At 72.1% G+C, this 112,920-nt stretch carries 103 protein-coding genes and 1 pseudogene (1 of these 104 only partly in view); 43 read left to right on the forward strand and 61 right to left on the reverse strand.

What is annotated here, in order from left to right; all coding sequences use genetic code 11:
* Nucleotides 1–51: 51 nt before the first annotated feature.
* Complete coding sequence (locus tag ABTX60_RS08765) at nt 52–426, forward strand: DUF6479 family protein (RefSeq protein WP_352096359.1); 375 nt, start codon at nt 52–54, stop codon at nt 424–426.
* Nucleotides 423–956, forward strand: coding sequence for a hypothetical protein (locus ABTX60_RS08770; protein ID WP_352096360.1), 534 nt, complete (start codon nt 423–425; stop codon nt 954–956). Before ABTX60_RS08765 ends, ABTX60_RS08770 begins: the two co-directional genes overlap by 4 nt.
* Here the strand turns inward: ABTX60_RS08770 and ABTX60_RS08775 are convergent.
* Both ABTX60_RS08775 and ABTX60_RS08780 read right to left on the reverse strand, forming a co-directional pair.
* Complete coding sequence (locus ABTX60_RS08775) at nt 950–1,678, reverse strand: Ig-like domain-containing protein (RefSeq protein WP_352096361.1); 729 nt, start codon at nt 1,676–1,678, stop codon at nt 950–952. The genes ABTX60_RS08770 and ABTX60_RS08775 overlap by 7 nt on opposite strands.
* A 311-nt stretch (nt 1,679–1,989) precedes the next feature.
* Nucleotides 1,990–3,651 (reverse strand): glycoside hydrolase family 13 protein, encoded by a 1,662-nt coding sequence (locus ABTX60_RS08780; RefSeq protein ID WP_352096362.1) that lies wholly within the window; start codon nt 3,649–3,651, stop codon nt 1,990–1,992.
* 314 nt (nt 3,652–3,965) lie between these two features.
* Between ABTX60_RS08780 and ABTX60_RS08785 the strand changes: the two genes are divergently transcribed.
* A complete protein-coding gene (locus tag ABTX60_RS08785) occupies nt 3,966–4,901 on the forward strand; it encodes an LAETG motif-containing sortase-dependent surface protein (RefSeq protein WP_352096363.1) in 936 nt (311 codons plus the stop codon).
* A gap of 98 nt (nt 4,902–4,999) precedes the next feature.
* On the opposite strand, the gene ABTX60_RS08790 is transcribed toward ABTX60_RS08785, so the two are convergent.
* Both ABTX60_RS08790 and ABTX60_RS08795 read right to left on the reverse strand, forming a co-directional pair.
* A complete protein-coding gene (locus ABTX60_RS08790; protein WP_352096364.1) occupies nt 5,000–5,974 on the reverse strand; it encodes a nucleoside hydrolase in 975 nt (324 codons plus the stop codon).
* A gap of 97 nt (nt 5,975–6,071) precedes the next feature.
* Nucleotides 6,072–6,611, reverse strand: coding sequence for a YceI family protein (locus tag ABTX60_RS08795; RefSeq protein WP_352096365.1), 540 nt, complete (start codon nt 6,609–6,611; stop codon nt 6,072–6,074).
* Between the two features lie 153 nt (nt 6,612–6,764).
* On the opposite strand from ABTX60_RS08795, the gene sigJ reads away from it, so the two are divergent.
* Entirely contained in the window at nt 6,765–7,676 is a 912-nt protein-coding gene (sigJ, locus tag ABTX60_RS08800; RefSeq protein ID WP_352096366.1) for an RNA polymerase sigma factor SigJ, read from the forward strand.
* Between the two features lie 91 nt (nt 7,677–7,767).
* A complete protein-coding gene (locus ABTX60_RS08805) occupies nt 7,768–8,313 on the forward strand; it encodes a pyridoxamine 5'-phosphate oxidase family protein (protein WP_352096367.1) in 546 nt (181 codons plus the stop codon).
* A gap of 7 nt (nt 8,314–8,320) precedes the next feature.
* Here ABTX60_RS08805 and thrS read toward each other — a convergent pair whose 3' ends face one another.
* The gene (gene thrS, locus ABTX60_RS08810; protein WP_352096368.1) at nt 8,321–9,541 is read right to left on the reverse strand and encodes a threonine--tRNA ligase; all 1,221 of its coding nucleotides are present in this window, start codon (nt 9,539–9,541) and stop codon (nt 8,321–8,323) included.
* A 416-nt stretch (nt 9,542–9,957) separates the two neighbouring features.
* Between thrS and ABTX60_RS08815 the strand changes: the two genes are divergently transcribed.
* Nucleotides 9,958–10,743, forward strand: coding sequence for a hypothetical protein (locus tag ABTX60_RS08815; RefSeq protein ID WP_352096369.1), 786 nt, complete (start codon nt 9,958–9,960; stop codon nt 10,741–10,743).
* Between the two features lie 18 nt (nt 10,744–10,761).
* On the opposite strand, the gene ABTX60_RS08820 is transcribed toward ABTX60_RS08815, so the two are convergent.
* The 4 genes from ABTX60_RS08820 to ABTX60_RS08835 form a co-directional block, all read right to left on the reverse strand.
* Nucleotides 10,762–11,538 (reverse strand): GAF and ANTAR domain-containing protein, encoded by a 777-nt coding sequence (locus ABTX60_RS08820; RefSeq protein ID WP_352096370.1) that lies wholly within the window; start codon nt 11,536–11,538, stop codon nt 10,762–10,764.
* A gap of 217 nt (nt 11,539–11,755) precedes the next feature.
* A complete protein-coding gene (locus tag ABTX60_RS08825) occupies nt 11,756–12,487 on the reverse strand; it encodes a TIGR03943 family putative permease subunit (protein ID WP_352096477.1) in 732 nt (243 codons plus the stop codon).
* Entirely contained in the window at nt 12,484–13,491 is a 1,008-nt protein-coding gene (locus tag ABTX60_RS08830) for a permease (protein WP_352096371.1), read from the reverse strand. The genes ABTX60_RS08825 and ABTX60_RS08830 overlap by 4 nt, the downstream gene beginning before the upstream one ends.
* Before the next feature lie 72 nt (nt 13,492–13,563).
* On the reverse strand, nt 13,564–14,907 hold the full coding sequence (locus ABTX60_RS08835) for a helix-turn-helix domain-containing protein (RefSeq protein ID WP_352096372.1): 1,344 nt from the start codon (nt 14,905–14,907) through the stop codon (nt 13,564–13,566).
* Between the two features lie 128 nt (nt 14,908–15,035).
* On the opposite strand from ABTX60_RS08835, the gene ABTX60_RS08840 reads away from it, so the two are divergent.
* Nucleotides 15,036–15,188, forward strand: a complete 153-nt coding sequence (locus ABTX60_RS08840; protein WP_352096373.1) for a hypothetical protein — start codon at nt 15,036–15,038, stop codon at nt 15,186–15,188.
* Nucleotides 15,189–15,331: 143 nt separating this feature from the next.
* Here ABTX60_RS08840 and ABTX60_RS08845 read toward each other — a convergent pair whose 3' ends face one another.
* From ABTX60_RS08845 to ABTX60_RS08860, 4 genes are all read right to left on the reverse strand, one after another.
* On the reverse strand, nt 15,332–16,816 hold the full coding sequence (locus ABTX60_RS08845) for an extracellular solute-binding protein (RefSeq protein WP_502992297.1): 1,485 nt from the start codon (nt 16,814–16,816) through the stop codon (nt 15,332–15,334).
* Complete coding sequence (locus ABTX60_RS08850) at nt 16,816–19,338, reverse strand: vWA domain-containing protein (RefSeq protein ID WP_352096375.1); 2,523 nt, start codon at nt 19,336–19,338, stop codon at nt 16,816–16,818. Before ABTX60_RS08850 ends, ABTX60_RS08845 begins: the two co-directional genes overlap by 1 nt.
* Before the next feature lie 4 nt (nt 19,339–19,342).
* On the reverse strand, nt 19,343–19,678 hold the full coding sequence (locus ABTX60_RS08855; protein ID WP_352096376.1) for an effector-associated constant component EACC1: 336 nt from the start codon (nt 19,676–19,678) through the stop codon (nt 19,343–19,345).
* A gap of 124 nt (nt 19,679–19,802) precedes the next feature.
* Nucleotides 19,803–20,864 carry a serine/threonine-protein kinase gene (locus ABTX60_RS08860; RefSeq protein WP_352096377.1) on the reverse strand — a complete coding sequence of 354 codons (1,062 nt, stop codon included), beginning with the start codon at nt 20,862–20,864 and terminating at the stop codon, nt 19,803–19,805.
* A gap of 220 nt (nt 20,865–21,084) precedes the next feature.
* Between ABTX60_RS08860 and ABTX60_RS08865 the strand changes: the two genes are divergently transcribed.
* On the forward strand, nt 21,085–21,525 hold the full coding sequence (locus ABTX60_RS08865) for a hypothetical protein (protein WP_352096378.1): 441 nt from the start codon (nt 21,085–21,087) through the stop codon (nt 21,523–21,525).
* 149 nt (nt 21,526–21,674) lie between these two features.
* Nucleotides 21,675–22,643, forward strand: coding sequence for a hypothetical protein (locus ABTX60_RS08870; RefSeq protein ID WP_352096379.1), 969 nt, complete (start codon nt 21,675–21,677; stop codon nt 22,641–22,643).
* Here ABTX60_RS08870 and ABTX60_RS08875 read toward each other — a convergent pair.
* Entirely contained in the window at nt 22,540–23,886 is a 1,347-nt protein-coding gene (locus ABTX60_RS08875; RefSeq protein ID WP_352096380.1) for an aminotransferase-like domain-containing protein, read from the reverse strand. The two genes, ABTX60_RS08870 and ABTX60_RS08875, sit on opposite strands and share 104 nt — an antisense overlap.
* Before the next feature lie 79 nt (nt 23,887–23,965).
* Between ABTX60_RS08875 and ABTX60_RS08880 the strand changes: the two genes are divergently transcribed.
* Nucleotides 23,966–24,775 carry an alpha/beta fold hydrolase gene (locus tag ABTX60_RS08880; RefSeq protein WP_352096381.1) on the forward strand — a complete coding sequence of 270 codons (810 nt, stop codon included), beginning with the start codon at nt 23,966–23,968 and terminating at the stop codon, nt 24,773–24,775.
* A 43-nt stretch (nt 24,776–24,818) separates the two neighbouring features.
* A complete protein-coding gene (locus ABTX60_RS08885) occupies nt 24,819–25,820 on the forward strand; it encodes an endonuclease/exonuclease/phosphatase family protein (RefSeq protein WP_352096382.1) in 1,002 nt (333 codons plus the stop codon).
* A gap of 70 nt (nt 25,821–25,890) precedes the next feature.
* Here ABTX60_RS08885 and snpA read toward each other — a convergent pair whose 3' ends face one another.
* On the reverse strand, nt 25,891–26,568 hold the full coding sequence (gene snpA, locus ABTX60_RS08890; protein ID WP_352096383.1) for a snapalysin: 678 nt from the start codon (nt 26,566–26,568) through the stop codon (nt 25,891–25,893).
* Between the two features lie 172 nt (nt 26,569–26,740).
* On the opposite strand from snpA, the gene ABTX60_RS08895 reads away from it, so the two are divergent.
* Nucleotides 26,741–27,700, forward strand: coding sequence for a LysR family transcriptional regulator (locus tag ABTX60_RS08895; RefSeq protein WP_352096384.1), 960 nt, complete (start codon nt 26,741–26,743; stop codon nt 27,698–27,700).
* Between the two features lie 47 nt (nt 27,701–27,747).
* Here the strand turns inward: ABTX60_RS08895 and ABTX60_RS08900 are convergent, their stop codons facing one another.
* On the reverse strand, nt 27,748–29,841 hold the full coding sequence (locus ABTX60_RS08900) for a PhoX family protein (RefSeq protein WP_352096385.1): 2,094 nt from the start codon (nt 29,839–29,841) through the stop codon (nt 27,748–27,750).
* 279 nt (nt 29,842–30,120) lie between these two features.
* On the opposite strand from ABTX60_RS08900, the gene ABTX60_RS08905 reads away from it, so the two are divergent.
* From ABTX60_RS08905 to ABTX60_RS08915, 3 genes are all read left to right on the forward strand, one after another.
* The gene (locus tag ABTX60_RS08905; RefSeq protein WP_352096386.1) at nt 30,121–32,124 is read left to right on the forward strand and encodes a VWA domain-containing protein; all 2,004 of its coding nucleotides are present in this window, start codon (nt 30,121–30,123) and stop codon (nt 32,122–32,124) included.
* A 148-nt stretch (nt 32,125–32,272) separates the two neighbouring features.
* Entirely contained in the window at nt 32,273–33,988 is a 1,716-nt protein-coding gene (metG, locus tag ABTX60_RS08910) for a methionine--tRNA ligase (RefSeq protein ID WP_352096387.1), read from the forward strand.
* Nucleotides 33,989–34,148: 160 nt separating this feature from the next.
* Nucleotides 34,149–34,514: a PH domain-containing protein gene (locus tag ABTX60_RS08915; RefSeq protein WP_104779215.1), complete on the forward strand. Its 366-nt coding sequence runs from the start codon at nt 34,149–34,151 to the stop codon at nt 34,512–34,514.
* Here the strand turns inward: ABTX60_RS08915 and ABTX60_RS08920 are convergent.
* Nucleotides 34,472–34,762 (reverse strand): hypothetical protein, encoded by a 291-nt coding sequence (locus tag ABTX60_RS08920; protein ID WP_352096388.1) that lies wholly within the window; start codon nt 34,760–34,762, stop codon nt 34,472–34,474. The genes ABTX60_RS08915 and ABTX60_RS08920 overlap by 43 nt on opposite strands.
* 254 nt (nt 34,763–35,016) lie before the next feature.
* On the opposite strand from ABTX60_RS08920, the gene ABTX60_RS08925 reads away from it, so the two are divergent.
* The 3 genes from ABTX60_RS08925 (at nt 35,017) to ABTX60_RS08935 (ending at nt 37,071) form a co-directional block, all read left to right on the forward strand.
* Nucleotides 35,017–36,240 carry an RNA-guided endonuclease InsQ/TnpB family protein gene (locus tag ABTX60_RS08925; protein ID WP_352096389.1) on the forward strand — a complete coding sequence of 408 codons (1,224 nt, stop codon included), beginning with the start codon at nt 35,017–35,019 and terminating at the stop codon, nt 36,238–36,240.
* 125 nt (nt 36,241–36,365) lie between these two features.
* The gene (locus ABTX60_RS08930; RefSeq protein ID WP_352096390.1) at nt 36,366–36,644 is read left to right on the forward strand and encodes a hypothetical protein; all 279 of its coding nucleotides are present in this window, start codon (nt 36,366–36,368) and stop codon (nt 36,642–36,644) included.
* A 13-nt stretch (nt 36,645–36,657) separates the two neighbouring features.
* Nucleotides 36,658–37,071 (forward strand): hypothetical protein, encoded by a 414-nt coding sequence (locus ABTX60_RS08935; protein WP_352096391.1) that lies wholly within the window; start codon nt 36,658–36,660, stop codon nt 37,069–37,071.
* Between the two features lie 28 nt (nt 37,072–37,099).
* Here the strand turns inward: ABTX60_RS08935 and ABTX60_RS08940 are convergent, their stop codons facing one another.
* Both ABTX60_RS08940 and ABTX60_RS08945 read right to left on the reverse strand, forming a co-directional pair.
* Nucleotides 37,100–37,309 (reverse strand): DUF397 domain-containing protein, encoded by a 210-nt coding sequence (locus ABTX60_RS08940; protein WP_352096392.1) that lies wholly within the window; start codon nt 37,307–37,309, stop codon nt 37,100–37,102.
* Nucleotides 37,306–38,181: a helix-turn-helix domain-containing protein gene (locus ABTX60_RS08945; RefSeq protein ID WP_352096393.1), complete on the reverse strand. Its 876-nt coding sequence runs from the start codon at nt 38,179–38,181 to the stop codon at nt 37,306–37,308. Before ABTX60_RS08945 ends, ABTX60_RS08940 begins: the two co-directional genes overlap by 4 nt.
* A 119-nt stretch (nt 38,182–38,300) precedes the next feature.
* On the opposite strand from ABTX60_RS08945, the gene ABTX60_RS08950 reads away from it, so the two are divergent.
* The 3 genes from ABTX60_RS08950 (at nt 38,301) to ABTX60_RS08960 (ending at nt 40,631) form a co-directional block, all read left to right on the forward strand.
* The gene (locus ABTX60_RS08950) at nt 38,301–38,732 is read left to right on the forward strand and encodes an ATP-binding protein (RefSeq protein ID WP_352096394.1); all 432 of its coding nucleotides are present in this window, start codon (nt 38,301–38,303) and stop codon (nt 38,730–38,732) included.
* Between the two features lie 331 nt (nt 38,733–39,063).
* The gene (locus tag ABTX60_RS08955; RefSeq protein ID WP_352096395.1) at nt 39,064–39,972 is read left to right on the forward strand and encodes a helix-turn-helix domain-containing protein; all 909 of its coding nucleotides are present in this window, start codon (nt 39,064–39,066) and stop codon (nt 39,970–39,972) included.
* Nucleotides 39,973–40,019: 47 nt separating this feature from the next.
* Nucleotides 40,020–40,631 (forward strand): Uma2 family endonuclease, encoded by a 612-nt coding sequence (locus tag ABTX60_RS08960; protein WP_352096396.1) that lies wholly within the window; start codon nt 40,020–40,022, stop codon nt 40,629–40,631.
* A 13-nt stretch (nt 40,632–40,644) separates the two neighbouring features.
* Here ABTX60_RS08960 and ABTX60_RS08965 read toward each other — a convergent pair whose 3' ends face one another.
* The 4 genes from ABTX60_RS08965 to aspS form a co-directional block, all read right to left on the reverse strand.
* On the reverse strand, nt 40,645–41,064 hold the full coding sequence (locus ABTX60_RS08965) for a hypothetical protein (protein WP_352096397.1): 420 nt from the start codon (nt 41,062–41,064) through the stop codon (nt 40,645–40,647).
* Nucleotides 41,065–41,114: 50 nt separating this feature from the next.
* Nucleotides 41,115–42,458 carry an MFS transporter gene (locus ABTX60_RS08970; protein WP_352096398.1) on the reverse strand — a complete coding sequence of 448 codons (1,344 nt, stop codon included), beginning with the start codon at nt 42,456–42,458 and terminating at the stop codon, nt 41,115–41,117.
* Between the two features lie 169 nt (nt 42,459–42,627).
* The gene (locus tag ABTX60_RS08975; protein WP_352096399.1) at nt 42,628–43,602 is read right to left on the reverse strand and encodes an intradiol ring-cleavage dioxygenase; all 975 of its coding nucleotides are present in this window, start codon (nt 43,600–43,602) and stop codon (nt 42,628–42,630) included.
* Between the two features lie 117 nt (nt 43,603–43,719).
* Entirely contained in the window at nt 43,720–45,483 is a 1,764-nt protein-coding gene (aspS, locus tag ABTX60_RS08980; protein WP_352096400.1) for an aspartate--tRNA ligase, read from the reverse strand.
* 178 nt (nt 45,484–45,661) lie between these two features.
* Here aspS and ABTX60_RS08985 point away from each other — a divergent pair, with 178 nt between their 5' ends.
* Nucleotides 45,662–47,800, forward strand: coding sequence for an ATP-binding SpoIIE family protein phosphatase (locus tag ABTX60_RS08985; RefSeq protein WP_352096401.1), 2,139 nt, complete (start codon nt 45,662–45,664; stop codon nt 47,798–47,800).
* Between the two features lie 52 nt (nt 47,801–47,852).
* Here ABTX60_RS08985 and ABTX60_RS08990 read toward each other — a convergent pair whose 3' ends face one another.
* The 3 genes from ABTX60_RS08990 to ABTX60_RS09000 form a co-directional block, all read right to left on the reverse strand.
* Nucleotides 47,853–48,932 carry an AI-2E family transporter gene (locus ABTX60_RS08990; RefSeq protein WP_352096402.1) on the reverse strand — a complete coding sequence of 360 codons (1,080 nt, stop codon included), beginning with the start codon at nt 48,930–48,932 and terminating at the stop codon, nt 47,853–47,855.
* 85 nt (nt 48,933–49,017) lie between these two features.
* On the reverse strand, nt 49,018–49,995 hold the full coding sequence (locus tag ABTX60_RS08995) for a pirin family protein (RefSeq protein WP_352096403.1): 978 nt from the start codon (nt 49,993–49,995) through the stop codon (nt 49,018–49,020).
* Nucleotides 49,996–50,169: 174 nt separating this feature from the next.
* A complete protein-coding gene (locus tag ABTX60_RS09000; protein ID WP_352096404.1) occupies nt 50,170–51,714 on the reverse strand; it encodes an MFS transporter in 1,545 nt (514 codons plus the stop codon).
* A gap of 153 nt (nt 51,715–51,867) precedes the next feature.
* On the opposite strand from ABTX60_RS09000, the gene ABTX60_RS09005 reads away from it, so the two are divergent.
* Nucleotides 51,868–52,599, forward strand: coding sequence for a TetR/AcrR family transcriptional regulator C-terminal domain-containing protein (locus ABTX60_RS09005; protein WP_352096405.1), 732 nt, complete (start codon nt 51,868–51,870; stop codon nt 52,597–52,599).
* A 13-nt stretch (nt 52,600–52,612) separates the two neighbouring features.
* On the opposite strand, the gene ABTX60_RS09010 is transcribed toward ABTX60_RS09005, so the two are convergent.
* Entirely contained in the window at nt 52,613–53,080 is a 468-nt protein-coding gene (locus ABTX60_RS09010; protein ID WP_053670262.1) for an SseB family protein, read from the reverse strand.
* A 122-nt stretch (nt 53,081–53,202) separates the two neighbouring features.
* On the opposite strand from ABTX60_RS09010, the gene ABTX60_RS09015 reads away from it, so the two are divergent.
* From ABTX60_RS09015 to ABTX60_RS09030, 4 genes are all read left to right on the forward strand, one after another.
* Nucleotides 53,203–54,012: an intradiol ring-cleavage dioxygenase gene (locus ABTX60_RS09015; protein ID WP_352096406.1), complete on the forward strand. Its 810-nt coding sequence runs from the start codon at nt 53,203–53,205 to the stop codon at nt 54,010–54,012.
* Nucleotides 54,013–54,147: 135 nt separating this feature from the next.
* Nucleotides 54,148–55,974 carry an acyl-CoA dehydrogenase gene (locus tag ABTX60_RS09020; RefSeq protein WP_352096407.1) on the forward strand — a complete coding sequence of 609 codons (1,827 nt, stop codon included), beginning with the start codon at nt 54,148–54,150 and terminating at the stop codon, nt 55,972–55,974.
* Between the two features lie 76 nt (nt 55,975–56,050).
* Nucleotides 56,051–57,349 (forward strand): M18 family aminopeptidase, encoded by a 1,299-nt coding sequence (locus tag ABTX60_RS09025; RefSeq protein WP_352096408.1) that lies wholly within the window; start codon nt 56,051–56,053, stop codon nt 57,347–57,349.
* 88 nt (nt 57,350–57,437) lie between these two features.
* A complete protein-coding gene (locus ABTX60_RS09030; protein ID WP_352096478.1) occupies nt 57,438–57,692 on the forward strand; it encodes a DUF6458 family protein in 255 nt (84 codons plus the stop codon).
* 9 nt (nt 57,693–57,701) lie between these two features.
* Here ABTX60_RS09030 and ABTX60_RS09035 read toward each other — a convergent pair.
* Both ABTX60_RS09035 and ABTX60_RS09040 read right to left on the reverse strand, forming a co-directional pair.
* Nucleotides 57,702–59,328, reverse strand: a pseudogene (locus tag ABTX60_RS09035) (IS200/IS605 family accessory protein TnpB-related protein); the annotation flags it as partial.
* Between the two features lie 322 nt (nt 59,329–59,650).
* Nucleotides 59,651–60,043, reverse strand: coding sequence for a cupin domain-containing protein (locus ABTX60_RS09040; protein ID WP_352096479.1), 393 nt, complete (start codon nt 60,041–60,043; stop codon nt 59,651–59,653).
* Nucleotides 60,044–60,095: 52 nt separating this feature from the next.
* Between ABTX60_RS09040 and ABTX60_RS09045 the strand changes: the two genes are divergently transcribed.
* The gene (locus ABTX60_RS09045) at nt 60,096–61,094 is read left to right on the forward strand and encodes a GlxA family transcriptional regulator (RefSeq protein WP_352096409.1); all 999 of its coding nucleotides are present in this window, start codon (nt 60,096–60,098) and stop codon (nt 61,092–61,094) included.
* Nucleotides 61,091–61,582, forward strand: coding sequence for an LURP-one-related/scramblase family protein (locus ABTX60_RS09050; RefSeq protein ID WP_352096410.1), 492 nt, complete (start codon nt 61,091–61,093; stop codon nt 61,580–61,582). Before ABTX60_RS09045 ends, ABTX60_RS09050 begins: the two co-directional genes overlap by 4 nt.
* Before the next feature lie 21 nt (nt 61,583–61,603).
* On the opposite strand, the gene ABTX60_RS09055 is transcribed toward ABTX60_RS09050, so the two are convergent.
* Nucleotides 61,604–62,401 (reverse strand): carbon-nitrogen family hydrolase, encoded by a 798-nt coding sequence (locus ABTX60_RS09055; RefSeq protein WP_352096411.1) that lies wholly within the window; start codon nt 62,399–62,401, stop codon nt 61,604–61,606.
* A 181-nt stretch (nt 62,402–62,582) separates the two neighbouring features.
* Here ABTX60_RS09055 and ABTX60_RS09060 point away from each other — a divergent pair, with 181 nt between their 5' ends.
* Together ABTX60_RS09060 and ABTX60_RS09065 are read left to right on the forward strand one after the other, a co-directional pair.
* Nucleotides 62,583–63,407 (forward strand): maleylpyruvate isomerase family mycothiol-dependent enzyme, encoded by an 825-nt coding sequence (locus ABTX60_RS09060; protein WP_352096412.1) that lies wholly within the window; start codon nt 62,583–62,585, stop codon nt 63,405–63,407.
* Nucleotides 63,408–63,591: 184 nt separating this feature from the next.
* Nucleotides 63,592–64,326 carry an SAM-dependent methyltransferase gene (locus ABTX60_RS09065; RefSeq protein ID WP_352096413.1) on the forward strand — a complete coding sequence of 245 codons (735 nt, stop codon included), beginning with the start codon at nt 63,592–63,594 and terminating at the stop codon, nt 64,324–64,326.
* Nucleotides 64,327–64,332: 6 nt separating this feature from the next.
* Here the strand turns inward: ABTX60_RS09065 and ABTX60_RS09070 are convergent, their stop codons facing one another.
* Both ABTX60_RS09070 and ABTX60_RS09075 read right to left on the reverse strand, forming a co-directional pair.
* On the reverse strand, nt 64,333–65,628 hold the full coding sequence (locus ABTX60_RS09070) for an MFS transporter (RefSeq protein ID WP_352096414.1): 1,296 nt from the start codon (nt 65,626–65,628) through the stop codon (nt 64,333–64,335).
* Nucleotides 65,625–66,275, reverse strand: a complete 651-nt coding sequence (locus ABTX60_RS09075; protein WP_352096415.1) for a GntR family transcriptional regulator — start codon at nt 66,273–66,275, stop codon at nt 65,625–65,627. Before ABTX60_RS09075 ends, ABTX60_RS09070 begins: the two co-directional genes overlap by 4 nt.
* Before the next feature lie 209 nt (nt 66,276–66,484).
* Here ABTX60_RS09075 and ABTX60_RS09080 point away from each other — a divergent pair, with 209 nt between their 5' ends.
* Entirely contained in the window at nt 66,485–67,384 is a 900-nt protein-coding gene (locus ABTX60_RS09080; protein WP_352096416.1) for a D-alanyl-D-alanine carboxypeptidase family protein, read from the forward strand.
* A gap of 86 nt (nt 67,385–67,470) precedes the next feature.
* On the opposite strand, the gene ABTX60_RS09085 is transcribed toward ABTX60_RS09080, so the two are convergent.
* The 6 genes from ABTX60_RS09085 to ABTX60_RS09110 form a co-directional block, all read right to left on the reverse strand.
* Nucleotides 67,471–68,277 carry a twin-arginine translocation signal domain-containing protein gene (locus ABTX60_RS09085; protein WP_352096417.1) on the reverse strand — a complete coding sequence of 269 codons (807 nt, stop codon included), beginning with the start codon at nt 68,275–68,277 and terminating at the stop codon, nt 67,471–67,473.
* Nucleotides 68,278–68,314: 37 nt separating this feature from the next.
* Nucleotides 68,315–70,549: a glycoside hydrolase domain-containing protein gene (locus tag ABTX60_RS09090; protein WP_352096418.1), complete on the reverse strand. Its 2,235-nt coding sequence runs from the start codon at nt 70,547–70,549 to the stop codon at nt 68,315–68,317.
* 248 nt (nt 70,550–70,797) lie between these two features.
* On the reverse strand, nt 70,798–72,246 hold the full coding sequence (locus ABTX60_RS09095; RefSeq protein WP_352096419.1) for a dihydrolipoamide acetyltransferase family protein: 1,449 nt from the start codon (nt 72,244–72,246) through the stop codon (nt 70,798–70,800).
* A gap of 10 nt (nt 72,247–72,256) precedes the next feature.
* Nucleotides 72,257–73,234: an alpha-ketoacid dehydrogenase subunit beta gene (locus ABTX60_RS09100; protein WP_266460063.1), complete on the reverse strand. Its 978-nt coding sequence runs from the start codon at nt 73,232–73,234 to the stop codon at nt 72,257–72,259.
* A gap of 1 nt (nt 73,235) precedes the next feature.
* On the reverse strand, nt 73,236–74,432 hold the full coding sequence (gene pdhA / locus ABTX60_RS09105) for a pyruvate dehydrogenase (acetyl-transferring) E1 component subunit alpha (RefSeq protein ID WP_352096420.1): 1,197 nt from the start codon (nt 74,430–74,432) through the stop codon (nt 73,236–73,238).
* Between the two features lie 395 nt (nt 74,433–74,827).
* Nucleotides 74,828–76,423, reverse strand: a complete 1,596-nt coding sequence (locus ABTX60_RS09110; protein ID WP_352096421.1) for a protein kinase domain-containing protein — start codon at nt 76,421–76,423, stop codon at nt 74,828–74,830.
* A gap of 369 nt (nt 76,424–76,792) precedes the next feature.
* Here ABTX60_RS09110 and ABTX60_RS09115 point away from each other — a divergent pair, with 369 nt between their 5' ends.
* Nucleotides 76,793–78,433 carry a protein kinase domain-containing protein gene (locus ABTX60_RS09115; RefSeq protein ID WP_352096422.1) on the forward strand — a complete coding sequence of 547 codons (1,641 nt, stop codon included), beginning with the start codon at nt 76,793–76,795 and terminating at the stop codon, nt 78,431–78,433.
* A 68-nt stretch (nt 78,434–78,501) separates the two neighbouring features.
* On the opposite strand, the gene ABTX60_RS09120 is transcribed toward ABTX60_RS09115, so the two are convergent.
* Together ABTX60_RS09120 and ABTX60_RS09125 are read right to left on the reverse strand one after the other, a co-directional pair.
* Nucleotides 78,502–79,041: a bacterial proteasome activator family protein gene (locus ABTX60_RS09120; RefSeq protein WP_351632447.1), complete on the reverse strand. Its 540-nt coding sequence runs from the start codon at nt 79,039–79,041 to the stop codon at nt 78,502–78,504.
* 85 nt (nt 79,042–79,126) lie between these two features.
* The gene (locus tag ABTX60_RS09125; protein ID WP_352096423.1) at nt 79,127–79,501 is read right to left on the reverse strand and encodes a hypothetical protein; all 375 of its coding nucleotides are present in this window, start codon (nt 79,499–79,501) and stop codon (nt 79,127–79,129) included.
* A gap of 138 nt (nt 79,502–79,639) precedes the next feature.
* Between ABTX60_RS09125 and ABTX60_RS09130 the strand changes: the two genes are divergently transcribed.
* Entirely contained in the window at nt 79,640–80,311 is a 672-nt protein-coding gene (locus ABTX60_RS09130) for a hypothetical protein (protein WP_352096424.1), read from the forward strand.
* A gap of 5 nt (nt 80,312–80,316) precedes the next feature.
* Here ABTX60_RS09130 and ABTX60_RS09135 read toward each other — a convergent pair whose 3' ends face one another.
* On the reverse strand, nt 80,317–81,306 hold the full coding sequence (locus tag ABTX60_RS09135; RefSeq protein WP_352096425.1) for an NAD(P)H-quinone oxidoreductase: 990 nt from the start codon (nt 81,304–81,306) through the stop codon (nt 80,317–80,319).
* A gap of 171 nt (nt 81,307–81,477) precedes the next feature.
* Between ABTX60_RS09135 and ABTX60_RS09140 the strand changes: the two genes are divergently transcribed.
* Both ABTX60_RS09140 and ABTX60_RS09145 read left to right on the forward strand, forming a co-directional pair.
* On the forward strand, nt 81,478–82,497 hold the full coding sequence (locus tag ABTX60_RS09140) for an ATP-binding cassette domain-containing protein (protein ID WP_352096426.1): 1,020 nt from the start codon (nt 81,478–81,480) through the stop codon (nt 82,495–82,497).
* Nucleotides 82,494–83,342, forward strand: coding sequence for an ABC transporter permease (locus tag ABTX60_RS09145; protein WP_352096427.1), 849 nt, complete (start codon nt 82,494–82,496; stop codon nt 83,340–83,342). Before ABTX60_RS09140 ends, ABTX60_RS09145 begins: the two co-directional genes overlap by 4 nt.
* Before the next feature lie 215 nt (nt 83,343–83,557).
* Here the strand turns inward: ABTX60_RS09145 and ABTX60_RS09150 are convergent, their stop codons facing one another.
* From ABTX60_RS09150 to pdhA (ABTX60_RS09175), 6 genes are all read right to left on the reverse strand, one after another.
* Complete coding sequence (locus tag ABTX60_RS09150) at nt 83,558–84,667, reverse strand: potassium channel family protein (protein WP_352096428.1); 1,110 nt, start codon at nt 84,665–84,667, stop codon at nt 83,558–83,560.
* Nucleotides 84,664–86,052, reverse strand: coding sequence for a molybdopterin molybdotransferase MoeA (locus ABTX60_RS09155; RefSeq protein WP_352096429.1), 1,389 nt, complete (start codon nt 86,050–86,052; stop codon nt 84,664–84,666). The genes ABTX60_RS09150 and ABTX60_RS09155 overlap by 4 nt, the downstream gene beginning before the upstream one ends.
* Complete coding sequence (locus ABTX60_RS09160) at nt 86,049–87,068, reverse strand: NTP transferase domain-containing protein (RefSeq protein WP_352096430.1); 1,020 nt, start codon at nt 87,066–87,068, stop codon at nt 86,049–86,051. The genes ABTX60_RS09155 and ABTX60_RS09160 overlap by 4 nt, the downstream gene beginning before the upstream one ends.
* A gap of 86 nt (nt 87,069–87,154) precedes the next feature.
* Nucleotides 87,155–88,621 carry a dihydrolipoamide acetyltransferase family protein gene (locus tag ABTX60_RS09165; protein ID WP_352096431.1) on the reverse strand — a complete coding sequence of 489 codons (1,467 nt, stop codon included), beginning with the start codon at nt 88,619–88,621 and terminating at the stop codon, nt 87,155–87,157.
* Nucleotides 88,621–89,625, reverse strand: coding sequence for an alpha-ketoacid dehydrogenase subunit beta (locus ABTX60_RS09170; RefSeq protein WP_352096432.1), 1,005 nt, complete (start codon nt 89,623–89,625; stop codon nt 88,621–88,623). Before ABTX60_RS09170 ends, ABTX60_RS09165 begins: the two co-directional genes overlap by 1 nt.
* Nucleotides 89,622–90,773, reverse strand: coding sequence for a pyruvate dehydrogenase (acetyl-transferring) E1 component subunit alpha (gene pdhA / locus ABTX60_RS09175; RefSeq protein WP_352096433.1), 1,152 nt, complete (start codon nt 90,771–90,773; stop codon nt 89,622–89,624). The genes ABTX60_RS09170 and pdhA (ABTX60_RS09175) overlap by 4 nt, the downstream gene beginning before the upstream one ends.
* A 190-nt stretch (nt 90,774–90,963) precedes the next feature.
* Here pdhA (ABTX60_RS09175) and ABTX60_RS09180 point away from each other — a divergent pair, with 190 nt between their 5' ends.
* Nucleotides 90,964–91,449, forward strand: coding sequence for an Lrp/AsnC family transcriptional regulator (locus ABTX60_RS09180; RefSeq protein WP_352096480.1), 486 nt, complete (start codon nt 90,964–90,966; stop codon nt 91,447–91,449).
* A gap of 18 nt (nt 91,450–91,467) precedes the next feature.
* On the opposite strand, the gene ABTX60_RS09185 is transcribed toward ABTX60_RS09180, so the two are convergent.
* The 3 genes from ABTX60_RS09185 to ABTX60_RS09195 all read right to left on the reverse strand — a co-directional run bounded on the left by ABTX60_RS09185 (nt 91,468) and on the right by ABTX60_RS09195 (nt 93,969).
* Nucleotides 91,468–91,776, reverse strand: coding sequence for a hypothetical protein (locus ABTX60_RS09185; protein WP_352096434.1), 309 nt, complete (start codon nt 91,774–91,776; stop codon nt 91,468–91,470).
* Between the two features lie 88 nt (nt 91,777–91,864).
* Nucleotides 91,865–92,455: a TetR/AcrR family transcriptional regulator gene (locus ABTX60_RS09190; protein WP_352096435.1), complete on the reverse strand. Its 591-nt coding sequence runs from the start codon at nt 92,453–92,455 to the stop codon at nt 91,865–91,867.
* Nucleotides 92,452–93,969 carry a 3-hydroxyacyl-CoA dehydrogenase gene (locus tag ABTX60_RS09195; RefSeq protein WP_352096436.1) on the reverse strand — a complete coding sequence of 506 codons (1,518 nt, stop codon included), beginning with the start codon at nt 93,967–93,969 and terminating at the stop codon, nt 92,452–92,454. The genes ABTX60_RS09190 and ABTX60_RS09195 overlap by 4 nt, the downstream gene beginning before the upstream one ends.
* Nucleotides 93,970–94,129: 160 nt before the next feature.
* Here ABTX60_RS09195 and paaN point away from each other — a divergent pair, with 160 nt between their 5' ends.
* The gene (gene paaN, locus ABTX60_RS09200; protein ID WP_352096437.1) at nt 94,130–95,821 is read left to right on the forward strand and encodes a phenylacetic acid degradation protein PaaN; all 1,692 of its coding nucleotides are present in this window, start codon (nt 94,130–94,132) and stop codon (nt 95,819–95,821) included.
* Nucleotides 95,822–95,936: 115 nt separating this feature from the next.
* Here paaN and ABTX60_RS09205 read toward each other — a convergent pair whose 3' ends face one another.
* From ABTX60_RS09205 to ABTX60_RS09215, 3 genes are read right to left on the reverse strand one after another with little or no spacing between them, the layout of a single operon-like run.
* Complete coding sequence (locus ABTX60_RS09205; protein ID WP_352096438.1) at nt 95,937–96,686, reverse strand: TrmH family RNA methyltransferase; 750 nt, start codon at nt 96,684–96,686, stop codon at nt 95,937–95,939.
* Entirely contained in the window at nt 96,683–97,894 is a 1,212-nt protein-coding gene (locus ABTX60_RS09210) for an HTTM domain-containing protein (protein WP_352096439.1), read from the reverse strand. Before ABTX60_RS09210 ends, ABTX60_RS09205 begins: the two co-directional genes overlap by 4 nt.
* A complete protein-coding gene (locus tag ABTX60_RS09215; RefSeq protein ID WP_352096481.1) occupies nt 97,891–98,658 on the reverse strand; it encodes a DUF5819 family protein in 768 nt (255 codons plus the stop codon). The genes ABTX60_RS09210 and ABTX60_RS09215 overlap by 4 nt, the downstream gene beginning before the upstream one ends.
* 327 nt (nt 98,659–98,985) lie before the next feature.
* On the opposite strand from ABTX60_RS09215, the gene ABTX60_RS09220 reads away from it, so the two are divergent.
* A complete protein-coding gene (locus ABTX60_RS09220; protein WP_352096440.1) occupies nt 98,986–100,119 on the forward strand; it encodes an acyl-CoA dehydrogenase family protein in 1,134 nt (377 codons plus the stop codon).
* A gap of 28 nt (nt 100,120–100,147) precedes the next feature.
* Here the strand turns inward: ABTX60_RS09220 and ABTX60_RS09225 are convergent, their stop codons facing one another.
* From ABTX60_RS09225 to ABTX60_RS09240, 4 genes are all read right to left on the reverse strand, one after another.
* The gene (locus ABTX60_RS09225; RefSeq protein WP_352096482.1) at nt 100,148–100,477 is read right to left on the reverse strand and encodes a rhodanese-like domain-containing protein; all 330 of its coding nucleotides are present in this window, start codon (nt 100,475–100,477) and stop codon (nt 100,148–100,150) included.
* Nucleotides 100,478–100,542: 65 nt separating this feature from the next.
* Entirely contained in the window at nt 100,543–101,376 is an 834-nt protein-coding gene (locus ABTX60_RS09230; RefSeq protein ID WP_352096441.1) for a hypothetical protein, read from the reverse strand.
* 113 nt (nt 101,377–101,489) lie between these two features.
* Nucleotides 101,490–102,929 (reverse strand): DUF2252 domain-containing protein, encoded by a 1,440-nt coding sequence (locus ABTX60_RS09235; RefSeq protein ID WP_352096442.1) that lies wholly within the window; start codon nt 102,927–102,929, stop codon nt 101,490–101,492.
* Nucleotides 102,930–103,059: 130 nt separating this feature from the next.
* Nucleotides 103,060–103,758 (reverse strand): ScbR family autoregulator-binding transcription factor, encoded by a 699-nt coding sequence (locus ABTX60_RS09240; protein ID WP_352096443.1) that lies wholly within the window; start codon nt 103,756–103,758, stop codon nt 103,060–103,062.
* Nucleotides 103,759–103,933: 175 nt separating this feature from the next.
* On the opposite strand from ABTX60_RS09240, the gene ABTX60_RS09245 reads away from it, so the two are divergent.
* Together ABTX60_RS09245 and ABTX60_RS09250 are read left to right on the forward strand one after the other, a co-directional pair.
* On the forward strand, nt 103,934–105,172 hold the full coding sequence (locus ABTX60_RS09245; protein ID WP_352096444.1) for a ScbA/BarX family gamma-butyrolactone biosynthesis protein: 1,239 nt from the start codon (nt 103,934–103,936) through the stop codon (nt 105,170–105,172).
* Complete coding sequence (locus ABTX60_RS09250) at nt 105,169–106,089, forward strand: NAD-dependent epimerase/dehydratase family protein (protein WP_352096445.1); 921 nt, start codon at nt 105,169–105,171, stop codon at nt 106,087–106,089. Before ABTX60_RS09245 ends, ABTX60_RS09250 begins: the two co-directional genes overlap by 4 nt.
* On the opposite strand, the gene ABTX60_RS09255 is transcribed toward ABTX60_RS09250, so the two are convergent.
* The 4 genes from ABTX60_RS09255 to ABTX60_RS09270 form a co-directional block, all read right to left on the reverse strand.
* Entirely contained in the window at nt 106,090–107,376 is a 1,287-nt protein-coding gene (locus tag ABTX60_RS09255; protein WP_352096446.1) for a cytochrome P450 family protein, read from the reverse strand.
* A gap of 119 nt (nt 107,377–107,495) precedes the next feature.
* Nucleotides 107,496–108,212, reverse strand: coding sequence for a ScbR family autoregulator-binding transcription factor (locus ABTX60_RS09260; RefSeq protein ID WP_352096447.1), 717 nt, complete (start codon nt 108,210–108,212; stop codon nt 107,496–107,498).
* A 121-nt stretch (nt 108,213–108,333) separates the two neighbouring features.
* On the reverse strand, nt 108,334–108,993 hold the full coding sequence (locus ABTX60_RS09265) for a response regulator (RefSeq protein ID WP_352096483.1): 660 nt from the start codon (nt 108,991–108,993) through the stop codon (nt 108,334–108,336).
* Nucleotides 108,983–110,254: a sensor histidine kinase gene (locus tag ABTX60_RS09270; protein WP_502992295.1), complete on the reverse strand. Its 1,272-nt coding sequence runs from the start codon at nt 110,252–110,254 to the stop codon at nt 108,983–108,985. The genes ABTX60_RS09265 and ABTX60_RS09270 overlap by 11 nt, the downstream gene beginning before the upstream one ends.
* Nucleotides 110,255–110,411: 157 nt before the next feature.
* Between ABTX60_RS09270 and ABTX60_RS09275 the strand changes: the two genes are divergently transcribed.
* Entirely contained in the window at nt 110,412–111,137 is a 726-nt protein-coding gene (locus tag ABTX60_RS09275) for an ABC transporter ATP-binding protein (protein WP_352096448.1), read from the forward strand.
* Nucleotides 111,131–112,920, forward strand: the 5' portion of a protein-coding gene (locus ABTX60_RS09280) for an FtsX-like permease family protein (protein WP_352096449.1). Its footprint extends 649 nt past the window's final position; only the first 1,790 of its 2,439 coding nucleotides appear in the window; it begins with the start codon at nt 111,131–111,133; the stop codon falls past the right edge of the window. Before ABTX60_RS09275 ends, ABTX60_RS09280 begins: the two co-directional genes overlap by 7 nt.

Genomic DNA, 112,920 nt, shown 5'->3' on the forward strand with positions numbered 1-112,920 from the left:
TGGCAGGACATTCCGGGCGCTTTATCTCATTCCGTCGGTGATACTTGGGGCATGAATACGGCTACGTATGCAGAACTGGCGGCCTCGTCAGATCACGCGGTCGCCGTGACCATCGCCTTCGTCGGCGGGCTGATCGTGGCCTGTGCGCTGATCTGGGCCGTGCGGGTCGGGATGCAGGTCATGGACAAGGACACCCATCACCCCGCTCCCGAGGAGCAACCGCACATCCCGGAGGGCGGGCCGGTCCGCGAGACGAGGGAGATGCGGGAGCCCGACGACGTGCCGGTCGTGGCACGCGACGGTCAGCGGATCATGCCGCATGAGCTCCACCGTGCGAGCACCAGGACCGGCAAGGACCAGAAACCGCGCCGCTGGTCGCCCGGATCCAGCGGATCGTTCGGCGGCGGCGGGCTCGGACGCACATGACGCCGCGAGGCCCGGGAGCCGACGGGCCCCGGGGAGGCGGCACGTCCGCCCGCCACCGCAGGCGCTGGGCGACGGGCGGAGCGGCCCTGGCGCTGGGCCTCGCCGCCGCGGTCACCGGCTGCGGCGGCGACTACAGCCCTTCGGACACCGCGAGCAAGGCGGAGTCCGCCGTGGGGTCGATCGCCTCGGAGGCCTCCGAGGCGGTGGAGTCCGCCACGGCCGAGGCACAGCGGCGGCTCGACGACATCCAGGACGGCGTCGACGTCAAGGCCGACGTGAAGACCGGCCCGCCCGTCACCGGGTCCGACGGCCGGGTCCGCGCGGAGGTCACCGCCCGCAACACCGACGACTCGACCCGCTCCTTCGCCGTCCAGGTCGACTTCCGCGACGGCGGCGGACAGCTGGTCGACACGGTCATCGTCACGGTGGACCACGTGCAGGCCGGCCACTCCGCCACGGCCACCGCCCGCAGCACCCACGACCTGTCCGGTGAGATCCGGACCGAGGTCGCCCGGGCGGTCCGCTACTGAGCCTTACCGGCCGGGGCGACCACGATGTCCATCTGCTCGCTTATCGCACTCACCCCGTTCAGAGCGGCGACCGCCTGCAGCCGGTTGGCACCGGCAGGCAGGCCCGGACCCGGAGTGCACGCCCAGGTGCCGTCGGGGGCCGCCGTCGTCGAGCAGGCCTCCCGGTCGTCCTTGTCACGGACGGTGACCCGGGCGCCCGGGTGAGCGGTGCCGGAGATCTTCGGCCGGGGGGACAGCGGTACGCCGGACAGCGGACGGGTCAGGACCGGCCCGGCCAGGCCCACGGTCACGGCACACCGCCCGACGGCCAACGGCACGCCCCGTGCGTCGGTGAACCGCAGGGAGCAGTCCCGCAGCCGGGTGCCCGGAACGGCATCCGCGGGCACGGCCAGCACGAAGGGGAAGACCCGGTCCCGTCCGGCCGCGGCGCCGGTCACGGTGTACGTGGCGCTGCGCCCGCCGGCGGCGACCGAGCCGCGGTAACCGGGGGCGTCGAGCGGCGTGCCGGTCACCCGCGTGTCCCGGGGCGCGGTCAGCGTCAGCACCGCCCCCTGGGAGACCTCCCCGACGCCCATGACCTCGACGATGCCCTGACGCCCGGGTGCGATGGTCGCGGCACCCCACAGCCCGCCGTCCCGGGCCGCCGCGGGCACGGCGGGACACACGAGCGCTCCCGCGACCAGGGCCCCCGCCACGGCTGCTGTCCTGCTGTACCTGTTCATCGCGGGCGGGACTCCCTGTCCGGACACGGTCGGTGGCACGATCCTCCCCGGCACCCCCCGCACACGGCACGCCCGACTGGGCCACGCGAGTGGGTCCCGCGCACCGAAGGGGCGCGGGAAACCGCGCGACCGGCCACGACAACCGCGTCACGACCCCAGGGGCGCGGGGAACCGCGCGATCAGCCACAACGACCGCGTCAGGAACACACCACCCCGCCACACCCAGGAGCGCGGGAAACCGCGCGATCAGCCACCGGGGCGCCGCAGACGCACGGCGCCCCGGCCCGAAACGGCCCGGCCGGCGGTGCGACTCACCGCCCGAGCCACGCCGTCGTGTCCGGCCCGAGCCGGCCGCCCTCCAGCGGCGCGCTGCTCAGCAGTACCTCACCCGCCGGCATCTCGACCGCCGCCCCGGAGAGGTTCGTGACGCAGCGCCACCCCTCGCCGCGGTCGAACCGGAGCACGCCCTGCGGGGTGTCGTCCGCCCAGGTCAGCTCCTCACCGTCGAGGAGCTTGCGGCGCAGCCGGAGGGCCGTGCGGTACAGCTCCAGGGTGGAGCCCTCGACCCCGTCCTGGGCCTCGACGGCGTAGGCGGCGAAGCCGGGCGGCTGCGGCAGCCACGCACCGCCGGGCCCGAAGCCGTACGAGGGTCCGGTCGTCGTCCACGGCAGCGGCACCCGGCAGCCGTCTCGGCCCTTGCGGACGTGGCCCGTCTGCTCCCAGATGGGGTCCTGGAGCACCTCGGTGGGCAGGTCGGCGACCTCGGGCAGGCCCAGTTCCTCCCCCTGGTAGACGTACGCCGAGCCGGGCAGCGCCAGCATCAGCAGCGTGGCCGCCCGGGCCCGGCGCAGCCCGGCCGCCTCGTCGACGGCCGGGGCGCGGCCGCCGGCCAGGAGCCAGGCGTTGAGGTCGGTGCCGGGCGGCAGCGTCAGACGGGAGGCGTGCCGGATGACGTCGTGGTTGGACAGCACCCAGGTGGCCGAGGCGCCCGCCGCCCGGGCGGTGGCGAGCGAGTCGGTGATGACCTGCCTCAGCTCCTGCGCGTCCCATCCGGCCTGCAGGTACTCGAAGTTGAAGGCCTGTCCCAGCTCGTCCGGGCGGGCGTACAGCGCGCGCCGGGCGCCGGGCACCCACGCCTCGGCGACGGCCATGCGGGGCGGTCGGTAGGCGTCGAGGATCTTGCGCCAGTCGCGGTAGATCTCGTGCACGTCGTCGCGGTCGTAGAAGGGGTGCGTGCCGGGCGCCATCGCGGTGAGCCCCTCCTCGCGGCTCAGCTCGGGCCGGCCGAGGTCGCGCAGCGGTTCGCTCAGGTCCTTGACGAGGGCGTGGGCGACGTCGACGCGGAATCCGTCGACCCCGCGGTCCGACCAGAAGCGCAGGGTGGTGCGGTGATCGGCGCGGACCTCCTGGTTCTCCCAGTTGAGGTCGGGCTGCTCGGGGGCGAACAGGTGCAGGTACCACTGGCCGTCGGGCACCCGCTTCCACGCGCTGCCGCCGAAGACGGACTGCCAGTCGGTGGGCGGGAGTTCGCCGCGCTCGCCGCGGCCGTCCCGGAAGACGTAGCGGTCGCGGGCGGCCGAGCCGGGCCCCGCGTCCAGGGCCTCCTGGAACCACACGTGCCGGTGTGAGGAGTGGTTGGGCACGATGTCGACGATGACCTTCAGGCCGAGGCGGTGGGCCTCGGCGACCAGGGCGTCGAAGTCGTCGAGGGTGCCCAGGCGCGGGTCGACGTCCCGGGGGTCGGCGACGTCGTAGCCGCCGTCGGCGAGCTCGGACGGGTAGAAGGGGCTCAGCCACAGGGCGTCCACGCCCAGGGCCGCGAGGTGACCGAGGCGGCGGGTGATGCCGCGCAGATCACCGAGTCCGTCGCCGTCGGCGTCGGCGAAGCTGCGGGGATAGATCTGGTAGACGACGGCCTGGCGCCACCAGTCGGGGTCCCGGGACGACAGGTCGAGGGTCGAGCGATCGGTCACGCTGTCTCCTTCGCAGGGCATACGGGCGACTGCATTGAATCTGTCCAGAATGCCGGAAAAAAGAAACATCGCCTTGATCGGAGCGATCCATTCCTGCTGTGGCGAAAGTGTGATGGCGGCGCAACTTCCTTTGCAAAATCGCAGGTTGACAGTGTGCTGCGACGCCGCCACCATGGGGCCACTGAGGCACATGTGACCAATGAGCCCAGTGCTTCTCAGACCACTCACTCCCCGGTGCGGCCCGGCAGCCGCGTGTCGCGCGCTGCCCGCATGCCGTCGCCCGGGTTCGGCACACGCCAAGAAATGGGATACGCATGTCCATAGCGAGACGTGTCACCGCGCGACGCCTGCTGGGGACGGGCGCCGCCGCCCTCGCCCTCTGCGCCGCCACCGCCACGACCGCGTTCGCGCACGGCGCGCCCGGCGGAGACGGCTGGTCGTCCGGCGGCAGCTACAAGCCCGGTACGGGCGCGGGCACGGAGACCGGGACCGATCGCTGCCAGTTCTCGCTCGACGGCACCAACTTCTACGACTCGGTCAAGGTCGACGACCAGAACCTGAAGCCGACCGACGACGGCAAGGTCCACATCACGGTCCGCGCCGCCGGTGACGCGGCCACCTGCACGGCCTCCCTCGCCTCCTACCTCGCCCACGGCGCGACGTTCGCGACCTCCGGCGAGCAGGTGTTCGTCGACTTCGACTCGGTGACGGTCAAGCAGGGCGGCACCGACTCGCTCGACATCGCCATCCCGGACAAGGGCTGCTTCGGGCAGATCGACCTCTACCGGGGCGCGGTGAAGTTCGACGGCAAGCTCGACGCGAAGGACGGCTTCGAGCACGGCGAGCTGCCCAAGGGTCCGGACCGCCCGGTCATCAAGGACAAGCTGATCGCGGCCTGGAACGGCGGCACGAAGGACTGCACCACCACCCCGCCGCCGTCGGAGGAGCCGCCTGCCTCCACGCCGCCCGCGAGCCCGTCCGAGCCGGCCGAGTCGACCACGCCTCCGGCCTCCCCGTCCGAGCCGGCCGAGTCCTCGCCGCCGCCGTCCTCCGGTACGGACACGCCCACCCCGAGCGCCTCCGAGTCGACGCCCGTGGCGCCCAAGCCGAACGGCGGTGGCGGCGACCTCGCCGAGACCGGCGCCGACAGCAGCACCGGCCCGATCGCCCTCGGTGCGGCGGCCCTGCTGGCGGGCGGCGCGGCCCTCGTCGTCGTAACCCGCCGCCGCGCGGCCAAGCGCGGCGCGTAGCACGGCAGACCCCCGCGGACGCCCGGGGTGCCGTCGTCCGGCGGCGACGGCACCCCGGGCGTCGCCATGCCCCGGGCGTTCTCACGCCCGGGGCGTTCTCACGCCTCGACGGTCGACAGGTACAGCTTCACGTAGCGCTCCACGTCCACGTCCAACCCGACGTCGACCAGCGGCTGTTCGCGCGTTCCCTCGTGGAGTTCCGACTCGCCCGGCCGGGGCCGGCGGTCCACGATCGTCATGCCGCGCGTCGGTCCGGGCGCGAGGGACACCTCCACCGGGAGGCGGCGGGTCGTCAGGCCCTGCGGGTCGGCGACCGCGCACACCGCCCCCGCGTCCCCGAGACCGCCGGCCGTCTCCGAGGGGTCGTCGGGACGGCTGTCCGGATGAGCCGGCCGGTGGGCGAGCAGCTGTCCGGCCAGCCGCGCCCCGGGCTCGCCGCTCACGCACAGCCTCCGCACATCCGCCGCCGGCACCACGACCCGCGTGAACACGTCCAGCCCGTACATCGTGATCGGCACCCCGGCCGTGAGCAGGATCGCGGCCGCCTCCGGGTCGTGCCAGACGTTGAACTCGGCGACGGGGGTGGCGTTGCCGACGGCCGCCGCGCCGCCCATGAAGACGATCCGCTCGATGCCCCGGACCACCTCCGGATGCGTGCGCAGCAGCAGCGCGATGTTGGTGAGGGGAGCCGTGGGGATGAGGGTGACCGGGCGTGGGGAGGCGAGGATCTCGCGCCGCAGCAGTGTCACCGCGTCGACATCGGCGGGCCGGCGGGCCGGTTCCGGCAGACCCAGGTCGCCCATGCCGTCGTGCCCGTGCACGTGCTGGGCCGAGCGGGGAGCCTCGATCAGCGGCCGTTCGGCGCCCCGGGCGACGGGGATGTCGGGGGCGCCGGCCTGTTCCAGCACGGTCAGGGTGTTGCGTACGACGCCGTCCACGTCCGTGTTCCCGGCCACGCAGGTGATCGCCCGCACGTCGAGCGCGGGGTGCCGTACGGCGAACAGCAGGGCGAGGGCGTCGTCGACGCCGGTGTCGCAGTCGATGATCACCGGGATGCGCTGACCGTCCGTCACGGCGGGACTCCTTCCAGTGGCTTGGGCGGGCAAGCCCCGTGGCAACGACCCTACGGCCTGGGCGGCGGCCCGTTCCTGGGCTCCCGCCGTACCCGCGTCAGGAGCGGCGTACCGCCGTGACATCGAACTCCAGCGTCACCTTCCGGCCGACCAGCCCGCGGGCCCCGCGTACGCCCCAGTCGTGGCGGTCGACGACCGTCCGGCCCGTGAAGGCGGCCCGGAAGGTGCCCTGCTGGTCGTGGCCGGCCCCGGTCAGTCCGAAGTCCACGGTGACCTGCCCGGTCACGCCGCGCACGGTCAGGTCGCCGGTGACCTCGAAGCCGGCCGGGCCGGTCTGCCGCACGCGGGTCGAGGTGAAGGTGAGGGCGGGGTGGGCGTCCGCGTCCAGGAAGTCACCGCTGCGCAGATGGTCGTCGCGCTTGGTGTTGCGGGTCTGGACGCTCGCCGCACGGATCGTGAGCCGGACCGCGGACCGCGACGGGCTGCCCCCGTCCAGCCGCGCGCTGCCCTCGAACACCTCGAAGCGTCCGCGCACCCTGCCCACCATCGCTGCCCGGGCCGTGAAGCCGATGCGTGTGCGGGCGGGGTCGAGGACGTAGTCGCCGGTCAGTTCGCCGAGTGCGGTCGCAGTGGTCATGGTCGCTCCTGAAGAGAACGGGGGCGTGGCCCCCAGGCGTCGGTCTCGGCTGTACGACGGCACAGCCCCGCGGAATGTGAGGTGCTTCGGCCTCACGTTCCGGAGCGCTGTCTCGTCGGAGGGGTGAGGACACCTGCGACCGAGGGACACACCATGAGCCTCCCGTCCGAACCGGCCGACGACCTGGACGCGATCACGCGTGAACGGCGGCATCTGATCAACCTCGCCTACCGGCTGCTCGGCTCGCTCGCCGAGGCCGAGGACGTCGTGCAGGAGACCTACGCCCGCTGGTACGCCCTGCCCCCGGAGCAGCGGGAGGCCGTCGCGTCCCCCGGCGGCTGGCTGACGACCGTCGCCGGGAGGATCTGCCTGGACCTGCTCGGCTCGGCCCGGGTCCGGCGGGAGCGGTACGTGGGTCAGTGGATCCCGGAGCCGCTGCCCGGCCGTACGGAGTGGGTCGGCGGCGGCTCCCCGGCCGACCCCGCCGACCGCGTCACCCTCGACGAGTCGGTCACCATGGCCTTCCTCGTGGTGCTGGAGTCGATGACCCCCGCCGAACGCGTCGCGTTCGTCCTGCACGACGTGTTCCGCTACCCCTTCGCCGAGGTGGCCGGGATCGTCGGCCGCACTCCGGCCGCCTGCCGCCAGCTGGCCTCGTCGGCCCGCCGCCGCGTCCGCGCGCAGCGGCCTCCCACGACACCGGCGGCGGGCCGCGCGGACGTCGTCAGGGCGTTCCGGCGGGCGTGGGAGGACCAGGACATCGACGGCCTCCTCGACGTGCTGGCTCCCGACGCGACGGCGACCGGTGACGGTGGCGGACTCGTGCCGGCCGCCCTCCATCCGGTCGAGGGCGCCGAGCCGGTCGCCCGCTTCTTCGCCGAACGCGCCCGCGCGGTACCCGGCATCACGCTCCTGGAGTGCCCGGTCAACGGCCGGCCCGGCCTCGTGGCCCGGATGGACGGCGTCACCGTGTCGGTGCTGGCCTTCGACATCGCGGGCGACCGGATCCAGCACGTCTGGGCCGTGCTGAACCCCCACAAGCTCCGGCCCTGGAAGGCGGACTGACCCGCCAAAACGGCCACTCGAACGGACGCGCCGATGATTGCGGACCCGTCGGCCGGTCGTTACCGGCAGCAGACGACGAAGGAGTCCCGCCATGCCCGCACAGCAGCCGACGACCGAGCTCGACGCCCGCTACAGCTCCGCGCTCAATCCCCGCCCGGGTGCCTCGGAGGTCACCGCCACCGAATGGGCCGAGGCGCAAAGCCGGTTGGAGGCCGCCGAGATCTTCTGGGTGTCCACGGTGCGGTCCGACGGCCGGCTGCACGTCACGCCCTGCATCGCCGCCTGGCACGAGGGGGTGCTGTACTTCTCCACCGGCCGCGAGGAGCAGAAGGCGAAGAACCTCGCGCACGACGCGCACTGCGCGCTGACCACCGGGGCGAACTCCCTCACCGACGGGCTCGACCTCGTGGTCGAGGGCACGGCCGAGCCGGTCGGCGACCGGGCGCTGCTGGAGGAGGTGATCACGGCGTACGAGACGAAGTACGGGCCGCACATCACCTCCCCCGAGGGCACGTTCCACGGCATCGGGGACGCGTTCCGCAGCGGCGACGCGGTGGTGTTCGCGCTGGCCCCGGACACGGCCTACGGCTTCGGCCGCGACAACGGGGTCTACAGCCACACGCGGTGGACGTTCTGAGACCGTCCTACGGCTGATCCCACAGCTCGGTGCCGCGCGCCGCGACCCGCTCGCCGATCCGCCGCAGCAACTCGGCGGCGGGGAGGGCGTCGAGCCGGCGGCCGTCGCGCAGCCGCGCCGCCACCAGATCGGCGGCGGCCTCCCGTCCGCCGATCACCGCCTGGTACGGCACCAGCCGGGCCGCGCGGATCCGGGCGGCCAGGGTGCCCTGCCCGGGACCGGCGACCTCGGCGCGCAGACCGAGCTCCCGGGCCCGTGTGGCCAGGGCGTCCGCGGCCCCGAACTGCTCGTCCCCGACCGGCAGGACGGCCAGTTGCACAGGCGCCAGCCACGGCGGGAAGGCCCCGCCGTGCTCCTCGACGAGGTGGGCGACCGCGCGCTCCACGCTGCCGATGACGCTGCGGTGCACCATGACCGGGCGGTGCTTCGCCCCGTCGGGGCCGATGTAGTGCAGGTCGAAGCGTTCGGGCTGGTGGAAGTCGATCTGCACGGTGGACAGGGTGGCTTCCCGGCCGGCCGGGTCGGCGATCTGCACGTCGATCTTGGGGCCGTAGAAGGCCGCCTCGCCCTCGGCCGCCTCGTACGGGATGCCGGAGCCGTCCAGGACCTCCCTCAGCAGGGCGGTGGCACGCCGCCACAGCTCCGGGTCGGCCACGTACTTGCGGCCTTCACCGGGCAGGGACAGCCGGTACCGGGACGCGCGGATGCCCAGGTCCGCGTAGGCGCGGCCGATCAGCTCCAGCGCGGCCCGGGCCTCCTGGACGGCCTGCTCCAGGGTGCAGAAGATGTGCGCGTCGTTGAGGGTGATGCCCCGCACCCGGGTCAGACCGCCGAGGACCCCGGACAGCTCCGAGCGGTACATGCCGCCCAACTCGGCCATGCGCAGCGGTAGTTCGCGGTAGCTGTGGGAGCGGGAGCGGTAGATCAGGGCGTGGTGGGGGCAGAGGCTGGGGCGCAGCAGGACCTGTTCGGCGCCCAGGTCCATCGGCGGGAACATGTCGTCGCCGTAGTGGTCCCAGTGCCCGGAGATCTCGTACAGCTCGCGTTTGCCGAGGACGGGCGAGTACACGTGCCGGTATCCGGCCCGGCGTTCCGCGTCGCGGACGTACTCCTCCAGGGTGTGCCGCACGATCGCACCGTCGGGCAGCCAGTACGGCAGCCCCGCGCCCATCAGCGGGTCGGTGTCGAACAGGTCCAGTTCACGGCCGAGCCGGCGGTGGTCGTGCATGGTGTGACTCCTCACGGCGGGGAGGCGAGCACCACACGGCGAAGCCCCGGGGCACTCGCCCCGGGGCTTCGGACATCTGGGTCAGCTGTCAGCGCGCCGGGACACTCTCCGGCGTCGTCGTGGCGGACGGATACGACTGGGCGCGCTGCATGGGCGTGACCGTAGCAAGGGTGTCGGGAGCGGACCACCTTTTTTCGAGCGGGTCGGACGCTGCCCCTGGCGATTCCGCCCCGGACCATGAGCGCGTCGATGTCCCGGGTGGTCCGCGAGGGCCTCCGGTGGCCCGGTCCGCTCACCCGGACGGCCCGTATCGCTGGTGGCCGGACGGTCGCGGTGGTGCCGTAGGAGCACGCACCCGATCTTGGAGAGCGGCCCCGCCCCGAGGCGCCTCCTCGAGCCCCCGCAGGAGGCACCCGATGACCCGCCCCTCGGCCACCCGTGCTCTCCTGACGTCCGCGCTGTCCGTGACCGCCCTGCTGGCCACGGCCGGCTGCTCCGTCCACGACGAGCCGCGGCCCCGGTGGTTCTCCGCCTCCGCGTCCGCGTCCGGCGCGTCCCCCGCCGTCGAGCAGCCGTCCGGTTCCGGAGCCGCCCTCACCGAGGCGCAGGCGCGGGCGGCGCTGGTCACCGAGGCCGATCTGGGGGAGCCGTGGACGCCGTCCCGGGGCGCGCGGACCTGGCGGGACGGTCTGCTCAAGGCGACCACGGAGGACGGGGACTGCCAGCGGCTGCTGGACGTCCTCTACACGGAGGAGCCCTTCGGCACCCCGAAGGGCCCGCAGGCGACGTCCGCGCTCGACGACGGCGACACCGACGCCCAGCTGCGTTACCGGGTTGCCGCCCATCCCCCGGCGGACGTGGACCGCACGCTGGACTGGATGAAGTCGCTGCCCGGCAGGTGCGGGGAGTTCACGGCCGCGACGGCCCGCGGCGTCGTGCAGGGCGTGGAGGTCCGCGCCCTGCCGCTGCCGCCGGTGGGGGACGCCCGGCAGGCCCTGCGGGTCATGCTGGCCGGCGAGACGGAGGAGGGGGAGCTGACCTACCTCACCATGGACCTCGCCGCCGTCCGCGTCGGCGAGGAGGCGATCACCCTCACCAACGCCGGCCTGGACGAGGTGTACGCGGAGGTCACGCAGCAGACCGCGCAGCTCGGGGCGCGGCGCCTGACCGAGATCAGGAAGCAGGGCCGAGCACAGATCTGACGCCGCGCTCCTTCGCGTTCATCGATCGAATCGCGTGCGGTGGGCGATCACGTCCCGCGCCACGTCCAGAGCCGTACGCCCGTGCGCGAAGGCGTCCGCCCGCAGCCGCGCGAGCGCGTCGTCCGCGCTCACGCCGAGCTGGGCCATGATCATGCCGACGGCCTGGTAGATCTCGTCGTGGTCGGTGGCCAGTCCGCTCAGCCAGTCCTCCCCGTCCTGCGTCCCGGGCTCGTCGCCGTGCGGCAGTGCCATCAGGGCCACGGTCATGACACCGGCCACGACCCGGGCCGTGTGCAGCTGGCGGTCGGTGAGCCCGCCCGGGCGGTCGCGGTACAGGTCGAGCGTGCCCACGCACACCGCGCCACTGCCCAGCGGCACCGCGTACACCGCCCGTACTCCGGCCTCCGTCGCCTGCTGGGCGAAGACCGGCCAGCGTCCGGCGTCCCGGCCCGTGGTCAGATCGCAGGCGAGGACGGGCGCGCCGTCCTCCAGCGCGCTCTGACAGGGGCCGTCGCCCAGCGTCGCCTGGATCTGCGCCAGGTGCGCGGCCTGCGCGCTGCTCGCGCTCAGCTGCACGGGCATGCCCTCGCTGCGCAGTGACACGCTCGCTCCAATCACCGGCAGCAGTTCCACCGCCACCTCGCACAGCCGCCCCGGCACCTCTCCGGGCTCGGCACCCCGCACGCCCCTGGCGATCGCGTCGGCGGCCCGGGCTCCGTCCGGGTCCGGGCCACCACCTCCGGAGCGGCCGGGGCCCGGGTGGCCGTCGGGATCGTCCCTGGGCCGCACGACCACCGCCTCCTTCGATCACCGCGGCTTGCACCGTCGACGGTCCCCGGCGCGGGGCCACGGGCAGGCGCGAACCCCGTTCGCCTCGCGAGGCCGCCGCGCGAATGGCCGGCGGACTGTGCCCGGTGCCCGCCGCGCACCGGGCCCGGCCCTCTCGGAACCGTGCCCCGACTACCCGTTGCGGGTGGGGCAAAACACCTGCCTGGGGCCCGGGCGTGAGGGTTCAGCGCTTCTCGTACGGGTCGTCCGGCTGCGGCACCCGCCGTACGGAGCCGGCGTCGACGACCGGTGGCCAGGCGGCGGCCGATCCGGGCTGGCCCTCGGGGTGCCACGTGCCGGTGACCGTCACCCAGGTGTCGACCGGCGGGGCCTGCGCGCCGCGCACCTCGGCCTTGGCGGCGGTGGCGTCGGCTGCGCAGCAGGAGACGAGGAGGCGGGTGACGTACCAGGTGCCGTCGTCGTCACGGGTGACGAAGCCGGTGAGCCGGACCGTACGGCCCTCCAGGGAGCGGCCGCTGTCGTAGACCGCACGGGAGCCGAACTCGCCGAGGGCCAGGTCGACCGGGTTCCCGGACGGCAGGGCCGGGAAGGTCCCGACGCCCTGGGCGGCACGCCGGCCGGCCTCGCGCTCGGCGCTGTAGGAGCCGAGGGCGGGCGGTGGGAAGAGCAGCAGGGCGAGCGCGGGGAGCGTGAGGAACCATGCGACACGGGGTCCGGCCGGGCCGTGATCATGCCCGGTGCGATCGCCGTCGTCCCCGTGTCCGTGCTCGTCCTCCACCCGGGTCGTCAGCACCGCCGACGCCGTCCCCAGCAGCACCAGGGCCGCCCCGGACACCACCAGGTACGGCCGCAGCCCCGACTGGACGTATCGCAGATACAGCTCGCTGAAGAGCGACACCCGCAGGATCGCCGCGCCCATGAGGACGAGCAGCACGGCAGGCCCGTAGCGCCTCACAGCAGCCACCACCCCACCAGCACGCTGCTCGCCACGGCGACCACCCAGGTCGCCGCCGAGAACCGCACCGCGAAGGCCCTGCCGAACGTGCCCGTCTGGAGGGCGATCAGCTTCAGGTCCACCATCGGCCCGACCACCATGAACGCCAGCCGCGCGGTCGGTGAGAAGCCGCTCAGCGAAGCCGCCACGAACGCGTCGGCCTCACTGCACACGCACAGCACGACCGCCAGCAGGGCGAGCAGCAGCACCGACAGCCAGGCCGACCCGGTGAACACCTCCAGCAGCGACCGCGGCACGACGACGGCGAACGTCGCCGCGGCCGCCGCCCCCACGACGAGGAATCCGCCCGCGTGCAGGAAGTCGTGCTGAAGCCCCGAGGCGAAGGCGCCCAGGCCGCCACCCGGTGCGCGCCCACCGCTCCGCTTCGGCAGCCGGAGCCACTCCTCACGCCCGAACCGCGCCCACAGCCAGCCCATCACCACGGCCGTGCCGAGCGAGGCGAGCAGTCGGCCGAGGACCATCTGCGGCTGCCCGGGGAAGGCGATCGAGGTCGCCACGAGCACGACGGGGTTGATGGCGGGCGCCGACAACAGGAAGGCGAGCGCGGCCGCCGGCGCGACGCCCCGCCGCATCAGACTCCCCGCCACCGGCACGGACGCGCATTCGCAGCCCGGCAGCACGACCCCCGCCGCCCCGGCGACCGGCACGGCGAGCACCGCACGGCGGGGCAGTACCCGCTGGAACACCCGCTCGGGCACGAACGCCCCGATCGCCGCCGACACCACGGTGCCCAGCAGCAGGAACGGCACGCCCTGGACGGTGATCGCGGTGAACACCGTCCACCAGGCCGCGACCGGCGGGGTGTAGAGGTCGAGCGCCAGCAGGGGCCCGAGCACCGAGACCACCGTCACGACCGCGAGCAGCGCGGAACCTCCGAGGACGGCGTACACCAGGGCCCGCAGGCCCAGCCGTACGCCGTCGGCCACCGTCCGTCGGTTCTCCACGCGCGCCCGCCCCGGTCGTTCACTTCCCCGGAGGGAGGCTAACCCGCACGGAGGTGCGAGGAAACGGTTTCCTCAGAGGGGAGGCTGAGCGGGCGCCGGCCCGAGGGTGGTGGTGCCGGGGGCGGTGCGGTGGCCGAGGCCCGTCCGGTAGGCGTCCAGGGCGGCCTCGACCCGCCCGTTCCTGCGCAGCAGGTCGCCCAGCAGCCGGCACAGGTCGGCCAGGTCACCGGCGGCACCGGCCCGCTCCAGCAGGCTCAGGGCGCGCACGTAGTGCTCCTCGGCGTCCTCGGTGCGGCGGGCGTCCTCGGCAATGATGCCGAGCAGCCGGTGGGCGGCGGCGGAGTGGACGGCGCCGCGCTCGGGGGACAGGTGCCCGAGGACGTCGTGGAGCAGGGCCGCCGCCTCGTCGGACCGGCCGCGCCGGTGGAGCACGTCGGCCAGCTCGACGGTGACCTGGCTGCTGTAGAGGGCGGCGCGCTGGGCCGACAGCATGCCGAGGGCCTGCCGCAGCTCCTCCTCGGCGCGTTCCAGCCGGCCGTCCTGGGCGTAGACGTAGCCGCGCATCCAGTGGCAGTTGGCGAGTTCGGTGCGGATCTGCAGGCCCCGGTACAGCTCGGCGGCCTTGGCCAGGGAGGCGTCGGCCTCGGCGAGGCGGCCCTCGGCGACCAGGGTGCGGGCGACGGAGCGGTGCATGCGGGCGACCAGGGCGGGATCGCCGGACTGCGGGGCGAGGGCCAGGGCGAGCTCGGCGGCCTGGGCGGCGCGGGCGTGCGCGCCCATGTCCATGTAAGGGCCGATGGCGCTGGCGTAGAGCAGCAGCAGGGCGTCCGGGTCGTGCAGGCCGCCGCGGTTCAGTTCGTCGAGGGTGGTCTCCAGCAGGTAGACGGCGTACCGGAGTTCACCGGCGAGGTAGTGCGCGACGGCCCGGCCCCGCAGGGCCGGGACCCGGGCGGGCAGGGGTGCGCCGGCCAGGCACTCCTCGGCCCGCTCGAAGTACTGCCGGCCGGCGACGAGTTCGCCGGTCTCCAGAGCGCACTCGCCGAGTCCCAGCAGGGCGGCGGACTGCTCGGCCGTCAGGCCGCGCGTCTCGGTCTCGGTGAGCAGCTCGGCGTACTGCCCGGCCGCCGCCTCGGCCTCCCCGTCGGCCAGGGTGCGCTGGGCTTCGGTGAGCCGCAGCCGCAACTCGGTCACGAACCGCGCCGAACGCCCCGAGGCGAGTTCGTCGAAGGCGACGCCGAGCCGCCCCGCGAGATGCCGCAGGGCGTCGTCGGAGGGCCGTACCCGGCCCGACTCGAGGGTGGAGATGTAGGCCGGTGTGTACACGGGTTCCGCCAACTGCCGTTGTGTCAGTCCGCGTTCCACACGCAACCGCTGCACCCGGCGCCCGATGGTCCCCGGATCGTCACGCTCCCCCACGCCAACTCCCCCTGCGGCTCTTGCCGTTCGACCGGAACTGCCCCTAGGTTAAACGGAGTGTTAAGCGGGATTGTCCAACCTGCTTAATACGTTGCCGCCCCAGCCGCCGCCCCTGTTGCGAGGTCGCCGTGCTCGAACGCACACGCACCGCCGAGCGGTACGCCCGAGGCTTCACCGCCGCCCTCGTCGCGGTGGCGACCCTGTTGCTCGCGGCGAACGCGGGCCCGGCCCGGGCGGAGACACCCCAGCCGGAACCCCGGGCTGTGGCGAACCCCCGCTGAAGACCGCTAGGGACGCGTCCCCGCGTGAGCGGACGAAGCGCCGGCCGAAACTCATCGCCTGGTACTTCTTGTAGGCGGCGATCATGGCGGCCCGCTTCTGCGCGGTGTGGCCCCCTTCGACTTCGTGTACTTGTAGCACCCGATCAACTGGGCAGAACCTTGGCCAATGCCTCGTCAAGGCTTCTCGCGATCTGCGCGTCGCCCGGCCGCGCCGCACCCGCCGGCCGGGGGCCGTACAGGGCGTCCAGTTCGGTGATGAGGGTCTGTGTGACGGCGCCGTACAGGGGCGTGCGCGGGCGCTGGACGGCCTCGCTCAGGGCGGGCAGCAGGATGTCCCGGGAGTAGCTGACCCCGTCGGCGAGCCGGTCGGGTGCCTTGACCTCGGCGCTCTCGCCGGTGGGGGACGCGGAGGCGCTCCCGGAGTACGCGGCGGCGTGCCGGCACTCCGGGGTGCTGCCGGGGTCCTGGTAGGCGGAGGTGCGGGTCGCGGCGAACCCGGCGCGCAGCAGGCAGCGTTCGCTGTCGGGGTCGGTCAGGAACGCGATCAGCTCGGCGGCCTTGGCGGCCCGCTGCTCGGACGTGGACGAGGTGACGGCCAGGTTCTGGCCCCCGAGCACGGCCTTGCCGGGCAGCCGGGTCACACCGAGGTCGCCCTCGAACGTCTCGTACAGCGTCGGGTAGACGTACGGCCAGTGCCGCAGGAAGGTCGTGCGGCCCTCCGCGAAGGCGCTCAGCGACTCGGCCTCGCGGGACGCGGTGGCCTCCCCGAGCATGTACGGCGACGCCGTCCGCTCCCGCAGCTCCGTCACGCCGGCCGTCAACTGCGCCTCGTCGGCGGCGTACCGGCCGTCCTCGTCGGTCAGCGCGAAGTCCGGCACGGCCGAGGCGAACGCCTCGATCGCGTTGACCGTACGGCCCTCGTAGGCGGCCAGCTGTGTGGTCCAGCCGTCCTTGTACCCCTTGGGTTTCGGCCGGTCGTTGACGGTGTCGATGAGGTCCCGCAGGTCGTCCCAGGAGGTCACGCCGCCGTCCAGTCGGGCCCGGGGCACGCCGAGGCCGCGCAGGTGGCCCTTGCGGTAGTACAGCAGGCCCACGTCGCTGTTGAAGGGCACCGCGTACCGCTCCCCGTCCCAGAACGACGTGCTGTCGACGGACGGGATGATGTCGCCCGGTGCCCTCACCGCCGCGCCGGTCAGCGGGCGGATCAGGCCTGCGGCGGCGAACTCCGGGATCCAGGTCACGTCCAGGTTCACCACGTCGTACTCGGCACCGCCGGACTGCAGCGCGCCGAGCAGCTGGCTGCGCTGCTGGTCGGCGGAGCCGGGGAGTTCCACCAGGCGGGCCCGGTAGCCGTGTTCGCCCTCCTTGGTGTTCCAGGCGTCGATGAGCTGCCGGCGGATGCCGTTCTTGCCGGTGACGTCCTGGCCGCTGGCCACCACGATCCGGGGCGGGTCGGCGGCGCCCTGCGGCTGCTCCCCCGTCTCCTTGCCGGTGCAGGAGGCGAGCGCCAGCAGGGACAGCAGGGACAGTGCGGCGGCCGTCAGACGTGCGGTGGCCGTCCGACGTGCGGTGGCCGTCCGACGGGCAGTGACCGTCCGACGGGAAGTGGCCGTCAGGCCGCGGGCCATCATTCCTCCCCCATTCCGATACGGGCGACCTCGTCGTGCAGGGCCGGCACGAGGTCGTCCCCGGCGTCCAGGCAGCGGCCCCGGCCGGCCTCGGCGACGCGCGTGGCGGGGCGGTCCCGGTCGCAGCCCGAGCTGCTCAGCGACACCATGTCCACCGGGACGCCCGCGCCGCGGGCCCGGTCGAGGACGGCCTTGAGGGCCTTGCCGGTCAGGCGGCCGTCGTCCTCGCCGTCGGTGAGGTACACGATCAGCTGCGGTCGCTCGTCCCCGCTGCCGCGCTCCCGCAGGAACGCCAGGGCGTCCAGCAGGGCGCCGCGCGGATCGGCCTCCGCGTCCCGTACCTCGGCGGCGTCCAGGACCTGTTCGGCGCCGGAGCGCTCGTGCGTGCCGAACTCCAGCAGTTCGGTGTGCGTCCGTTCGCCGGTGCCGTGCACCGCCCACACCCCGTACTCGTCCTCCCCGCCGAGGCCGGGCAGGGTCTGCTTCAGGATGCCCGGGCCGCCGCTGGGGCCGTCCCACCGGACCGCCATCGAGCCGGAGCTGTCGAGGAGGAACAAAACCCGGCCCGGCCCGTGAGCGTTGCCGTAGTCCCTCAGGGCCGCTGCCATCTCCTCGGGGTCGGCGGCCCCGGCCGGGCGGACCGATTCGGTGAGGCCCTCGGGGGGCTCCTCCGCGTCGAGCAGGCCGCGCTCACCGGTCGCCGACCTGAAGCCGTACTCGCCGAGCACCGCCCGGCCGTCCTTGCCGGTCAGCCAGGCGCGGAAGCGGTCCACCGCGTCGTCCCGCGCCTCGGCGTCCCGGTCGCCGTCCTCCCAGCGCACCCGCACGAAGGCGGGTTCCAGACCGGGCACGTCGTCGGGGTAGGCGGCGACGCGCGGCGTGCGGGTGACCGGATGGCAGCCGATGCCGCTCTTGAGCAGGAACTCCGGGACCAGCGCCGTACCCCGGCGGTCCACTGCGTCGTCCTCGGGCAGCGCGCACAGCAGCCGCCCGGCCGAGGCTTCGGGCCGCCCGGCCCGGGCGAGGCGCTGCTCGGCCCGGCGCGCGTCCGCGTCCTGGCCGTACAGGCCCATGGTCGCCAGCAGTGCCGAGTCGGTGAACTCCGGGTCCGCGCGGTGCAGTTCGTTCGTGACGTCGCTCTCCTCGAGGGCGTCGAGCAGCTCGGACAGCGACTGCCCCGTGGGGGCGAGGCCTACGGCGCGTGCCTTCGGTACGGCCAGCACGACCGGCGAGTACGCGATCGGCTCGGCCTCCGGCTCCAGCCGGGCGAAGACGCGGTCCTCCCGGGCCGCGGCCTGGTTGACCCGGTCGACGTCGGCGCGGGTGGCGGGGATCCACACGTCCGGCTGCGGGCCGATGTCCCGCTGCGGGTTGTCCTCCTCACGGGGCTGCTGCCAGGCGTCGGTGCGCTCGCCGAGCGCGGTCACGACGGCGGCGGCACCCGCGCTGTTGACGGTGACGCCGGTCCGCCGGCAGCCCTCACCCGTGGTGTTGGCGTCCGAGGTGACGTAGGCGTCGGCGGCCGCCCGCATCGGCGGTTCCAGATCGGGGTCGATCAGGACGCGCAGCTCCAGGGCCGGCCCGCAGGGGCCGGAGTCGCCGGTCAGGGCCAGGATGCCGTAGCCGCCCGCGCCGGTGACGAGCAGGGCGAGCAGGACCGCGAGCGCGGTGCGACCGGACCGGGTGACGGCCTTGCGGGCGCGGGCGAACAGACGACGGAACCTGAGCCACCAGTCGTCATCGGGGGGCGGGGGCGGGCGCACGCCGGGGCCCGCGGCCAGCAACACGTCCGCCTCCGGGTCCCACGGAGGAGCCAGCGCCTGCGGCCGCTGCGAATCGTCGTCCTCCGCCTTGTACTTCGCCGCGGCCATCCGGTCCTTCACCGCGGCGTACAGCCGGGAGAGCCACACCTCGCCGCCCTCGTCGAGGACGCGGGCGAGTTCGCGGGTGAACGGGGTCGCCGCGTCGGCGTCCCCGCCCAGGATGCAGCGGTTGGGCTGCACGCTCATCAGCAGCAGGATCTTGTGCTTCTTGCGTTTCGGATCGTCGAAGCGGTGCCAGATGCCCGCGGCGTTGCCCGCGTAGCAGCAGTCGAGGATCACCACCACCTGCTCGGCACGGCTCTCGGCGAGCTCGCCCAGCACCTCGCTGAAACTCACCGAGCCGGGCAGCCCGTGGCCCGTGAGCACCCGCGCGGTGCGCATCTGGAGGTGCAGTTCGTTGCCGGAGGTGGAGGTGACGGCGTGCCCGGCGAAGTAGAGCAGCAGCAGCCCTTCGGCCTCACGGCAGGCGCGGCGCAGCTCCCCCGTGAAGTCGTCCGGGGACGGCGAGGCCAGGGTCCGCACCTCGCCCGCGCCGAACACCCCGCCCCGGCGCAGCGCGTCCTCCAGTGCCCTCCGGTTGTGCCGCACGGCCGGGAGCTGACCGTTCACGCCCTGGGGATCCGGTGCCGTGTGGTCGTACTCGGACACACCCGCCAGCAGCGCCCGGTTCACCTTGCGGCGCGGGTCGAAGCGGCTCACCGCCCTACTCCCCGTCGGAATCCAGCGGGCGGATCTGCGGCTCGGGATCGCCGCCCTGCAGCCTGCGGCGGTTGTTGGTCCAGGTCTTGACCGCGCGGGCGGTGTACTCGGTGAGTGCCACGATCGTGACGACGTCACCGAGGAGTTTCAGCACGAGTTCGAGGTCGGGCCCGAGCCGCCCCGGGGTGCCGTCCGTGGCCGGCTGCGCCTCGATGCGCAGGTGCCGTCCGGAGACCAGCTCCTCCAGCGGTTCGTCGCGCTCCAGCCACGTCTTCAGAGCTCTGACATCATCCACGGTCGCGCCGGCGCCCAGCCGTACGCGCACGCCTAAGACAGCCACTTCGTCCCCCTCTGTCATGCCCGACATCATGACACCGGGTAAGGCCCCGGCGGCAGACCCGTGACGTGACCCGTGCAAGCGATTGCACGCCCCCTTCACGCCAGGCGCACACAGCGCGCACGGCTCAGCCCTGTGTCTGCAACTGCCGTAGCTGCCGCTGCACATGGTCCAGCGCCCCCTCGCGCCGCCCGGGCACCCGTCCGCGCAACGCGGCGAGCGCGGCGCCCAGTTCGCGGGCGGGGGCGTGGTCGCGGACCTGGCCCCACTGGTGGTGCGCCCGGTCCACGGCGGCCTCTACGGCGGGGGCGTCCGGGGCCTGCCCGGCGTTCAGGCGGGCGGTGGCGATCATCAGCCAGGTGCGGCAGCTGCGGGCCGCGTCCCCGGCGAACATCGCGAGATCGGCCCGTACTTCGGCCCAGTGCAGGGCCTCCTCGGAGGCGGGTCCGTGGGCGGTGACGGCGGCCTGTTCGTGCCGGGCGGCGAGCGCGTCGGCGTCGGCGTGCCGGCCGGACTGGACGGCGTCGGTGATGGCGGCGTGCGGGTCCCCGGCGGCCGGGCCGGGCGTGCTCAGCACCAGGTCCGTGCCCGCGCTCTCCGGCGCGATCCGGGTCAGGGCCTGCTGGTGCAGCTGCTCGACCGGCGGCCGGAACCCGCTGCGCAGGATCGTCGCGACGGCCTTCATGTACGCCGGCTGCGCGACGCTCCGTCTGGACGGCGGCGGTGCGATACGCCCGTGGACGGCGTTGCCCCGCCCCGAGTCCAGCGGGGTGCCCCGCAGCAGCTCCCAGGTCTCGGCGTCGGCGTGCAGGTCGAGCAGGAGGGTGGTGGCGCCGGCGGGCCTGAGCCGCAGCTCCTCCCGGAACCAGTGCCAGGGGAAGGCGGTGTAGCGGGCGGTGGCGGGGGTGGTGCGGGCCAGCGCGAGGTGGGGCAGGTGCTGGCGGCGGTCGAGCTGGAGCTGGCCGGTGACGTACACGGTGAGCGGGCCGGGGGCCGCGGCGGCGGCGCGCAGCCGGGTGAGGACGGCCTGCGGCTCCAGCGGGTCGGCGAGTTCCACGACGTTGGCGGTGTCGGTGCCGGACAGCACGGCGGGCGCCACGGCGGCGAGAACGGGGAGCACGGAGGCGGCGTCCACCAGGCGCCCCTTGCCCACCGGCGAGGCCGCCAGCAGCAGCACGGTTCCGGGCATCGCCCCACCCCCTGTGTCGATCACGTACCGCAGCACCGTAACCGCTGCGGCTGCGAAGGGGGGTCTCAGGACCGCAAACGTCCGCCTTCGGGGGCTTCTGCCCCGCCCCCTGCGGGCCGCACCGGCCGCACCCCCCGTGCCGGACCGCTCCGCCGACTTGCCAGGGGCTGTGCGCCGGTGTGCCCTGGTTTCAGGGGCAGGGACAGAGAGGAGAGCTGTCATGGCTCATGCGGCACCCGCCTCACGCAGGATGATCACGCAACGCCGTAGGCCCGATGTGTTCGGCCCGCGGGTCCACGCCGCCGTGAAGGTCGGCCTGCCCGTGGTGCTCGGCCTGGTCTACGGCTTCTGGGCCGCGGCCAACCAGCGTTACGGCGGGCCCATCACCGGCTGGAACCTGCTGTTCGGCTTCGTCACGGCGCTCGTGTTCGCCGTGCTGTTCGCCGCCGTGCGCGCGCTGGCACCGCGGCTGCCCCGCGAACTGCACGCGCTGTGCTGGTTCGTCTTCTCGGGCTGCGCGGTCGGCTTCCTCTACAACCAGACCGGCGCGTCGGTGTACAGCTCCAGCGGCCTGGGGCTGGTGGTGGGGGCGTCCGTCTTCGCGATGGTGTTCTACCGCTACTACACGCACGAGGACGCCGCGGGCCGGCGCATCGGCTGACGAGGCTCGGGACACCCGTCCGGGGGAGCCCCCGGCGAGCTCCTGCGGAACCGTTTCTCGCAGGTGGAGCGCGGTGCGGCGCGACGGACGGGCGGTCGGCGGGCGTCGCAGCGCTCGCGGTCCCGGCCCGGGGCGTCTTGCCTGGAAGGGTGTCCGAGCGCGACCGGGCGCCCCTGGCCGGGAAGACGCCCCCACGATCGCGGAACGTCCTGTCGGCCGTTCTGCTGGCCCTCGCGTGCCTGCTCGTGCCGTTCGGGGCGCTCGCGTCCTGGGCGGCCCACGGGCTCACCGACACCGGCCGCTACGTCCGGACGATGGCGCCGCTCGCCGTGGACCCGGACGTGCGGGACGCGGTCGCGGACGCCGTCGGGGACGGGGTCCTGCGCGAGGTCGGACGCCAGGCCGACACCGGCCCGCTGCGCGGGGCGGTCGGGCCCTTCGTGCACGACGCGGCGCGCTCCTTCACCCGCACAGAGGCGTATCGCGCGGCCTGGGACGCGGCGAACCGGGCCGTGCACGACGCGGTGCTGCGCGCCCTGCGCGACGACGGCGCCCGCGGCGCCCCGGTCACCGTCGACCCCGCTCCCGTCATCGCCCGGTTCAAACAGCAGCTCGCCGACGACCACGTGCCGTTCGCCCACCGCATCCCGGTCACGCACACGCGGATCCCGGTGCTCCCGGCCGACGACGCGGACCGACTGCGCAAGGGGTACCACGTGCTGGACACCGCCGCCTTCTGGCTGCCGCTCACCGCCGCCGTCCTCGCGGTCGCCGGGATCGCCGTCGCCGCCTGCCGCCGCCGCGCGGTCACCGCCCTCGGGCTGGGTACGGCGCTGGGCGGCGCGCTGCTGGTCCTCGCCGTCGCGATCGGCCGCCGCCTCACCCTCGCCGACCTGCCCGACGTCCTGCACCGCCCGGCCGCGGGAGCCGTGTACGACGCCCTGACGGCCACTCTGCGCACGGTGTCCTGGCTGCTGTGCGTCCTGGGTCTGGCGGTCGCGGCGTGCGCCTGGGTCACGGGCCGGTACGGTCCCCGGCTCGCCGCGCGGCGACGTGCGCGAGGGTCCGCAGTGCCCGTCGCAGATCCGGTTCCGGAGCCGACGCGAGGCCGAGCCTGACGGCGTCGGGGGTGTGCCCGGGGGCGACGGCGAAGGCGGGCCCGGGCGTGACGGCGATGCCGTGCGCGGCGGCGGCGGCCGTGAAGGTGTCGGCGCGCCACGGGGCGGGCAGCTCCCACCAGGCGAAGCAGGAGGCCGGGTCGGACCGTACGGCGAAGCCCGCGAGCTCCTCGGCGAGGATCCGCTGCCGCCGTGCCGCGTCCGCCCGCTTGGCCGCCACCAGCCGTGCCACCGTCCCCTCTGCGGCCCATCGCACGGCCGCCTCCAGCGCGAACCGCCCCGCGCTCCAGCCGCCCGACCGCACGGCGTCGGCCACGGCGGCGACGCGGTGCGGGGGCACGACGAGGAATCCGGCGGTGAGCCCCGGGGCGACCCGCTTGGAGAGCCCGTCGACGACGTGGGTGAGGGCCGGGGCGTGCACGGCGAGCGGATCCCCGGGCTCCCGGAGGAAGGACCAGATGCGGTCCTCCACGACGGGCAGGTTCAGGTCGTGCAGCAGCTGGGCGAGTTGCAGCAGCCGTGGCCGGCCGGTCGTCAGGGACGTCGGGTTGTGCAGCGTCGGCTGCAGGTAGAGGGCGGACAGCGGCGCCGTGCGATGCGCGGCGGCGACAGCCTCCGGGAGCAGCCCGGCCGCGTCCCCGGCCAACGGCACCAGGGTGATGCCGAGCCGCGCCGCGATCTCCTTGACCAGCGGATACGTCAGCTGCTCCACCCCGACCCGGCCGCCGGGCCGGACCAGCGAGGCCAGAACGGCGGCGATGGCCTGCCGGGCGTTGCCGGTGAACAGCAGCCGCTCCGGGGCGGGGCGCCAGCCCGGGGTGGTGAGCACCGTGGCCGCGGCCTCCCGGGCGGCCGCGGTGCCGGTGGCGGCGGCCGGTAACAGCGCCTCGGCCAGCACGTCGGGACGCAGCAGCGGCGCGAGCACGGGGGCGAGCAGCTCCGGCTGGCCGGGCGCGGCAGGGTAGTTGAGCTCCAGGTTGACGGGTGCGGCGGCCAAGGCGGGTTCGATGAGCGCCCGCCCCGCCGGCCCGGCCGGTGCGGCCCGTACGAAGGTGCCGCGCCCGACCTCCCCGACGACCAGCCCGCGTCGTACGAGTTCGCCGTACACCCGCCCGGCCGTCGACGGGGCGATGCCCCGCCGTCGTGCGAACGCCCGCTGCGGCGGCAGCCGTTGGCCCGGCCGCAGCCGTCCGGTGGCGATGTCGTCGGCGATGCGGTCGGCGATGCGCCGGTAGTCACTCATCGGCCGGTCTCCCCCTTGGATTGCACCGAGAGCAAAGATCTTATTGCTCCGAGTAGTTGGGCGCCCTAGGGTCGACGCCATGGCACCCTTCCTCGCATACGAGGACAAAGGGCCCGATACGCATCGGCTGCCCCTGGTCCTCGTCCACGGCCACCCCTTCGACCGCACGATGTGGGCCCCGCAGCTCGACAGGTTCCCGGGTACCCGCCGTGTCATCGCACCCGACCTGCGCGGCTACGGCGCCTCCCCGACGACTCCGGCCGTCACGGACTTCTCCGGATTCGCCCGGGACATCGAGGCCCTGCTGGACGAGCTGAAGGTGGAGTCGTTCGTGCTCGCGGGCCTGTCGATGGGCGGGCAGATCGTCATGGACTGCTACCGGCTGTTCCCCGAGCGCGTCCGCGGCCTGGTCCTCGCGGACACCTTCCCGTCGGCGGAGACCCCCGAGGGCGTGCGCACCCGCGACACCATGGCGGACCGCCTCCTCGCCGAGGGCCTGCGCGGCTACGCCGACGAGGTCCTGGAGCGGATGGTCGCCCCGTACGCCTCCGCCGAGGTCAAGGCACACGTACACGGCATGATGACCGCCACCGCCGCCGAGGGCGCCGCCGCCGCCCTGCGCGCCCGGGCCCGGCGCCCCGACTACACCGCCCTGCTGCCGCGCGTCCACGTCCCGGCCCTGGTCGTGGTGGGGGCCGACGACACCTTCACCCCGGTCTCCGACGCCCGGGCGATGCACGCGGCCCTCCCGGACTCGCAGCTGCACATCGTCGAGGGCGCGGCACACCTGCCGAACCTGGAACGCCCGGAGGTGTTCGATCACGCGCTGGAGGAATTCCTGGCCCGGGTCGACGCCCGGCAACCTTCCTCCACCCCACCCCGTCTCTGAGGGAGGATTCGGGCATCCCACCCCGCGAACGGAAGGCCGGACCTTGGACACCGCCGCTGCCGAGTGGACCGCCAGGGACGACGGGCGCGAGCACCGTCCGCCCGGACGGCGGCTCGGCGCCTGGTGCGCCGGCCTGCTGTGCGCCGGAGTGAGCGTGGTCGCCGGTTTCCGGGCCGCCGACAGCGACGGCATGACCCCCGTCCCGCAGCTCCTCGCCTTCCTCCCCTGGCTGCTCGTCCCCACCGCCGTGGGACTGCTGCTCGCCCTGCTGTCCCGCTGGTGGCCGGGGACCGTCTGGGGCGTGGTCCTGCTCGGCCTGCTGGCCTGGTTCGTCGAGCCGTACGGCAAGGTCGGCGACCCCGTCGGCCGCCCGGTCGCCGGCCTGCGCGTCCTGACCTCCAACGTCGAATTCGGCCAGGGCACCGGCCCCCTCGTCGCCGCCGTCCGCCGCGAGAAACCGGACGTGGTGTTCGTGGAGGAGTGCGACTACGCCTGCGACGCGCTGCTGAAGCGGGACCTCTCCCCGGACTACCCGCACCGCAGGGCCGTGGAGGGCGGCGGCTCCGAGGGCTCCGTCATCCTCAGCCGCTTCCCGCTCGAGCCCACCGCCGGCGTGCCCGGCACGATGGGCATGCCCGGGGCGATCGCCGACGTCGACGGACACGCCGTACGGCTCCAGCTCGCCCACCCCATGCCGCCGCTGCCCGGCCAGGTGGACCTCTGGCGCCGGGAGCTCGGCGCCCTGCGCGACGCGGCCGGCACCGACCCGGGCACCCCCCTGGTCCTGGCCGGAGACTTCAACGCCTCCCAGGACCACGCGGCCTTCCGCCGCATCCTCGACACCGGCCTGCGCGACGCCTCCCGCCTGGACGGTGACGGCCGCACCGCCACCTGGCCGGCCCGGACGGCCCCGACGTTCGGCGCGCAGATCGACCACGTCCTGGTGTCGAAGGACTTCGGCGCGAGCCGCACCCGCATCCTGGACCTGGCCGACACCGACCACCGGGCGGTCGTCACGGACCTCACGCTCCACGAGCGCCGCTGACCCGGGCCCCGTGCGCGCACACGAATACGGCCGCCCCTCGTGGCAGGGCGGCCGTATCCGCATGGGGGTCCTAACGGGCCGACTTCTCCAGGGCCTTGTCCATCGCCGCCGCGAAGCCGTTGGCCCACAGCCGGTTGACCCGGGACCGCTCGGTCGCGTTGGGAATCGCGTTGGTGCAGGACGGGCCGGGCCCGCCACCGGACATCAGCTCACTGCACGGGCCCGAGTAGTGGTCGGGAAGACCGAGGACGTGACCCGTCTCGTGGGCGGTGACCCGCGTGGAGTCGTACTGCTGGTTCTGCCGGTAGTCCAGGAAGATGTAGCCGCTGCCGTGGCCGTCGGTGGAGGCGTACGAGCCGCGGGAGTCGTTGCCCTCCCGGTAGCTGAAGTCGGCCGCCGAAGCGGAGCCCGACTGGAGCTTCACGTTCGACACCGAGCTGTTCCATATCTGGGTGCTGCGCGCTATCTGGGCGCTGAACGTGGGCGCGCGGGAGGCGTCGTAGACGACGGTGACGGCCGCGGTGGCACTCGGGTTCCCGGCGCGCTTCTCCGCGACGGACTTCAGGACCGCCTGGAAGAAGGCTCTGGTCGCGTCGGAGTCGGCGGACGCGACGGACGCGGCCGGCCGGGCGACGAATCCGGCGTGGGGCTCCGCGGCCGGGGACGCCGCGGCGGGGGCAGCCGTTCCGAGTCCGGCCATCGTGAGGCCGAGACCGAGAACCGCCAGGGAGGACAGGGACTTTCGCATCGAGGACTCCTTGGGTGGGGTTGAGTCTCACCGGTGAGTCTCGGTGCCTGTGCGGCGCCTGTGATGATGGCAACCAGGGATAGGACCGGGCTATCGGCTGCCCAATTCACCTGGTTTAGCGATGGATTATGTGGCTGGTTAACGCCGCGATTCCGCTTTAGCCTCACAGAGCATGGAGCTCGAGGTGAGGCACCTCCGCGCGCTGTGCGCCATAGCCGACACCGGCAGTCTGCACCGCGCCGCCCGGCAGCTGGGCGTCGCCCAGCCGTCGTTGAGCACCCAACTGCGGCGCATCGAGCAGGAGCTGGGCGGGCCGCTCTTCACGCGCTCCCACACCGGCTGCCGCCCCACCCCGCTGGGCCGCCTGGTCCTCAGCCGGGCCCGCCCGCTGATGGCCGACCTGAACCTGCTGGTCACCGAGGCGAGGGCCGCGGCGTCCGGTGGCACCGAGCTGCGCATCGGCTCGACGGCCAGCAAGGCCCTCGCGGGCTGGCTGCGCCGGCTGCGCGCCCACGGCCGCAACCCCAGCCTGCACATGAACGTCTCCCCCAACGCCCTGCTCCGCATGGTCGCCGACGGCCAGCTCGACGTCGCCTTCGTGCACGAGGTGGAGGGCTGCCCGCTGCGCATCCCCGTGGAACTCCGGCTGCGCGTCCTGGTGGAACGCGAACCGCAGTGCGTGTCCCTGCCCGTCGACCATCCGGCAGCCGCCAAGCAGGAGGTCGAGTTGACCGACCTGGCCGGCGACCGCTGGATGATCGACCCCACCGTCGACGGCGAATGGGACGCCGTCCAGCGGATGTTCCGCGACGCCCGCGTCAGCCCGCATGTCCTGCACGGCGACTACCACACGGCCGACGCCCTGGTCGCGACCGGCGAGGTCGTCACCGTCTGCCAGCCCACCCGCACCCCACGCCCCGACATGGCGGTACGCCGCCTCAAGGGCGACCCGCTCGGCGTACGGCTGCTCGCCGCGTCCCGCACGGAGACCGTCCTCGACGGCGTCTACCCCGCGCTGGAGGAGGCGTACGGCGAGGTGGCCCGGCAGGCACCGGCCTACCGGGAGTGGAGCGAGCGGGGACGGCCGGGACCCGGCGGCCCTCTCAGACCCCCGAGCCCGGCCGTCCCCTGACCCCCTGCCGCCGAGTCCCTGCCGCCGAACCCCGGCCGCCGAACGGCTCAGACGCCGATGTCGGACCCGTCGGCACGCCACACGGCCACCACGGCCGGACGGACGTACGTCCCCGGCCCGTCGGGCCAGGTGCTCGCGGGCTTCTCCACGGACGCGCCGTCGATCTCGCCCGGGTGCTGCACGGAGACCAGGACACGCCGGTCCTGGACGATCGGGCCGCAGGTCTCGGCGCCCTTCGGCACGGTCAGGAACTGCTTGAGCTCGCCGCGCCGCTCACCCCTGGTCGCCACGCCGAACAGGCCGTCGTGCGAGCCGAGCTGGGCACCGTCGGTGGAGATCCACAGGTTGCCGTACGGGTCGAAGGCCACGTTGTCCGGGCAGGAGATCTGACTGACGGCGTCCTTCGGGAACCCGGCGAAGTAGGTCGCCGGGTCGTCCGGGTCACCGGCGACGAGGAACAGCGACCAGGCGAACCGGGTGCTCTCGGGCCGGTTCCACCGCTCGGTGAGCTCCAGCACGTGCCCGTGCTTGTTGGCGTTGCGCGGGTTGGCCTCGTCCGCCGGGGCGTTGGAGCCGACGCCCCGGTTGCTGTTGTTGGTGAGGGCGACGTACACCTTGCCGGTCACCGGGTTGGGCTCGATGTCCTCGGGCCGGTCCATCTTGGTGGCGCCCACCTTGTCACCGGCGAGCCGCGTGAAGACGAACACCTCCTCGGCGCTCATCCCCTCGACGTGCGAGACGGCACCCTTCGCCCCGGCGGTGGCCAGCGGGATCCACTCACCGCTCCCGTCGAACTCGCCGTCCTTCGGCAGCTTGCCCGTACCGTCGATCTCGATGGCGGGGGAGTCGCCGGTGAGCTTGGCGACGTACAGCGTGCCCTCGTCGAGCAGGGAGAGGTTGTGCTCGCGGACGGCCCGGGAGGAGCCGTGGCGCATCCGCTTGCTGCCGACGAACTTGTAGAAGTAGTCGAAGCGCTCGTCGTCACCGGAGTACACGACGGGACGGCCGTCGTGCGTGAGCCGCACGGTCGCGGCCTCGTGCTTGAACCGCCCGAGAGCGGTGTGCTTGCGGGGCGTCGAGTCCGGGTCATACGGATCGAACTCCACGACATACCCGAACCGGTGCACCTCGTTCAGCTCCTGGGCGACGTCGAACCGCTTGTCGAACCTCTCCCACTTCCGCTCGGTCGCCCCGGTGCCGATGCCGTACCGCTTGTCGGTCGCCCGGCTGCCGTTGGCAAAATACTGGTTGAAGTTCTCCTCGCCGTGCAGGGTCGTGCCCCACGGGGTGACCCCGCCGGAGCAGTTGTTGATCGTGCCGAGCACCTTGGTGCCGCTCGGGTCGGCGGAGGTCCTCACCAGCTCGGACCCGGCGGCGGGCCCGGTCAGCCGGAACTCGGTGGTGGCGGTGACGCGCCGGTTCAGCCGATGGCGGGGTACAGGGGTGAGCCTGCCCGTCTTCCGGTCCCCCTCCACGACGACGGCGGACAGCCCGTGCGCGGCCCAGGCGACCTCGACCTGCTCACGGGTCGGGCGGGTGGCGTCGTACCCCCGGAACATCAGGATCTCGTCGGTGTACTCGTGATTGGCGACGAGCAGCTGCCGGCCGCGCTCCCCGGGCAGCGGCAGCAGCGCGAGGAAGTCGCAGTTGTACCCGAACTGCCCGGCCTGGGCCTCGGCGGTCTGCTTCTCCGGGTCGAAGGCGGGCGCGCCGCGCAGGATGGGCTCGCCCCAGCGGATGACGACGTTCTGCCGGTACCCCTCCGGCACGGTGACCGTGTCGGAGGTGTTGGGCGCGACGGGCGCGAAGCGCAGCCCGCGCGCACCCTTGCTCTTGCGCCGGGCGGCCTCGGAGGCGACCGCCGCACCGGCCTCGGGCCCGGCCGCCGCTGCCGCCCGCGGGGCCCGGGCGACGCCGGCGGCACCCGCCCCGGCGGCGGCCACGGTCACCACGGCCGCGGCACGCATCATCGACCTGCGGCCGATCGCACCGGCGATCACGTCGCCGACGTACTCGTTGGAGCTGGTGTTGGGCACCTCGTGGAAGCAGGCGTCACCACAGCGGAAACGACAGGTCATGGCGGACCGGCCGCCGCGGTGCGAACCGGACGGAGTTCCGATCAACGGCAGCAGCTTGCGCACTTTACTCTCCCCTGGGATGCCCTTGGTTTCAGCGTGACCGTAGGGGCACGTCTGTGCGGTGACCGGGCGCCCTGGTGAACAACGGATGAACCCCCGGCTGCCGTACGGGGGTTGCGTCGATCCGGCCCGGCGACACCCGCACCGGCCGGATGCGCTCTTGACAGAGTGGGCCCGGCACAACAGACCCTGCCCAAGATCACACAGGAGGGCCGCTAACCTTACGTGTCCGTCCTGGCCAGGGATTGACGGGCTTCAACTCACGCGAAGGGTTGCGCGCACATGGGCATTCTCACTCGGTTGCGGAACGCGTTCGGACGATCCCGCAAGTCACAAACCGCCGAGGCGGAGGATGCGGCGCGTACGGCGACCGCCGGCGAGACCGGCGGGACCGAGGGCCTGACCAGCGAGGACACCGGCCGCGAGGCCACTGCCGCGCCGACGTCATCCCCCGCCGCGGACCCGAAGGTCCCGTCCCCCTCCCCCGAACCGAACCCCACGCCTTCGGCCGGCGTCCCCGAGCCCCGCACGTCGGACTCCGGGGAGCACGACCTCGTCTCGGCGGCCTTCGACCATGTGACGGTCCCGAGGCCGACGCGGTCGACGGAGGGGGAGCCGGGCGCTGCGGCGGAGAAGTCGGCGGATGCTGAGGAATCGGCGGCTTCCGGGGCATCGGCGGGTGCCGAGAAGGCGGCTGCCGAGGAGCCGGGCGCTGCTGAGGAACCGGCGGGTGTCGAGGAGCCGACCGCTGTCGAGGAGCCGAAGGCGACGGACCCTGCCGTGGCGGAGAAGGCCGCGGCTGCGGAGGCTGCTCCGGCGCAGACGCCGGTTGCCGAGGAGCCGACGGTGACGGAGGAGGCTACGGCGGAGAAGCCGGAGCAGGAGCAGGCTGCAGCCGCCCCGGCGACGACCGAGGAGCCGAAGCCGACGACGCCGGAGAAGCCCGAGGGCAGCCCCGCGGACGAGGCGCAGTCCGAGCCCACGGCAACGAAGGACGCGAAGAAGGCGGCCGGGGCCGACGCACCGGCGGAGGCGAAGGCGGAAGCCAAGCCCGAGCCGCAGGCGGAGACGCCCGCAGAGCCGAAGCCCGAGCCGGCGGCCGAGGCCGAGCCGAAGCCCGAGCCCGCAGCCGACGCGAAGCCGAAGGCTGAGCCCAAGGCGACGCGGAAGGCCGCTCCGAAGGCCGAAGCCAAGGCTGAGCCCAAGGCCGCGCCGAAGGCCGACGCCGACACGGGGACGAAGTCCGAGAAGGCCCCCGAGGCCGAGTCCGACGCGGTGACCGCCGACAAGGTGTCCGCCGAGACGAAGCCGAAGGCCAAGCCCAGGACCGCGACGAAGACCACGGCCAAGGCCACGACGAAGGCCGCGCCCGCAGCCAAGGCCGAGAAGGCCGAGAAGGCCGAGAAGGCCGAGAAGGCCGAGAAGGCCGAGAAGGCCGAGAAGGCCGAGAAGGCCGAGAAGGCCGAGAAGGCCGATCAGGGGACGAAGTCCGAGAAGGCCCCCGAACCCGCGGCCGCCGACGGCGACACCGCCCCGCAGGGGCCACCCGCACCCGGCGACGAAAGCCGCACGGGTGGTGCGGGTGGGAAGAAGGACACGGCCGAAGGCGAAGCCGAGGCCGGACCCGCCCTCGCCCTGGCCGCCCTCAAGAAGCACGCCCCCGGCCTCACCACCGCCTACAAGGCCGCCACCACCACCCTCGAGAAGAACGACCTCACCGGCATCCGCGCCAAGGTCTACCTCGTCCTCGACCGCTCCGCCTCCATGCGCCCGTACTACAAGGACGGCTCCGCCCAGGCCCTCGCCGAGCAGACCCTCGCCCTCGCGGCCCACCTCGACCTCGAGGCCACCGTCCCGGTCGTCTTCTTCTCCACCGAACTCGACGGCACCGGCGAGATCACCCTCACCGAGCACGAGAACAAGATCGACGACCTGCACGCGAGCCTCGGCCGCATGGGCCGCACCAGCTACCACGCGGCGGTGGAAGCGGTCCTCGCCCACCACGACAAGACGGCGGACCCCGCCACCCCCGCCCTGGTGGTCTTCCAGACCGACGGCGCCCCGGACGCGAAGACCCCCGCCAACCAGGCCCTCACCGACGCCGCCAAGAGCCACCCCGCCGTCTTCTTCTCCTTCGTCGCCTTCGGAGACCCGGAGAACAAGGCCTTCGACTACCTCCGCAAGCTCAAGACCCCCAACACGTCCCACTTCCTCGCCGGCGAAACCCCCCGCGAGCTCACGGACAAGGAGCTCTACGAGGGCGTACTGGCGAACTGGCGCCCGTAGCCGTCCACCGCTCACGACGCCGCCCGCTTCTCACCCCGTAAAAAGGGGAGGCGGGCGGCGTACCCGTGTCAGCTACGATTTCAAGGTTCCGTAGACGACCGAGACCACGAGATCGTCACCCCACGTAGCGACTTGGGAGCAGCCCGCGATGGCTCGACACCTCATCACCAGCGCCCTTCCGTACATCAACGGGATCAAGCACCTGGGCAACATGGTGGGGTCCATGCTCCCGGCGGACGTCTACTCCCGTTACCTGCGCCAGCGGGGCCACGAGGTCCTCTACATCTGCGCGACGGACGAGCACGGCACCCCCGCGGAGCTGGCCGCCAAGGAGCAGGGCGTGCCGGTGGACGCGTTCTGCACCGAGGCGCACCACCAGCAGAAGGCGATCTACGACGGCTTCAGCCTGGCCTTCGACTACTTCGGCCGCAGCTCCTCCCCGCAGAACCACGAGATCACCCAGGAGATCGCCCGCGAGCTGAAGGCGAACGGCTTCATCGAGGAGCGTTCGATCCGCCAGGTCTACTCGAACGCCGACGACCGCTTCCTGCCCGACCGGTACATCATCGGCACCTGCCCGCACTGCGGCTACGACAAGGCCCGCGGCGACCAGTGCGAGAACTGCACGCGCGTCCTGGACCCGACCGACCTGATCGACGCCCGCTCGGCGATCAGCGGCAGCAGCGACCTGGAGGTCCGCGAGACCAAGCACCTGTTCCTCCTCCAGTCGGCGCTGGCCGGCGAGGTCGAGGCGTGGGTCGACGAGCGCGCCGACAACTGGCCGATCCTGGCCTCCTCCATCGCCCGCAAGTGGCTCACGGAGGGCCTGCACGACCGCGCGATCACCCGCGACCTGGACTGGGGCGTCCCGGTCCCGGCCGACGCGTGGCCGGACCTCGCCGCGGAGGGCAAGGTCTTCTACGTCTGGTTCGACGCCCCGATCGAGTACATCGGCGCGACGAAGGAGTGGGCGGACCAGGACCCGGAGAACCGCGACTGGCGTTCCTGGTGGTGGGAGTCGGACGCGGACGTCCACTACACGCAGTTCATGGGCAAGGACAACGTCCCCTTCCACAGCGTGATGTTCCCGGCGACCCTGCTGGGCACCCGCGCCCCGTGGAAGAAGGTCGACGTCATCAAGGCCTTCAACTGGCTGAACTACTACGGCGGCAAGTTCTCCACCTCGCAGCGCCGGGGCGTCTTCACGCACGACGCCCTCGACATCCTGCCGGCCGACTACTGGCGCTACTTCATGATGGCGAACGCCCCGGAGTCGGACGACTCGTCCTTCACCTGGGAGCACTTCACCGCCACGGTGAACAAGGACCTGGCCGACACCCTCGGCAACTTCGTCAACCGCGTCCTGTCCTTCTCCAAGAAGCGCTTCGGCGAAGAGGTCCCGGCGGGCGCCGAGCCCGGCGAGGCGGAGACGAAGCTGGGCGACGAGATCGCCCGCCTGCTCGCGGAGTACGAGGCCCAGATGGAGGCCATCCAGTTCCGCAAGGCGGCGGCCGCGCTGCGCGCCCTGTGGTCGGCGGGCAACTCCTACCTGGAGGAGAAGGCCCCCTGGCTGGAGATCAAGACCAACCCGGAGGGCGCGGCCCTCACCCTCCGTACGGCGATGAACCTCATCCACCTCTACGCGGTGGTCTCCGAGCCGTTCATCCCGACGTCGGCGAAGAAGATGCGCGAGGCGTTCTCCCTGGAGAACGACACGGCGGCGTGGGTCACCGCGGACGAGGCCCGCTCCCTCACCACCGTCCCGGCCGGCACCCCCTTCACCATCCCGCCGGTCCTCTTCGCCAAGCTCACGGACGAGGACCTGGAGTCGTACAAGGAGCGCTTCGGCGGCGAGTCGGCGTAACTCCCGCCCCGTACCCGCCCCTAGGGGGAACTCCTCCTGGGGGCGGACGCGTCTCCAGACCGGCTCGTCCTCAGGCTCATCGCCCTCCGCGGCCCCTGTTCGTAGGATGAGCAAGGCACTCGGCCCACCAGACGGTCCGGGCAACCAACGGGGGGACACCATGGCACTGTTCGGCAACGCGCACACCGTGAACCCGCAGTCGGCCCAGCAGGACTACGCCCGCCTCCTCGGCCACGGCGAGCAGGTGCACGCCGCGTTCCTGCTGATCCGCGACACCATCCTCTTCACCGACCGCCGCCTGATCCTGATCGACAAGCAGGGCATCACCGGCAAGAAGGTCGAGTACCACTCGGTCCCGTACCGCAGCATCACCCACTTCTCGGTGGAGACGGCCGGCACGTTCGACCTGGACGCCGAGCTGAAGATCTGGATCTCCGGCACCCCGACCCCCATCGAGAAGACCTTCACGAAGGGCGTCGACATCTACGAGGTCCAGGCGATCCTGACCCAGTTCGTGGCGAGGTAGCCCGGGAACGTTTCTCCCAAGCTCGAAAGAGTGAACACCTTCCACCCGCCGGAAATGCAGCCTTCCGCCCACTTACATAGCCGGACGACGACCAAGTGGGCGACCGACCCCTTCTCCTGTGGCACGCGGGGCTGGATCGCCCAGATGACGTACCCCTTGGTCGTCGGACCGGACAACCTCCCGGTGATCACCGATCCGAGGACGGCGGCGGAGAAGCCGGCGATGGCCGTGTCTCCGCTCTGGCTCACGCCAACAGCCCCCACATCGACGCCATACTGGACGCACTGGGCCGTGCCCTCGCAGGGATGGACTGGAACGCCGCCAGCTACCGGAAATCATTCGCAGTGCTCCGGCCTTTAGGCCGGAGGTGAGGCGAATCTTGTGGCTGCGACGCGGAGCGTCGCATCTCGTTCCGGCGGAGCCGACCCTGCTTCGTGACGGTGATGGATCGTTCAAATGTTCCTGCTGGCGGCGTGAGTTCGACGTGCCTAGTGTGATCGTCATGCAGCTCCGGTACGCCTTCCGGTTGTACCCCGATGCCGCTCAGCAGGCCGCGCTGGCCAGGGCGTTCGGGTGCGCCCGTGTCGTGTTCAACGACGCCGTGCGTGCCCGCGAAGACGCCCGCCGAGCCGGTCAGCCGTTCCCGACGGCCGGTCAGCTGTCCCGGAAGCTGATCACCGAGGCGAAACGGACGCCGGAGCGGTCCTGGCTGGGCGAGGTCTCCGCGGTCATCCTCCAGCAGTCCCTGCGGGACGCCGAGACGGCATACCGTAATTTCTTCGCCTCCCTCAAGGGCAACCGCAGGGGACCGAAGGTGGGCCCGCCCCGCTTCAAGTCCCGTAAGGACGCCCGGCAGTCGGTCCGGTTTACCGCCAACGCCCGCTGGAACATCACCGACCACGGACGGTTGAACCTGCCGAAGATCGGCGCGGTGAAGGTGAAATGGTCCCGCACCCTGCCTGCCACCCCGACCTCCGTCACCGTCATCAAGGACGCGGCCGGCAGATTCTTCGCCTCCTTCGTCATCGACACCGATCCCGCCGCCGACGCGGCCCGGATGCCGGAGACCGATCGCACCATCGGCATCGATCTCGGCCTCACCCACTTCGCGGTCCTCTCCGACGGCACGAAGATCGACTCCCCGCGCTTCCTGCGGCGCGCGGAGAAGCAACTGAAGAAGGCCCAGAAGGCGCTGTCTCGCAAGCAGAAGGGATCAAGGAACCGGACCAAGGCCCGCCTGAAGGTCGCCCGTACCCATGCAAAGGTCGCCGACGCACGCCGTGAGTTCCACCACCAGCTCTCCACGAAGCTGATCCGCGAGAACCAAGGGATCGCCGTAGAAGACTTGTCGGTCAAGGGACTCGCCCGCACGCGCCTGGCCAAGTCCGTGCACGACGCCGGATGGGCATCGTTCATCAGCATGCTGGAATACAAAGCCGAACGGTACGGCCGCACCCTGGTCAAGATCGGCCGGTTCACACCGACCTCCCAGACCTGTCACGCCTGCGGCGCCGTGGACGGACCCAAACCCCTGAACGTGCGGGAATGGACCTGTACCGCCTGCGGCACCGTCCACGACCGGGACACCAACGCCGCGATCAACGTGAAGACGGCCGCCGGACAGGCGGTATCGGCCTGCGGAGCGCCGGTAAGACCGGGAGCAATCCCGGCACAGCGCGAAGAAACAGGAAGCCACGGATTCCCCACCGGAAACCCTGCCGCGTAGCGGCACAGCAACCAGTAAGGGAAGGCCAGAACCCTCGCCCTTCAGGGCGAGGAGCATGTCAATTCTTTCAGTTTCTCGACTCGGCGTTGGGGGACACCCCCGCCGGAGACAAATGGAGGGACATCGTGACGTTCGTCAACTACTTCCCCGGCCGGGGCACGGTGATGGAGAAGGCCTACCTCGAGGGCGAAGCCAAGGGCGAGGCCAGAGGCGAAGCCAAGGCCATTCTCCGCTTCCTGGAAGCACGAGGCGTCTCGGTCCCCCAGGAGGCCCGGGACCGCATCGCCGGTTGCACCGACCTCGACCTCCTCAACTGCTGGCTGGACCGGACGCCCCACGTGGAGAGCGTCGACGAGCTCTTCGCCGAGGACGCGGCGCCCGCCGCGGACCGGACCGAGACCTGACCCCGGGGCGATCGTGATCGACGATCCGGACGCCGCACCGGAACTTCACGAGTTGCTCCGGTTCACGGTGACATGCATGGGCTTGGGCATTCCGCCGGAGCGAGTAATGGGTGATTTCCGTTCCGGGCTGGAGAAACTGAGACAGCAAGGCTCCCTCTCTCTCCAAGACATGGCCCGCATCCGGGCCGGGGTGGACAAGCAGCCCGATGACGAACACGAGGACGAGGAATGGGTCCGGGGGTACACCGTCGGATACAACGCGGGGTTGGCCGGCGCGGTCCAACGGCTCTTGGAGACTCGTGACATCACGGTCCCCAAGGAGGTCTTCCGCCCCCTCCACCTGTGTCCGGACCCCGACACCCTCACTCGCTGTCTCGACCGTGCCACCACGGTGGACACACCGGAGGAACTGTTCGTCGAGAAGTAGGGGCCCAGAGGTCTGGGGCCCCACCCGGTCAGCGCCCCGAAGCGTGGGCCACGAAGTCCGCCCAGGCGCCGGGCGTGATCGCCAGACGGGGGCCTTCGAGGTTCTTGGAGTCGCGAACGTGCACGGTGCCGGGGGTGACGGCAAGCTCAACGCAGGAGTTGCCGTCATTTCCGCTGCTGTAGCTGCTCTTGAACCACACCAGCCCGGAGGCGTCCCCAGCAGTGGTCTTGCGGATCATTTCTCTCCCAGCAGTTGCTCGATGAAGGCCCGCGACTCCCGTGGTGAGAGCGCCTGGGCCCGGATGGTGCCATACCGCAGCTCAAGAATGCGCAGGTGTTTGGGATCGGAGGTCGGCCGGCCGTTGAACGCCCCATCGGAGCGTCCCACGGCGGAACCGTCCGCGAACTTCAGTAGTTCGATCTTGCCGTCCATACCCGAGTGGGTCTCGCAGTTCAACGGCATCACCTGAAGAACGACGTTGTGCAGCCCTCCCACCTCCAACAAGCGTTCGAGCTGCCGACGCCACACCATTGTGCCCCCGATCGGACGACGCAGAGCCGCCTCTTCCAGAACGAAGCTGACTGCAGGTGCGGGCGTCCGCTCGTAGATCGAGGCACGAGCTACCCGGGCGGCCACCATGCGTTCCACCTCGGCCGGGGAGTAGGGGGGTTGCATTGCTTCGAACAGCGCCCTCGCATGACCGGGAACCTGCAAGAGACCGTTGATGCCGTTGCTCTCATAGACGCCGACCTCCACCGCCTGCGACTCCAACTTGGCGAGCTCCCGAACCTTCTTCGGATACCGGACCCTCTTCACGTCCTCCCAAGCCGCCGCGACGAGCCCACCCGCTCCCAACACCTCGTCGGCCTTGTCCAGATACTCCTGCCGAGGGATCCGCTTCCCGCCCTCGACCTTGTAGACGAGGTCCTCCCCGTATCCGACCGCCACCGCGAACTCCGCGGCCCGCATCCCCACCGCCTCACGCCGCAGCCTCAACTGCCGTCCCACCGTGGCGATCACGGCCACTCCCCACTCGTCGTCCGGGTCCACCTCCCACCCCGGCTCGTCCGCTTCCCCACCGAGCCGACGCACCTCGCCGTCCACCGTCATGCCGCACCCTCCGTCGTACTGCCGACAGCCCGGACAACGGCCGACAAGCCCCGGACAGTCACCCTACGTATCAGCGATGTCACTGTTCACGGTAGGCAGGCACCGCCACGCTCAGTGATGTGAATCAGGAAAAGTCCACCCAACTTCTGCCGGCCACCGAGCACTTCAGCGTCCTGCTGTCGTCAACACCGCGCGGCGCCCGCCTCGCCCGGCTCCTCGCCACGGAGTGGATGCGCACCCGGGAGGTGCCTCACGGCGTCACCGAAGCCGCCGAACACCTCGTCGCCGAACTCGCCGCGAACGCCGCCACCCACGGGCGGCTCCCCGGCCGGGACTTCCGCCTCGTACTCCGGACGCAGGGCCAAGCCCTCCGCATCGAGATCACGGACACCCGCGGTGACGACCTCCCCCGCCACCGTCCGCCCGCCCCCGACGCCGAGTCAGGCCGCGGCCTCCTCCTCGTAGAGGCCCTCGCCGACCGCTGGGGTGTGCAGCTCGGTCCGGTCCCCCGCAAGACCGTATGGGCAGAACTCGATCTGCCGAACCCCTGACCAGCCAGAACGACACACGCACCGTGACGTGGCCGCGTGTGCTCCGGTGCCGTCGGCGGTCTTCCCCAAGAAACACGAGAGAGAAAGAAACCGCACCAAGCCCCACCCCTCCCGCCCACGGCGCACGCTCACTCCGGAGAGTGAACATCACCAACTGACTGGATTCCACACCGGTTGCCTGCCCTACGCTCAGCGCAACACCGAGCACCACGGAACAACCCCCAGACATGCAACGGCCCTCGCCGGGACTGGCATCCCAATGCGAGGGCCTGACCACCAAGGAAGCAGCAACCTTCCCGATGGACACCACCAAGGAAGTCAACCCTTCCCGATGGACACCCAAAACCCTAGCGTGCGCCCCCACGCCCAGTCCCGTAACAGCGGCAAAAACCACCCGCACCGGCACACCGGCGGCCACGCCCACCCCGGCGGGGGAGTCATCCACGACAACACCCGCCACACCACCCGCTTCACGGTGGTCGGCAACCATCTCACGCAGCATCCCGACCTGTCGCTCCTCGCGATCGGACTGGCCTGCCACATCCAGTCGCTGCCCACCGGCGCGGGCATCGACATCAAGTCCCTCGCCGCCCGCTTCCCCGAGGGTCCCACCCGAATCGCCGCCGCCCTGCGCGAGCTGGAGACCCACGGCTACCTGCACCGCACCCGCGAACGCACACCGGCCGGCCGCATCGTCACCCGCACCGTCTCCTGCAATCAGCCCCGAGCCCACCGCGACCGCGACACGCCCGAAGCGGCACCACCCAAGCCCCCGCCCCGCCGATCGGCAACCGCCCCGCAGCAGAGACCGTCACGCCCCCGCGCCCTCCCCGCCGTGCCCAAGCCCGCGTACATCTCCCCCGCCCTCCTCCAGGCAGCCACCGATGTCCTGACCGGCCTGCGCCGCACGGACCCCCGCCTGCTCCTCTCCGCCACGGACACCGAACACCTCGCCCCCGGTGTCGTCGCCTGGCTGGAACGGGACCTCACCCCCACCGCCGTACGTCACGCCCTGACGAGCGACCTGCCACCAGAGCCCCTGCGCCGCCCGGCCGCCCTCCTGGCCCACCGCCTCACGTCCCAGCTGCCACCGCTGCCGGCGTACCACCCGCCCGAGCCACCACCGGCCACCCGGCATCCCCTGCAGAACTGCCACGGCTGCGACCGTGCCTTCCGCGCCCCGGCCCCCGGCCACTGCCGCGACTGCCGAACCGATCTCCCCGAGGGCCGCCTAGCATGAACGTGACGATCCTTGCCCCTGGGCACAGACGACGAGGAGCGAGCGCCATGACCATCGCCCCGGAGAACGCGCGGCAGGGCGCCTCCCACCTGTACCGGGTCATGCGGGATTTCGTTCAGTCGGCGGACGACAACCTCCCCGGCAAGTTCGAGATCACCAAGGAAGGAATCGTCCTCGACATGATGTCGCCCATGAAGCCGCACGAACTCACCGTGCTGCGCGTCCGGAAGCGCCTGGAGAAGGTGATGCCGGACGAGATCGTGGCCCACACGGGTGAGCCCGACGTGGAGGACGAGCCCGAGGGCATCATGCGTCGGCCCGACGTGATGGTGATCGCCGAGGCGGACATGGAAGGGGAGGGTTCCTTCGATCCCCGGTCGCTCGTCGCCACCGTGGAGGTCATCTCCCGCTCGAACCCGGACAATGACTGGGTCACCAAGATGCGCGACTACCCCCTGATGGGCGTTCCCGTCTACGCGATCTTCGACCCCCGCACCGGCACCGGCACCGTCCTCACCGACATCCACGCCACCCCCGACGGCCCTCGCTATGCCACCCGCAAGGACTTCGTCTACGGGGAGGACGTCACCATCGCCGACTGGACGATCTCCACCGAAGGCCTGCCGCGTTACGAAGACGGCACCGGCGGGCAGCGCTGAGCCTCTCCGACTGCTAAGGGGTCAGCAACGCCGCAAGACCGGTAGCGGTCTTCTCGCCCGCCCGCTGCCTGATCAAGCCCTCCTTGGCAGCGGCACGGAGTCTGACCTCCGAGTCGGTCGCCCCGCCCTTGGTCACCCGCGCGGTGACCACGACAGGGTTCAGGCCGCCGACGCCACCGCCGGCGACGACACGGATCGTCCGCTGATCCGCACCGGGTTCCGGCACTGAGCCGACCGTTCGCCCTGCTCGTCGGAGCACTGAGGCAACGCGCTCGACTGTGTCTTCGAACGGCAGGGCGACGACCAGGTCGATCTCGTGCACGTTCTTCCTCATCAGCTTGGCCACGAGGCGGGTCAAGCCACCCCAAGCCCCGCTGGCAGCAGCCAGAGCCGCAAGCTCATCGGCCAGGATCTGGTCCTCGTGGTGGTCCACACGCCCCCCGTTCTCGTTCGGACGACCACGCTTACCACGAGCCGTCGCGCTTACCGCACAGCCGCCTCCCCCGAAACTGCCGCGCGCCCACCGGTACCCAGCTGCTCGCCCCGCTTCGTGTGCCGCACGAACGCCACCCCCACCACCGCCAGAATCGACGCCGCCGACAGCGTGTACAGGCCCCCGTTGGTACTCCCCGTCGTGTCCTTCAGGTAGCCGAACAACGTCGGCGACACGAAACCGCCGAGATTTCCCAGGGAGTTGACCAGGGCCAGACCCGGCGCCGCGATCTTCAGGTCGAGGCCCGACTGGGCCATCGGCCAGAAGAGCGTGGCCGCGCACTTGCCGCCCACCGCCGCCAGGGTGAGCGCGGCGAGGCCGAACCAGGGGGAGCCGAGCGTGGCGAGGAACGTGCCGGTGGCGGACAGGACCAGGGCGATCGCCAGGTAGGGGCGGCGGTCGGGGGCCCGGTCCGTGAAGTGGCTCGTCGTGTACATCGCGATCACCGCGCAGATCCAGGGGATCGCCGACAGCAGCCCGATCTGGAAGGGCGACAGCCCGCCGATCTCCTCCACCAGACTCGGCAGCCAGAACGTGATCGCGTAGCCGGTGAGCGCCATCGCGAAGAAGACGGAGGTCAGAACCGCCACCTGCGGGTGGAAGATCAGCTTCCAGCGCGATACCGACGGGGCGCGGTCACGTTCCTCCCTGTCCCGCGCCACCGCCTCGCTCAGCGCGTCCTTCTCCTCCTGCGTCAGCCACTTCGCGTCCTGGATGCGGGAGACCAGGAAGAACCCGGCGACGAACCCGACCAGAATGGAGAACGCGCCCTCCAGGGCGAACATCCAGCGCCAGCCGGCGATGCCGCCCGCGCCGTGCAGTTCGAGGAGCGCACCGGTGATCGGGCCCGTCACGATGTACGCCGTCGCCGAGCCGCCCAGGAAGATCGCACTGGCCCGGCCCCGGCTGGAGTCCGGCAGCCACTGGGTGAAGTAGAGCAGCACGCCGGGGAAGAAGCCGGCCTCCGCGACGCCGAGCAGGAAGCGCAGGCCGTAGAACATCCACACGTTGTGGATGAAGCACATCGCCACGATCACCAGACCCCAGGTGATCATGATGCGGGTCAGCCAGACCCGGGCGCCGAACCGCTCCAGCCACATGTTGCTGGGCACTTCGAACAACGCGTAGCCGATGAAGAACAGGCCCGCGCCGAGTCCGTAGGCCGTGGCTCCTACTCCGACGTCGGCCCGCAGTTCGTCCTGGACGAAGCCCACGTTCGTCCGGTCCATCTGGTTGACCAGCAGCATCAGGACCAGGATCGGCAGCATGCGGCGCAGGAACTTGCCCACCGCCCGTTGCTCGGCCTCGGGTACAGCTGTCGCGACGTCTGACATCGTTGTCTCCCTTGCGGTACACGTACATGAACAGCAATCACGTACGCGGCTCGAAGGGACCTTAGGGAGGCTCGTCATCCGGGTCAACGGGTGGGACAGAAGTCCATGTTCGTGAATGTGGGGCGGACGGTCAGGACCTGCCTGCTCACGTCCGCCCCACATGTCCGCGTCAGCTCGCGGTCGCCGAAGCCGAAGCCGACGCGCCCGGCGGGACCGAGTCCCCCGTGCCGTCCTGTGCCGCCTCGGGGTCGACGCCCATGGTGAGCGTGGCGACGACGCCCTTCGCGATGGCCCCCTTCTTGTACTTCAACTTCAGCAGCCCGCCCTCGGTGCCGTTGCCCGGGTAGATGGTGTCCTCGTCGAGGGTCGTGCGGGTCGTGGTGTTGGTGGAGTACGGCGCGACCTCGGCCGTGGCCAGCACGGACGCCTCGTCGAAGAAGAGCTGGCCGGTGTGGCAGGTCGTGCCGCCCTCGTAACCCTCGCCGGTCCAGGTGCCGTTCACATGCACCTTGGTGTGGATGTGGACGCAACGCCCCTGGTACCAGCCGGGGAAGACCGTGCGGAAGACGACCTCGCCCTTCTTGTCCGTCCGCCACGTACCGCGCAGGTAGCGCTCGTCGTCGGTGGGCTCCTCGTGCCCTCCACCGCCACCTCCCGGAGGCCCGCCCGTGGGGGTCCCGGTCGGCGTACCGGAAGGCGTACCGGAGGGAGGCGTGCCGCCCCCGCCTCCATCACCGCCCCCGCTGCCCATCGCCTCGTACCCGGAGTACACGCCCAGCGCGTTGCAGTGCCAGATGTCGACGGCCGCGTTCGCCAGGGGCTCGCAGGTGTCGGAGTCGATCACCTTCAGACGCAGGCTGAGCGGGATGCCCTCCTGATCCTCGGTGACGTCCCGGCGGAGCTTGTCCGCGTCGATGTAGTACGGGCCTTCGGTCGTCTCGGACGTCAGCCTGTAGCAGGCCTCGCCGGATGTCCCGGCCTTCTTGCCCTGCGCGGCCGTGGTCTCCTCGCCGGCGAACGCGCCGGCCGCGAACGAACCGCCGACCCCCGCCGCGACGACCGCACCGGCACCCGTGACGACGACCTTACGGCGCGTCAGATCCCTCTTGTGTTTCGGCCCTGGGGCCGTCTCCTGTCCCGTCATGGGAAAGGAAGCTAGGGAGCACGGCTGTCAGGAGCCTGGGTGAGAGCTGGGTAAAGGCCCTGGATACGAAAGTGGCTCGGAACCGGCGCCGGTTCCGAGCCACTCACGGGAGTTCGCCTACTTCGGCTGCGGCTTGCGCACCGACAGGTGCAGCTCCTTCAGCCGCGCCTCGTCCAGCTCCGTCGGCGCGCCCATCATCAGGTCCTGGGCGTTGCCGTTGAGCGGGAAGGAGATGGTCTCGCGGATGTTGGGCTCGTCGGCGAGCAGCATGACGATGCGGTCGACGCCCGGGGCGATGCCGCCGTGCGGCGGGGCGCCGAAGCGCAGGGCCCGCAGCATGCCCGCGAACTTCTCCTCGACGGTCTCGCGGTCGTACCCGGCGATCTCGAAGGCCTTGAGCATGATCTCCGGCTCGTGGTTCCGGATCGCGCCGGAGGACAGCTCGACGCCGTTGCAGACGATGTCGTACTGCCAGCCGAGGATGTCCAGCGGGTCCTGGGTCTCCAGGGCCTCAAGACCGCCCTGCGGCATGGAGAAGGGGTTGTGCGAGAAGTCGATCGCGCCGGTCTCCTCGTCCTTCTCGTACATCGGGAAGTCGACGATCCAGCAGAACCGGAAGACGCCCTCCTCGAAGTGCCCGGCGCGCTTGGCGGCCTCGACCCGCACCGCGCCCATGATCTTGGAGACCTCGTCGAACTCGCCCGCGCCGAAGAAGACCGCGTGGCCGGCGGCGAGCGACAGGCGCTTGGTCAGCTCGGCGACGTTCTCCTCGGTGAGGAACTTCGCGATCGGGCCGGTCAGCGAGCCGTCCTCGGCGACGCGGACCCAGGCCAGGCCCTTGGCGCCCTGCGAGACGGCGTAGTCGCCGAGCTGGTCGAAGAACTTGCGCGGCTGCCCGGAGACGTCCGGCACGGGCAGGGCGCGGACGTGCTTGCCGGCGAACGCCTTGAACTCCGAGCCCTCGAAGACGTCGGTGATGTCGACGAGTTCGAGCTGGGCGCGCAGGTCGGGCTTGTCGGAGCCGTACTTCAGCATCGCCTCGCGGAACGGGATCCGCGGGAACGGCGAGGTGACGTGGCGGCCGCCGCCGAACTCCTCGAACAGCTCGGTCATGAGCTTCTCGACGGGCTGGAAGACGTCCTCCTGCTCGACGAAGCTCATCTCGATGTCGAGCTGGTAGAACTCGCCCGGCGAGCGGTCGGCGCGGGCGTCCTCGTCGCGGAAGCAGGGCGCGATCTGGAAGTACCGGTCGAAGCCGGAGATCATCAGCAGCTGCTTGAACTGCTGGGGCGCCTGGGGGAGGGCGTAGAACTTGCCCGGGTTCAGGCGGGAGGGGACGACGAAGTCACGGGCACCCTCGGGGGAGGTCGCGGACAGGATCGGCGTCGCCATCTCGTTGAAGCCGAGGGCGACCATCTTCGAGCGGATCGAGGCGATCACCGAGGAGCGCAGCATGATGTTCTTGTGCATGCGCTCGCGGCGCAGGTCCAGGAAGCGGTACTCCAGGCGCCGCTCCTCGTTGACCCCGTCCTCGGTGTTGATCGTGAAGGGCAGCGGGGCGGCCGCGCCGAGCAGCTCGACCTCGCCGACCTCGACCTCGATCTCGCCGGTCGGCAGCTCGGGGTTGATGTTCTCGGCGCCCCGGGAGACGACCTGGCCGTCGACGCGGACGGTCGACTCCTTGGAGAGCTTGTCGAGGGCCTCGTAGGCGGGGGTGCCGGGACGGGCCACGAGCTGCGTGATGCCGTAGTGATCGCGCAGATCGATGAAGAGGATGCCGCCCAGGTCGCGCCGATTGTGCAGCCAGCCGCTCAGCCGGACGTCGCTGCCGACGTCAGAGGAGCGGAGCTCGCCGCAGGTGTGGGACCTGTACCGATGCATCGTCGTTCATCCAGTCTTCGCTGATCGGGGTCTGTGTTTCACGTGAAACGCCTCCCCAGCGTACCGGGCAGGCGAAGATCGACTCTCCCCAGTTGTCGATCGAGCACGCAGTGGCCGCCGTTCGGGCGCGTGTCGCCATCGGTGGCAGTGTTCGAGCGCGTCTTCTTAAAGTAGGCCAATGCGCACTGGCGAGCCTCTGCCCGCCGTGGGGGAGGCCCTCGCCGCCCTCGCGACCGGCCTGTGGCACTGGGACACCGCCACCGGGCTGGTCACGGTCGATGCCGAGGCGGCCCGGTTGCTCGGGCTGCCCGCCGAGCAGGTCAGCCTCACGGAGGCCCAGGCCCGGGCCCGGCTGCACCCGGTCGACTGGAACGAGATCACCGGCGTGATCCAGCTGGCCGTGGCCGAGGGCACCCTCGCCGAGGTCCGGATCCGCATCATGGACGAGCTGGGCCGGGTCGTCCGGGTCGTCCGCAGCCGCTCCAAGCCGTCCTTCGACCGGGCCCGCAAGGCGTACCGGCTGATCGGCACGCTCCAGGAGGTCACCGAACCGACGCCGGGCACCCCGGCCGGGCGCAGCGCCGTGACCGGGGACTGGCGGCGCTCCCGGGAGGCCTTCCTGCTGGACGCGGGCCGGGCACTGGCCGAGGCACGCTCCACCCAGGAGGTCCTGCGGGTCACCGCGAACCTGTCGATGCCCGGGTTCTCGCCCGATGGTCTCGCGGTCTTCGGGGTGTCGGGCGATCGCCTGACGATCATCGGCCACCACGGGCAGCAGCGCGGCACCGAGAACCCCTTCTCGGACATGCCGCTGGACACCGACTACCCGGCCGCCGAGGTGGTGCGGACCGGGCGGGCCGTGTACCTGTCCTCCGCCGAGCAGTACAAGGCCCGCTACCCGCTGACCTGGCCGCTCGCCGAGCGCTTCGGCCGCCGCTCCTGGGCGTTCCTGCCGCTGACCGTGGCCGGGCGCACGATGGGGGCGTGGATGGCGGCGTTCACCTACCCGGTGGCGTTCACCCCGGACGAGCGGTCCGTGCTGGCGACGGTGGCCCGGATGCTGGCGCAGGCCCTGACCCGGGCGGGCCTGGCCGAGAGCGAGCGGGCACTGACCGACGGCCTCCAGCGCACGATGCTGCCGAGGCTCGGACCGCAGCGCATCCCGGGCATGAGCGTCGCCGCCCGCTACGTCCCCACCGGCGGCGGACTCCAGGTCGGCGGCGACTGGTACGACGTGATCCCGCTGCCCAGCGGACGGTTCGCGCTGGTCATCGGTGACGTGCAGGGTCATGACGTACGGGCGGCGGGCCTGATGGGCCAGCTGCGGATCGCCCTGCGGGCCTACGCGTCGGAGGGCCACCGCCCGGACGCGGTGCTCTCGCGCGCCTCCCGTTTCCTGCACGGCATCAGCGACGAGGACCCGGCCGATGCGCGCTTCGCGACGTGCGTGTACGTCGAGGTCGACCCGTCGACCGGAGTGCTGGACATCGCCCGCGCCGGACACCCGGACCCGGCGATCCGGATGGCCGACGGCACGGTGATGACCCGGCCGACGTCGGGCGGACTGCCGCTGGGCATCGACCCGGACGCCGACTACCCCACGACCCGGCTCACCCTGGAACCCGGCGAGACCATGCTGATCTGCACGGACGGCCTGCTCGAGACCGGCGGCCACGACCTGGAGACCGGCTGGCAGCGGCTGCGCGTGATCCTTGAGGAGCACAAGGGCGATCTGGAGGAGCTCGCCGACTCCCTGGTGCAGGCCGTGCACGGGCCGTCCTCGCACCACACCACCGGCCCGCTGGCGGACCGCCGCGAGGACGACATCGCGATGCTGCTGCTGAGCCGGGAGGGCGGGGGCTGCGGCTGCGGCGACGCGATGACCGTGCGGCCTCCGGCGCGGCGCTCGGTGCTGACCGTCGCGCAGGCCGAGCCCGAGCGGGTCGCGGTCGCCCGCCAGCAGCTGCGCGAGCTGCTGCACGACTGGGCCTCGCGCGACCAGGTCGACTCGGCGGTGCTGCTGCTGTCCGAGATGCTGACGAACGTCCTCGTGCACACCGACTCCGACGCCCTGCTGGTCGCCGAGATCACCGGCGAGGTGGGCGGGCGGCGGCTGCGGATCGAGGTCACCGACGCCGGGGACGACCTGCCGCACCGACGCCGCCCCGGGGAACTGGCGTCCTCCGGCCGCGGCCTGGTGCTGATCGAACTGCTCGCGCACGCCTGGGGGGTGGACCCGCGCGGCGAGGGCAAGAGCATCTGGTTCGAGCTCTACGAGTCCATGAACGGCTCGGGCGACGGGTCCTGGTCCCCGTAGCGCTCACGCCTCTTGTGGGGGCGCCCCGGGCGGCGGCTTCGGCCCCGTACGGTCACGCCTCCTGCGACGACGGCCCGGATACCGGCGGCTCCTGGTCGCCGTAGCGCGTGCGCAGTTCCTGGATGACGCCGAACGCCGCCGCCGTGAGCGGGACGGCCAGCAGCATGCCGAGCACTCCGGCGACGGACGCCCCGGCCGTGATGGTCACCATCACCACCGCCGGATGCATCTGCACGGTCCGGCTCTGGATCATCGGCTGGAGCACATGCCCCTCCAGCACCTGCACGGCGAGGACCACGCCGAGTGCCCACAGCGCGATGACGAACCCCCGGTCGGCGAGCGCCACCAGCACGGCCAGCGCTCCCGAGATGAACGCGCCGAGATAGGGGATGTACGCGCCGACGAAGACCAGCGCGCCCAGCCCGGGCGCGCCGGGCACATCGAGGACGAGCAGCCCGACGGTGATGCAGAGCGCGTCGATGAGGGCGATGAGGGTGGTGCCCCGCATGAACCCCTCGACGGCCCTCAGGGCCCGGCGCGCCATGGCCTCCAGGACGTCCGCCGACCCGCGGGGCGACAGGGACCGCAGCGTCCCGGCGGCCTTGTCGGAGTCGCGCAGGAAGAAGAAGACGAGCAGCAGCGCGAGGACGGCCATGGCGATGGACTCGCCGACCACACTGACGCCGCTGATCACGCCGGAGGCGGCCGTACCGCCGAACTTGCCCAGCAGCTCCCGGGCGTTGGAGGCGAGGTCGTCCAGCGAGGTGCCGGCCGCCCCGAAGTGCGCGGAGACGCCCCGGGCGGCCTCCTTGAGGGAGGCGACGATCTCGTCGCCGGTGTCGATGAGCGCGGCGACCACGATGTACACGGCCCCGCCGACCACGGCGACCACCGCGACACAGGTGAGCCCGGCCGCGATCGAACGCTGCACCCCGGCTCTCACCAGCCGCCGGTGCAGCGGCCCGAGCAGCGCCGTCCCGAGCAGCGCGAGCAGCACGGGCACGACGGCGGTCCGGAACTCCACGACCAGCCGGATCCCGACGTAGACGACCCCGGCGGAGAGCAGCAGAACGGCACACCAGGCGGCGAAACGCCGGGCGGCTTCGGGGAGCAGCGGGGTGGAGGCCTGCACATACCCACCCGACCATGCCCCGGGCGGGCCGTCCCGTCAGGGAGGCCCGCCAGGGTGACGGGGCGTCAGCCGCCCCCGTGCCGCGTCAGTCCTGCGGACCGCTCGCGGTCATCCCGTGCACCGCCGGGACCGTGCCCAGGCGGCCCTTCTGGAAGTCCTCGAAGGCCTGCATGAGCTCGTCCTTGGTGTTCATGACGAACGGGCCGTAGTGGGCCATCGGCTCGCGGATGGGCTGTCCGCCGAGCAGGACGACCTCCAGGTCCGGCGTGTGCCCGTCCTGCTTCTCGTCCGCGCGGACGGTCAGCGAGGAGCCCGCGCCGAAGACCGCGGTCTGGCCCATGTGGACGGGACGCCGCTCGGCACCGACCGCGCCCTTGCCCGCCAGGACGTACGCGAGGCCGTTGAAGTCCTCGCGCCACGGCAGGGTGAGCTCCGCACCCGGCGCGAGGGTCGCGTGGACCATCGTGATCGGCGTGTGGGTGATGCCGGGGCCCTCGTGGCCGTCCAGCTCACCGGCGATGACGCGCAGCAGCGCGCCGCCGTCGGGGGAGGTGAGCAGCTGGACCGAGCCGCTGCGGATGTCCTGGTAGCGCGGGGCCATCATCTTGTCCTTGGCGGGGAGGTTCACCCACAGCTGGAGGCCGTGGAAGAGCCCGCCGGAGACGACGAGATGCTCGGGTGGGGCCTCGATGTGCAGCAGGCCCGAGCCCGCGGTCATCCACTGGGTGTCCCCGTTGGTGATGGTGCCGCCACCGCCGTTGGAGTCCTGGTGGTCGAAGATGCCGTCGATGATGTAGGTGACGGTCTCGAAGCCGCGGTGCGGGTGCCACGGGGTGCCCTTGGGCTCGCCCGGCGCGTACTCCACCTCGCCCATCTGGTCCATCATGATGAACGGGTCGAGATGGCGGTAGTTGATCCCCGCGAACGCCCGGCGTACCGGGAAGCCCTCGCCCTCGAAACCGCTCGGAGCGGTCGTGACGGCAAGTACGGGACGGGCCACGGCGTCGGCCGGCGCGGTCACGCGGGGCAGCGTCAACGGGTTCTCGACGGTCACTGCAGGCATGTCGGTTCCTCCTCGTGTACGCCCAGTTTAGTTGAGCGTTGAACTTCTTGCCACCCCGAACAGAGAAAACCGGGAGGACATTCCCACCCGGGGGACGGCGCAGCGAACCACGGGAGACCGGCATGGCGAAAGGCCGTCACCCTGCTGCGGGGTGACGGCCCTCGTGCGCCGGTATCAGGCGACCGGCTCGCGCTCCTCACTCACGGCCTCGGCGGAAGCGGACTCTGCGGACTCGGATTCGGTGGGCGCGGCCTCGGCGGACTCGGACTTCCGGTCCCGCATCACCAGCGTGGCGACGACCGCCGCGGCCAGGACACCCAGCGCGCTGATCGTGAAGGTCGTCGACATCGAGGCGGCGAAGGCCTCCCGGGCCGCCCGCACCAGCCCGGCGTCGCCGCCGGCGACGGCCAGCGCCCCGCCGATGGATTCCCTGGCCTGCTCGGGGGCGTCGGCCGGCATCTCGTCCGCGTAGCCGCCGGAGAGCAGGGAGCCGAGGATCGCGATGCCGAGGGCGGTGCCGGACTGCTGGATGGTGTCGTTGAGGGCCGAGCCGACGCCCGCCTTGTCCTCCGGGATGGTGCCCATCAGCGCGGCAACCGCGGCCGGCATGGCCAGACCGGCGCCCAGGCCCAGGATTCCCAGCGCCACGGCCGGGACCGTGAAGCCGCTGTCGGCGCTGAGCGTGGTCAGCAGTCCGAAGGACGCGGCCATCAGCAGCATCCCGCCGAGGATGACGAACCGGTTGCCCGCCTTGACGGCGAGCTGAGCCCCGGCCGCGTTGCCGGCCAGCGCGGCCACGGCCAGCGGCAGGAAGGCCAGGCCCGCCTTGACCGCGGACCAGCCGAGGACGAACTGGAGGTACTGGGTCAGCACCAGCAGCAGGCCCGCGTTGCCGATCTGGACGAGCGCCAGGGAGAGCGAACCGCCGCTGAAGTTGCGGTGCCTGAAGAGAACCATCGGGACCATCGGCGAGGGGGTCACGTTCTGCCAGGTGACGAAGCCGGCCAGGGCGATGACGGCGACGGCCAGGACGATGAGGGAGCGGCCTTCGAACGCGCCGTGCTGCGGGATCTCGATGATCCACCACACCAGGGCCGTCATGCCCACCGCCGACAGCACCGCGCCCAGCGGGTCCGGCTTCTGCCACGGCGCCTTCGACTCCGGCATCAGCAGCACACCGGCCAGCAGCGCGAGGCCGACGATCGGCACGTTGATGAGGAAGATCGCCTGCCAGGCGAAGTGGTCGATCAGCACACCGCCGAGCACGGGGCTGCCGACCAGCCCCAGCATCGACACCGAACCCCACGCCGCCATCGCCTTGGGCCGCTCGTCCTCGTCGAAGACGGTGATCAGGATCGACAGGGTCGAGGGCATGATCAGCGCGCCGCCGACGCCCATCGCGATCCGCACCGCGATCAGCTCACCCGGGGTGGAGCAGAACACCGCCCCCAGCGAGGCCGCCCCGAACAGCAGCAGCCCGATCAGCATCACCCTCCGGCGCCCGAACCGGTCCCCGAGGCTTCCCGAGGTCAGCAGCAGTCCGGCGAAGACCAGGGTGTAGGAGTCGAGGATCCACTGCATGTCCTGGGCGCTCGCCCCGAGGTCCTCGGTCAGCGTGGGCACCGCGACCGTCAGCGCCATGTTGTCGACGACCAGGACCAGCGTGCTGAGGCACAGCACGATCAGGATCCACCAGCGGCGTGGATTGCGAGCTTCCATGTCCTCTTCCCCTCCTGCGAACATCGTTCCTTCGATGCGAACACTGTACGCATGCACGAACACTGTTCGCAAGGCTTGAGTTCTGTACGCTGAATGCGCACGCTGTTCGCGCGAAGCGGTTCGACGCGAAGAGGCTCAACAGGAGGGACCCCGATGAGCAGGGCGAAGGACAAGAACCCCATCCCGTCCGTCTGGACCCGCGAGCAGCGCCGGACCGACCAGCCCGCGCTCAGCCGGGACGCGATCGTGCGCGAGGCGATCGCGATGCTCGACGCCGAGGGCATCGAGGCGCTCTCCATGCGCAAGCTCGGCGCGCGCCTGAACGCGGGCGCGACCTCGCTGTACCGGCACGTGGCGACGAAGGACGAGCTGATGGAGCTCGCGGTGGACGAGGTCGCCGCCGAGATCCACGTCCCGCCGGCCGGCGGCCCCGACTGGCGCGCGGCGGTGACCGAGGCGGCCGGGTCCTTCCGCACGACGGCGCTACGGCACCCCTGGCTGACCCTGGTCCTCGGCCAGGCCGGGCTCGCCTACCTGGGGCCGAACTACATGAGCTTCTCGGAGCGGCTGGCGGCCCTGTTCACCGCTGCGGGGTTCCCCGAGCCGAGCCGGGCGATCGACGCCGTCTTCTCGTACGTCATCGGCATGAGCACGACGGAGGCCGCCTGGCTCACCACGGTCGCCCGCTCGGGCGAGACGGAGTCCGAGTTCGTCGCGCGCCTGCTTCCCGCGGCCCAGCGGGTCTCGGCCGGCTACGACCATCTGGCGGCGGCAGGCCCCGAGACCGGTAACGAGGCCGCCGACCCGGCGAAGCTGCGCGAGGGCAAGTTCGCCTACGGCCTGGAGGTCGTCCTCGACGGCCTGGCGCTGCGCCTGCCGAAGTGACTACGGCCTGGTTTCAGCCGCCATACATCCGGCGCATCGCGAACTCGACCATCTGCTCCACGGCCTTCGCGTCGAAGACCATGCGGTGCTCACCCTCCATGTCGAGGACGAAGCCGTAGCCGGTCGGCAGCAGGTCCAGCACCTCGGCACCGGTGATCACGAAGTACTTGGACTCCTTGCCCGCGTACCGGCGCAGCTCCTTGAGCGTGCTGAACATCGGGATCACCGGCTGCTGGGTGTTGTGCAGGGCGAGGAAGCCGGGGTTGTCGCCGCGCGGGCAGTAGACCTTCGACGTCGCGAAGACCTGCTGGAAGTCCTCGGCGGCCATCTGCCCGGTGGTGAAGGCGCGCACCGCGTCCGTGAGGGAGGGCGGGGACGGCTCGGGGTACAGCGGCGGCTGCTGCCCGTATCCGCCGGACATCGGCTGCTGCGGAGGGGCGTACTGCCCTTGCGGGCCCGCTGTCTGGTCGTAGCCGTACATGAGCGCAAGCGTACCGAGCGCGGACGGGCCGGCGGGCCGGTACGGCGGTCCCGGCAAACCGACAGCGAGTCGACAGCGCCCGGGCTGTGGATCGCCGGGGCCCGCGCTCGTAGCGTCGTGGCATGAGCGCACGCCCTGACGAGAGCCCGCCCGCGCACGACGGAGGCCTCTCCCACGACCTGCCCGTCCTCGCCCGCCGCCGGATGATCCGGCTGATGGCGGGCGCGAGCCTGGTCCCGCTGGTGGGCTGCACCTCGGAGGCCGGTACCGCGGCGTCTCCTTCCTCCTCCTCGTCCGCGGAGTGCGCCGAGATCCCCGAGGAGACGGCCGGGCCCTTCCCCGGCGACGGCTCGAACGGCGTGAACGTCCTCAAGGAGAGCGGGGTCGTCCGCAGCGACATCACCCGGAGCTTCGGCGACTCCGCTGGCGGCACGGCCGACGGCGTCCCCCTGACGATCACGCTCACGGTGGTGGACGCGGCCTCCGGCTGCGGGACGCCGAAGCGGGGTGCCGCCGTCTACGTCTGGCACTGCGACCGGGAGGGCGCCTACTCCCTCTACTCCGAGGGCGTCACCGACGAGAACTACCTGCGGGGCGTGCAGGAGGCGGACGACGAGGGCCGGGTCACCTTCCGGAGCGTCTTCCCCGGCTGCTACCCGGGCCGCTGGCCGCACGTCCACTTCGAGGTCTACGGCAGCCTCGCCGACGCCACCACGGCGACGTCGATCACGAACACCTCGCAGCTGGCCTTCCCGAAGGACGTCTGCGACACGGTCTACGCCACGGACGGCTATGACGCGAGTGTGCGGAACCTATCCGTCCTCTCCCTGGAGGACGACAGTATCTTCAGCGACGGCCACGACCGGCAGCTGGCGACGATGACGGGCAGCGCGAGGGACGGTTACACCGCGGCATTGACCGTTCCGGTGTGACCTGTCACAGATGACGGATCGGGGTTGCTTCTTATTACCGACGGGTAGCATCATTCGTAGCTACTTGTTGGTACGTGAACTAGCGCGAGGATCCAGTGCCTCGCCGATCTCTCTACGGAGCCGGGAGCCGTCGCCATGGGGCACTACAAGTCGAATCTCCGCGACATCGAGTTCAACCTCTTCGAAGTACTCGGGCGCGACAAGGTGTACGGCACCGGCCCGTTCGAGGAGATGGACGTCGAGACCGCGAAGAGCATCCTGGAGGAGATGACGCGCCTCTCGGAGAACGAGCTGGCCGAGTCCTTCATCGACGCCGACCGCAACCCGCCGGTCTTCGACCCGGAGACCAACACCGCGCCGGTCCCCGCGTCCTTCAAGAAGAGCTATCAGGCCTTCATGGACTCCGAGTACTGGCGCCTGGGCCTCCCCGAGGAGATCGGCGGCACCACCTCGCCCCGCTCCCTGATCTGGGCCTACGCCGAGCTCATCCTGGGCGCCAACCCGGCCGTGTGGATGTACTCCTCGGGTCCGGCCTTCGCCGGCATCCTCTTCGAGGAGGGCAACGAGGTCCAGAAGCACATAGCCAAGGTCGCCGTGGAGAAGCAGTGGGGCTCCACGATGGTGCTCACCGAGCCCGACGCGGGCTCCGACGTGGGCGCCGGCCGCACCAAGGCCGTGCAGCAGGAGGACGGCTCCTGGCACATCGAGGGCGTGAAGCGCTTCATCACCTCCGGTGAGCACGACATGTCGGAGAACATCCTCCACTACGTCCTCGCCCGCCCCGAGGGCGCCGGCCCCGGCACCAAGGGCCTGTCCCTGTTCCTCGTCCCGAAGTACCTCTTCGACTTCGAGACCGGCGAGCTGGGCGAGCGCAACGGCGTCTACGCCACGAACGTCGAGCACAAGATGGGCCTGAAGGCCTCCAACACCTGCGAGATGACCTTCGGCGACCAGCACCCCGCCAAGGGCTGGCTGATCGGCGACAAGCACGACGGCATCCGCCAGATGTTCCGCATCATCGAGTTCGCCCGCATGATGGTCGGCACGAAGGCGATCTCCACGCTCTCCACGGGCTACCTCAACGCCCTGGAGTACGCCAAGGAGCGCGTCCAGGGCCCCGACCTGGCGAACTTCATGGACAAGACCGCGCCCAAGGTCACCGTCACCCACCACCCCGACGTGCGCCGCTCGCTCATGACGCAGAAGGCCTACGCCGAGGGCATGCGCGCCCTGGTGCTCTACACGGCCTCCGTCCAGGACGAGATCCAGGTCAAGGAGGCCGCGGGCGAGGACATCTCCGCCCTGGAGGCCCTGAACGACCTGCTCCTGCCCATCGTCAAGGGCTACGGCTCCGAGAAGGGTTACGAGCAGCTCGCCCAGTCGCTGCAGACCTTCGGCGGCTCCGGCTTCCTGCAGGAATACCCGATCGAGCAGTACATCCGGGACTCCAAGATCGACACCCTCTACGAGGGCACCACGGCGATCCAGGGCCAGGACTTCTTCTTCCGGAAGATCGTCCGCAACCAGGGCGCCGCGCTCAACTCCCTCGCCGAGGACATCAAGAAGTTCCTGGCGCTCGGTGAGGGCGGCGAGGAGCTGGGCGCGACCCGCGAGCACCTCGCGAAGGCCGCCGTCGAGCTGGAGGCCATCGTCGGCCTGATGCTCACCGACCTCGCGGCCACCGAGCAGGACGTCAAGAACATCTACAAGGTGGGCCTCAACAGCACCCGCCTGCTGATGGCCTCCGGTGACGTCGTCGTCGGCTACCTGCTGCTCAAGGGCGCCGCGGTGGCCGCCGAGAAGCTGGAGACGGCTGGCTCCAAGGACAAGGCCTTCTACACCGGCAAGATCGCCGCCGCGAAGTTCTTCGCCGCCAACGTCCTGCCGGGCGTCACCCTGGCCCGCAAGGTCGCCGAGGGTGTCGAGCTGGACCTGATGGAGCTGGACGAGGCCGCGTTCTAGATCTTTCACGTCCTCTGTTCGAGGGCCCGTTCCCTTACGCCGGGAACGGGCCCTCGTGCGTCGTTAAAGTGAACCCATGACCGAACGAGCCCGCTTCGACCGCGGCCACACCGACGACCTGATGACCTTCCTGGCGGCGAGCCCCTCGCCGTACCACGCCGTGGCGAACGCCGCCGAGCGACTGGAGAAGGCGGGCTTCAAGCAGGTCGCCGAGACGGACGCCTGGGACGGGACGCACGGCGGCAAGTACGTGCTGCGCGGCGGCGCGATCGTCGCCTGGTACGTGCCGGAGGTCGCCGCGCCCCACACGCCGTTCCGGATCGTCGGCGCCCACACCGACTCCCCCAACCTGCGCGTCAAGCCGCTCCCCGACAGCGGGGCGCACGGCTGGCGCCAGGTGGCCGTGGAGATCTACGGCGGACCGCTGCTCAACTCCTGGCTGGACCGCGACCTCGGCATCGCGGGCCGCCTCACCCTGCGCGACGGCTCGACGCGTCTGGTCAACGTCGACCGACCGCTGCTGCGCGTCCCGCAGCTCGCCATCCACCTGGACCGCTCGGTGACGGCCGACGGCCTCAAGCTCGACAAGCAGCGGCACATGCAGCCGGTGTGGGGCCTGGGCCGCGACGTCCGCGACGGCGACCTGATCGCCTTCCTGGAGGAGACGGCCGGCATCCCGGCGGGCGAGGTCACCGGCTGGGACCTGATGACGCACTCCGTGGAACCGCCCGCCTACCTGGGCCGCGACCGCGAGCTGCTGGCCGGACCGCGAATGGACAACCTCCTGTCGGTGCACGCGGGCACGGCGGCCCTGGCGGCCGTGGCGTCCGGGGCGACCGCGCCCTCCTCCATCCCGGTCCTGGCCGCCTTCGACCACGAGGAGAACGGCTCCCAGTCGGACACCGGCGCGGACGGGCCGCTGCTCGGCAACGTGCTGGAGCGCTCCGTCTTCGCCCGCGGCGGCACCTACGAGGACCGGGCCCGCGCCTTCGCCGGCACGGTCTGCCTGTCCTCCGACACGGGCCACGCCGTCCACCCCAACTACGCGGAGCGGCACGACCCGACGCACCACCCGCGCGTCAACGGCGGCCCGATCCTCAAGGTCAACGTCAACAACCGCTACGCGACGGACGGTTCGGGACGAGCGGAGTTCACCGCGGCCTGCGAGGCGGCCGACGTGCCCTTCCAGTCCTTCGTCTCCAACAACTCCATGCCCTGCGGCACCACGATCGGCCCGATCACCGCCGCCCGGCACGGCATCAGGACCGTGGACATCGGCGTGGCCATCCTGTCGATGCACAGCGCCCGCGAACTGTGCGGCGTCGACGACCCGTTCCTGCTCGCGGGCGCGCTGGCGGCGTTCCTCGAGACGTAGAACGGGCCGTCACCGCATGGGTGTTCCCTTCCGGGGTACCCGGTGTTCCGGGACCGGAACGACCGGACCGTACAGGGAGGCGACACACATGGGCCTCGGCGGATGCATCATCCTCATCGCCGTGGGAGCCATCCTCACGTTCGCGACCGACTGGGACATGCAGGGGGTCAACCTCGACCTGGTCGGCATCATCCTGATGATCGTCGGACTGATCGGCGTCACCACGTTCAGCAGCATCGCCAGGCGCCGACGCGTGGTGGTGCCCCCCACGACCCCGGTCGTGGAGGACCCGGCGGTGCACCACCACCGCCGCGACGGTTACAGCGACGGATACGGGGTCTGACCGTTCCTGAAGACTGAGCGGGAGTGAGTCCTGTTTCCAGGGCTCATGCTCAGCCGGACGTCCCGAACGGTGTTGGGGTGTCCTGGTTGCCCGCTTTCGCTTCGCGTCCGGCGCGCACGGATCGTGTCCGTGGTCCGGGAATGCGGGGGCGGGTTTCCTCACGCCCCGGGGCCACCGAGTCGGCCTGGACGGTCCGATGCCCCTGCTCATCACTCCGGTGAGCAGGGGGCGGTGCCGTCCGTCGCCGGATCGGGTGCCTCAGGGCGCGTCTGCCGATCGCCACGGCGGCCGCGTCGTGGCGGGTGGTTTTGCGGTGTGTGCTGGTGAGGGGTTTCTGCCAGTGCTGGGCGCCCCAGCGGCTGGTGTAGGCGGGGTCGACGGCGAGGATGGTGATGCCGAGTTCGGCCGCCATCGACACCAGCCGGGCCCGCAGCCTGGCGGTGGGCATGCCGGAGATCAGCTTACGGAAGCCTTTGCGGCGGCCGTGCTTCTCGCGGGTCTTCTCCGCTCGGAAGTCCAGGTTCTCGACCGCGATCGCGAGACCGTGGCGTTGGGCGAAGTGCAGCAGGCGGATCAGGGCGTGGCGGATCTGGGCGTCGCGGTGCTGTGCGGTGCCGGACAGGTCGTAGCCGAAGCGGAGGGGCTGGCCGACGGGGTTACCGTGTGGGTCCAGGCGCCAGGCGGCCAAGTGATCGGCATTTGTGTCCACGCCGACCAGCCCGTTCGTGCGGGCCGCAGCCAGGGGCACGGTGTTGACCGGGGGGATCGTCCACGACGCGGTGAGGTACCAGCGGCCCCGGATGGTGTCTTCATGGATGCGGTAGGCGACCGCCCGGTTCGCGGTGACCCGGTCGGCCCACTGTTCACCGCGGTGTGCGAATGCCACCCGGCAGGTGAGCACGTACCGGCCGTGCGGGGCGTTCGCCAGATGCACCAAAGGGGCGGGGAGCTTGATCGAGACCTCGCCGCCGGGGGTGACGCGGATGGTCTCGTTGCCGAACCGCTTACCGCTCTCGCCGTCGGCCTGGAGGAACCGGCGTCCGGCCTGCCACCGCGTGCGCCACTGCTCCTCGCTCAGCTGTGCCGCGTCAAGGTGTTGGCGGGTGTTCAAAGGCCGCTTTCCGCCGCGCACCACGTGCACGGCACCGGCCTGCCAGTCCGCGCGCACCGCCTGCAACCGGTCTTCGAGTACATGCAGCCGGCGCGTCTTGGCGAACCACTCCCGCTTGCTGCGGTAGCCGCCCGGAGCCTGTTTGCTGCCCGCCTCACCCACCGGGAGGGACAGCCGGTGGTCGATCGTGCGCACACTCACCTGAAGATGCTGGATGTGCGCAAGCTGCCCCCGCCTGGCCAGTGCCCACTGATCATGGGAGGCCTTCGTGATCGACCCCGCCCAACGGGAGGACGACTGCACCGTCAGGGACCGCTTACGCTCGGCCCACAGCTCGGCGTCGTGCTCCAAGCCGGCCACGCAACGCGCCTTCAGATCCCGCGAGGCCAGCGTGCCCAGATGGTCGCCCACCAGGCGCAGCACGCGTTCGTCCTCGGCGGTCAGGTACTTGAGCCGGTCACGAACCGCGACCCCGGAAGGGCCGGGCACCACGAACGGCGCTTCGATCTTCCGCAGGCCGCTCAATCCCCTCACCCCCGCCCCGCACCAGTCGACCAATCCCTCAGCGCCTTCAACGGCCCGCACGCGCAAAGGTCACGCATTCGACAGAAGAACTCTTGTTCACGCGCGTGAGGCCGCACCTTCCGCACCCCGGACACTCACGCATGCGCACCTGAACACGCCCATGCACAGTCAGCCGCCAGCAGTTCACAACCCCGGAAACCTTCGGGCGTGTTCGCGCCAGGTCTGCGGCACGCCCTCCGTACGGAAGGGTCGGGTTCGAGGGCGCGGGGGAGACGTACGCCCTCGCGCCCTCGTCGCTGCGCCGACGGGATGGCCAGGGTGTTCACGCCAGTGCATGCCCCCTCGTGGCGTCCACGTGGTCCGGGACCTCGTCGTGGCGGTCGCCCACCGTGAGGGTGCCGGTGGGTTCGAACATGAGGATCGCGGTGGGCACGGAGGCGGACGGCTTGTGTTCGGTGCCGCGGGGCACCGTGAAGACGCTGCCGCGGGGCAGGACCACCGCCCGCTCGCCGGCCGGCTCGCGCAGGGCGATGTGCAGTTCGCCGTCGAGGACGAGGAAGAACTCGTCGGTGTGCTCGTGGACGTGCCAGACGTGTTCGCCCTCCACCTTGGCGATACGGACGTCGTAGTCGTTCACGGCGGTGACGATGCGGGGACTCCAGCGGTCGGAGAAGGTGGCAAGGGCGCGGGCGAGGGCGACGGGTTCCTGGGTCATGAGGTGATCCTGCGGGGTGCCGTGGACGTCGTGCGAGTGATAGGAGTCGCACATGTCGCAAGGATCCTCGCAGCGTCCCCATCGGGTCGCCGTGATCGTCGACGAGGGCACCAATCCCTTCGAGGTCGGGGTGGCCACCGAACTGTTCGGGCTGCCTCGACCGGAACTGGGGCCGCGGTCGCCTCTGTACGAGGTGACGCTGTGCGCGCCCGCACCGGAGATCCGAATGAATCACGGGTTCTTCACGCTCACCGGCGTCCGGGGCCTGGACGCCGTGGCGGAGGCGGACACACTGGTCGTCCCGGGTCGGCCGGACAACGTCGTGCCGCGCGGCCCCGACGTCCTCGACGCCATACGGCGCGCACACGCGCGTGGTGCCCGGGTCATGAGTTTCTGCACCGGCACCTTCGCCCTCGCTGAAGCCGGGCTGCTGGCCGGGCGGAGGGCGGCGACCCACTGGCGCTGGGCGGACACCTTCCGGCGGCTGCACCCGGAGGTGCTGCTGGAACCGGACGTGCTCTTCGTCGACGACGGTGATCTCCTCACCGCCGCCGGCAGCGCGGCCGCGCTCGACCTCGGGCTGTACATCTGGCGGCGTGACCACGGGGCGGAGATCGCCCATCACGTCTCCCGCCGACTGGTCTTCGCCGCGCACCGCGACGGCGGGCAGCGGCAGTTCGTGGAGCGGCCGGTCCCGGAGGTGCGGGACGAGTCCTTGGCCCCCCTGCTGGCGTGGGCGCAGGAGCGGCTGGGGGAGCCACTGGCGGTGGCGGACCTGGCCGTCCGGGCGCGGGTCAGCCCCGCCACGCTCCACCGCCGCTTCCGCGCACAGCTCGGCACCACCCCTCTGGCGTGGCTGACCGAGGAGCGCGTGGCGCTGGCCTGCCGGCTCATCGAGCGGGGCGAGGAGCGGATGGACGTGGTGGCGGCGAGGAGCGGGCTCGGAACGGCCGCCAACCTGCGGGTACGGCTGCGGCAGGTGACCGGGCTCAGCCCGTCGGCCTACAGGCGGCGTTTCGGGCCGGGCCGCGGGGAAGCCCTGGTCTCATGAGATTCCTCGTGTACGACCGGCTCCTCGGCTTCGGCGACGACTACTGGATCGAGGACGACCGCGGCAGCAAGGTGTTCCTCGTCGACGGCAAGGCCCTGCGGCTGCGGGACACCTGGGAGTTGAAGGACCCCCAGGGGCGCGTCCTCGTCGACATCCACCAGAAGATGCTTGCCCTGCGCGACACCATGGTGCTCCAGCGCGGCGGGGAGCCGCTGGCGACGATCCGCAGGAAACGGCTGTCCCTGCTGCGCAACCACTACCGGGTGTCCCTGGCCGACGGCAACGAGCTGGACGTCAGCGGAAAGATCCTCGACCGGGAGTTCGCCGTCGAGTACGACGGGGAGCTGCTGGCGGTGATCTCCCGGCGGTGGCTGACCCTGCGGGACACCTACGGCGTGGACGTCGTCCGCGAGGACGCGGATCCGGCGCTGCTGATCGCGGTGGCCGTGTGTGTGATCCACCTGGCGGAGAAGGAGCGGGAGGACTGAGCCACCCGGGTGCTTGCGTCGTCAGGGGCGGCGAGGAGGCCGGAGTCCCAGCACCCGGTCCTTCAGCGCCGGGAACTGCTCCCGGGTGGTGGCGACCTTCCCCGGGTCGAACTCCACCGTGAGGACCTCCTCGCCGGCACCGGCCTGCGCCAGCACCTCGCCCCACGGGTCCACCACGATCGAGTGACCGGCCTGCGGAACTCCGGCGTGCGTCCCGGCCGTTGCGCAGGCGAGGAGGAACGTCTGGTTCTCCACGGCCCGTGCCTGGGCCAGCAGCGTCCAGTGGGAGCGGCGGCGCTCCGGCCAGCCCGCCGACACCACGAGCGTCTCGGCACCGGCGTCGACCAGGCCGCGGTAGAGCTCGGGGAAGCGGAGGTCGTAGCAGGTGGACAGGCCCAGGGTCGTCTCGGGCAGACGCACCGTCACCAGCTCCGCGCCCGCGCCCATCAGCACGGCCTCGCCCTTGTCGAAGCCGAAGCGGTGGATCTTGCGGTAGGCGGCGGCCAGATCGCCGGAGGGGGAGAAGACGAGGGAGGTGTTGTAGAGCGGCCCGTCAGGGTCCCGCTCCGGGATGGAACCCGCGTGCAGCCACACACCCGCGTCGCTCGCGGCCTTCGCCATCGCCTCGTACGTCGGCCCCTCGAGCGGCTCGGCCTCGCGCCCGAACTCCTCGTAGGCGAAGGCACCCGTGGTCCACAGCTCCGGCAGGACGACGAGATCGGCTCCGGCCTGCTCCCGGACCAGCGCCGTCACGCGTCGGCGGCGTGCTTCGACCGATTCGTCCTCGTTCACGGCAATCTGGATCACAGAGGCGCGCACACTACCACCGTCCTGGCATTCGAGCCGTTCACACGGGCCTACGATCGTCACACGAAAGCACTGCCGGGGTGCCTCACAGCAGCGTAACTTAGCTCGCAAGACGCCCGCCGACAGCCGCCACCTCCCACTGGCAACGCCGCCACCACCTGCCCGTGACCGAACCGCCGAGGGGTCCCGTTCCGTGAGTCTGCATCCCACCCTCCAGCCCTACGCCGACGCCTGGACCCACTCCATCGAAGCGATATCCGAGCTGCTCCAGCCGCTCCCGGAGGCCGAGTGGAACCGGCGGACGCCGTGCCCCGGGTGGTCGGTGCGGGACGTGGCGTCCCATGTCATCGGTCTGGACTGCGAGATGCTCGGCGACCCGCGGCCCATCCACAGCCTCCCGCGCGACCTCTTCCACGTCACGAACGAGCACCAGCGCTACATGGAGATGCAGGTCGACGTCCGCCGCCACCACACGGCACCGGAGATGACCTCCGAGCTGGAGTACGTGATCATCCGCCGCAACCGGCAGCTGCGGAACGAGTCGCGTGATCCCGGCACGAAGGTGCGGGGGCCGCACGGCAGCGAGCTCACCCTGGAGGAGTCGATGCGGCGGCACGCGTTCGACGTGTGGGTGCACGAGCAGGACCTGCGCACGGCGCTCGGCCGCCCGGGCAACCTCGACTCCCCCGGCGCGCTGGTCGCCCGTGACGTGCTGCTCGGGGAGCTCCCGCGTGTGGTGGCCGAGGACGCGCAGGCACCACGCAGCTCGGCGATCGTCTTCGATGTGCACGGACCCGTCGAGTTCCTGCGCACGATCCGCGTCGACATCCAGGGCCGCGGCACCCTGGAGACGGCCCCGGCCCTCGGCCCGGCCGCCACGCTCACCCTCGACTGGGAGACGTACGTCCGTCTCGCCTGCGGCCGCGTGACCCCGGAGTCGGTCTCCGACCGCCTGAAGACGGAGGGCGACCCGGACCTGACGGCGGCGATCCTGAGGCACTTCGCGGTGACGCAGTAGGAGCCGGCACCGGGCGCCCCGACCCGCTCAGCTGCGGGCATGCGTGCCGCCAGGGGCGGCACCCGTCCCAAGGAGAGCGGCACCCCGCTACGCCGGGCTGCGGTCCCACCCGCCCCCGGCACGAACGCCGAGCACCGAAAAACCCAGTGCCGCTGCCCCGCGGCCCCCCGTAGCGTCCCCCGGCATGACCCCACCCCACCGCACCCGCCTCACCTTCCACGGCCCACTGTCCGAGACCCGGGCAGAGGCTCTCGTGCAGCGCCTCACCCGCCACCGCCCCACCACGATCCTGGACATCGGCTGCGGCTCAGGCGAACTCATGCTGCGCCTCCTGGCCGCCGCACCGGAGGCGACCGGCACCGGCATCGACCTGGACACCGACGACCTGGCGCGAGGGCGGAAGGCCGCCGCGGACCGCGGACTGGCATCCCGGGCCCGGTTCGTCGAGGAGTCCGCCACCGGCACCTCCCGCGGCCCCGCCGACCTCGTGCTGTGCGTGGGGTCGAGCCAGGCCCTCGGCGACCGGCTCCCCGAAGCGCTCGGGGAACTGCGCCGCCTGGTCACCGACCGCGGCCGCGTCCTGCTCGGCGAGGGCTTCTGGCAGCGCACACCGACCCCCGGCGAACTGTCCCGCATGTGGCCGGACGCGGCCGTCACCGACCACCCCGACCTCGCGACGCTCATCGGCCGGGCGATCGAGGCCGGGTTCCGGCCCGAGTGGACCGAGACCGCGAGCCTCGACGAATGGGAGGAGTTCGAGTCGGGATACCTCGCGGACACCGAGGCGTGGCTCGCCGAGCACCCCCGTCACCCCCAGGCGGAGGAGACACGGCAGCGCGTCGACCGGCACCGCGCCCGGTGGCTCACCTACCGCGGCGTCCTCGGCCTCGCGTACCTCACCCTCGTACCCACCGCCTGACCGACGTCACGCCGGCACGTGCACCGTCTCCACCCGGCTCGCCACCAGCCGCTCCCGCTCCCGCCGTTGCGCCCGCCCGCGCAGCCGCAGGATCTGGGACACCCCGGCCGCCTGGAGCACGAACACCACCGAGAAGGCCAGGGACCAGTCGTCGCCGGTGGCGTCCAGGAGGACGCCGATCGCCAGCAGCGTGGTCATGGAGGCCACGAAGCCGCCCATGTTGGTGATGCCGGAGGCGGTGCCCTGCCGTTCGGGCGGGTTGGCCGGGCGGGCGAAGTCGAAGCCGATCATCGACGCCGGTCCGCACGCCCCGAGCACCGTGCACAGCACGATCAGCAGCCACATCGGGGCGTGGGGGGCGGGGTAGGCGAGGGTGGCCGCCCACACGGCCGCCGTCGTACCGACCGTGCCGAGCGCGAGCGGCAGCCGGGCCCCGTGGTGCCGGGCGACGATCTGGCCGTAGACGAGGCCCACCACCATGTTCGACAGGACGACGAGGGTGAGCAGTTCACCGGCCACCGCCCGGGACAGTCCCTGCGCCTCGACGAGGAAGGGCAGGCCCCACAGCAGCAGGAACACCATCGCCGGGAACTGGGTGGTGAAGTGCACCCAGAGGCCGAGCCGCGTGCCGGGCTCCCGCCAGGAGGCGGCGATCTGCCGCCGCACGTAGGCCGCGCCCTGGTGCGGCAGCGGCTCCGGCTCCTGGCCCTCCGGGTGGTCCTTGAGGAACAGCAGCACCAGGACGAGCACCACGGCCCCGGCGGCCGCGCTGCCGGCGAACGCCGCCGTCCAGCCGATGCCGTGCAGCAGCCGGGCCAGCACGAGCGTGGAGACGAGGTTCCCGGCCATGCCGACCAGTCCCGCGAACTGGGCGACCAGCGGCCCGCGCCGGGCAGGGAACCAGCGGCTGCCCAGGCGCAGCACGCTGATGAACGTCAGCGCGTCACCGCAGCCGAGCAGCGCCCGGGAGGCGAGCGCCGTGCCGTACGACGGGGAGAAGGCGAAGCCCAGTTGCCCGGCGGTGAACAGCACCGCGCCGAGCGCCAGCACCTTCTTGGTGCCGAGCCGGTCGACCAGCAGGCCGACGGGGATCTGCATGCCCGCGTAGACGAGCAGCTGGAGGATGGAGAAGGTGGAGAGGGCCGAGGCGTTCACGTGGAAGCGGTCGGCTGCGTCGAGGCCGGCCACGCCCAGGGACGTGCGGAAGATGACCGCGACGAAGTAGACCGAGACGCCCGTGCCCCATACGGCCAGTGCCCTGCGTCCGCCCGGCAGCTCACCGGGTATCGCGGTGGCGCTCATCGGACCTCTCCCCGGGCCAGGTGCGAGAACCAGCCGATGTGCCGCCGGACGAGGCCGACGGCGGTCTCCGCGTCGTCGGAGCGCAGGGCGTCGAGGATCTCCTCGTGCTCGGCGAGGGTCTTGGCGAGGCGGTCGGGGTGGGAGTGCATGATGGCGACGCCCATCCGGAGCTGGCGGTCGCGCAGCTGGTCGTAGAGGCGGGAGAGGATCTCGTTGCCGCCGCTGCGGACGATCTCGGCGTGGAAGCAGCGGTCGGTGACGGCGGCGCCGGCGAAGTCACCGGCGGCGGCCTGCTCCTTCTGCCGGGACAGCAGTCCCTCCAGCCGCTCGATGAGCCCGGCGGGCGCGGGCACGGCCTTGCGCGCCGCGTGCTCCTCGACGAGCAGCCGCGTCTCGATGACGTCGGCGATCTCCTGCGCGGAGACGGGCAGGACCAGTGCGCCCTTCTTCGGGTAGAGCCGGATGAGCCCCTCGGCCTCCAGCCGGAGCAGCGCCTCGCGGACCGGCGTGCGCGACACCCCGACGGCTTCGGCGAGCTCGCCCTCGGTGAGGAGGGCCCCGCCCTCGTAGCGGCGCTCCAGGACGCCCTGCTTGACATGGGCGTAGACGCGTTCGGCGGCGGGCGGTTGCTTCACGGCCAGGGTCATGCGGACAGCATAGATACAACACGTACGCATGAATGGATACGTCCAGTATGCGGACTTGTATGTCACACATCTGTGGCAAAGGGGGGATCCGGCTCGGCAACAGCACAACCACGTGTGCTAGTTACGAGTCAGACACGTGCGGCCCCCTTTCCCCTCGTCCTCAACTCGGCCGCACCGTTGAGGCATTCGACGCAATCGGGGTACTTCACTTGATAACCGGCATTAAGGGCACTCGTCTCCGCAGAGCCGCGGCCGTCGCCGTCACCACCGGCGCCATGCTCGCGACCGGTGCCCTCACCGTCGCGCCGGCGCAGGCCGCCTCGGCGCCCTCCATCGCCGCCAAGGGCGGCTACGTGATGAACAACGCGACCGGCAAGTCGCTTTACACCAAGGCGGCCGACACGCGCCGCTCGACCGGCTCGACCACCAAGATCATGACCGCTCTGGTGGTGCTGAAGCAGTCGAACCTGAACCTGGACAGCAAGGTCACGATCCAGAAGGCGTACAGCGACTACATCGTCGAGAACAACTACGCGTCCAACGCGAAGCTGATCGTCGGCGACAAGGTCACCGTCCGCCAGCTGCTGTACGGGCTGATGCTCCCGTCCGGCTGCGACGCCGCGTACGCGCTCGCCGACAAGTTCGGCTCGGGCTCGACGCGCTCGGCGCGCGTGAAGTCGTTCATCGGCAAGATGAACACCACCGCCAAGAACCTGGGTCTGAAGAACACCCACTTCGACTCGTTCGACGGCATCGGCCACGGCGCCAACTACTCCACGCCGCGCGACCTGACCAAGCTCGCCAGCTCAGCGATGAAGAACGCCTCGTTCCGCACGGTCGTCAAGACCAAGAAGTACACGGCGAAGACGATCACCAAGTCCGGCGGTACGCGGACGATGGCGCCCTGGGAGAACACCAACCCGCTGCTCGGCAGCTACAGCGGCGCGATCGGCGTGAAGACCGGCTCCGGCCCGGAGGCGAAGTACTGCCTGGTCTTCGCCGCCACCCGCAGCGGCAAGACGGTCATCGGCACGGTCCTCGCCTCGACCGGCCTGGACGCCCGCAAGGCGGACGCGACGAAGCTGCTCAACTACGGCTTCACCAGGTAGGACACCAGCAGGACGACGCAGGGGGCTCCACCGCACACCCGCGGCGGAGCCCCCTTCGTCATACGGCCGGCTTCGTCATACGCCGGTCATGCCGCGGTGCGCTGTCGGCGCTCCAGTGCCCGGGCCGCCTTGCGCCGGACGCCCGACAGCACGTTCACCGGGGCGCCCGCACCGGCTCCCGGCTCCATTTGCCAGCCGCGGATCCGCGCCGCGACCCGCACCAGCCGCTGGTCGTCCGGGCGTACGTCGATGCTGAACAGCGACTCGTCGGGCGTACGGTCGTCGCCGCCCCAGCGGACCACGCCGTCGAGCTCGGCGAGGATGTCGCGGATCACGACCTCCTGCTGCGGGAAGAACCCGCCCCGTGCGCCCCGCGGATAGAAGCCGGGCCGGATCCGCACGGCCGTGCCGGACGCCAGATTGGACTCGGGCCTGCTCCTGGCCAGGCCGGCCGGCTCGTGCCATCCGACGGCGTCGCCCCGGCGCAGCGGGTCGACCTCGTAGTGGAACCGGCGTAGCAGGTGGACGAGGACGGTCTCCACGTCGCCCAAGCGCACGGCGACGCCCGTGAGCGGGGTGCCGGGGACGGGGCGGGTGTAGACGGTGCCACCGTCGTCGGCGGCGTTCTCCATCTCCCAGCCGTTGTGGGAGCGCGAGCCGGCCAGCACGCGCCGGCTCCGGTCCTGCGCGTTGCGCAGGGCGTCCCGTACACGTGCCGGGATGGGGTTGTTCGCGTCGGCGTACGCCTGAGACAGGAAATGGGACAGGGGCAGGGCGGCGACGCCCACGGCACCGCCGACGGCGGCGATACGGCCGAGCAGGGCACGGCGGGACAGGCTCCTGCGGTGCACGGCGCCGGGAGCCGAAGGTCTGCGGGGGAGGCTGAGCTTCAACGGAGTCTCTTCCTGAAGTTGTGTGGCGCGCACGCGCTCAGGCGTTGCGGAGGATGCTGTTGTACTTCTCGAAGATCTGGTAGACGGCCAGGCTCTGGTGCGTCTGGGCCTCCACGTCGGGGTCCCAGGCCCGGTAGCGGCGCAGGAGTTCGGTGATCTCGAACTCGACCAGGTCGAGGCGCATGGACCCCGGGGTGGTGACGCGGTTGCCGGGGGGCAGCTGTCCGCCGGGCCTGCCGCGGGTGCCCCACAGGTGGATCAGGGCCGCGGTGCGCACGCTGAACGCGTTGTCCTTGTTCAGCCGCTGCCACACGGTCCACAGGTCGGCGTCCTCGGCCGGGTCATGGTGGTCGCCGGTGGCGAAGCCCCAGCCGATGCAGTGGTTCCAGGCCTGGATGGCGTCGGCCGCGCTGATCTCGCCGATGCCGGTGTGCGAGTCCCTGACCGTGCCGGAGCCGGTGAGGTGGTGGTCGGCGACCTGATGGTCGGTGGACTGGTCGGAGAGGTCGAAGTCGCGCAGGGCCCAGTAGACGGCCGTCTGGATCAGCGCCTTGCGCATCGAGTACGTCGTCGACAGCTCGGTGATCAGGCCGTCCTGCTCCTGGATCGCCGCCACGGCCTGCGCGTTGGTGTAGAGCCGCGCGTCGCCGCCGATGCCGCCCGTGTCCGCTCGGCCGATCGACCGCATGTAGCGGGAGAGGTCGGCCCGCAGCGCCGGCACCTGGCGCACGTCGAAGGCGACGTCCGGGACGGCGGGCCGCGGCCGGTCGAACGCGCCCTGCCCGGTGTCCCGTCCCGAGGCGATGTCGGCGTCGGTCTCGAGCTGCCCGTCACCCGAGCCGAGGGTGCGGACCACGAACTGGTCGTAGGCCCAGTCCCCGGGCAGCGGGTGCCCGGCGTTGCCGTCGAAGCCCGCGGACATGCCGGCGACGAAGCTCGCGGTCGAGTAGCCGGCCCCGCCGACCCGCGCGCACACGTTGCGGGAGCCGTAGACCCCGATCTCGTACGGGTGCCCGGAGTCCGCCATCGCCTCCTTGACGCCCTTGAAGTGGGGCAGCACGTTCGCGGTGATCTCGGCGTCGACCGCGTCGAAGTCGACGGCGAAGAAGATCCGGGTCCCCCGCCGGAAACCGTGGTCGCGGGCGGCGTTGACCGCCGCGTACCCGGCGGTCCGCCCGGCGACGTAGTCGAAGTCCGAGGCGTCGCTGTTGACGGTCTGGTAGATCGGGAAGCAGCGCAGGCCCTGCTGGGCGAAGGTGTCCAGCTCGCCCGGCTGGATGGCCTTCTCCGGCAGGGAGGTGGCACTCGGGTTGGTGAGGTAGCGGCCGACGTACGCGATCCCCGCCGCCTTGAGCGACGCCGCCCGGGCCGGGGTGACCCGGGCGGTGGTGTCACAGGCCCTGGCGGGGCGGGACTGGTCACCGAAGGACGCCAGGAGTGAGGCGAAGGTCGCGAAGTCGCCCTCGCCCGTGGCCGGGAGCGCCGCGAAGGTCTGGAAGGCCCGCACGGCAGCGGCGAGGGCGGAGTCGAAGGTGTCGGTGAGGGCGGCGGGGCGGCGGTTGAGGACCATTCCGGCGGAGAACAACTGGACGAAGACGCCTTTGTCGCCCTGAGTCACGGGATGCGACTTCAATCCCGACTGGGTGCCGGGCCCGAAGTTGCCGTTGGCGGTGCCGTCCGCCATGCCCAGCTCGTACTGCACGCCGAAGAGCAGCGCCTTGGCGGTGTCCCGGGACACGATCCCGTCGCAGGCGGTGACGAAGAAGTCCTGCCGGTTCACGTAGCGGCCGTTGAGCCACTGCTGGACGGCCCGCACCTGTCCGGTGCCCGAGGCGCCGGGGACGTACGCGTCCATCGTCAGCAGCGCCTTGAAGACCTTGGGCGTCAAGACGGCCCCGGGGTAGGCCTGTTCCACGCCCATGTCGGTCTTCAGCCGGGTGATGGCCTCCTGTACCCGCGTGCCGTACGTACCGTCGAGGTCGCCGCCGTCGTAGCCCTTGCAGTACAGGCCGGCCTGGATGATGCGGCAGAAGTCGGGCGAGGGGACGGTGTCGGCGTCGAGCTTCGGGTACTCGGCGGTCAGAGTGCTGAGCGTGGTGGGGCCGAAGTTGTCGGAGAACGCCGTGATGCCCAGCTCGTACTGCAGGGCGCGGGTCAGGGCGTACAGGGTCGCCCAGTCGGCCTCGCCGGTCTCCCGCACGGTCGTGCCGGTACGGCTGCCGTAGACGGAGTTCACGAATCTCTGGGCCTTGAGCACCATCGCGTCGCGCATGGGGGTTCACTCGCTTTCGAGGGAGTGACCGCGCCCGTCGCAGCCCGGAACCGGACTCCCCCGGGACGCCGGGCGAGTGGTCGATCTCGTGGTGAGCTTGATCGTATGTCCGGATAAACCGCTTACTGTGCGGTACTTGGGTGGGTTCCAGGAGATTGTTGTGCTCGTCGGCGAACCGCCGATTCACCTTCCGTACAGACGCCGGCGGCCCCCCGCCCGCAACGGGACAGGGGGCCGCCGCTGTCGGCTCACGCCCAGGTGATCAGGCGCTTCGGCTGTTCCAGGATCGCCGCCACGTCGGCCAGGACCTTCGAGCCCAGCTCGCCGTCGACCAGGCGGTGGTCGAAGGACAGGGCCAGGGTGGTGACCTGACGGGGCTTCACCTTGCCCTTGTGGACCCACGGCTGCGGCTTGATCGCACCGACCGCGAGGATCGCGGACTCGCCCGGGTTGAGGATCGGCGTGCCCGTGTCGACGCCGAAGACGCCGACGTTGGTGATCGTCACCGTGCCGCCCTGCATCGCCGCCGGGGACGTCTTGCCGTCCCTGGCCGTCGCCACCAGCTCGCCCAGCGACTGCGCCAGCTGGGGCAGCGTCTGGGCGTGGGCGTCCTTGATGTTCGGCACGATCAGGCCGCGCGGGGTCGCGGCCGCGATGCCCAGGTTCACGTAGTGCTTGACCACGATCTCCTGGGCGGCCTCGTCCCAGGACGCGTTGACGTCCGGGTTGCGCCGGATCGCGACCAGCAGAGCCTTGGCGATCAGCAGCAGCGGGTTCACGCGCAGACCCGCGAACTCCTTGTCGGCCTTCAGCTCCTCGACCAGCTTCATCGTGCGCGTCACGTCGACCGTCACGAACTCCGTGACGTGCGGCGCGGTGAACGCCGAGCCGACCATCGCCGCCGCCGTCGCCTTGCGGACACCCTTGACGGGGATACGGGTCTCCCGCGTGGTGTCGTACGACGCCGGAGCCTGGGTCACGGCGGGGGCGGCGACCTGCGGCTCGGCGGCCGCGGGTACGGCGGCGGCGACCGCCGCGTGCACGTCCTCGCGGGTGATGATGCCGTCCGGGCCGGTCGGGACCACGGTCGTCAGGTCGACGCCCAGGTCCTTGGCGAGCTTGCGGACGGGCGGCTTGGCCAGCGGGCGCTCCCCGCCCGCCGGGGTGGCCGGAACCGCCGGGGCGGGCGCGACCGGAGCGGGCGCTGCCGGGGCCGCCGGCGCGTGGCCGTTCAGCTCCGTCTGGATCGCCGTCGAGGCCTGCTGGACCGGGACCTCCGGGCCCTTGCGGGGGCGGCGGCGGGTGGACGAGGTCGCCACCCCGTACCCCACCAGGACCGGCTGGCGGCCGGAGCCGGCCGCCTTCGGCTCCTGAGCGGGCTCGGCCGCCGCGGGCTGCTCGGCCACCGGCTGCTCGGCGGCGGGCGCGGGGGCTCCGCCGCCCACGTCCACCGCGATGATCGCCATGCCCACGTCGACCGTGGTGCCCTCGGGGAAGTGCAGGTCCCGGACCACGCCGTCGTACGGGATGGGCAGCTCGACGGCCGCCTTCGCCGTCTCGACCTCGCAGACCACCTGGCCGTCGGTGACCGTGTCACCGGGCTGGACGTACCACTTGAGGATCTCGGCCTCGGTGAGTCCCTCGCCCACGTCGGGCATCTTGAACTCGCGCACGGACGCTTCCGTCATCGTCGTCACGACCCTCTCCTCAGTACGCCAGCGAGCGGTCGACGGCGTCCAGTACCCGGTCCAGGTTCGGCAGGTACTCCTCCTCCAGGCGGGCCGGCGGGTACGGCGCGTGGTAGCCGCCGACCCGGAGCACCGGGGCCTCGAGGTGGTAGAAGCAGCGCTCGGTGATCCGCGCGGCGATCTCCGCGCCCGAGCCGAAGAACACCGGCGCCTCGTGGACGACGACCAGGCGGCGGGTCTTCTCCACCGACGCCTGGATCGAGTCGAAGTCGAGGGGCGATACCGAGCGCAGGTCCAGGACCTCCAGGTTCTTGCCCTCCTCGGCGGCCGCGTCCGCGACCTCCTGGCAGAGCTTCACCATCGGCCCATAGGCGGCCAGGGTGAGGTCGGTGCCCTCGCGGACCACCTGGGCCTTGTGCAGCGGGCCCGGGATCGCCTCCGCGTTGACCTCGCCCTTGTCCCAGTAGCGGCGCTTGGGCTCGAAGAAGATCACCGGGTCGTCGCTCTGGATGGCCTGCTGCATCATCCAGTAGGCGTCCGACGCGTTCGACGGGCTGACGACCTTCAGGCCCGCCACGTGCGCGAAGAGGGACTCGGGCGACTCGGAGTGGTGTTCCACCGCGCCGATGCCGCCGCCGTACGGGATGCGCACGACGACCGGCAGCTTGACCTTGCCCAGCGAGCGAGCGTGCATCTTCGCGAGCTGCGTGACGATCTGGTCGTACGCCGGGAAGACGAAGCCGTCGAACTGGATCTCCACCACCGGGCGGTAGCCGCGCAGGGCCAGGCCGATCGCCGTGCCGACGATGCCCGACTCGGCGAGCGGGGTGTCGATGACGCGGCTCTCGCCGAAGTCCTTCTGCAGGCCGTCCGTCACCCGGAAGACGCCGCCGAGCTTGCCGACGTCCTCACCCATGATCAGGACCTTGGGGTCGGACTCCAGGGCGCGGCGCAGCGACTCGTTGATCGCCTTGGCCAGTGCCATCTTGTCGGCCATCTCAGTTACCCCCCTCGTCGGCGAACGACGCCTGGTACGCGGCGAACTGGGCGCGCTCCTCGTCGACGAGCGCGTGTCCGTCCGCGTAGGCGTTCTCGAAGATCGCGAAGTGGTCCGGGTCCGGCATGGCACGGACCGCCTCGCGCACTCGTTTGCCCAACGCCTCGGACTCGGCCTCCAGTTCCTGGAAGAATCCCTCGTCCGCGTGGTTTGACGCCTCCAGGTAGCGGCGCAGGCGCAGGATCGGGTCCTTGGCCTCCCATGCCTGGCGCTCCTCGTCGCCCCGGTAGCGGGTCGGGTCGTCGGAGGTGGTGTGGGCGCCCATGCGGTAGGTGAACGCCTCGACGAGGGTCGGGCCCTCACCCGCGCGGGCCCGCTCCAGGGCCCACCGGGTGACCGCGAGGACTCCCAGCACGTCGTTGCCGTCCACCCGGACGCCCGGGAAGCCGAAGCCCTGGGCGCGCTGGTAGATCGGCACGCGGGACTGCTTCTCGGTGGGCTCGGAGATGGCCCACTGGTTGTTCTGGCAGAAGAACACGACCGGGGCGTTGTACACCGCGGAGAAGGTGAAGGACTCGGCCACGTCGCCCTGGCTGGAGGCTCCGTCGCCGAAGTAGGCGATCACCGCGCTGTCGGCACCGTCCTTGGCGACGCCCATCGCGTAGCCGGTGGCGTGCAGCGTCTGGGAGCCGATGACGATCGTGTACAGCTGGAAGTTGTTGCTGTTGGGGTCCCAGCCGCCGTTGTTCACACCGCGGAACATCCCGAGCAGGTTGGCCGGGTCGACGCCGCGGCACCAGGCCACGCCGTGCTCGCGGTAGGTCGGGAAGACGTAGTCGTCCTCCCGGGTGGCCCGGCCGGACCCGATCTGGGCGGCCTCCTGGCCGAGCAGCGACGCCCACAGGCCCAGCTCGCCCTGGCGCTGCAGGGAGGTGGCCTCGGCGTCGAAGCGGCGGGTGAGCACCATGTCGCGGTAGAGGCCGCGGAGCTCTTCCGGAGTGATACCGGCGACGTACTTGTCGTACTCGGCGTTCTTGACGCGCTTGCCCTCGGGCGTCAGCAGCTGCACGAGCTGGGGCTCGGTGCTCTTGGCGTCCTTCTTGGCAGGCGTGCGGGTGGTGCGCTTGGTGCCGGTGGTGCCGGCCTTGCTTCCGGCGCTGCGTCGCGGTGTGCGCGCGGCAGTGCTCTCCACGGTCACGTGTGCTCCTCCGTCGGTCCGGCCCCCGGGGTTGCCGGTAGGCCAGTGCGGCTCACCTGTTCTCGGCCACCGGGGCACGGGGTGGGTGCCGCTCGGCCGGGTACAGGCGTTGCAGGTGCCCCGGCGAGCGCCCTGCAGAAAGCACGTTACCCAGTGCGCCACATTTCTGTGAAACCCCACCTGACCTGCGATTTTGCTTGGATATCCAAGTAAATCGGAAAGGCGTGGAAGGGGCCCTGGTCACAGCCTTGCAGGAGGCCGGAGCAACCGCACGTTAACCCGGTGACCCAGGTCACGGGAAGAGTCCTCTTTTCGGCGTACCCGAAAAGCCGCGCGCGCGTGGGCCCCGTCCCCGGGTCCCACGCGCGCGTGGATCATGCCGTTGAGCAGCGGGATCAGCCTTCGCCGCCGCCCGCGCCCCCCACGATGCCCTCCGTGGTGTTGCCGCCGTCGGCACCGCCGGTGTCGTCGGGCGGGGTGCCCGGGTCCGTGGGCTCCTCGTCCGTCGGCTCGCCGGTCGGCTCCGCGCTGGTCGGCTCGTCCGTCGGCTCGCCGGTGGGCGAGGCGGGAGCACTCTGCGTCGGCGTGGGGGACGGCTTGTAGGTCGGCGTCCAGTTGCCGTTGCCCGTGCCGGTGCCGGTGCCGGTGTCCGTTTGGGTGTCGGTCGGCTCCCCGGTGTCGTCGTCGCTCGGGGTCTCGCTGGGCGTCTTCTTCTCTTTGGTCTGCGAGACGGTCGGCTTCTGCTCCTTGCTCGGGCCGTCCTTGTCGCCGCCGGTGTTCTGCAGCGCCAGGGCGACGCCCGCGGCGATGGCGATCACCGCGAGCACGGCGAGGATCCAGAGCTTGCCGCGGCCGCTGCCCTTGTTGCCGTGGCCCTCGAAGCCGCCGTCGTCCCCGCCGCCGTAGCCGCCGGGCAGGATCGGCGAGGGGATCTGCGCGGTGCCGGAGACGTCCCCGGGGTGCCCCATCACGGCCGTCGCACCGGCGAAGCCGCCCGACGGGGTGTTGCGGCCCTCGTGCACGCCGACGGGGCCGGTGTTCCAGGTGCCGGTGTGGCCGCCCTGGTCGTAGAGCATCTGGAGCGCGTACTGGACCAGCCCGCGCATCTCCTCCGCCGTCTGGAAACGGTCGTCGGGCTCCTTGGCGAGGGAGCGCATGACCATGCCGTCCAGCTCCGGCGGGCAGGCGTCGGAGGCCTCGGACGGCGGCGTCGGGATGTCCTGGACGTGCTGGTAGACCACGGACAGCGGGGTCTCGCCGGTGAACGGCGGGCGCAGCGCGAGGAGTTCGTAGAGCAGGCAGCCCGTCGCGTACAGGTCGGAGCGGTGGTCGACGGCCTTGCCGAGCGCCTGCTCGGGGGAGAGGTACTGCGGGGTGCCCATGACCATGCCGGTCTGCGTCATCGTCGTGGACGCGCCGTGCAGGGCGCGGGCGATGCCGAAGTCCATCACCTTCACGGCGCCGTTGTGCGTGATGATGACGTTGGCGGGCTTGATGTCGCGGTGCACGATGCCGTGCTGGTGCGAGTAGGCGAGCGCCTCCAGGACGCCCGAGACGATGATCAGCGCCTGCTCGGGGCCGGGCGCCTCCGCGTTCAGCAGCAGGTCGCGGATGGTGCGGCCCTCGACGATCTCCATGACGATGTACGGCACGGACTGGCCACCGACGAAGTCCTCGCCGGAGTCGTACACGGCGACGATCGCGTGGTGGTTGAGACCGGCCACCGACTGGGCCTCGCGCGTGAAGCGCGCCTTGGAAACCGGGTCCTCGGCGAGGTCGGAGCGGAGCAGCTTGACCGCGACGGTGCGTCCGAGACGGACGTCCTCGGCTGCGAACACCTCGGCCATGCCGCCCCGGCCGAGTCTGCGGGTCAGCCGGTACCGGCCGTCCCCGACCAGTCCGCCGTTCCCCCAGGACTCCGGCGCCTCCGACATGCCGCCGCCAGTGCCCTCGGGGTCGGACGGGCCCTGAGCGCGCTGCTGCTGTGCCATCAGTCCTCGCCGTCGTTTCTGCCCGCGGTGCGCGCGGTGTTGTTACGGTCTCCGTCGGCCACGCTACAGCCTCCGCGCAAGCCTCCGGCCCGAGAAGGGGCGCCGGGACCGGCACGAGACGGACCGGCCATGAAACCTTCACTCCTTACCGTCGTGCAAATTCTGTGTCCCGCCCGTACGCCCCCGGTAACGCTTCCGCGACGCTTCTTTCGCGTACGGTCACGGAACGGGCACCGAGCTTGACGTGTCGGTGCCCTGGGGCAGACTTGGCCGGGAATGGCGGTTTGGATCAACGACGGATCGACGACTGATCTGCGGCGGATCAGCTGAAGTCGGCGGCGCCTCAAGGGCTACGGGGGAAAACACAACATGAGCCAGGACGGCGCACAGGGCCAGTACGCGGGGCGGGCGCTCGCCGGCGGCCGCTATCAGCTGCGTGACCTCCTCGGCCAGGGCGGCATGGCCTCGGTGCACCTCGCGTACGACAGCGTGCTCGACCGGCAGGTCGCCATCAAGACACTTCACACGGATCTCGGACGGGAACAGGCCTTCCGCGAGCGGTTCCGCCGCGAAGCCCAGTCCGTGGCCAAGCTCACGCACACCAACATCGTGTCGGTCTTCGACACCGGCGAGGACACCCTCGACGGCATGACGACGCCGTACATCGTCATGGAGTACGTCGAGGGCCGCCCGCTCGGCTCGGTCCTCGACGAGGACGTGCGGCAGCAGGGCGCGATGCCCGCCGACAAGGCGCTGAAGATCACCGCGGACGTGCTGGCGGCGCTGGAGATCAGCCACGAGATGGGCCTGGTCCACCGCGACATCAAGCCGGGCAACGTGATGATGACCAAGCGCGCCGTGGTCAAGGTCATGGACTTCGGCATCGCGCGCGCCATGCAGTCCGGTGTGACGTCGATGACGCAGACCGGCATGGTCGTCGGCACCCCGCAGTACCTCTCGCCGGAACAGGCCCTCGGCCGCGGTGTGGACGCCCGCTCCGACCTGTACTCGGTCGGCATCATGCTGTTCCAACTGGTCACCGGGCGGCTGCCGTTCGAAGCGGACTCGCCCCTGGCGATCGCGTACGCACACGTCCAGGAGGAGCCGCCGGTCCCGTCCTCGGTCAACCGCTCCCTGCCCCCGGCCGTGGACGCGCTGATCGCCCGCGCGCTCAAGAAGAACCCGAACGAGCGCTTCCCCAGCGCCGAGGCCATGCGCGACGAGTGCCTGCGGGTGGCCGCCTCCTTCCAGGCCGCGCCGCCGAGCATCGTCCCGGGCACCCAGGCCCCCAGCGGCGCGGGCGTCGGCTCGGCCGTGTTCCCGCCGGTCGACCAGGCGACCCCGGCGCCCTCGGGCCAGGTGCAGACGCCGTACCAGCCGGCCCCGCCCCCCAACCCGTACGGCACGCCCGCCCCGGCGGGGCCCTCCCCTGCGTACGGCTATCCGCAGCAGGGCGGCTACCAGACGCCGTCCCCGGCGGGGTACTCCCCGCAGCCCGGCCCGTCGACGCCGCCGCCGTACAACCTGTCGCCCCAGACCGCCGTCTCCTCCGGCGGCGGCCGGAACAACAAGCCGGTGATCATCGGCTCGATCATCGTGTCCGTCGTCGCGGTCGGCGGCCTCGTCACGGCGCTGCTGCTGAACGGCGGCAGCGAGGACGACAAGGGCGGCGACAACGGCGCGATCCCCTCCGCGTCGGCGGAGAAGAAGCCCGGCTACCGCGGCCCGGACACCTCGAAGACGATCGACACCGAGGAGTGCACGGAGCCGCAGGAGTCGTACAACGACCCCGACAAGATCCAGATCCCGGACTTCAAGTTCAAGAACATCAAGTCGGTCAAGGCCTGTCTCCAGGCGGCCGGCTGGGAAGTGAACGAGAAGAAGGTCGACGAGAACACCTACGGCGACGGCACGGTGATGAACCAGTTCCCGTCCGCCGACACCGACGTCGACCCCAAGGACATGCCCGAGATCGAGCTCAGCGTCTCGACGGGCAACCCGCCCTCCTGAGGTCCCCCGAGACGCGGAAGGGCCCGGCGGCTTCGCCGGGCCCTTCCCTCTGTGTGACCTGAGGCCGTCTACAGGTAAGGGCCTCCGGACCGGCCGCCCGGGTGCTGCTCGTCCAGGCCGTCGCCGACTCCCGGCGGGAGGGCGCGGCGCATCTGCTCCAGCTGCGCGCGGGCCGCCATCTGCTGGGCGAACAGCGTCGTCTGGATCCCGTGGAAGAGCCCCTCCAGCCACCCGACGAGCTGGGCCTGCGCGATGCGCAGCTCCGAGTCGCTGGGGGTCGTCTCGTCCGTGAAGGGCAGGGAGAGCCGCTCCAGCTCCTCGACCAGCTCGGGCGCCAGACCGTCCTCCAGCTCCTTCACCGAGCTGGCGTGGATGTCCTTGAGCCGGACCCGGCTGGCCTCGTCGAGGGGAGCCGCGCGCACCTCCTCCAGCAGCTGCTTGATCATGCTGCCGATCCGCATGACCTTCGCGGGCTGCTCCACCTGTTCCGTGACCGGGGTCTCGCGGGAGTCCTCGTCTGCGCTGCCGCCACCGAGCGCCATGCCGTCCTGGCCCACGACCAGGATCTGCGGGTTCTCCGGCGACCTTTCGTTCCTCGGCATCTCCATGTCGCCATTCTGTCGCACGCCTGCACCTCACCTCCGTGGTGCCCCCACAGGGGGCTGATCCACCGCGCTGGAGGAGACGAGTCGGTCACGCTTCGGGTTGCTCCCGCGGGAGTGCTTCCTCCTCGCGGGCGAAACGGAGCAGGCGGGCCTCGCAGTGGTCCAGCCGGCGGACCTCGGCCTCGTCCTGGAAGACGAGCTGCTCCAGGACGAGCAGCCGGGCCGGCTCCCCGGGGTGCTCCGGCGCCCGGGCCAGGGCCTCGGCACGCCGGCGCACATGGTCGTGCAGCGCCCGCGCCACGTGCCGCCGCTGGGCCCGTCGCAGGCGGCCCAGCCTCGTGTAGACCTGCCCGATGTCCAGCGGCCAGGTCCCGCCGGTGCGGGCCTCGAATTCGGTGCGCAGGCGGGAGCCGTAGCGGGGGCCGGCCGTCGGCAGGGCCGGCAGCCCGTGACGTATCGGCATAACCGGATGGTGCAGCGAATCCGCCCGTCGGCCGAACCCGGAGTGCCCGGAGTGGGGGGCGGTGTGAGGCTGATTGACACGATATGACGGAACTTGCCGTTTATGCTCTACCGGGCACGGCGGGAGGGGGTCACCCCCGTGACTCCATGGCTACGCGCGCTGCGGGCGACGGGACTGGTCCTCGCCCTGGGGGCCGGCGCGGCCGTCTCACCCGTCGGGTCCGTCCCGTCCCACGGAGCTGTCCGCGCGTACGACGAGGAGGCGGACCCGCAGGAGCCGGAGGAGGCGGGGTCCGAGTCCCTCGCCACCCCGCCCCCCGGGCCCGTGTCATCGTCCTCGTCCGCCCCGCCGGCTCCGTCGTCCCGGCCGACGGCATCGCCCCGGACGGCTGCGCCGTCCCGGTCCGCCGCGCCGTCCCGGGCGGCCTCACCCTCCCGGTCCGCCCCGTCACCGCTGGCTGCTCCGTCGGCCCGGTCGGCTTCGCCGGCCGCGGCGGCCGTGGCGCCCCCTTCCGACACCGGTGAGCCCTCGCGGGCCGGGAGCAGGGCGGGAGAGGGCCGGGTGCGGCCGGGACGGCCGGAGGAGACGGAGGAGGGGCCGGGCCTGTCCGACGCCACGGCCCTCTCCGAGGAACCGCGGGAGACCGACCCGGCACCCGCTGCTCCGTCGGAACAGCCCGTCCGCGAGGCCGCGACCGCAGAACGCCCCGTCGGCCAGGTCCTGCGCATCCTGCCCCTGGGCAGCGGCCTGGTCCTGATCGGCCTGGGACTGGCCCTGGCGTTCGTGGCGCTGCGGCTGCGGCGGGTCTAGGGGCTTCAGGCTCCCTGCGCGGCGATCAGCAGCACCTTTCCGATGTGGCCGCTCTCCTCCACCACCCGGTGCGCGGCGGCGGCGTCCCGCATCGGGAGCTCACGGTCGACGACCGGACGCAGGTGGCCGCCCGCGAACAGCGGCCAGACGTGTTCGCGTACGGCCGCGACGATGGCCGCCTTCTCCTCCCGGGGCCGGGCGCGCAGCGACGTCGCGCTGATGGCGGCGCGCTTGGCCAGCAGGGCGCCGATGTTCAGCTCGCCCTTCACGCCGCCCTGCATGCCGATGATCGCGAGCCGGCCGTTGACGGCGAGGGCCTTGACGTTGCGCTCCAGGTACTTGGCGCCCATGTTGTCGAGGATGACGTCGGCACCGGCGCCGTCCGTCGCCTTCCTGACCTCTTCGACGAAGTCCTGCTCGCGGTAGTTGACCAGGATGTCGGCGCCCAGCTCGGCACACCGCTGAAGCTTCTCCTTCGTACCGGCCGTCACGGCCACCCGCGCGCCGACGGCCTTGGCCAGCTGGATGGCCATCGTGCCGATGCCGCTCGAGCCGCCGTGCACGAGCAGCGTCTCGCCGGGCCGCAGATGGGCGATCATGAAGACGTTCGACCAGACGGTGCAGGCCACCTCGGGCAGTGCCGCGGCCTGCGTCAGGCCGATGCCCTCGGGCACGGGCAGCAGCTGCCCGGCCGGAACGGCCACCTTCTCGGCGTAGCCGCCCCCGGAGAGCAGCGCGCAGACCTCGTCGCCGACGTTCCAGCCGGAGACGCCGGTGCCGATCACGGCGATGCGCCCGGAGCACTCCAGGCCGGGGTAGGGGGACGCGCCGGGCGGCGGGTCGTAGAAGCCCTGCCGCTGCAGGATGTCGGCCCGGTTGACGGCACCGGCCGCCACCTCGACCAGGACCTCGCCCTCGCCGGGCACGGGGTCCGGGACCTCGTCCCAGACCAGCGCCTCGGGCCCACCAGGTTCGGGAATCGTGATCGCATGCATGCAAGGGACCGTACCCGTAGGTCCCCGGACCGAGTCCGCTCCGTCCCGAGGTCCTCCTCACCCCACGCCAGAGACCGGTCCCGGGCGAAAACCCATGTGCATGACCGATGAGTTTGCGCGACGGTAAAGGTCTCCCCATGCGTAGCCCAAGCACGCGGAAGGACCCGAAGCATGAGCACGCAGATGTCCGGCCTGGCGATCGAGACCGCGGGCCTGGTGAAGACGTTCGGCGAGACGAGGGCCGTCGACGGCGTCGACCTGGCCGTGCCCGCGGGCACGGTCTACGGCGTCCTCGGCCCGAACGGCGCCGGCAAGACCACCACCGTGAAGATGCTCGCCACACTCCTGCGGCCGGACGGCGGCGAAGCGCATGTCTTCGGTCACGACATCGTCCGCGAGGCGGACGAGGTGCGCGGCCGGGTGAGCCTCACCGGCCAGTACGCGTCGGTGGACGAGGACCTCACCGGCACCGAGAACCTGGTTCTGCTGGGCCGGCTGCTCGGCCACCACAAGAAGGCCGCCCGCGAGCGCGCCGCCCAGCTCCTGGAGGCCTTCGGACTCACGGACGCGGCCGCGAAGCAGGTCAAGCACTACTCCGGCGGCATGCGGCGCCGCATCGACATCGCGGCGTCCATCCTCAACACGCCCGACCTGCTGTTCCTGGACGAGCCGACCACCGGCCTGGACCCGCGCAGCCGCAACCAGGTCTGGGACATCGTGCGGGCCGTCGTCGCCCAGGGCACCACCGTGCTGCTCACCACGCAGTATCTGGACGAGGCCGATCAGCTGGCGTCCCGGATCGCCGTCATCGACCGGGGCAAGGTCATCGCCGAGGGCACCAAGGGCGAGCTGAAGTCGTCCGTCGGCGCCGGGTCCGTCCATCTGCGGCTCCGAGATCCCGACCAGCGCGGCCTCGCGGCCGACCTGCTGCGCCGCGCCCTCGACGCGCGGGTGCAGCCCGAGCCCGACCCGGTGGCCCTCACCGCCCGCCTCGGTACGGCGGCGAGTGCCGACTCCGCGGCCGAGCAGTCCGCCCGCGCGCTGAGCGAGCTGGCCCGCGCCGGGATCACCGTCGACAACTTCTCGCTGGGCCAGCCCAGCCTGGACGAGGTCTTCCTCGCCCTCACCGGGCACGACACCCACGACTCCGCCCAGAACTCCGACGACCCGAAGGACGAGGTGGCGGCATGAGCACCGCGACGACGACCGAGAGCAAGGAACTCGCCCCGGTCAGCGCCGAGTCCCTCGCCGCGCTGCTCGTCTCCAGGGAGCGGCCGCCGCGGCCCAGCGCGTGGTCGGCCTCGATGACCTTCGGCTGGCGGGCGATCCTCAAGATCAAGCACGTGCCGGAGCAGCTCTTCGACGTCACGGCGTTCCCGATCATGATGGTGCTGATGTACACGTACCTGTTCGGCGGGGCGTTGGCCGGATCGCCCGAGGAGTACATCCAGTTCCTGCTGCCGGGCATCCTCGTGATGTCGGTCGTGATGATCACGATGTACACCGGTGTCTCCGTGAACACCGACATCGAGAAGGGCGTCTTCGACCGCTTCCGCAGCCTGCCGATCTGGCGGCCGTCGACGATGGTCGGCTATCTGCTCGGGGACGCCCTGCGGTACACGATCGCGTCGGTCGTGATGCTCACCGTCGGAATCATCCTCGGCTACCGGCCGGACGGCGGGGTCGCCGGGGTGCTCGCCGGGATCGCCCTCCTGGTGGCCTTCTCGTTCGCCTTCTCGTGGATCTGGACGATGTTCGGACTGATGCTGCGCACCGAGAAGTCGGTGATGGGCGTCAGCATGATGGTGATCTTCCCGCTCACCTTCCTGTCCAACGTGTTCGTGGACCCGAAGACCATGCCGGGCTGGCTGCAGGCGTTCGTGAACAACAGCCCCATCACGCATCTGGCGTCGGCGGTGCGCGGCCTGATGGGCGGCGACTGGCCGGCCGACGAGGTCGCCTGGTCGCTGGGCTGGGCGGCGCTGTTCGTGCTGGTCTTCGGGCCGGTCACGATGCGGCTGTACAACCGCAAGTAGCCCTCGCGGCCCGGGCTTCCGGCCGGCCGTCGCGCACCGGACGGGGTGCGGGGCGGCCGGCCGTCGTATACCGGGCGGACGCGAGGCTCGCCGGCCGTCGCGCACCGGACGGGTGCGGGCCGGCCAGCCGTCGTATACCGGGCGGACGCGGGGCAGCCGGCCGTCGTGCACCGGGCGGAGGCGGCGCTCGCCGGCCGCTCTGCCCGTCAGGTGTGTCAGGTGTTGCGGGGCATCGGGGGCATCGGGCGGATGTCCGGCGCGACCTGGGTGGCCGGGGTCTTCCGCACGATCGTGATGAGGCGGTCGGTCAACTCCAGCCGTCCGACGGACGGATCGTCGTAGCCGAGGACCCGGTGACCGCGTATGACGCTCACCACCAGGTCGGCGACCTCCCGTGGCGTCTTGCCCACCTCGGCCTTCACCACCGGCCGTTCCACGATGTCGAGCCCGCTGCCCTGCTGGATGAGGTCCTCCATCACCATGCCGGCGGAGGGGCTGAGCACCGACAGGCCGAGCAGCCGGCCGGCGGCACTGGCGCTGGTGACGACCGCGTCGGCGCCCGACTGCTTGAGCAGCGGGGCGTTCTCCTCTTCCCGCACGGTGGCCACGATCTTCGCCCCGCGGTTGAGCTGCCGTGCCGTCAGCGCCACGAGGACCGCGGTGTCGTCGCGCTGGGTCGCGATGATGATCTGGCGCGCCTTGTGCACTTCGGCCTGCTTCAGCACCTCGCTGCGGGTCGCGTCCCCGACGATGCCCGCGTAGCCCTCGGCGGTCGCGGCGTCGATCACCTTGGAACTGGGGTCGACCACGACGACCTGCTCCTTCCTCAGACCCGTCGCGCAGACGGTCCGGATCGCCGACCTGCCCTTCGTGCCAAAGCCGATGACGACGGTGTGATCGCGCAACGTGGACCTCCAGCGGGTCAGTCGCCATTCCTCCCGGGTGCGTTCGGTGAGGGCTTCGAGGGTGGTGCCGACCAGGATGATCAGGAACAGCACCCGCAGGGGCGTGATGACGAGGATGTTGGTGAGCCGGGCGCTCTCGCTCGCCGGGGTGATGTCACCGTAGCCGGTGGTCGAGAGCGTGACGGTCGCGTAGTAGAACGCGTCGAGGAGGCTGATGCCGCCGCCCGCGTTGTCGTTGTAGCCGTCGCGGTCGGCGTACACGATCAGCGCGGTCAGGACGAGGACGAACAGCGCCATGGAGAGCCGCTTGGCGACCTGGCGGATCGGGTGCTCCACCACTTTCCTCGGGAGTTTCACCCGATAGGTAACCAGATGTTCGTCGGCCTGGCGGGCGATCGCGTCCTGGCCCGGAAGTTTCACGTGAAACACACCCCGATTCCACCGGACGCCCAGGGCAGGTCGAGCAGTTCCGCGTCCTGTCCCGGACGTGCGCCGCCCGGCGGGACCACGGCCAGCGCGTCGGCCGCCGCGATGCCGCGCAGCATGGCGGGGCCGTTGTAGTGCAGCGGCACGGCCTCGTCGCCGCGCAGGACGACCGGGACGAGCCGGGTGTCGTGCGGGTGCCCGTGCACGGCGTCCCGGAGCGGCATCGTGTACGGCTCGGGGGCCGGGCGCGCCGCGAGGGTTCGCAGCAGGGGCTCGGCGAGCGTCAGCAAGGCGGAGACGGCGGCGAGCGGGTTGCCCGGGAGGCCCACGAGGTGCTGGGTCTGCGTGATGCGGGCCAGCAGCATGGGGTGGCCCGGGCGCACCTTGACGCCGTCCACGAGGAGTTCGGCGCCGATCCGGCGCAGCGTGGGATGCACGTGGTCGACGGGGCCCGCCGCGGTGCCGCCGGTGGTGAGGACGACGTCGGCGCCGGAGGCGGTGACGGCCTCGTGCAGGGCGTCGGCGTCGTCACGGATGCGCCGGACTGCGGTGACCTCGGCGCCGAGCGCCCGCAGCCAGGGCGGCAGCATCGGGCCGAGCGCGTCCCGGATCAGGCCGTCGTGCGGCAGGCCCTGGGTGAGCAACTCGTCACCGAGGACCAGGACTTCGGCTCGGGCGCGGGGAACGGCGGTGACGCTGTCGTATCCGGCCGCCGCCGCGAGCCCGAGGACGGCCGGGGTGACCAGCGTGCCGACGGCGAGGAGCTGGTCGCCGGTACGGCACTCCTGGCCACGCGGGCGGATGTCCTGACCGGGGACGACGTCCCTCGTCGCGTACAGGCGGCCCTTGTCGTCGGTGCGGCCGTGCTCGCTGCGCAGGACCGCGGTGGTGTCCGGGGGGATGCGGGCGCCGGTGGCGATCCCGACGGCCTCGCCGTCGGTGAGGGACCCGGGCCCGGCATGCCCGGCGAGGACGCCCTCGTCCCGTACGTGCCAGGGGGCGGGGCCGCACACCGCCCAGCCGTCCATCGCGGAGGTGTCGAAGGAGGGGAGGTCGGTGAGGGCGTCCAGCGGGGCGGCGAGGGTCAGGCCGAGGGCGGTGTCGAGGGGCGCGGAGACGGGGGCTCGGCGGGCGGCCCGGGCGGCGTCGCGGCCGGCGCGTTCGGCCAGGGCCCGGGCCTCGGGCCAGGGGGTGGCGCGGTGGCGGGTGTCGGGCCGGGCGGCGGGGTCCGGCTGGTGGGAGGTGTGGGCGCCGTCCGTCTCGCCCGGCGCTGCGGGGTCGGGCAGCTGGGGGCCGTTGCTGTTCCTCACGAGGGCGAGCACCTCCTCGACGTCGAGGTCCTCGGCGTCCTCACCGGCACGGGCGCCGTGCGGGGTCATCCGGCGTCCGGGCGGGTGTCGGGCGTGGCGTCGGGGGCCACGTCGCCCTGAGGGGGCTGCGAGCCGTCCGCGGCCACGTCGCCCTGTGGCTGCTGCGAGCCGTCGGCGGAGGGCTCGGCCTCGGAGGTGCTCTCCTGCGCCCAGCGGCCCGCTAGAGCCGCGGCTTTGCGGGCTGCCTCGGCGACCGCCTCGGGCCCTCCGCCCGCCTGCGCGGCCGCGTAGCCGACGAGGAAGGTGGTCAGCGGCGCCGCGGGCCGGGCCACCCCGTGGGCGGCGTCGCGGGCGAGGTCGAGCAGGCCGCGGGTGTCGACATCGAGGTCGATCCCCAGTTCGTCCTTGACGGCGGAAATCCATTCATCCAACACGTGCCCATGCTCCCTGATACGTGCCCTGGCGGTGGCGATGTCGTCCCAGGTGTCGCAGTCGAAGGACGCGACGGGGTCCAAGACGCGGGTGAGGTTCAACTCGGCGGTGAGGCGCCGCAGGGGGAGACCGGCGAGAGTGCCGTGCCGGTCGGTGAGGAGGGCGAGCTCCTCGCGCAGCCGCGGCGCGCGGTAGGCCGCCACGAGCGGCTGGTCACGGCCGGTGGAGTCGGTCAGCAGCACACCGTCGCAACCGCTCGCCCGCAGCGCGCTCAGCAGACGGCCCACGGTCGGCTCCTGAAGGAACGGCAGGTCGGCGGAGAGCACGGCGACGTACTCGGCCGTGGTGTGGCGGAGCCCGGCGTCGAGCGCGGCGAGCGGTCCGCCGCCGGGCGGGTCCTCGCGGGCCCAGGTCACGGGCCGTGCGGTCGGCCGGGGCGCGGCGACGACGACGGTGGTGCGAGCGGTGGCGCAGGCCGCGAGCACCCGGTCGAGCAGGGGCCGTCCGCCCACCCGCACGCCGGGTTTGTCCGTGCCTCCCAGGCGCCGGGCGGCACCGCCGGCGAGCACGACGGCGTCGTATCCGGCGGGGTCCGCCCCCCGCGCGGGGGCGGTTGCGGCGCCGGGTTCACCGGGGGGCTCGTAGGCGGTCACCCCCCGAGTATGCGTGCCCCCGCGATCACACGGAACGCGGGGGAAGCGACGCGATCACGAACACCGGCTCGTACGAGGAACAGGAATCACAGCGTCCGCAGCAGCACCGCCGGCTGTTCCACGCAGTCCGCGACGTACCGCAGGAAGCCGCCTGCCACGCCCCCGTCGCACACCCGGTGGTCGAAGGTGAGCGAGAGCTGGACGACCTGCCGCACCGCCAGCTCGCCCTCGTGCACCCACGGCTTGGGGACGATGCGGCCGACGCCGAGCATGGCGGCCTCGGGGTGGTTGATGATCGGGGTGGAGCCGTCGACGCCGAAGACGCCGTAGTTGTTCAGCGTGAAGGTCCCTCCGGTGAGTTCGCCCGGCGTCAGCCTCCCCGTCCGGCCCGCCTCGGTCAGCCGGGCGAACTCGGCGGTCAGCGACTCGGCGTCGCGAGCGTGCGCGTCCCGTACGACCGGGACGACCAGGCCCCGGTCGGTCTGCGCCGCGAACCCCAGGTGCACATGGTCGAACCGGACGACCTCCCTGGCCTCCGCGTCCACCGTGGAGTTGAGCTCGGGGAAGCGGGCGAGGGCCGCGGTGCAGATCCGGGCCAGCAGGGCCAGGAGGGAGATCTTCGGCCCGCCGGCCGCGTTCATCGCGGCGCGCGCCCGCATGAGCTCCGTGGCGTCCGCGTCCACCCAGCAGGTGGCGTCGGGGATCTCGCGGCGACTGCGCGCCAGCTTGTCGGCGACAGCGCCCCGGATGCCCTTGAGCGGGGTGCGGATCTCGCCCGGTGCCGCTGTCGCCGACGAAACCACCGCGGGTTGGGGCACCACTGCCTGCGGCACCTGCGGGTGCGGCTGCGCCGACGGTGCCGTGACGCCCTGCCCGGCCACCCGCAGGGCGCACTCCACGTCCGCCCGCAGGATCAGCCCGTCGGGGCCGGACCCGGTCAGTTCCCGCAGGTCCAGGCCGTTCTGCCGGGCCAGTCGGCGCACCAGGGGGGAGATCACGGGGACCGGACCGTCGTCCCGGCCGGGGCCGTCGGCCTGGCCGTTCACGGTCGTCCCGGGGCCGCCGGCCCGCACCTGCGCGCCGGCCGGGGACGCGGCGGCGTCCGCCCGCCCGTTCAACGGCCCTGCGGCCCGGGTCTGCCCGGCGTGCCCTGCGGCACCGGCCTGCCCGGCGGTCGCGGACGCGCCCGACACCGGCCGCTCCTGCCGCACCCGGCGGCGCCGCGCGGGCGCCTCGGAGGTGCCGTAGCCGACCAGGACGTTGCCCGAGCCCCCGGAGCCGGTGTCACCGTCGCCGGAAGCGGGCCGCTCCCCCACCGCCACGGTGATCAGCGGAGCCCCCACGGGCAGTTCCGTGCCCTCCTCGCCGAAGCGGGCCGTGACGACACCGCCGTAGGGGCAGGGCACCTCGACCATCGCCTTGGCCGTCTCGACCTCGACGACCGGCTGGTCGATCGCGACGACGTCGCCGACCTCGACCAGCCAGCGCACGATCTCCGCCTCGGTGAGCCCCTCACCGAGGTCGGGCAGCTTGAACTCGAGGACCTGTGCCATCAGCTCTCGGCCTCCCACTGCAGACGCCCCACGGCGTCCAGGATCCGGTCCACTCCGGGCAGGTGGTGGCGTTCCAGCATCGGCGGCGGATACGGGATGTCGAACCCGGCCACGCGCAGCACCGGAGCCTCCAGGTGGTGGAAGCAGCGCTCCGTGACCCGGGCCGCGATCTCCCCGCCCGGGCCCCCGAAGGAACCCGACTCGTGGACGACGACCGCGCGTCCCGTCCGCCGCACCGAGGCGCACACCGTCTCGTCGTCGAACGGCACCAGGGAGCGCAGGTCGACGACTTCGAGGTCCCAGCCCTCGGCCGAGGCCGCCTCGGCGGCCTCCATGCAGACCGGTACGGACGGGCCGTAGGTGATGAGCGTGGCGCTGCGGCCCGGGCGCCGCACCACGGCGCGGCCGATCGGCTCGACGGGTGCCGGCTCCTCGGGGTTCCAGGAGTCCTTCGACCAGTACAGCCGCTTCGGCTCCAGGAAGACGACCGGGTCGTCGGAGGCGATGGCGGCGCGCAGCAGCCCGTAGGCGTCGGCGACCGTGGCGGGCGTGACGACATGGAGCCCCGGAGTCGCCATGTAGTACGCCTCGGAGGAGTCGCTGTGGTGCTCGACGCCGCCGATGCCGCCGCCGTAGGGGACGCGGATGGTGATCGGCAGGGGCATCCTGCCGCGGGTGCGGTTGCGCATCCGGGCCACGTGCGAGATGAGCTGCTCGAACGCCGGGTAGGCGAACGCGTCGAACTGCATCTCCACGACCGGCCGGAGCCCGTACATGGCCATGCCGACCGCGGTGCCGAGGATGCCGGCCTCGGCGAGCGGGGTGTCCGTGCAGCGGTCCTCGCCGAACTCCTTCGCGAGTCCGTCGGTGACGCGGAAGACGCCGCCGAGGGTGCCGACGTCCTCGCCCATGACGTGCACGGCGGGGTCGGCGGCCATGGCGTCGCGCAGCGCGCGCGTGAGGGCCTGCGCCATGGTGGCCGGCTTGACGGCGACGGTGGTCATCGGTGCGTGCCCCCCTCCGGAGCGGTGTCGGCCTCGGCCTCCAGCTCGGCCCGCAGCTGGTCGCGCTGCTCGCGCAGTTGCCCGGTGGGCTCGGCGTAGACGTGGTCGAACAGGTCCATCGGGTCGAGGACCGGGTCCTGGTTCATGTGCTCGCGCAGGGCCGCGGCCATGGTCTCGGCGTCCTGGCGGGCGGCCTCGATGCCGGCCTCGTCGAGCAGGCCGCGCCCGGTCAGCTCGCGCTCCAGCAGCCGGATCGGGTCGTGCTCGCGCCACGTCTCGACCTCGGCGTCGCCGCGGTAGCGGGTCGCGTCGTCGGCGTTGGTGTGGGCGTCGACGCGGTAGGTGATCGCCTCGACGAGGGTGGGGCCGCCACCCGCGCGGGCGTGGCGTACGGCGTCGGAGAGCACCTCGTGCACGGCCGCGGCGTCGTTGCCGTCGACCAGGCGGCCGGGCATGCCGTAGCCGACGGCCTTGTGGGCCAGCGACGGGGCCGCGGTCTGCTTGGCGAGCGGGACGGAGATCGCGAAGCCGTTGTTCTGCACGAAGAAGACGACCGGGGCCTGCCAGACGGCGGCGAAGTTCAGCGCCTCGTGGAAGTCGCCCTCGCTGGTGCCGCCGTCGCCGACCATGGCCAGCGCGACCACGTCGTCGCCCTTGAGGCGGGCGGCGTGCGCGAGGCCGACGGCGTGCGGCAGCTGGGTGGCGAGCGGGGTGCACAAGGGGGCGACCCGGTGCTCGTAGGGGTCGTAGCCGGTGTGCCAGTCGCCGCGCAGCAGGGTGAGCGCCTCGACGGGGTCCACTCCCCGGGCCACCACGGCGAGGGTGTCGCGGTAGCTCGGGAAGAGCCAGTCGCGCTCCTGAAGGACCATGGCGGCGGCGACCTCGCAGGCCTCCTGGCCGGTGGTGGAGGGGTAGACCGCGAGACGGCCCTGCTTGGTGAGGGCGGTGGCCTGTGCGTTGTAGCGACGGCCCTTCACCAGCTGCGCGTACAGCGTCCTCAGCAGCTCGGGGTCGGCCTTCGCGGCCGCCTCGGTGCCGAGGACGCGGTACGGCTCGGCGTCGGGCAGCAGCGGCGCGGGATCCGTCCGGGGCTGCCAGGCGGGCGGCGGGGTGGGCTGGTACGCGCCCCGCTGCTCCATGACCGTCATGACGGCACCTCCTCGTGGGAGCGGCTCGAAGAGGCGCGTCGGCTGTGACCCGCCTCACCTACCGATTGTTCGGTCGACGGCACAATTTGGCTATGGGTGGCCCCAGGCTGTGGACAAACGGTTCTCCACAGCCTGAGATGGACGCAGTACGTCCATGGCGGGGAGGTCGGCGCAGGTGGCATCTGAACAAATGGCCGAAGGGCAGGGCGACAGCGGCGTGCAGCCGCCGGCACGGCCCCTGGACGCCATAGATCAGGACATCCTGCGCATGCTCCAGGCGGACGGCCGCGCCTCGATACGGTCGGTCGCCGAGCGCGTCCACGTCTCCCGGGCGAACGCCTACGCCCGTATCAACCGGCTCGTCGAGGACGGTGTCATCCGTGGCTTCGGCGCCCGGGTCGACCACCAGCGGGCAGGTCAGGGCACGTCCGCCTACATCACGCTGAAGATCGTCCAGAACTCCTGGCGCACGGTGCGCGAGGAGCTCAGACAACTGCCCGGCGCCTCCCACATCGCTTTGGTGGGCGGCGACTTCGACGTACTGCTGCTGGTCCACGTCTCCGACAACCGGGCCCTGCGCGAGCTGGTGCTGACCCGCCTCCAGGCCATCCCGCAGGTGCTCAGCACCCGCACCCTCTTGGTGTTCGAGGAGCAGGACCTGGAGCCGCAGGGCTGACCGGCCGGGCCGCGCCCGTCAGCTCGCGGCCATCGCGACGCCGAGCAGGACCGCGAACGTCACCGGGAGCAGCGCGCAGCCGAGCCCGGTGCCGGCGGCCGCGATCCGCAGTCCGCGCAGGGACCGGCGGTGCGGCAGCACCCAGGCCAAAGCGAGAAGGCCGGCCGCCCAGAACAGCACGCCCGAGAAGGCGCCGGGGCCGTCCTGGGCGGCGAACCAGCGGTACTCCAGTACGAGGAGCGGCAGGCCGAGCAGGGTGGCCGCGAGCGGTGCCCGCCACCAGGTCCGGTGGGCGGCGCAGGTGGGCGGTGCGTCATGTCCGAGCATGCGCCCCACCCCATCACCGCGCGATGGCCGGGACATCGTCACGCCTACTCAGCCCGCCCGTGCGCGGGTACTCACGCGGAGGGCGCCGTCACCCGGCCTTGCGCAGACCCCCGAAGGCCAGCTGCACCACCGCGTCGGCCACCTCGCGCTCGCTCATGCCGCGCCCGTCCGGCCGGTACCACTCGACGATCGAGTTGATCATGCCGAAGACCAGCCGGGTCACCAGCCGGACGTCTATGTCGGCGCGCACGTCCCCGTCCGCGGCGGCCGCCTTGAGCAGATCGGCGACCCGGTGGTCGAAGTCGCGGCGCCGCTCCAGGGCCCACCGCTCGGTGTCGGTGTTGCCGCGCACCCGCAGCAGCAGGGTCACGTAGGGCAGCTCGGTGATCAGCACCTCGACCATGCGCCGGACGACGTACTCCAGACGGTCCGAGGCGCGTCCAACACGCGCGTGCTCCTCGTCGAGGATCCCGAAGAGCCCGTCCAGGGCCCGGTTCACGGCCCGGCTCAGCAGCTCCTCCTTGCCGGTCACGTGGTGGTAGATCGACGACTTGGAGATGCCGGCCGCCTTGGAGAGGTGCTCCATGGAGGTGCCGTCGTAGCCCCGCTCGTTGAACACCCGGACGGCGACGGACAGCAGGGTGTCCGGGGTGTAGGTGTCGCGCTTGGCGGTGGTCATGAGGCGGTGCCCTCCCGCTTGTCGGAGGCGTGCGCGTGGCGGTACAGCGCCAGGGAGGGCGCATAGCGCCCCGAGGGGTCGCGCAGGTGGAGGTCGTCCAGGAGCGCGTAGGCCCAGGAGCGGCCGAGCCGGCGGCTCCACTCGAAGGGACCGAGCGGGTAGTTGACGCCGAGCCGCATCGCGGTGTCGACGTCCTCCTCGGTGGCGACGCCCTTGGCGACGGCGTCGTGCGCCAGGTCGATGATCCGCGCCACCGTGCGGGCGACGATCATGCCCGGGACGTCGCCGATGACACTGACCTGCTTGCCGAGCGCCTGGAAGAGACCGATGGCCTCGGCGAGGGTCTGCGGGGAGGTGTCCTGGGAGGCGGACAGGGCGATCCGGGTGGCCTTGCGGTAGTCGAGGGCGAGGTCGAAGTAGACGACGTCGCGGAACTCCACGGAGGTCTGCCCGTCGGCCAGGGCGAGCTGCCCGCCGCTCGGCAGCACCAGGCGACTGCCGCTGTCCTCGTCCTCGTCACGGACCGGGATGCCCGCCTCGCGGATCAGCGGGAGCAGCTCGGCGGCCGGGCCCAGATCGCCCTCGGCGACGACGTACGCGGGCGGCTGCCGCTTGTCGGCGGTGTCCGGTTCGGGGCGCTCGGCGTCCTCGCCGTGGTCGTACCAGCCGTGCCCGGTCTTGCGGCCGAGCCGGCCCGACTCGACCAGGCGCCGCTGGGCGAGGGACGGCGTGAAGCGCACGTCCTGGAAGAAGGACTCCCAGACCGACCGCGTGACCGACTCGTTGACGTCCTGGCCGATCAGGTCGGTCAGCTCGAACGCGCCCATCCGGAAGCCCCCCGACTCGCGCAGCACGGCGTCGATGGTGGCGGGGTCGGTGCCCTGCGCCTCGTACACCGCGAAGGCCTCGGCGTAGAAGGGCCGGGCGATCCGGTTGACGATGAAGCCGGGGGTGTCAGCGCAGGCCACGGGCGTCTTGCCCCAGGCGCGGGCGGTCTCGTACGCGCGCGTGGCGTAGGTGACGTCGGTGGCGAAGCCGGAGACGACCTCGACCAGCGGCAGCAGCGGCGCGGGGTTGAAGAAATGCAGGCCGACGAACCGGCCGGGAGCGCGCAGGGCGCCGCCGATGGCGGTGACGGACAGCGACGAGGTGTTGGTGGCGAGCAGGCAGTCGTCGTCGACGATGCCCTCCAGCGCGCGGAACAGGTCCTGTTTGACGTCCAGCCGCTCCAGGACGGCCTCGACGACCAGGGCGCAGTCGGCGAGCTCGGGGAGATCCTCGGCGGGCAGCAGCCGGGCCCGGGCGGCGTCCCGGTCGGCGCCGGTGAGCCGCTCCTTCTCGACGAGCCGGTCCAGACGGGCACCGATGGCGTCGGCCGCCTCCCGGGCCCGCCCGGGAACGGTGTCGTACAGCCGTACGGGATGGCCCGCGACCAGCGCGACCTGGGCGATTCCCTGGCCCATGGTGCCGGTGCCGACGACGGCCACGGGGCTGCTGAGGTCCAGTGCTGTCATGTGCGCGATCCTCCCGCACGGGGTTTTCCACAGATGCGGCGGACCCCCTTGAACCGACCGATCGTTCGGTTACTCTAGCTCTGTCCGAGTGTTCCTGCCCAGGTTTCTGCCCAGGTCATGAACTCGACGAGGAGTTCTTGAGACGAGGAGTTGGTCACCCATGACCGCCGCACTCTCGGCGCACGAGCTGATCGCCCGGCACCGGTCCACCCTCGACCAGGCGCTGGAAGCGATCCGCACACGCGCCTACTGGTCCCCGCACCCCGAGCACCCCAAGGCCTACGGGGAGAACGGCAGCCTGGACGCGGCGGCGGGCAAGGCCGCCTTCGACGCCCTGCTCGGCTCCCGCCTCGACCTCGGCCAGCCGGGCACGGACGACTGGGTGGGCGGCGAGACGTCCCCGTACGGCGTCGACCTGGGCGTGACGTACCCGCACGCGGACCTCGACGTGCTGCTGCCCGCCATGAAGGCCGGTCAGCGGGCCTGGCGGGACGCGGGCGCGGAGCAGCGCGCGGTGGTCTGCCTGGAGATCCTCAAGCGCATCAGCGACCGGACGCACGAGTTCGCCCACGCGGTCATGCACACCTCCGGCCAGGCGTTCATGATGGCGTTCCAGGCGGGCGGCCCGCACGCGCAGGACCGCGGCCTGGAGGCGGTGGCGTACGCGTACGTCGAGCAGGTGCGCACGCCCGACAACGCCGAGTGGACCAAGCCGCAGGGCAAGCGCGACCCGCTGGCGATGGCCAAGCAGTTCACGCCGGTCCCGCGCGGCATCGCCCTCATGATCGGCTGCAACACCTTCCCGACGTGGAACGGCTACCCGGGCCTGTTCGCCTCCCTCGCCACGGGCAACGCGGTCCTGGTCAAGCCGCACCCACGCGCGGTGCTGCCGCTCGCGCTCACCGTGCAGGTCGCCCGCGAGGTGCTCGCCGAGGCCGGCTTCGACCCGAACCTGGTCGCGCTGGCCGCCGAACGGCCCGGCGAGGGCATCGCCAAGACGCTCGCGCTGCGCCCCGAGATCCGCATCATCGACTACACGGGCTCGACCGAGTTCGGCGACTGGCTGGAGGCCAACGCCCGCCAGGCGCAGGTCTACACGGAGAAGGCCGGCGTCAACACCGTCGTCGTCCACTCCACGTCCGACTACAAGGGCATGCTCTCCAACCTGGCCTTCTCGCTGTCCCTGTACAGCGGCCAGATGTGCACGACCCCGCAGAACCTCCTCGTCCCCCGCGAGGGCATCTCCACCGACCAGGGCCCCAAGTCCTACGACGAGGTCGTCGCGGATCTCGCCCGGTCCGTGGACGGGCTGCTGGGCGACGACGCCCGGGCGAACGCGCTGCTCGGCGCGATCGTCAACCCGGACGTGAAGGGCCGCCTGGAGGCCGCTTCGGGGCTGGGCGAGGTCGCCCTGGCCTCCCGTGAGATCACCAACCCGGACTTCCCGGGCGCCGTCGTCCGTACGCCGGTGATCGTCAAGCTGGACGGGGCCAAGCCGGACGACGAGGCCGCGTACATGAGCGAGTGCTTCGGGCCGGTGTCCTTCGCCGTCGCGGTCGACTCCGCGTCCGATGCGGTGGAGCTGCTGCGGCGGACCGTGCGGGAGAAGGGCGCGATGACCGTCGGGGCGTACACGACCGACCCGGACGTCGAGCAGGACGTGCAGGAGGTCTGCCTGGAAGAGGCGGCGCAGCTGTCGCTGAACCTCACGGGCGGGGTGTACGTGAACCAGACCGCCGCGTTCTCCGACTTCCACGGGTCGGGGGGCAACCCCGCTGCCAGTGCGGCGCTGTGTGACGGGGCGTTCGTGGCCAACCGGTTCCGGGTGGTCGAAGTGCGGCGGGACGCGTAGCTGGGGCTCGGGGGCGCCTAAGAGTTCGGGGGTTCTCGTTGGCGCGCGGGTGCCGGACGGTTGTGGTTGTTCGCGCCCGCGCGGCGGAGCCGCTCATCGATACAGCCCCGCGCCCCTATCGGGGCGCTCCAGAACCCGCGCTCCAGTGGTACAGGGTCATCGCCACGCTCGTCGCCAGGTTGTAGCTGCTGACCTGGGGGCGCATCGGCAGGGACAGCAGGTGGTCCGCGCGGGCGCGGAGTTCCGTGGACAGGCCGGTGCGCTCGGAGCCGAACGCGAGGACGGCGTCGTCCGGGAGCTTGACGCCCCGGATGTCGTCGCCCTCCGGGTCCAGGGCGAACAGGGGGCCCGGCGGCAGCTCCTCGACGGCCAGTCGCTCCACCGTCGTCGCGAAGTGCAGGCCCGCCCCGCCCCGCACGACCGTCGGGTGCCAGGGGTCGACCGATCCGGTCGTCACCACGCCCGTGGCGCCGAAACCGGCGGCCAGGCGGATCACCGCTCCCGCGTTGCCGAGGTTGCGCGGATTGTCGAGGACCACGACCGGAGCCGCGCGCGGCACGGCCGCCAGCTTCGCGAGGCCGGCGGAACGGGACGGCCGCACGGCCAGGGCGGCCACGGCGGTGGGGTGCGGGCGCGGCACGAACGACGCGTACGTCTCGTGCGGCACCTCGCTCAGCAGCCCGGCCAGCACGTCCCGCACGTCCGGGGCCAGTTCGTCGGCGAGGGCGAGTGCGGCCGCCCGGTCCGCGGTGACCGCCACCGGCACCTCGGCGCCGAACCGCACGGCGTGCTTGAGGGCGTGGAACCCGTCGAGCAGGACGGTGTCACCGGCGAGCCGGTGCCAGGCGGTCACGGGGTCGGTCATGCCCCGAAGCCTACGTGCGTGGTCTCGGGGCTCTCGTGCGCCCGCTGCCCGGGGACCGGCGCACGGCCGCCGCGGCGCGGCAGCCGGTCACGCGCGCGCGCCGCCCTGTCGCCCAGGCGGCGCAGGAAGCCGGTCGGCAGGAACACCGCGTCCGCCGCGATCATCGCCAGCGAGAAGAACGGCAGACCGAGGACCACGGCGATCACGGCGTGCTCGGTCATCATGACCGCCAGCAGGACGTTCTTCACCCGCCGGTTGAACAGCGTGAACGGGAAGGCGACCTGCACCAGGACCGTCCCGTAGGTCACCAGCATCACCATCGTGCCGCTGACGGACAACAGGTCCGCCAGTCCCGGCCAGGGCGAGAAGTACTCCAGGTGGAGCGGGTAGTAGACCGCGGTGCCGTCCTGCCAGCGGGAGCCCTGGATCTTGTACCAGCCGGCCGTCGCGTAGATCAGGCACGCCTCCGCCATGATCACGAGCAGCGCGCCGTTGTGCACGATGTTCGCGACGACGTCCAGCATGATCCGCGGCTCGCCGGTCCGGGCCCGGCGCCCCACCAGCCACCACAGGCCCTGCGTCACCCAGACCGTCCAGAGCAGGGCCGGTATCAGCCAGTCGCTCTGCACCCGGCCGGCCAGGGTCACCGCGACCAGCACGAGCCCGAGCCCGCCCCACAGGACCGGGCCGGTCCGGTCCGTGACCCGCTCACCCCGCGCGCGGGCCGCCCGCTCCCGCGCGGCCCGCCGGGCGTCCAGCGACCACACCTGGGCGCAGCGCGTGAACACCAGGTAGATCGACATCAGGTGCAGCACGTTGTCGCCGCCGTCGCCCATGAAGACGCTGCGGTTCTGCAGCGACAGCACGCCCACCATGAACAGCACCGACATGGTGCGGGTGCGCCAGCCCAGCATCAGCAGGGCGCCGGCGAGGACCGCGAGGGCGTAGACGATCTCGAACCAGACCCTGCCGTCCGACCACATCAGGACGGTGAAGGAGCCGTTGGAGCCGACCAGCTGCTGGGCGAGATCCCAGCTCCAGGGGCCGTCGGGGCCGTACAGCTCGTGCCGGTGGGGGAGTTCGCGGAGCAGGAACAGCAGCCAGGTGGCGCTGAAGCCGATGCGGATGACGGCCGTCTGGTAGGGGCCCAGGGCCGCCTCGGTGACGCGGGCTATGGCGCCCGAGACGGCCAGCGAGAAGCGGTTCACCGCACCCCTCCCCCGGCCTCGTCCCGCGACACCCTCCACCACGGCAGCTCCCGGTAGGACGGTGTCGTGGAGACCTTCTCCCGGCTCCACTCGGGCGGCGGCACATTGCTGGTGCGGGAGCGCACCTGCACCCGCTCGATGACACCGGCGCCCCCGGTCGCGGCCCGCACCGCGCCGTCGTCGTGGAGGCGCAGCACCATGATCCGGCGCAGATACGACTCCGAGAGGGCTCCGCGCAGGCCCACCGGGCGGTTCTCGCCGTCGTGCGTCGCGACGTAGAAGTCCCAGGCCCGGCGCAGCTCGTTCTGCTGGGTGTGGCTGGGCAGCAGGTTGCCGTCGATGGCCCGGCCGTCCTCGGCGGACAGGTCGTACCAGCCGGTGGTCGACGTCATGCCGTCCGGACCGCGGACTCCGGCGCGGACCTGGATCGAGATGTTCTGCTGGAGCGGGTTCGGCGCGAAGAGCTTCCAGTTCTGCTCGAACTCCGGATAGATCCAGTCGTCGACGGCCTCGCCGTGCGCCCTGGTGACCGTGTTCGCCGGCGCGACGTGCAGGAACGTCATCCCGAGGTGCACACACACCCCGATGCCGACGACCGCGAGCGCCAGGGCGACACCGATCTGGTAGCGGAGGGAGAGCGCGGCGATGCCGGTGCGGGGTTCACCGGGCAGGTCCACCGGTACGTCCCGCTCCGCGGGCGGGGTCGAACGTACCGGCGCGTCGGGGCCGTGCCGGGCGTTCGAGCCCTCGTCGTACGCGTCCATTCCGCCCCGTTCCACGATCCCGGTCCGTCGTTCCGTCCGCCCGGCCGCGAGGGCATCCTGCGGCCCGCGCGGCACCGCGCGGCATCGGCACCGGCACCGGCACCGGCACCGGCACCGGCACCGGCACCGGCACGGTACTCAGGAGACCCACCCGCGCACAGCCCCTGGCCGCCCCTCCCACCGTGGCCGTCGCCACACCGGGGAGGCCGACCGTACGGCGAGTGTGACACCCTACGGCGCCCGCCCGTACACCCATTCCCTTCTTCTAGAACCTGTTCTATCTTGACGCCCCGTCAGCTCAACGGGATCGCCGGAAGGACAGGCACCGTGGACTTCACCTTCACCGAGGAGCAGCAGGCGGCGGCCGAGGCGGCGAAGGGCGTGTTCGCCGGGGTCGCCCCCGACGCCGTGCCCAGCCCGGCCCTCACCCCGGGCGCCGTCGCCGAGACGTACGACCGCGCCCTGTGGGCCCGGCTCGCCGACGCCGACCTGCTGAGCCTGCTGCTCGACGCGCGGTACGGCGGGGCCGGCCTGGACGCCATCGCGCTCTGCCTGGTGCTGCGGGAGTCGGCACGGGTACTGGCCAGGGTCCCCCTGCTGGAGAGCAGCGCGGCAGCCGCGGCCGTCCAGGCCTACGGCGGTGAGGAGGCCAAGGCGGACCTGCTCACCCGGGCCGGCCGGGGTGAGACCGTCCTGACCGTCGCCGCGCACGGCCGCACCGGCCACGACCCGGCCGAACAGTCCGTGACCGCCCGGCAGGACGGCGGGACCTGGGTGCTGGACGGCGTGCAGACGGCGGTGCCGTGGGCCTACGACGCCGATGTCACGCTCGTCCCCGCGCACACCGGGACCGGCCGGACCGTGCTGGCCCTGGTGCCGCGCGGACACGAGGGGTCCCACCTGGCCGAGCAGTTCTCCACCAGCGGCGAGCGGCTCGGTGAGCTGCGGCTGACGTCGGCACGGCTCGCGGCCCGGGACGTGATCGACACCGACGGGGCCTGGGAGTGGCTGCGGGACCTGCTGGCCACCGGGACGTGTGCGCTGGCGCTCGGGCTGGGTGAGCGCGTGCTGCGGATGACGGGGGAGTACACGGGCAAGCGGGAACAGTTCGGGTTCCCGATCGCGACCTTCCAGGCCGTCGCGGTGCAGGCCGCCGACCGCTACATCGACCTGCGCGCGATGGAGGCCACGCTGTGGCAGGCCGCGTGGCGGATCGCCTCCGGGGCCCCGGGCCCGCTGCCCGCCGCCGGTGACGTGGCCGTCGCCAAGATCTGGGCTGCGGAGGGCGTCCGCCGGGTGGTGCAGACCGCGCAGCATCTGCACGGCGGGTTCGGCGCCGACGTGGACTACCCCCTGCACCGCTACCACGCCTGGGCCAAGCACCTGGAGCTCTCACTCGGCCCGGCCGCGGCACACGAGGAGGCCCTGGGCGACCTCCTGGCGGCCCACCCACCGGCCTGATCAACGGGACAGGCCCCGGGGGGCGTCCCTAGAGGACGAACCCCTGCTGCCCGTCGTCCGTCACGACGGGACGGCCCGACGCCTCCCACACCTGCATGCCGCCGTCGACGTTCACCGCGTCGACGCCCTGCTGGGCCAGGTACATCGTGACCTGGGCGGACCGGCCGCCCGAACGGCAGATCACATGGACCCGGCCGTCCTGCGGGGCGGCCTCGGTCAGCTCGCCGTACCGGGCGACGAACTCGCTGATCGGGATGTGCAGCGCCCCTGCGGCGTGGCCGGCCTTCCACTCGTCGTCCTCCCGGACGTCCAGCAGGAAGTCACCGTCCTTGAGGTCCGCGACCGCGACCGTGGGCACACCAGCTCCAAAACTCATGTGCCCGACGCTACCGGAACCGGCCGGAACGCCGACCGGGGCACGGCTCAGCCCCGGCCCTGGCCTTCTGCGCCGCCGAACAGCGCGGCCAGCTCCGCCTCCCGCTCGGTGACCTGGGTGAGCAGGCCCTGCCCGATCTCGTCCAACAGCCGGTCCGGGTCGTCCGGGGCCAGCTGGAGCATGTGGCCGATGGCGCTGTCCTCCAGCTCCCTGGCCAGCAGCCCGAGCAGCTCCTTGCGCTGGGCGAGCCACTCGAGGCGGGCGTAGAGCTCCTCGGCGCGGCTGGGGACCCGCTTCAGCTCGGGTCCCTCGGCCCACTCCGCGGCGAGCTCACGCAGCTCCGCCTCGTCGCCCCGGGCGTAGGCGGCGTTGACCCGCGTGATGAACTCCTCGCGCCGCGCGCGCTCCTTCTCCTCCTGCGCCAGGTCCGGGTGGGCCTTGCGGGCGAGGTCACGGTAGAGCTTGCGGGCCTCCTCGCTGGGGCGGACCCGCTGCGGGGGCCGGACCGGCTGGTCCGTGAGCATCGCCGTGGCCTCGGGGAACAGACCGCTGCCGTCCATCCAGCCGTGCAGCAGCTCCTCGACGCCGGGGATGGGGGCGAGCCGCGCTCGGGCCTCCTCCGCCCGCTGCCGGTCCGCGGGGTCGCCGCTGCGGGCGGCTCTGGCCTCCAGGATCCGGGCGTCCAGCTCCTCGAGCCGGGCGTACAGCGGACCGAGTTTCTGTTCGTGCAGCCGGGAGAAGTTCTCGACCTCGACGCGGAAGGTCTCCACCGCGATCTCGTACTCGATCAACGCCTGCTCGGCGGCCCGCACAGCCCGCTCCAGCCGCGCCTCGGGCCGTGCGGCGTCGCCACCATCCTGCTCAGCTTCCGGGGTCGTCACCCGACCAGCCTAGGTGACGCACCGGCCCGGCCCGGCCCCGGAGGAGGACGGACCGGGGAGGCGGCACACACACCGCGGCCGGCGCCCCGGGCGGGATGGCCCGCCCCCGCCTCCTACACCCCCGTCTCCGCCGCGACCTTCCCCGCCCGCACCCCCGCCAGCAGCTCCTCGTGGTCTGCCTCGGTCCGGTCCGCGTAGGCCACGGCGAAGGCCGCCATCGCCTCGTCCAGCTCCTCGTTCTTCCCGCAGTACCCGGCGATGAGCCGCGGATCGGCGCTGTGCGCGTGTGCGCGCGCCAAGAGAGCACCGGTCATGCGGCCGTAGTCGTCCAGCTGGTCGGTGGCCAGGGCCGCCGGATCGACGCTGCCCTTGCGGTTGCGGAACTGGCGGACCTGGAAGGGCAACCCGTCCACGGTCGTCCAGCCCAGCAGGTTGTCGCTCACGACCTGCATCCGCTTCTGGCCCAGCACGACCCGCCGGCCCTCATGGCCGGCCTCCGGCGTCTCGAAACCGGCCGTCGCCAGATGCGGCACCAGCGCCGATGCCCGCGCCTCCTTGACCTGGAGCACCAGCGGTTCGCCCCGGTGGTCCAGGAGCAGCACGACGTAGGACCGGGTACCGACACTGCCCGTGCCGACGACGCGGAAGGCGACGTCGTGCACCGCGTGCCGGGCGAGGAGGGGAAGCCGGTCCTCCTGGAGGGTGCCGACGTACTCCTCCAGGGACGCGGCCACGGCCGCGGCCCGGGCGTCCGGGACGCGGCGCAGCACCGGTGGCGCGTCCACGAACCGGCGTCCGCCGTCCTCGGTGGCCTCGGTCGACTTGGCCGCGAAGCGGCCGCTGGTGTTGTGGCGGGCCTTCTCGGAGACCCGCTCCAGCGTGCCGAGCAGATCATGGGCGTCGGTGTGGGAGACGAGCTCCTCGTCCGCGATGGCGTTCCACGCGTCCAGCACCGGGAGCCTGGCCAGCAGCCGCATGGTCCTGCGGTAGGCGCCGGCCGCGTCGTAGGCCGCCTTGCGGCACTGGTCCTCGTCGGCGCCGGCCACCCGGCCCGCGAGCACCAGGGAGGCCGCGAGTCGTTTGAGGTCCCACTCCCAGGGGCCGGGCACCGTCTCGTCGAAGTCGTTCAGGTCGATGACCAGGCCGCCGCGCGCGTCGCCGTACAGGCCGAAATTGGCCGCGTGGGCGTCGCCGCAGAGCTGGGCCCGGATCCTGGTCATGGGCGTGCGCGCGAGGTCGTACGCCATGAGTCCCGCCGAGCCGCGCAGGAACGCGAACGGGGTGGCGGCCATGCGGCCGACGCGTATCGGGGTCAGCTCGGGCAGCCGCCCGCGGCCCGACTCCTCGACGGCGCTCACCGCGCCGGGCCGGGACGGGTCCAGGTCGAGCGAGGCGTGTGAGCTGCGCGGGATCTGCGTGCGGAGGGCCTTGCCCTCGTCCTTGGGCGACCCGGCGGCCGGCCACTCGGCGAAGCCACGCACCCGGGGCAGCCTGCGCGGCGCCCCGGACGTCGCCGCCGTCCCGCTCTCGCCTCGAGCTCCACTGCTGGTCATCCCGACCGCCTCCCCCGCACGCGCACGAAAATCAACTCGTGCCGACCGTACAACCGGTGGCTGAAACGCGTCAGACCCTGTGGACAACTCCACCGCCGTGGAGACCCGCGCCGGGCCCGTACGGCAGTGGCTACGCCCCCGGGGACACGCGAGCCTGGGCGGGCACGGAGGCCTGCGCCGGTCCGGCCGCCGCCTCCTCCCTCAGCGCCTGCGCCAGCACCCGCTCGGCTCTCTCCACCGAGATGTCGAGCTTGGCCAGCACCGCCGGCACGGTGATGCTGGGCAGGAAGTGCTCGAACAGCACGACGACACGGCGCTCGAGATCCTGCCGCTGGCAGCGCAGCTGGGACAGCAGCTGCACCCCGGAGAAACTGCCGACCAGCAGCTCCGCCGTCTCCGCCACGTCGACGTGCTGCAGCAGCTCGCCGCTCGCCTTCGCCTCGGTCAGCATCTGCGTGTTCTGGTCGATCCACATCCGGAAGGCCGGGGTGCGGTCGAGGTCCATGGCCCCCTGGTCGAGGGCGAGCCCCACGCTGGCCCGCACCAGCGGTTCGGACCGCAGCCGACGGGCCATCACCAGACCGGAGTCGACGAGTTCCTGGAGCTTGCTGGACTGCGGCGGGAGCGTGATCGCGAGCTGCTCCTCGAACACCCCCACCGCCAGCTCCTCCTTGGAACCGAAGTGGAAGTACAGCGCGCCCTTGGTGACGCCGGCCCGCTCCAGGATCTCGCCGATGGTCGCCGAGGTGTAGCCGCGTTCGTCGAAGACGGCCGCCGCCGCCTCCAGGATGGTCCGCCGGGTGCGGATCGCGCGCTCCTGTCGCGCCATCGGATGCCTCCTGATCTCCGTCGATCCCTGTGAAGTCGCTGTGTGGCGAGGGCGCGAGAGCCTGTTCCAGGGCTTGGCTCGCCCTTTGAAAAAAACCGGCTCGTCCGTATCTTAGTCAAGCGTCGACCGCGACCAGGCAGCCGATCTGGGGGTTCTCATGCCGCGGACAGGGCCTTTGAGCGCACTCACGGAGGATCAGACCGGACGCGAGGGCCGTCCGGCAAACGGAAGCGCTACGACCGTCGAGAACCCGCCACAGACCACCGCCCCCCGGACCATCGCCCCGCAGCGCCCCACCGCCGAAGCACCGGCCGCCACCGCCGAAGGACCGGCCGCCACCGCCCAAGCACCCGCACCACCGGCCACGGACACGGTCACCGAAGCACCCGCGGCCCCGCACCCGGACGCGGGCACGGCCGCCGAGGATCCAGACCCCCCGGCAAGGGCCGGAGACGCCCACGTACACGCGCCGCTCTCCCCCGTCACCGCACGCCCCGCCCCCCACTCGCACACCGCCGCCGTCGTCACCAGGGAACTCGCCCATCGCACCACTGAGACGGACGTCTTCCCCACCCGGTGGACCCGAATCTCCGACACCCGCTTCCGCTTCACCGCGCACTGGCCCGCCGCCCACCCCTTCTTCGGCCCCGTGGACGACCGCCACCAGGACGCGATGGTCGTGGGAGAAACGTTGCGGCAGGCCTCGATGGTGCTGGCGCACGCCGAGTTCGGTGCCCCGGCCGACACGCACTTCGTCATGTGGGACATGACGGTCCACGTCGACCCGACCGCACTGCTGCTGGCGGACGCCGCCGAACCGGTCGAGTTCGACGTCGTGTGCTCCGAGGTCCGCCGCCGCGGCCGCGGGCTGCACAGCATGCGGACCACGATGGAGTTCCGCCGCGCGGGACGGCTCGTCGCCCGCGGCACCGGAAGCACCGGCTGCACCTCACCGCGCGCCTACCGCCGCCTGCGGGCGGACCGGCTGGACGCCGTGGACCGGCCGGTTCCCCTCCTGGCGGGCATAGCGCCGCACACCGCAGGCCGGTCCCGCCCCGAGGACGTCGTCCTCGCTCCCGGTGACCGTCCGGGCGTCTGGAACCTGCGCGTCGACACCGGCCACCCCGTCCTCTTCTCCCGGCCCAACGACCACGTCCCCGGCATGGTCCTGTTCGAGGCGGCCCGCCAGGCCGCGACCGCCGCGTCCGGCCTGCACCCCTTCCTGCCGAGCAGGATGACGGCCGACTTCACCCGGTACGCCGAACTGCACAGCGCCTGCCGCATCGAGACCCAGGTGCTCGCCGGAGGCCCCCGGGAGGTGACCGTGAAGGTTTCGGGGCGACAGGACGGCGAGTCCGTCTTCACCGCCACCCTGACCTCCGCCCGGCCCGCGCGGGTACGGTCCCTGCCGTGACGCTCAAGATTCTGATCACGGGCGCGAGCGGCTTCGTCGGCGGCCGGGTGGCCGCCACTGCACGGCGGCAACCGAACGTCCACGTCCGCCTGTTGTCCCGGCACGCACCGCAGGGGCCCGAGTACGTGCACGGCGACCTGTGCGCTCCGCCCTCCCTGCGCGGCGTCTGCGCCGACACCGACGTCCTGGTGCACTGCGCCACGCGGGTCGGAGGCGATGCCGAGACCATCGAGGCGGTCAACGACCACGGCACGCGGGCCCTGATCGAGGAGGCCGTGCGCGCCGGAGTGCGCCGGATCGTGTACGTCGGTACGACCGCCGTGCACGGCCGGGGCCCGTTCCGCGGAGTACACCCCGGGGAGGTCCCGGTCGCGCCCGCGTCACCCACCAGCCGCACCCGGGCCGCCGCCGAACGGTACGTCCTCGACGCGGGCGGCCTGGTGCTGCGCCCCCACCTCGTGTACGGCGAGGGCGACCGCTGGGTGATCCCCGGCCTGGTGTGGCTGCTGAACGAACTGTCGGCCACCCTGACCGGCTGCGCGGCACTTCAGTCGATGATCGACGTCGGCACCCTGGGCCGCGCGGTGGTGGCCGCCGCCCTCACCCCGGCGCCCGGCGGCGTGCACCACGTGACCCACCCCGAGCCGGTGGCGGTCGCGGACCTGCTGGCGGCCGTGTCCCGGGAACTGGGGGTGCCCGGCGGCGGTACGGCCGTGGACGTCGCCACCGCCCTCGACCGGGCCGCCGGGTCACCGCTCGCCCTTCACCACCTCGGCATGCTCACGGTCGACCACTGGTTCGTGGACGACACGTTCTGGAAGGCTTTCGACTGCTCGCCCGGCGAGGGGTTCGCGGCCGGGTTCACCCGCGCGGCGCCCTGGTACCGCGCGTATCTCCAGGGCCGGAAGGTCTCCTGATCACTCCGCCCCCACCTCCGCCTCCTCCGGGCGCGGAGCGGGGCCCCGGCCGTGCAACAGCACCGGCAGCTCCTCGTGACCGGTGGAGATGATGGACCGCAGCCGCTTCGGCGGACGCGACGGATCGGCCAGGGCAAGCCGCGGGAAGCGCGCGAACAGCGAACTCAGGGCCACGGTCGCCTCGGCCATGGCCAGGGGCCGGCCCAGGCAGTGGTGCACGCCGTGGCCGAAGGACACGTGGTCGCGGCTGGTGCCGCGGGTGATGTCGAACCGGTCGGCGTCGGGCCCGTGCCGCTCGGGGTCGCGCCCGGCACCGGCGAAGGAGACCACGAGCGGGTCGCCCTCGGGGATGGTCAGGCCCGGCTCGATCTCGATGTCCCGCACGGCGTAGCGCAGACCCGACATGGCACCCGGCGCCTCGAAGCGCAGCGACTCCTCCAGGGCGTCCTCCCAGGTCGCGCGCCCGGAGCGGACGAGGCCGAGCTGGTCGGGGTGGGCGAGCAGGCTGTGCACGGTGTTGTCGATGAGGTTGACGGTCGTCTCGAAGCCGGCGGTGAGCAGCAGGATCAGATTGTCCATCAGCTCCTGTTCGCTGAAGCTGCCTTCTTCCCGCGCGGCGATGAGCGCCGTCGTCAGGTCGTCGGCCGGGTTCTCGCGCTTGTGCTGGAGGAACGCGGTCAGCGTGCCGTAGAGGTCGACGGCGTTGGCCTGGGCGTCCTCCAGGGAGATGGCGGTGTCGAAGAAGCGGTTGATGATCCGGTAGAGGTTCGCGCGCGGGCCGTCCTCGCCGGGCGGTACACCGAAGAGCTCGCACACCACCTCGTGCGGGATCGGCGCCGCGAACGCGGCCCGGAGGTCGACGACTTCGCCCTCCGGGACGCGCTCCAGTGCCTCCAGCGCCCGGTCGACGATCTCCTGGACGCGCGGCATGAGCGCGTCGACGCGGCGTTTGGTGAACGCGGCGGCCATCGGCTTGCGCAGCCGGCTGTGGTCGGAGCCGTAGGCGGTGACCATGTTGCGCACCGAGACCCAGATGGCGAGCGGCCAGGTGCGGGAGATGTCCCCGTTGATCCAGGCCGGCCAGTGCTGGTAGGCGTCCTTGCTCGTCTCGGGTCCGGCCAGAAGCCGCTTGTTCAGCTCCAGGCCGGTGATCCACCACGCCCGTACGCCCCCAGGGAGTTCGACCTCCACGGCCGGGCCCCGGGCACGGATCCGGGATATCTCGCCGTAGAGGTCCCGACCGGACGGGTCGATCGACAGGAAGGGGCAGGCCTGCGGTTCTGCCATGGCTCATCGCTCCTCGGTCCAGAGGCTGGGGGACCATCGTGCGATCAGCGGGCCGGAAAAACTTGGCATCCGGTTTGTTTTGGCTGTGGCTTCACCCACTGTCGGCCGGCGGCACATCACTACCGCAGCGCGAGCCCCACCCGGCACGCCTCGGCCTCAAGCCCCGGAGCAGCCGGCGACCCGCTCTCCGCCGGCCCACTCCCCGCCGGTCCGTCCCCCACCGGCCCACTCCCCGCCGGATCCAGCACCCCGACCAACTCCGGTGCCGCCAGGCACGGCAGCAGCAGCTGCCACAGGTCGGTCAGCGACGGGCGGGCGAGCCAGCCGCGGTCCTCCCGGGCCAGCACCTCGATTCCGGTCGTGGCCGCGAGGACGACGGCACCGGTGCGCTGCGGCGTGACACCCGCGGCGAGTTCGCTCCGGCGCTCCGCCTCGGCCAGCAGCCCGTGCAGGCACTCCCGCCATTCCCGGCGCAGGTCCCGCGCCCGCCCGGCGACCCGCTCGGCGTTCAGCCGGAGCCCGGCCCGCACCACCACGTCGGCGCACAGCAGCCGGGCGACGTGGTGGGTGACGTCCACCAGGCGTTGCAGGACGTGGCCGTCGCCCTCCCGGCCGCGTACCGCGGCCTCGCGCAGGGCATCGGCGGCCGCGAGCTCGACGGCCTCGGCGACGGCGGCCTTGTTGGCGAAATGGAAGTGCAGCGCACCGGAGCTGACCCCGGCCCCCGCGCTGATCCGCGCCAGGCCGGCCCGGACGTACCCCCGGTCCTCGAACTGTTCGGCGGCAGACCGGATCAGCGCTAGACGGGTCCGGACGGCCCGGTCCTGTTTGGTCACCCGTGGCTCCCCTGCAGGGCTCTGATGGCGACGTAATCAAACCAACTCGCTGGTTTTTATACAACGTGTCGACGGCACAAGGGCCTTGGGACCGCTGCCCGGCCCGTACCCAAGCCCGTTCCTAGGCCCGCAGATACGCCAGAACGGCCAGCACCCGGCGGTGGGTGGCGTCGGCCGGCGGCAGATCCAGCTTGGTGAGGATGCCGGAGACGTGCTTGCCCACGGCCGCCTCGGAGACCACCAGTTCGCGGGCGATCGCACTGTTGGACCGGCCCTCCGCGATCAGCGCCAGCACCTCCCGCTCGCGCGGGGTGAGCCGCTCCAGCGGATCGCGGCGGCGGCGCAGCAACTGCCGTACGACCTCGGGGTCGACGACCGTGCCGCCGTCCGCTACCTCGCCGAGCGCCTCGACGAACTCCCCGACCTGGCCGACGCGGTCCTTGAGCAGGTAGCCGACGCCCGTGCCGTCGCCGGAGTCCAGCAGCTCGGCGGCGTACCGGCGCTGCACGTACTGGCTGAGGACCAGCACGGGCAGCGTGGGCCGCTCCTGGCGCAGGCGTACGGCCGCGTGCAGGCCCTCGTCCTGGAATCCGGGCGGCATCCGCACGTCCGTCACGACCACGTCCGGCTCGTGCTCCCCGACGGCGGCGACCAGTGCCTCCGCGTCCCCCACGGCCGCGGCGACCCGGTGCCCGCAGCGCTCCAGCAGTCCGACGAGCCCGTCCCGCAGCAGCACGCTGTCCTCCGCCAGGACGACGCGCAGCGGCCGCTCAACTCGCAGGCTCACAAGGGATCTCCACACGCAGCAGGGTCGGTCCGCCGGGCGGACTGGACAGGGAGAGTCTGCCCTCGAGCACCGACACCCGGTCGGCGAGGCCGGTCAGCCCACTGCCCTCCCCGGCCCGCGCCCCACCGCGCCCGTCGTCGCGTATCCGCAGCAGCAACCGCCCGTCGCGGTGCCCGCCGCTCACCTCGGCCCGGCTCGCCCCGCTGTGTCTGCCCACGTTGGCGAGCGCCTCGCACACCACGAAGTAGGCGGCGGCCTCGACCGCCGGGGAGAGCCGTCCGGGCAGCTCCAGGTCCACGTCCACGGGCACGGCCGAGCGGTCGGCCGCGTCGGCGACGGCCGCTTCGAGCCCGTAGTCGGCGAGGACCTTGGGGTGGATGCCCTGGATGAGTTCGCGCAGCTCCGCGAGGGCCGTGCCCGCCTCCCGGTGCGCCTTGGCCAGCTGGTCGGCCAGCGGACCGGGCGGGGCGTCGAGGCGTGCCAGCCCGAGCGTCATCGTCAGGGCGACGAGCCGCTGCTGCGCCCCGTCGTGCAGATCGCGCTCGATCCGCCGCCGCTCCGCCTCGAAGGCGTCCACCAACCGCACCCGTGAGCGGGCCAGTTCGACCACGCGGGCTCCCAGGTCGGCCTCCCGCGGCGCGATCAGCAGCCGGGTCAGCCCGGCGCGGGCCCCGGCCACGACGCCCAGCAGCCAGGCACCCACCGCGAGCAGGACCAGCCCGAGGACGGCGAACCCGACGGCGGCCGGCCAGGTGGTGACCAGCCACACCTTGAGGACCTTCGCCTCGCCGAAGACGGCCAGGAGCAACGGAGTCGCCACCACGGTCAGGGGCCCCAGCAGGAAGACGGTGAACGCGAGGGCGTCGACCGGCCACAACAGCCCCGCGAACAGCAGGGCGTGACCCAGCTCCCGCCAGGTGGCCCGCTCCCGCAGCCGCGTCGACAGCCAGGCGCGCAGCCCCGGCTCCCGGGGCGCCTCGTGCGGGTCGGGCGCCGGCTCCGCGTCGACCAGCCGCAGCCGGTACCGCTCGAGGGCAGCCACCGGAAGGCCCGCCAGGGCCGTCCCGAGCAGCAACGGCAGCCCCACCAGCGCGAGGGCGAGCACCCCGCCGGCCGCCGCCGACAGCACGGTCCCCACCAGCACGACCACGCCGATGAGCGCGCCGGTGAACAGGTAGGCGGCCGACCGCCACGGCCACGCCGACAGCAGATAAGCGGGGCGGGACATGGCCTGCCACACGTTCCGAGGGTGCATGGGGATCACCGTAGAAGCCGCTTCGGGCCGCGGCCATGGGATCAGACGGAGGCCCTGGGGTATGCCTGGCCCTACCCCAGGTCTAGGCCCTGCCGCACTGCGCCGGCCCACCCCCGCGCGGTTTCGTGGAGATCGACACCGACACCAGGGGGAACCCATGACACACGACGCCGTCCGGCTGGACTCGGTCACCAGGAGATACGGATCGCTGACCGCGCTCGACGGGGTCTGCCTGTCGTTCCCCGCCGGGACCTTCACCGCCGTCATGGGCCCCTCCGGCTCCGGCAAGTCCACGCTGCTCCAGTGCGCGGCCGGGCTGGACCGGCCCACCTCCGGGTCGGTCGCCGTGGGCGGCACCGAACTGACCGGGCTCAGTGAACGGCGGCTGACCCTGCTGCGGCGCGAGCGCGTCGGGTTCGTCTTCCAGGCGTTCAACCTGCTGCCCTCGCTGACCGCCGAACAGAACGTGGCCCTGCCCCTGCGCCTGGCCGGCCGCCGCGTCCCCGCGGCCCGGGTGCGCCAGGCGCTCGGACAGGTCGGTCTCGCCGACCGGGCCCGGCACCGGCCGGCCCAGCTCTCCGGCGGCCAGCAGCAACGCGTCGCCCTGGCCCGCGCCTTGATCACCCGGCCCGACGTGCTGTTCGGCGACGAACCGACCGGCGCCCTGGACACCCGGACCGGCCGCGAGGTGCTCGGCCTGCTGCGCGGCATGGTCGACCGCGAGGGCCAGACGGTCGTCATGGTCACGCACGACCCGGTGGCCGCCGCGTACGCCGACCGTGTGATCTTCCTCGTCGACGGCCGCGTGAGCGGAGAGCTGACGGGTGCCGACGCCGATGCCATCGCCCTCCGCATGACCCGCCTGGAGGCCGTGCCGTGCTGAGCCTCACCCTGCGCACCCTGCGCGCCCGCTGGGCCACCTTCACCGGCAGCTTCGTCGCGCTCTCGCTGGGCGTGGCACTGCTCACCGTGATGGGCCTGGCCCTGGCCTCGACGGTCACCGCCCCGGAGCGCGGCCCCGAGCGCTTCGCCGCCGCGCCGGTGGTGGTCAAGGGGCAGGACGCCCTGCGCGTCCCGACCCCGATCGGCATCCGGGAGTCGCCGCTCGCGCACCCGCGTCCCGTACCGGCCGCGACCGTCGCGCGGCTGCGGACGCTGGGCCGGGTCGTCGAGGACCGCTCGTTTCCCGTAAGGGCCCCGGGCGCTCCCGCCGGCCTGGTGGGCCACCCCTGGTCCACCGCCGCGTTCGCCCCGTACGACCTCGCCACCGGCCGGGCCCCCCGCACGGCCGGCGAGGTCACCGTCACCGGCGACTGGGCGCGCCCGGGCCAACGCATCCGCACCGACGCGGGCACCGTACGCGTCGTCGGCACGCTGACCTCCCGCGGCTTCGAGAACGCCGTGTTCTTCACGGACACCCGCGCCGCACAACTGCACCCGGTGACGACCCAGTTGGTGGTGAAAGCCGACCCCGCGTCCGTACGCGCGGCGGTGGGCGACAGCGCCCGGGTACTCACCGGCACGGCACGCCGCCTCGCCGACACCGACCCGGGCCGGGACCGTGAGGCGCTCACCGCGATGAACGCCCTGTTCGGCACCGCCGGCGGCGTCACCGCCTTCGTGTCCGTCTTCGTCGTGGCGTCGACCTTCGCCTTCGCGGTCGCCCAGCGCCGCAGGGAGTTCGCCCTGCTGCGCACCGCCGGGGCCAGTCCGGCCCAGCTCCGCCGGGCCGTCCTCGCCGAGGCCCTCGCCGTCGGCACCCTCGCCTCGGCCGCGGGCTGCGCGCTGGGCTCCTACGGGGCACCGCTGCTGGCGGCCCGGGTCGTCGAAGAAGGCCTCGCCCCGGCCTGGTTCACCATCGGCGAGCACACCTGGCCCTACCACGCGGCCTTCTGGACCGGCCTGCTCGTCGCCCTGGGCGGAGCCACCGCCGCCTCCTGGCGGGCCGGCCGCACCGCCCCCACCGAGGCCCTGCGCGAGGCGGCGGCGGACAGCGGCCCGCTGACCCGGGGACGCCTGCTCTGCGGCATCGCCCTCCTGCTCGTGGCCGCCGTGACCTTGGTCCTGTCCCTCACCACCGACCCGTCCGACCTGCTCCACCGCAAGACGTACATCATCCGCCCCATGCTGCTGATCACCGCGGCCGCCCTGCTCGCGCCCCTGGTGCTGCGGCCCCTGATCCGCTTGCTGACCTGCCTGCCCTCGGCCGTGGGCATGCTGGTGCGCGAGAACGCGGCGACCGGAGTACGCCGCACCGCCGCCCTCGCGGCTCCCGTCCTCGTCACGGTCGCGCTCGCCGGTTCACTCCTCGGCGCCACCGCGACCCTGAACCACGCGAAGTCCACCGAGACGAGCGAGCGCACCACCGCCGCCTTCGTCGTCACCCCGGCCGCCGGACAGGGCTTCGACGCGGCCACCCTGACCAGACTGCGTGCCGTACCGGGCGCACGGATCTCACCCACGTCGTCGACGGCCGTCCACGTCCTGGAGGACGGCGTGGCGCTGGTCCGCTCCGAGGCCCGCGCCGCGACCCCCGCCGACCTGGCGGCCACCAGCCGCCTGCCGATCGGCGCGGGCCGGACGAGCGACCTCGACGACGACTCGATCATCGTCAACGAGGAGTGGCAACGGCACCGGGTGGGCGACCGGGTCCGGGTATGGCTCGG

Origin of the sequence: Streptomyces sp. NPDC126510, from assembly GCF_040302345.1 — a bacterium.
GTDB lineage: Bacteria > Actinomycetota > Actinomycetes > Streptomycetales > Streptomycetaceae > Streptomyces.

Excerpts from the sequence above, each read along its gene's own strand:
- ABTX60_RS09180 (WP_352096480.1), top strand. The coding sequence starts at position 90,964 with ATGGCCGAAGGGCAGGGCGACAGCGGCGTGCAGCCGCCGGCACGGCCC.
- ABTX60_RS08895 (WP_352096384.1), top strand. The coding sequence starts at position 26,741 with ATGGAGCTCGAGGTGAGGCACCTCCGCGCGCTGTGCGCCATAGCCGAC.
- ABTX60_RS09275 (WP_352096448.1), top strand. The coding sequence starts at position 110,412 with ATGACACACGACGCCGTCCGGCTGGACTCGGTCACCAGGAGATACGGA.
- ABTX60_RS08845 (WP_502992297.1), bottom strand. The coding sequence starts at position 16,816 with ATGGCCCGCGGCCTGACGGCCACTTCCCGTCGGACGGTCACTGCCCGT.
- ABTX60_RS09165 (WP_352096431.1), bottom strand. The coding sequence starts at position 88,621 with ATGGCACAGGTCCTCGAGTTCAAGCTGCCCGACCTCGGTGAGGGGCTC.
- ABTX60_RS09125 (WP_352096423.1), bottom strand. The coding sequence starts at position 79,501 with ATGCCGATACGTCACGGGCTGCCGGCCCTGCCGACGGCCGGCCCCCGC.
- ABTX60_RS09170 (WP_352096432.1), bottom strand. The coding sequence starts at position 89,625 with ATGACCACCGTCGCCGTCAAGCCGGCCACCATGGCGCAGGCCCTCACG.
- ABTX60_RS09020 (WP_352096407.1), top strand. The coding sequence starts at position 54,148 with ATGGGGCACTACAAGTCGAATCTCCGCGACATCGAGTTCAACCTCTTC.
- ABTX60_RS09030 (WP_352096478.1), top strand. The coding sequence starts at position 57,438 with ATGGGCCTCGGCGGATGCATCATCCTCATCGCCGTGGGAGCCATCCTC.
- sigJ (WP_352096366.1), top strand. The coding sequence starts at position 6,765 with ATGAGCCTCCCGTCCGAACCGGCCGACGACCTGGACGCGATCACGCGT.
- ABTX60_RS09070 (WP_352096414.1), bottom strand. The coding sequence starts at position 65,628 with ATGAGCGCCACCGCGATACCCGGTGAGCTGCCGGGCGGACGCAGGGCA.
- ABTX60_RS08770 (WP_352096360.1), top strand. The coding sequence starts at position 423 with ATGACGCCGCGAGGCCCGGGAGCCGACGGGCCCCGGGGAGGCGGCACG.
- ABTX60_RS08865 (WP_352096378.1), top strand. The coding sequence starts at position 21,085 with ATGGCTCATGCGGCACCCGCCTCACGCAGGATGATCACGCAACGCCGT.
- ABTX60_RS09145 (WP_352096427.1), top strand. The coding sequence starts at position 82,494 with ATGAGCACCGCGACGACGACCGAGAGCAAGGAACTCGCCCCGGTCAGC.
- ABTX60_RS08995 (WP_352096403.1), bottom strand. The coding sequence starts at position 49,995 with ATGCCTGCAGTGACCGTCGAGAACCCGTTGACGCTGCCCCGCGTGACC.
- metG (WP_352096387.1), top strand. The coding sequence starts at position 32,273 with ATGGCTCGACACCTCATCACCAGCGCCCTTCCGTACATCAACGGGATC.
- ABTX60_RS08765 (WP_352096359.1), top strand. The coding sequence starts at position 52 with ATGAATACGGCTACGTATGCAGAACTGGCGGCCTCGTCAGATCACGCG.
- ABTX60_RS09090 (WP_352096418.1), bottom strand. The coding sequence starts at position 70,549 with ATGCGCGACGCGATGGTGCTCAAGGCCCAGAGATTCGTGAACTCCGTC.
- ABTX60_RS09005 (WP_352096405.1), top strand. The coding sequence starts at position 51,868 with ATGAGCAGGGCGAAGGACAAGAACCCCATCCCGTCCGTCTGGACCCGC.
- ABTX60_RS08785 (WP_352096363.1), top strand. The coding sequence starts at position 3,966 with ATGTCCATAGCGAGACGTGTCACCGCGCGACGCCTGCTGGGGACGGGC.
- ABTX60_RS09255 (WP_352096446.1), bottom strand. The coding sequence starts at position 107,376 with ATGGCAGAACCGCAGGCCTGCCCCTTCCTGTCGATCGACCCGTCCGGT.
- ABTX60_RS09190 (WP_352096435.1), bottom strand. The coding sequence starts at position 92,455 with ATGACCACCGCCAAGCGCGACACCTACACCCCGGACACCCTGCTGTCC.
- ABTX60_RS08860 (WP_352096377.1), bottom strand. The coding sequence starts at position 20,864 with ATGCCCGGAACCGTGCTGCTGCTGGCGGCCTCGCCGGTGGGCAAGGGG.
- ABTX60_RS09100 (WP_266460063.1), bottom strand. The coding sequence starts at position 73,234 with ATGGCCGACAAGATGGCACTGGCCAAGGCGATCAACGAGTCGCTGCGC.
- ABTX60_RS09040 (WP_352096479.1), bottom strand. The coding sequence starts at position 60,043 with ATGACCCAGGAACCCGTCGCCCTCGCCCGCGCCCTTGCCACCTTCTCC.
- snpA (WP_352096383.1), bottom strand. The coding sequence starts at position 26,568 with ATGCGAAAGTCCCTGTCCTCCCTGGCGGTTCTCGGTCTCGGCCTCACG.
- ABTX60_RS08880 (WP_352096381.1), top strand. The coding sequence starts at position 23,966 with ATGGCACCCTTCCTCGCATACGAGGACAAAGGGCCCGATACGCATCGG.
- ABTX60_RS09000 (WP_352096404.1), bottom strand. The coding sequence starts at position 51,714 with ATGGAAGCTCGCAATCCACGCCGCTGGTGGATCCTGATCGTGCTGTGC.
- ABTX60_RS09185 (WP_352096434.1), bottom strand. The coding sequence starts at position 91,776 with ATGCTCGGACATGACGCACCGCCCACCTGCGCCGCCCACCGGACCTGG.
- ABTX60_RS09235 (WP_352096442.1), bottom strand. The coding sequence starts at position 102,929 with ATGACCAGCAGTGGAGCTCGAGGCGAGAGCGGGACGGCGGCGACGTCC.
- ABTX60_RS09240 (WP_352096443.1), bottom strand. The coding sequence starts at position 103,758 with ATGGCGCGACAGGAGCGCGCGATCCGCACCCGGCGGACCATCCTGGAG.
- ABTX60_RS08925 (WP_352096389.1), top strand. The coding sequence starts at position 35,017 with ATGCAGCTCCGGTACGCCTTCCGGTTGTACCCCGATGCCGCTCAGCAG.
- ABTX60_RS09120 (WP_351632447.1), bottom strand. The coding sequence starts at position 79,041 with ATGGAGATGCCGAGGAACGAAAGGTCGCCGGAGAACCCGCAGATCCTG.
- ABTX60_RS08775 (WP_352096361.1), bottom strand. The coding sequence starts at position 1,678 with ATGAACAGGTACAGCAGGACAGCAGCCGTGGCGGGGGCCCTGGTCGCG.
- ABTX60_RS09110 (WP_352096421.1), bottom strand. The coding sequence starts at position 76,423 with ATGGCACAGCAGCAGCGCGCTCAGGGCCCGTCCGACCCCGAGGGCACT.
- ABTX60_RS09065 (WP_352096413.1), top strand. The coding sequence starts at position 63,592 with ATGACCCCACCCCACCGCACCCGCCTCACCTTCCACGGCCCACTGTCC.
- ABTX60_RS09270 (WP_502992295.1), bottom strand. The coding sequence starts at position 110,254 with ATGCACCCTCGGAACGTGTGGCAGGCCATGTCCCGCCCCGCTTATCTG.
- ABTX60_RS08905 (WP_352096386.1), top strand. The coding sequence starts at position 30,121 with ATGGGCATTCTCACTCGGTTGCGGAACGCGTTCGGACGATCCCGCAAG.
- ABTX60_RS09050 (WP_352096410.1), top strand. The coding sequence starts at position 61,091 with ATGAGATTCCTCGTGTACGACCGGCTCCTCGGCTTCGGCGACGACTAC.
- ABTX60_RS09140 (WP_352096426.1), top strand. The coding sequence starts at position 81,478 with ATGAGCACGCAGATGTCCGGCCTGGCGATCGAGACCGCGGGCCTGGTG.
- aspS (WP_352096400.1), bottom strand. The coding sequence starts at position 45,483 with ATGCATCGGTACAGGTCCCACACCTGCGGCGAGCTCCGCTCCTCTGAC.
- ABTX60_RS08955 (WP_352096395.1), top strand. The coding sequence starts at position 39,064 with ATGGACACCCAAAACCCTAGCGTGCGCCCCCACGCCCAGTCCCGTAAC.
- ABTX60_RS09075 (WP_352096415.1), bottom strand. The coding sequence starts at position 66,275 with ATGACCCTGGCCGTGAAGCAACCGCCCGCCGCCGAACGCGTCTACGCC.
- pdhA (WP_352096433.1), bottom strand. The coding sequence starts at position 90,773 with ATGACGGTCATGGAGCAGCGGGGCGCGTACCAGCCCACCCCGCCGCCC.
- ABTX60_RS08805 (WP_352096367.1), top strand. The coding sequence starts at position 7,768 with ATGCCCGCACAGCAGCCGACGACCGAGCTCGACGCCCGCTACAGCTCC.
- ABTX60_RS08915 (WP_104779215.1), top strand. The coding sequence starts at position 34,149 with ATGGCACTGTTCGGCAACGCGCACACCGTGAACCCGCAGTCGGCCCAG.
- ABTX60_RS08945 (WP_352096393.1), bottom strand. The coding sequence starts at position 38,181 with ATGACGGTGGACGGCGAGGTGCGTCGGCTCGGTGGGGAAGCGGACGAG.
- ABTX60_RS09155 (WP_352096429.1), bottom strand. The coding sequence starts at position 86,052 with ATGACCCCGCACGGCGCCCGTGCCGGTGAGGACGCCGAGGACCTCGAC.
- ABTX60_RS09025 (WP_352096408.1), top strand. The coding sequence starts at position 56,051 with ATGACCGAACGAGCCCGCTTCGACCGCGGCCACACCGACGACCTGATG.
- ABTX60_RS09045 (WP_352096409.1), top strand. The coding sequence starts at position 60,096 with ATGTCGCAAGGATCCTCGCAGCGTCCCCATCGGGTCGCCGTGATCGTC.
- ABTX60_RS09215 (WP_352096481.1), bottom strand. The coding sequence starts at position 98,658 with ATGGACGCGTACGACGAGGGCTCGAACGCCCGGCACGGCCCCGACGCG.
- ABTX60_RS08795 (WP_352096365.1), bottom strand. The coding sequence starts at position 6,611 with ATGACCACTGCGACCGCACTCGGCGAACTGACCGGCGACTACGTCCTC.
- ABTX60_RS09010 (WP_053670262.1), bottom strand. The coding sequence starts at position 53,080 with ATGTACGGCTACGACCAGACAGCGGGCCCGCAAGGGCAGTACGCCCCT.
- ABTX60_RS08985 (WP_352096401.1), top strand. The coding sequence starts at position 45,662 with ATGCGCACTGGCGAGCCTCTGCCCGCCGTGGGGGAGGCCCTCGCCGCC.
- ABTX60_RS08960 (WP_352096396.1), top strand. The coding sequence starts at position 40,020 with ATGACCATCGCCCCGGAGAACGCGCGGCAGGGCGCCTCCCACCTGTAC.
- ABTX60_RS09115 (WP_352096422.1), top strand. The coding sequence starts at position 76,793 with ATGAGCCAGGACGGCGCACAGGGCCAGTACGCGGGGCGGGCGCTCGCC.
- ABTX60_RS09015 (WP_352096406.1), top strand. The coding sequence starts at position 53,203 with ATGAGCGCACGCCCTGACGAGAGCCCGCCCGCGCACGACGGAGGCCTC.
- ABTX60_RS08815 (WP_352096369.1), top strand. The coding sequence starts at position 9,958 with ATGACCCGCCCCTCGGCCACCCGTGCTCTCCTGACGTCCGCGCTGTCC.
- ABTX60_RS08940 (WP_352096392.1), bottom strand. The coding sequence starts at position 37,309 with ATGATCCGCAAGACCACTGCTGGGGACGCCTCCGGGCTGGTGTGGTTC.
- ABTX60_RS09135 (WP_352096425.1), bottom strand. The coding sequence starts at position 81,306 with ATGCATGCGATCACGATTCCCGAACCTGGTGGGCCCGAGGCGCTGGTC.
- ABTX60_RS08875 (WP_352096380.1), bottom strand. The coding sequence starts at position 23,886 with ATGAGTGACTACCGGCGCATCGCCGACCGCATCGCCGACGACATCGCC.
- ABTX60_RS09205 (WP_352096438.1), bottom strand. The coding sequence starts at position 96,686 with ATGACCGACCCCGTGACCGCCTGGCACCGGCTCGCCGGTGACACCGTC.
- thrS (WP_352096368.1), bottom strand. The coding sequence starts at position 9,541 with ATGCACGACCACCGCCGGCTCGGCCGTGAACTGGACCTGTTCGACACC.
- ABTX60_RS09195 (WP_352096436.1), bottom strand. The coding sequence starts at position 93,969 with ATGACAGCACTGGACCTCAGCAGCCCCGTGGCCGTCGTCGGCACCGGC.
- ABTX60_RS08970 (WP_352096398.1), bottom strand. The coding sequence starts at position 42,458 with ATGTCAGACGTCGCGACAGCTGTACCCGAGGCCGAGCAACGGGCGGTG.
- paaN (WP_352096437.1), top strand. The coding sequence starts at position 94,130 with ATGACCGCCGCACTCTCGGCGCACGAGCTGATCGCCCGGCACCGGTCC.
- ABTX60_RS08975 (WP_352096399.1), bottom strand. The coding sequence starts at position 43,602 with ATGACGGGACAGGAGACGGCCCCAGGGCCGAAACACAAGAGGGATCTG.